Origin of the sequence: Cellulomonas sp. KH9 (assembly GCF_900114185.1) — a bacterium.
GTDB lineage: Bacteria > Actinomycetota > Actinomycetes > Actinomycetales > Cellulomonadaceae > Cellulomonas.
Window position 1 is genome coordinate 112,797 of sequence record NZ_FOSE01000004.1, and the last position, 112,128, is coordinate 224,924.

At 75.3% G+C, this 112,128-nt stretch carries 112 protein-coding genes, 2 tRNA genes and 1 other RNA gene (2 of these 115 running past the window's edge); 74 read left to right on the plus strand and 41 right to left on the minus strand.

The genetic code is table 11. From position 1 onward, the window contains the following. Positions 1-556 carry the 3' portion of a PadR family transcriptional regulator gene (locus BMZ16_RS13345; protein WP_089801317.1) on the plus strand. The gene continues 50 nt to the left of window position 1, outside the view, so the window shows 556 of its 606 coding nt (coding positions 51-606); the start codon falls outside the window, past its left edge; the stop codon is at positions 554-556. A 20-nt stretch (positions 557-576) separates the two neighbouring features. Here the strand turns inward: BMZ16_RS13345 and BMZ16_RS13350 are convergent, their stop codons facing one another. From BMZ16_RS13350 to BMZ16_RS19320, 3 genes are all read right to left on the minus strand, one after another. After that, on the minus strand, positions 577-921 hold the full coding sequence (locus BMZ16_RS13350) for a hypothetical protein (protein WP_089801319.1): 345 nt from the start codon (positions 919-921) through the stop codon (positions 577-579). After that, a complete protein-coding gene (locus BMZ16_RS13355) occupies positions 908-1,507 on the minus strand; it encodes a GDSL-type esterase/lipase family protein (protein ID WP_089802075.1) in 600 nt (199 codons plus the stop codon). Before BMZ16_RS13355 ends, BMZ16_RS13350 begins: the two co-directional genes overlap by 14 nt. A 147-nt stretch (positions 1,508-1,654) precedes the next feature. Beyond that, complete coding sequence (locus tag BMZ16_RS19320) at positions 1,655-1,813, minus strand: hypothetical protein (RefSeq protein WP_177199704.1); 159 nt, start codon at positions 1,811-1,813, stop codon at positions 1,655-1,657. 93 nt (positions 1,814-1,906) lie between these two features. Here BMZ16_RS19320 and BMZ16_RS13360 point away from each other — a divergent pair, with 93 nt between their 5' ends. Further along, positions 1,907-2,875: a GlxA family transcriptional regulator gene (locus BMZ16_RS13360; protein ID WP_089801321.1), complete on the plus strand. Its 969-nt coding sequence runs from the start codon at positions 1,907-1,909 to the stop codon at positions 2,873-2,875. A gap of 61 nt (positions 2,876-2,936) precedes the next feature. Here the strand turns inward: BMZ16_RS13360 and BMZ16_RS13365 are convergent, their stop codons facing one another. The 3 genes from BMZ16_RS13365 to BMZ16_RS13375 form a co-directional block, all read right to left on the minus strand. After that, on the minus strand, positions 2,937-6,683 hold the full coding sequence (locus BMZ16_RS13365; protein ID WP_089801323.1) for a multifunctional oxoglutarate decarboxylase/oxoglutarate dehydrogenase thiamine pyrophosphate-binding subunit/dihydrolipoyllysine-residue succinyltransferase subunit: 3,747 nt from the start codon (positions 6,681-6,683) through the stop codon (positions 2,937-2,939). A gap of 221 nt (positions 6,684-6,904) precedes the next feature. Beyond that, positions 6,905-8,008 carry a sensor histidine kinase gene (locus BMZ16_RS13370; RefSeq protein ID WP_089801325.1) on the minus strand — a complete coding sequence of 368 codons (1,104 nt, stop codon included), beginning with the start codon at positions 8,006-8,008 and terminating at the stop codon, positions 6,905-6,907. Continuing rightward, a complete protein-coding gene (locus BMZ16_RS13375; protein WP_089801327.1) occupies positions 8,005-8,766 on the minus strand; it encodes a response regulator transcription factor in 762 nt (253 codons plus the stop codon). The genes BMZ16_RS13370 and BMZ16_RS13375 overlap by 4 nt, the downstream gene beginning before the upstream one ends. A gap of 259 nt (positions 8,767-9,025) precedes the next feature. Between BMZ16_RS13375 and BMZ16_RS13380 the strand changes: the two genes are divergently transcribed. The 3 genes from BMZ16_RS13380 to BMZ16_RS13390 all read left to right on the plus strand — a co-directional run bounded on the left by BMZ16_RS13380 (position 9,026) and on the right by BMZ16_RS13390 (position 12,519). Continuing rightward, positions 9,026-10,345 (plus strand): hemolysin family protein, encoded by a 1,320-nt coding sequence (locus BMZ16_RS13380; protein WP_089801329.1) that lies wholly within the window; start codon positions 9,026-9,028, stop codon positions 10,343-10,345. After that, entirely contained in the window at positions 10,345-11,388 is a 1,044-nt protein-coding gene (locus tag BMZ16_RS13385) for a hemolysin family protein (RefSeq protein WP_089801331.1), read from the plus strand. Before BMZ16_RS13380 ends, BMZ16_RS13385 begins: the two co-directional genes overlap by 1 nt. A 327-nt stretch (positions 11,389-11,715) precedes the next feature. Then, positions 11,716-12,519, plus strand: coding sequence for a M15 family metallopeptidase (locus tag BMZ16_RS13390; RefSeq protein WP_143082837.1), 804 nt, complete (start codon positions 11,716-11,718; stop codon positions 12,517-12,519). Positions 12,520-12,648: 129 nt separating this feature from the next. Here the strand turns inward: BMZ16_RS13390 and BMZ16_RS13395 are convergent, their stop codons facing one another. Further along, positions 12,649-13,557 (minus strand): aldose 1-epimerase family protein, encoded by a 909-nt coding sequence (locus BMZ16_RS13395; protein ID WP_089801334.1) that lies wholly within the window; start codon positions 13,555-13,557, stop codon positions 12,649-12,651. A 534-nt stretch (positions 13,558-14,091) separates the two neighbouring features. On the opposite strand from BMZ16_RS13395, the gene BMZ16_RS13400 reads away from it, so the two are divergent. From BMZ16_RS13400 to BMZ16_RS13480, 17 genes are all read left to right on the plus strand, one after another. Continuing rightward, positions 14,092-15,327 carry a CpaF family protein gene (locus BMZ16_RS13400; protein ID WP_369822599.1) on the plus strand — a complete coding sequence of 412 codons (1,236 nt, stop codon included), beginning with the start codon at positions 14,092-14,094 and terminating at the stop codon, positions 15,325-15,327. Positions 15,328-15,330: 3 nt separating this feature from the next. Further along, positions 15,331-16,191: a type II secretion system F family protein gene (locus BMZ16_RS13405; protein WP_089801336.1), complete on the plus strand. Its 861-nt coding sequence runs from the start codon at positions 15,331-15,333 to the stop codon at positions 16,189-16,191. Continuing rightward, positions 16,188-17,117, plus strand: a complete 930-nt coding sequence (locus BMZ16_RS13410) for a type II secretion system F family protein (RefSeq protein WP_089801338.1) — start codon at positions 16,188-16,190, stop codon at positions 17,115-17,117. Before BMZ16_RS13405 ends, BMZ16_RS13410 begins: the two co-directional genes overlap by 4 nt. A 63-nt stretch (positions 17,118-17,180) precedes the next feature. Next, positions 17,181-17,393 (plus strand): hypothetical protein, encoded by a 213-nt coding sequence (locus BMZ16_RS13415; protein ID WP_255366652.1) that lies wholly within the window; start codon positions 17,181-17,183, stop codon positions 17,391-17,393. Positions 17,394-17,437: 44 nt separating this feature from the next. After that, positions 17,438-17,788, plus strand: a complete 351-nt coding sequence (locus BMZ16_RS13420; RefSeq protein ID WP_369822641.1) for a TadE/TadG family type IV pilus assembly protein — start codon at positions 17,438-17,440, stop codon at positions 17,786-17,788. Beyond that, entirely contained in the window at positions 17,785-18,267 is a 483-nt protein-coding gene (locus BMZ16_RS13425; protein ID WP_177199707.1) for a pilus assembly protein, read from the plus strand. The genes BMZ16_RS13420 and BMZ16_RS13425 overlap by 4 nt, the downstream gene beginning before the upstream one ends. A gap of 10 nt (positions 18,268-18,277) precedes the next feature. Continuing rightward, positions 18,278-18,790, plus strand: coding sequence for a pilus assembly protein TadG-related protein (locus BMZ16_RS13430; protein ID WP_255366653.1), 513 nt, complete (start codon positions 18,278-18,280; stop codon positions 18,788-18,790). 229 nt (positions 18,791-19,019) lie between these two features. Further along, positions 19,020-19,904, plus strand: a complete 885-nt coding sequence (locus tag BMZ16_RS13435; RefSeq protein WP_089801345.1) for a universal stress protein — start codon at positions 19,020-19,022, stop codon at positions 19,902-19,904. A gap of 43 nt (positions 19,905-19,947) precedes the next feature. Then, positions 19,948-21,063, plus strand: coding sequence for a peptide chain release factor 2 (prfB, locus tag BMZ16_RS13440; RefSeq protein ID WP_089801347.1), 1,116 nt, complete (start codon positions 19,948-19,950; stop codon positions 21,061-21,063). A gap of 202 nt (positions 21,064-21,265) precedes the next feature. Further along, on the plus strand, positions 21,266-21,955 hold the full coding sequence (gene ftsE, locus BMZ16_RS13445) for a cell division ATP-binding protein FtsE (RefSeq protein ID WP_089801348.1): 690 nt from the start codon (positions 21,266-21,268) through the stop codon (positions 21,953-21,955). An 11-nt stretch (positions 21,956-21,966) separates the two neighbouring features. Further along, positions 21,967-22,881 carry a permease-like cell division protein FtsX gene (gene ftsX / locus BMZ16_RS13450; RefSeq protein WP_089801350.1) on the plus strand — a complete coding sequence of 305 codons (915 nt, stop codon included), beginning with the start codon at positions 21,967-21,969 and terminating at the stop codon, positions 22,879-22,881. 2 nt (positions 22,882-22,883) lie between these two features. After that, complete coding sequence (locus BMZ16_RS13455) at positions 22,884-24,296, plus strand: M23 family metallopeptidase (RefSeq protein ID WP_255366655.1); 1,413 nt, start codon at positions 22,884-22,886, stop codon at positions 24,294-24,296. A 141-nt stretch (positions 24,297-24,437) separates the two neighbouring features. Beyond that, positions 24,438-24,914: an SsrA-binding protein SmpB gene (gene smpB / locus BMZ16_RS13460; RefSeq protein ID WP_089801352.1), complete on the plus strand. Its 477-nt coding sequence runs from the start codon at positions 24,438-24,440 to the stop codon at positions 24,912-24,914. Continuing rightward, a complete protein-coding gene (locus BMZ16_RS13465) occupies positions 24,911-26,827 on the plus strand; it encodes a DUF2207 domain-containing protein (RefSeq protein WP_089801355.1) in 1,917 nt (638 codons plus the stop codon). The genes smpB and BMZ16_RS13465 overlap by 4 nt, the downstream gene beginning before the upstream one ends. A gap of 158 nt (positions 26,828-26,985) precedes the next feature. Continuing rightward, on the plus strand, positions 26,986-28,593 hold the full coding sequence (locus tag BMZ16_RS13470) for a RecQ family ATP-dependent DNA helicase (protein ID WP_255366656.1): 1,608 nt from the start codon (positions 26,986-26,988) through the stop codon (positions 28,591-28,593). Positions 28,594-28,700: 107 nt separating this feature from the next. After that, entirely contained in the window at positions 28,701-28,937 is a 237-nt protein-coding gene (locus tag BMZ16_RS13475; protein WP_089801359.1) for a DUF6480 family protein, read from the plus strand. A 56-nt stretch (positions 28,938-28,993) separates the two neighbouring features. Then, complete coding sequence (locus tag BMZ16_RS13480) at positions 28,994-29,791, plus strand: YwiC-like family protein (RefSeq protein ID WP_089801361.1); 798 nt, start codon at positions 28,994-28,996, stop codon at positions 29,789-29,791. A 28-nt stretch (positions 29,792-29,819) separates the two neighbouring features. Here the strand turns inward: BMZ16_RS13480 and BMZ16_RS13485 are convergent, their stop codons facing one another. Beyond that, a complete protein-coding gene (locus tag BMZ16_RS13485) occupies positions 29,820-30,881 on the minus strand; it encodes an ATP-dependent DNA ligase (protein ID WP_089801363.1) in 1,062 nt (353 codons plus the stop codon). Positions 30,882-31,037: 156 nt separating this feature from the next. On the opposite strand from BMZ16_RS13485, the gene BMZ16_RS19325 reads away from it, so the two are divergent. The 5 genes from BMZ16_RS19325 to BMZ16_RS19330 all read left to right on the plus strand — a co-directional run bounded on the left by BMZ16_RS19325 (position 31,038) and on the right by BMZ16_RS19330 (position 34,515). Next, positions 31,038-31,178 carry a hypothetical protein gene (locus BMZ16_RS19325; protein ID WP_177199702.1) on the plus strand — a complete coding sequence of 47 codons (141 nt, stop codon included), beginning with the start codon at positions 31,038-31,040 and terminating at the stop codon, positions 31,176-31,178. A 353-nt stretch (positions 31,179-31,531) separates the two neighbouring features. Then, positions 31,532-32,098, plus strand: a complete 567-nt coding sequence (locus BMZ16_RS13490; protein ID WP_089801365.1) for a hypothetical protein — start codon at positions 31,532-31,534, stop codon at positions 32,096-32,098. 178 nt (positions 32,099-32,276) lie between these two features. Beyond that, positions 32,277-32,644: a transfer-messenger RNA gene (ssrA, locus tag BMZ16_RS13495) on the plus strand. A gap of 318 nt (positions 32,645-32,962) precedes the next feature. Continuing rightward, positions 32,963-34,210: a BaiN/RdsA family NAD(P)/FAD-dependent oxidoreductase gene (locus tag BMZ16_RS13500; RefSeq protein WP_255366658.1), complete on the plus strand. Its 1,248-nt coding sequence runs from the start codon at positions 32,963-32,965 to the stop codon at positions 34,208-34,210. Between the two features lie 161 nt (positions 34,211-34,371). Then, a complete protein-coding gene (locus BMZ16_RS19330; protein WP_177199708.1) occupies positions 34,372-34,515 on the plus strand; it encodes a hypothetical protein in 144 nt (47 codons plus the stop codon). A gap of 65 nt (positions 34,516-34,580) precedes the next feature. Here BMZ16_RS19330 and BMZ16_RS13505 read toward each other — a convergent pair whose 3' ends face one another. Next, positions 34,581-35,561 carry a DUF2891 family protein gene (locus BMZ16_RS13505; RefSeq protein ID WP_089802085.1) on the minus strand — a complete coding sequence of 327 codons (981 nt, stop codon included), beginning with the start codon at positions 35,559-35,561 and terminating at the stop codon, positions 34,581-34,583. Positions 35,562-35,768: 207 nt separating this feature from the next. On the opposite strand from BMZ16_RS13505, the gene BMZ16_RS13510 reads away from it, so the two are divergent. The 7 genes from BMZ16_RS13510 to BMZ16_RS13540 all read left to right on the plus strand — a co-directional run bounded on the left by BMZ16_RS13510 (position 35,769) and on the right by BMZ16_RS13540 (position 44,344). Then, complete coding sequence (locus tag BMZ16_RS13510; RefSeq protein ID WP_089801370.1) at positions 35,769-36,851, plus strand: response regulator; 1,083 nt, start codon at positions 35,769-35,771, stop codon at positions 36,849-36,851. Continuing rightward, entirely contained in the window at positions 36,848-37,816 is a 969-nt protein-coding gene (locus BMZ16_RS13515) for an ATP-grasp domain-containing protein (RefSeq protein WP_089801372.1), read from the plus strand. The genes BMZ16_RS13510 and BMZ16_RS13515 overlap by 4 nt, the downstream gene beginning before the upstream one ends. Next, a complete protein-coding gene (locus tag BMZ16_RS13520) occupies positions 37,813-38,538 on the plus strand; it encodes a PHP domain-containing protein (RefSeq protein WP_089801374.1) in 726 nt (241 codons plus the stop codon). The genes BMZ16_RS13515 and BMZ16_RS13520 overlap by 4 nt, the downstream gene beginning before the upstream one ends. Continuing rightward, entirely contained in the window at positions 38,535-40,022 is a 1,488-nt protein-coding gene (locus BMZ16_RS13525) for a glycosyltransferase family 2 protein (RefSeq protein ID WP_089801375.1), read from the plus strand. The genes BMZ16_RS13520 and BMZ16_RS13525 overlap by 4 nt, the downstream gene beginning before the upstream one ends. After that, positions 40,019-40,201 (plus strand): hypothetical protein, encoded by a 183-nt coding sequence (locus BMZ16_RS13530; protein WP_089801377.1) that lies wholly within the window; start codon positions 40,019-40,021, stop codon positions 40,199-40,201. The genes BMZ16_RS13525 and BMZ16_RS13530 overlap by 4 nt, the downstream gene beginning before the upstream one ends. Then, positions 40,198-41,961, plus strand: a complete 1,764-nt coding sequence (locus BMZ16_RS13535; RefSeq protein WP_255366659.1) for a sensor histidine kinase — start codon at positions 40,198-40,200, stop codon at positions 41,959-41,961. The genes BMZ16_RS13530 and BMZ16_RS13535 overlap by 4 nt, the downstream gene beginning before the upstream one ends. 193 nt (positions 41,962-42,154) lie before the next feature. Then, positions 42,155-44,344, plus strand: coding sequence for a family 43 glycosylhydrolase (locus BMZ16_RS13540; RefSeq protein ID WP_089801379.1), 2,190 nt, complete (start codon positions 42,155-42,157; stop codon positions 44,342-44,344). 73 nt (positions 44,345-44,417) lie between these two features. Here the strand turns inward: BMZ16_RS13540 and BMZ16_RS13545 are convergent, their stop codons facing one another. From BMZ16_RS13545 to BMZ16_RS13570, 6 genes are all read right to left on the minus strand, one after another. Continuing rightward, entirely contained in the window at positions 44,418-44,864 is a 447-nt protein-coding gene (locus BMZ16_RS13545) for a DoxX family protein (RefSeq protein WP_089801380.1), read from the minus strand. A 74-nt stretch (positions 44,865-44,938) separates the two neighbouring features. Then, positions 44,939-45,739 (minus strand): SDR family NAD(P)-dependent oxidoreductase, encoded by an 801-nt coding sequence (locus tag BMZ16_RS13550; protein WP_089801382.1) that lies wholly within the window; start codon positions 45,737-45,739, stop codon positions 44,939-44,941. Between the two features lie 236 nt (positions 45,740-45,975). Continuing rightward, positions 45,976-47,904 (minus strand): glycoside hydrolase family 127 protein, encoded by a 1,929-nt coding sequence (locus BMZ16_RS13555; RefSeq protein WP_089801384.1) that lies wholly within the window; start codon positions 47,902-47,904, stop codon positions 45,976-45,978. 64 nt (positions 47,905-47,968) lie between these two features. Next, entirely contained in the window at positions 47,969-48,787 is an 819-nt protein-coding gene (locus BMZ16_RS13560; RefSeq protein WP_089801386.1) for a carbohydrate ABC transporter permease, read from the minus strand. Then, entirely contained in the window at positions 48,784-49,725 is a 942-nt protein-coding gene (locus BMZ16_RS13565) for a carbohydrate ABC transporter permease (protein WP_089801388.1), read from the minus strand. Before BMZ16_RS13565 ends, BMZ16_RS13560 begins: the two co-directional genes overlap by 4 nt. Positions 49,726-49,780: 55 nt before the next feature. Then, positions 49,781-51,082, minus strand: coding sequence for a sugar ABC transporter substrate-binding protein (locus BMZ16_RS13570; RefSeq protein ID WP_089801390.1), 1,302 nt, complete (start codon positions 51,080-51,082; stop codon positions 49,781-49,783). Positions 51,083-51,346: 264 nt separating this feature from the next. Between BMZ16_RS13570 and BMZ16_RS13575 the strand changes: the two genes are divergently transcribed. From BMZ16_RS13575 to rlmC, 4 genes are all read left to right on the plus strand, one after another. Further along, a complete protein-coding gene (locus BMZ16_RS13575) occupies positions 51,347-52,366 on the plus strand; it encodes a LacI family DNA-binding transcriptional regulator (protein WP_089801392.1) in 1,020 nt (339 codons plus the stop codon). 121 nt (positions 52,367-52,487) lie between these two features. Further along, positions 52,488-52,859: an ArsR/SmtB family transcription factor gene (locus BMZ16_RS13580; protein WP_089801394.1), complete on the plus strand. Its 372-nt coding sequence runs from the start codon at positions 52,488-52,490 to the stop codon at positions 52,857-52,859. 61 nt (positions 52,860-52,920) lie between these two features. Further along, the gene (locus tag BMZ16_RS13585; RefSeq protein ID WP_089801396.1) at positions 52,921-53,409 is read left to right on the plus strand and encodes an SRPBCC family protein; all 489 of its coding nucleotides are present in this window, start codon (positions 52,921-52,923) and stop codon (positions 53,407-53,409) included. 18 nt (positions 53,410-53,427) lie between these two features. Beyond that, positions 53,428-54,552: a 23S rRNA (uracil(747)-C(5))-methyltransferase RlmC gene (rlmC, locus tag BMZ16_RS13590; protein ID WP_089801397.1), complete on the plus strand. Its 1,125-nt coding sequence runs from the start codon at positions 53,428-53,430 to the stop codon at positions 54,550-54,552. Positions 54,553-54,604: 52 nt separating this feature from the next. Here the strand turns inward: rlmC and BMZ16_RS13595 are convergent, their stop codons facing one another. Next, positions 54,605-55,639 (minus strand): LLM class flavin-dependent oxidoreductase, encoded by a 1,035-nt coding sequence (locus BMZ16_RS13595; RefSeq protein ID WP_089801399.1) that lies wholly within the window; start codon positions 55,637-55,639, stop codon positions 54,605-54,607. Positions 55,640-55,715: 76 nt separating this feature from the next. On the opposite strand from BMZ16_RS13595, the gene BMZ16_RS13600 reads away from it, so the two are divergent. Together BMZ16_RS13600 and BMZ16_RS13605 are read left to right on the plus strand one after the other, a co-directional pair. Beyond that, complete coding sequence (locus BMZ16_RS13600) at positions 55,716-56,498, plus strand: alpha/beta fold hydrolase (RefSeq protein WP_089801401.1); 783 nt, start codon at positions 55,716-55,718, stop codon at positions 56,496-56,498. A gap of 43 nt (positions 56,499-56,541) precedes the next feature. Then, entirely contained in the window at positions 56,542-56,970 is a 429-nt protein-coding gene (locus BMZ16_RS13605) for a DUF5684 domain-containing protein (protein ID WP_089801403.1), read from the plus strand. A gap of 62 nt (positions 56,971-57,032) precedes the next feature. Here BMZ16_RS13605 and BMZ16_RS13610 read toward each other — a convergent pair whose 3' ends face one another. Continuing rightward, entirely contained in the window at positions 57,033-58,445 is a 1,413-nt protein-coding gene (locus BMZ16_RS13610; RefSeq protein WP_089801405.1) for an NYN domain-containing protein, read from the minus strand. Positions 58,446-58,524: 79 nt separating this feature from the next. Here BMZ16_RS13610 and BMZ16_RS13615 point away from each other — a divergent pair, with 79 nt between their 5' ends. Beyond that, positions 58,525-58,791, plus strand: coding sequence for an acylphosphatase (locus tag BMZ16_RS13615; protein ID WP_255366661.1), 267 nt, complete (start codon positions 58,525-58,527; stop codon positions 58,789-58,791). Then, on the plus strand, positions 58,788-60,656 hold the full coding sequence (locus tag BMZ16_RS13620; protein WP_089801409.1) for a threonine/serine exporter family protein: 1,869 nt from the start codon (positions 58,788-58,790) through the stop codon (positions 60,654-60,656). The genes BMZ16_RS13615 and BMZ16_RS13620 overlap by 4 nt, the downstream gene beginning before the upstream one ends. Positions 60,657-60,732: 76 nt before the next feature. Here BMZ16_RS13620 and BMZ16_RS13625 read toward each other — a convergent pair whose 3' ends face one another. Genes BMZ16_RS13625 through BMZ16_RS13640 form a run of 4 tightly spaced genes read right to left on the minus strand, consistent with a single transcriptional unit; the run spans position 60,733 to position 64,641 of the window. Then, a complete protein-coding gene (locus BMZ16_RS13625) occupies positions 60,733-61,404 on the minus strand; it encodes a hypothetical protein (RefSeq protein WP_143082838.1) in 672 nt (223 codons plus the stop codon). 36 nt (positions 61,405-61,440) lie between these two features. Further along, positions 61,441-62,349: an ABC transporter permease gene (locus BMZ16_RS13630; RefSeq protein ID WP_089801413.1), complete on the minus strand. Its 909-nt coding sequence runs from the start codon at positions 62,347-62,349 to the stop codon at positions 61,441-61,443. Further along, the gene (locus BMZ16_RS13635; RefSeq protein WP_369822642.1) at positions 62,336-63,331 is read right to left on the minus strand and encodes an ABC transporter ATP-binding protein; all 996 of its coding nucleotides are present in this window, start codon (positions 63,329-63,331) and stop codon (positions 62,336-62,338) included. The genes BMZ16_RS13630 and BMZ16_RS13635 overlap by 14 nt, the downstream gene beginning before the upstream one ends. A gap of 53 nt (positions 63,332-63,384) precedes the next feature. Beyond that, positions 63,385-64,641, minus strand: a complete 1,257-nt coding sequence (locus BMZ16_RS13640; protein ID WP_089801417.1) for a LolA family protein — start codon at positions 64,639-64,641, stop codon at positions 63,385-63,387. Positions 64,642-64,735: 94 nt separating this feature from the next. On the opposite strand from BMZ16_RS13640, the gene BMZ16_RS13645 reads away from it, so the two are divergent. The 4 genes from BMZ16_RS13645 to BMZ16_RS13660 all read left to right on the plus strand — a co-directional run bounded on the left by BMZ16_RS13645 (position 64,736) and on the right by BMZ16_RS13660 (position 68,479). Beyond that, positions 64,736-65,392, plus strand: coding sequence for a response regulator transcription factor (locus tag BMZ16_RS13645; protein ID WP_089801419.1), 657 nt, complete (start codon positions 64,736-64,738; stop codon positions 65,390-65,392). After that, positions 65,389-66,798 carry a sensor histidine kinase gene (locus tag BMZ16_RS13650; protein WP_089801421.1) on the plus strand — a complete coding sequence of 470 codons (1,410 nt, stop codon included), beginning with the start codon at positions 65,389-65,391 and terminating at the stop codon, positions 66,796-66,798. The genes BMZ16_RS13645 and BMZ16_RS13650 overlap by 4 nt, the downstream gene beginning before the upstream one ends. Before the next feature lie 98 nt (positions 66,799-66,896). After that, the gene (locus tag BMZ16_RS13655; protein WP_089801423.1) at positions 66,897-67,700 is read left to right on the plus strand and encodes an alpha/beta fold hydrolase; all 804 of its coding nucleotides are present in this window, start codon (positions 66,897-66,899) and stop codon (positions 67,698-67,700) included. Beyond that, a complete protein-coding gene (locus tag BMZ16_RS13660) occupies positions 67,697-68,479 on the plus strand; it encodes an esterase/lipase family protein (protein WP_255366662.1) in 783 nt (260 codons plus the stop codon). The genes BMZ16_RS13655 and BMZ16_RS13660 overlap by 4 nt, the downstream gene beginning before the upstream one ends. Before the next feature lie 56 nt (positions 68,480-68,535). Here BMZ16_RS13660 and BMZ16_RS13665 read toward each other — a convergent pair whose 3' ends face one another. From BMZ16_RS13665 to BMZ16_RS13700, 8 genes are all read right to left on the minus strand, one after another. Beyond that, positions 68,536-70,062, minus strand: a complete 1,527-nt coding sequence (locus BMZ16_RS13665) for a DHA2 family efflux MFS transporter permease subunit (RefSeq protein ID WP_369822604.1) — start codon at positions 70,060-70,062, stop codon at positions 68,536-68,538. A gap of 225 nt (positions 70,063-70,287) precedes the next feature. After that, positions 70,288-71,022 carry a 5'-methylthioadenosine/S-adenosylhomocysteine nucleosidase gene (gene mtnN, locus BMZ16_RS13670; protein ID WP_089802093.1) on the minus strand — a complete coding sequence of 245 codons (735 nt, stop codon included), beginning with the start codon at positions 71,020-71,022 and terminating at the stop codon, positions 70,288-70,290. Further along, a complete protein-coding gene (locus BMZ16_RS13675; protein WP_089801425.1) occupies positions 71,019-71,471 on the minus strand; it encodes an S-ribosylhomocysteine lyase in 453 nt (150 codons plus the stop codon). The genes mtnN and BMZ16_RS13675 overlap by 4 nt, the downstream gene beginning before the upstream one ends. A 74-nt stretch (positions 71,472-71,545) precedes the next feature. After that, entirely contained in the window at positions 71,546-72,430 is an 885-nt protein-coding gene (locus tag BMZ16_RS13680; RefSeq protein WP_089801428.1) for an NAD(P)H-hydrate dehydratase, read from the minus strand. Next, a complete protein-coding gene (locus BMZ16_RS13685; protein ID WP_089801430.1) occupies positions 72,423-73,169 on the minus strand; it encodes a histidine phosphatase family protein in 747 nt (248 codons plus the stop codon). The genes BMZ16_RS13680 and BMZ16_RS13685 overlap by 8 nt, the downstream gene beginning before the upstream one ends. Then, on the minus strand, positions 73,166-73,405 hold the full coding sequence (locus BMZ16_RS13690; protein ID WP_089801432.1) for a hypothetical protein: 240 nt from the start codon (positions 73,403-73,405) through the stop codon (positions 73,166-73,168). Before BMZ16_RS13690 ends, BMZ16_RS13685 begins: the two co-directional genes overlap by 4 nt. Positions 73,406-73,483: 78 nt before the next feature. Next, positions 73,484-74,410 carry a DNA-3-methyladenine glycosylase family protein gene (locus BMZ16_RS13695; protein WP_255366664.1) on the minus strand — a complete coding sequence of 309 codons (927 nt, stop codon included), beginning with the start codon at positions 74,408-74,410 and terminating at the stop codon, positions 73,484-73,486. Between the two features lie 128 nt (positions 74,411-74,538). After that, entirely contained in the window at positions 74,539-74,925 is a 387-nt protein-coding gene (locus tag BMZ16_RS13700; protein ID WP_089801434.1) for a VOC family protein, read from the minus strand. A gap of 100 nt (positions 74,926-75,025) precedes the next feature. Here BMZ16_RS13700 and BMZ16_RS13705 point away from each other — a divergent pair, with 100 nt between their 5' ends. Continuing rightward, entirely contained in the window at positions 75,026-75,367 is a 342-nt protein-coding gene (locus BMZ16_RS13705; RefSeq protein WP_177199709.1) for an STAS domain-containing protein, read from the plus strand. Between the two features lie 10 nt (positions 75,368-75,377). On the opposite strand, the gene BMZ16_RS13710 is transcribed toward BMZ16_RS13705, so the two are convergent. Next, positions 75,378-75,752, minus strand: coding sequence for an RNA-binding S4 domain-containing protein (locus BMZ16_RS13710; protein WP_089801438.1), 375 nt, complete (start codon positions 75,750-75,752; stop codon positions 75,378-75,380). Positions 75,753-75,932: 180 nt separating this feature from the next. Between BMZ16_RS13710 and BMZ16_RS13715 the strand changes: the two genes are divergently transcribed. After that, positions 75,933-77,069 (plus strand): cellulose binding domain-containing protein, encoded by a 1,137-nt coding sequence (locus tag BMZ16_RS13715; protein ID WP_089801440.1) that lies wholly within the window; start codon positions 75,933-75,935, stop codon positions 77,067-77,069. Between the two features lie 115 nt (positions 77,070-77,184). Here the strand turns inward: BMZ16_RS13715 and pgi are convergent, their stop codons facing one another. Next, positions 77,185-78,867, minus strand: coding sequence for a glucose-6-phosphate isomerase (gene pgi, locus BMZ16_RS13720; protein ID WP_089801443.1), 1,683 nt, complete (start codon positions 78,865-78,867; stop codon positions 77,185-77,187). A gap of 99 nt (positions 78,868-78,966) precedes the next feature. On the opposite strand from pgi, the gene BMZ16_RS19335 reads away from it, so the two are divergent. Next, entirely contained in the window at positions 78,967-79,302 is a 336-nt protein-coding gene (locus BMZ16_RS19335; RefSeq protein WP_089801445.1) for a hypothetical protein, read from the plus strand. Here BMZ16_RS19335 and BMZ16_RS13730 read toward each other — a convergent pair. Continuing rightward, positions 79,289-80,575, minus strand: a complete 1,287-nt coding sequence (locus BMZ16_RS13730) for a pectate lyase (RefSeq protein WP_089801447.1) — start codon at positions 80,573-80,575, stop codon at positions 79,289-79,291. The genes BMZ16_RS19335 and BMZ16_RS13730 overlap by 14 nt on opposite strands. A 158-nt stretch (positions 80,576-80,733) precedes the next feature. Here BMZ16_RS13730 and BMZ16_RS13735 point away from each other — a divergent pair, with 158 nt between their 5' ends. The 7 genes from BMZ16_RS13735 (at position 80,734) to nagB (ending at position 88,252) form a co-directional block, all read left to right on the plus strand. Then, entirely contained in the window at positions 80,734-81,657 is a 924-nt protein-coding gene (locus BMZ16_RS13735; RefSeq protein WP_089801448.1) for a PfkB family carbohydrate kinase, read from the plus strand. Between the two features lie 184 nt (positions 81,658-81,841). Beyond that, positions 81,842-83,020 carry an ROK family transcriptional regulator gene (locus tag BMZ16_RS13740; protein ID WP_089801450.1) on the plus strand — a complete coding sequence of 393 codons (1,179 nt, stop codon included), beginning with the start codon at positions 81,842-81,844 and terminating at the stop codon, positions 83,018-83,020. A 125-nt stretch (positions 83,021-83,145) separates the two neighbouring features. Beyond that, a complete protein-coding gene (locus BMZ16_RS13745) occupies positions 83,146-84,420 on the plus strand; it encodes an extracellular solute-binding protein (protein ID WP_369822609.1) in 1,275 nt (424 codons plus the stop codon). A 66-nt stretch (positions 84,421-84,486) separates the two neighbouring features. Further along, positions 84,487-85,437 (plus strand): carbohydrate ABC transporter permease, encoded by a 951-nt coding sequence (locus BMZ16_RS13750; protein WP_089801451.1) that lies wholly within the window; start codon positions 84,487-84,489, stop codon positions 85,435-85,437. Then, on the plus strand, positions 85,434-86,369 hold the full coding sequence (locus BMZ16_RS13755) for a carbohydrate ABC transporter permease (RefSeq protein ID WP_369822610.1): 936 nt from the start codon (positions 85,434-85,436) through the stop codon (positions 86,367-86,369). The genes BMZ16_RS13750 and BMZ16_RS13755 overlap by 4 nt, the downstream gene beginning before the upstream one ends. A gap of 36 nt (positions 86,370-86,405) precedes the next feature. Then, a complete protein-coding gene (locus BMZ16_RS13760; RefSeq protein WP_255366665.1) occupies positions 86,406-87,470 on the plus strand; it encodes an ROK family protein in 1,065 nt (354 codons plus the stop codon). Continuing rightward, positions 87,470-88,252, plus strand: a complete 783-nt coding sequence (nagB, locus tag BMZ16_RS13765; protein WP_089801455.1) for a glucosamine-6-phosphate deaminase — start codon at positions 87,470-87,472, stop codon at positions 88,250-88,252. The genes BMZ16_RS13760 and nagB overlap by 1 nt, the downstream gene beginning before the upstream one ends. Before the next feature lie 99 nt (positions 88,253-88,351). Here nagB and BMZ16_RS13770 read toward each other — a convergent pair whose 3' ends face one another. Together BMZ16_RS13770 and BMZ16_RS13775 are read right to left on the minus strand one after the other, a co-directional pair. Next, complete coding sequence (locus BMZ16_RS13770) at positions 88,352-88,717, minus strand: GntR family transcriptional regulator (RefSeq protein ID WP_089801457.1); 366 nt, start codon at positions 88,715-88,717, stop codon at positions 88,352-88,354. Further along, positions 88,714-89,664 carry a hypothetical protein gene (locus tag BMZ16_RS13775; RefSeq protein ID WP_089801459.1) on the minus strand — a complete coding sequence of 317 codons (951 nt, stop codon included), beginning with the start codon at positions 89,662-89,664 and terminating at the stop codon, positions 88,714-88,716. Before BMZ16_RS13775 ends, BMZ16_RS13770 begins: the two co-directional genes overlap by 4 nt. A 153-nt stretch (positions 89,665-89,817) precedes the next feature. Here BMZ16_RS13775 and BMZ16_RS13780 point away from each other — a divergent pair, with 153 nt between their 5' ends. The 3 genes from BMZ16_RS13780 (at position 89,818) to BMZ16_RS19340 (ending at position 92,428) form a co-directional block, all read left to right on the plus strand. After that, the gene (locus BMZ16_RS13780; RefSeq protein WP_089802100.1) at positions 89,818-90,195 is read left to right on the plus strand and encodes a DUF3039 domain-containing protein; all 378 of its coding nucleotides are present in this window, start codon (positions 89,818-89,820) and stop codon (positions 90,193-90,195) included. Then, positions 90,192-91,997 (plus strand): DEAD/DEAH box helicase, encoded by a 1,806-nt coding sequence (locus tag BMZ16_RS13785; protein ID WP_089801461.1) that lies wholly within the window; start codon positions 90,192-90,194, stop codon positions 91,995-91,997. Before BMZ16_RS13780 ends, BMZ16_RS13785 begins: the two co-directional genes overlap by 4 nt. 269 nt (positions 91,998-92,266) lie before the next feature. Next, positions 92,267-92,428: a hypothetical protein gene (locus BMZ16_RS19340; protein WP_177199710.1), complete on the plus strand. Its 162-nt coding sequence runs from the start codon at positions 92,267-92,269 to the stop codon at positions 92,426-92,428. Between the two features lie 138 nt (positions 92,429-92,566). Here the strand turns inward: BMZ16_RS19340 and BMZ16_RS13790 are convergent, their stop codons facing one another. After that, positions 92,567-93,967 carry a nicotinate phosphoribosyltransferase gene (locus BMZ16_RS13790; RefSeq protein WP_089802103.1) on the minus strand — a complete coding sequence of 467 codons (1,401 nt, stop codon included), beginning with the start codon at positions 93,965-93,967 and terminating at the stop codon, positions 92,567-92,569. A gap of 71 nt (positions 93,968-94,038) precedes the next feature. Between BMZ16_RS13790 and clpS the strand changes: the two genes are divergently transcribed. The 7 genes from clpS (at position 94,039) to BMZ16_RS13825 (ending at position 99,780) form a co-directional block, all read left to right on the plus strand. Next, positions 94,039-94,332, plus strand: coding sequence for an ATP-dependent Clp protease adapter ClpS (gene clpS / locus BMZ16_RS13795; protein ID WP_089802105.1), 294 nt, complete (start codon positions 94,039-94,041; stop codon positions 94,330-94,332). Beyond that, positions 94,332-94,970 carry a DUF2017 domain-containing protein gene (locus tag BMZ16_RS13800; RefSeq protein WP_089802107.1) on the plus strand — a complete coding sequence of 213 codons (639 nt, stop codon included), beginning with the start codon at positions 94,332-94,334 and terminating at the stop codon, positions 94,968-94,970. The genes clpS and BMZ16_RS13800 overlap by 1 nt, the downstream gene beginning before the upstream one ends. Positions 94,971-94,980: 10 nt before the next feature. Beyond that, a complete protein-coding gene (murI, locus tag BMZ16_RS13805) occupies positions 94,981-95,793 on the plus strand; it encodes a glutamate racemase (RefSeq protein ID WP_089801463.1) in 813 nt (270 codons plus the stop codon). Then, complete coding sequence (locus tag BMZ16_RS13810; protein ID WP_089801465.1) at positions 95,790-96,578, plus strand: MBL fold metallo-hydrolase; 789 nt, start codon at positions 95,790-95,792, stop codon at positions 96,576-96,578. Before murI ends, BMZ16_RS13810 begins: the two co-directional genes overlap by 4 nt. Positions 96,579-96,662: 84 nt before the next feature. Then, on the plus strand, positions 96,663-97,481 hold the full coding sequence (rph, locus tag BMZ16_RS13815; RefSeq protein ID WP_089801467.1) for a ribonuclease PH: 819 nt from the start codon (positions 96,663-96,665) through the stop codon (positions 97,479-97,481). Further along, complete coding sequence (gene rdgB, locus BMZ16_RS13820; RefSeq protein WP_089801469.1) at positions 97,478-98,122, plus strand: RdgB/HAM1 family non-canonical purine NTP pyrophosphatase; 645 nt, start codon at positions 97,478-97,480, stop codon at positions 98,120-98,122. Before rph ends, rdgB begins: the two co-directional genes overlap by 4 nt. Further along, on the plus strand, positions 98,119-99,780 hold the full coding sequence (locus BMZ16_RS13825; RefSeq protein ID WP_089801470.1) for an ABC-F family ATP-binding cassette domain-containing protein: 1,662 nt from the start codon (positions 98,119-98,121) through the stop codon (positions 99,778-99,780). The genes rdgB and BMZ16_RS13825 overlap by 4 nt, the downstream gene beginning before the upstream one ends. A gap of 24 nt (positions 99,781-99,804) precedes the next feature. Here the strand turns inward: BMZ16_RS13825 and BMZ16_RS13830 are convergent, their stop codons facing one another. Beyond that, the gene (locus BMZ16_RS13830; protein WP_089801472.1) at positions 99,805-100,359 is read right to left on the minus strand and encodes an NUDIX hydrolase family protein; all 555 of its coding nucleotides are present in this window, start codon (positions 100,357-100,359) and stop codon (positions 99,805-99,807) included. Between the two features lie 128 nt (positions 100,360-100,487). Here BMZ16_RS13830 and trxA point away from each other — a divergent pair, with 128 nt between their 5' ends. Both trxA and BMZ16_RS13840 read left to right on the plus strand, forming a co-directional pair. After that, positions 100,488-100,856, plus strand: coding sequence for a thioredoxin (trxA, locus tag BMZ16_RS13835; protein WP_089801474.1), 369 nt, complete (start codon positions 100,488-100,490; stop codon positions 100,854-100,856). Between the two features lie 319 nt (positions 100,857-101,175). Further along, entirely contained in the window at positions 101,176-104,172 is a 2,997-nt protein-coding gene (locus BMZ16_RS13840; protein WP_255366667.1) for a glycosyl hydrolase, read from the plus strand. Positions 104,173-104,212: 40 nt separating this feature from the next. Here the strand turns inward: BMZ16_RS13840 and BMZ16_RS13845 are convergent. Both BMZ16_RS13845 and bcp read right to left on the minus strand, forming a co-directional pair. Continuing rightward, a tRNA-Leu gene (locus BMZ16_RS13845) sits at positions 104,213-104,298 on the minus strand. A gap of 45 nt (positions 104,299-104,343) precedes the next feature. Next, positions 104,344-104,811, minus strand: coding sequence for a thioredoxin-dependent thiol peroxidase (bcp, locus tag BMZ16_RS13850; RefSeq protein WP_089802110.1), 468 nt, complete (start codon positions 104,809-104,811; stop codon positions 104,344-104,346). A 129-nt stretch (positions 104,812-104,940) separates the two neighbouring features. Here bcp and BMZ16_RS13855 point away from each other — a divergent pair, with 129 nt between their 5' ends. The 4 genes from BMZ16_RS13855 (at position 104,941) to BMZ16_RS13870 (ending at position 107,564) form a co-directional block, all read left to right on the plus strand. Beyond that, positions 104,941-105,237 carry a GroES family chaperonin gene (locus BMZ16_RS13855; RefSeq protein WP_089802112.1) on the plus strand — a complete coding sequence of 99 codons (297 nt, stop codon included), beginning with the start codon at positions 104,941-104,943 and terminating at the stop codon, positions 105,235-105,237. 112 nt (positions 105,238-105,349) lie between these two features. Continuing rightward, entirely contained in the window at positions 105,350-105,625 is a 276-nt protein-coding gene (locus tag BMZ16_RS13860) for a hypothetical protein (RefSeq protein WP_089801478.1), read from the plus strand. A gap of 76 nt (positions 105,626-105,701) precedes the next feature. After that, positions 105,702-105,777: transfer RNA gene (locus BMZ16_RS13865), tRNA-Lys, on the plus strand. A gap of 161 nt (positions 105,778-105,938) precedes the next feature. Next, complete coding sequence (locus tag BMZ16_RS13870) at positions 105,939-107,564, plus strand: dihydrolipoyl dehydrogenase family protein (protein ID WP_177199711.1); 1,626 nt, start codon at positions 105,939-105,941, stop codon at positions 107,562-107,564. A 21-nt stretch (positions 107,565-107,585) separates the two neighbouring features. On the opposite strand, the gene BMZ16_RS13875 is transcribed toward BMZ16_RS13870, so the two are convergent. The 3 genes from BMZ16_RS13875 to BMZ16_RS13885 all read right to left on the minus strand — a co-directional run bounded on the left by BMZ16_RS13875 (position 107,586) and on the right by BMZ16_RS13885 (position 110,161). Next, positions 107,586-108,596, minus strand: a complete 1,011-nt coding sequence (locus BMZ16_RS13875) for a glycine betaine ABC transporter substrate-binding protein (protein WP_089801483.1) — start codon at positions 108,594-108,596, stop codon at positions 107,586-107,588. An 81-nt stretch (positions 108,597-108,677) separates the two neighbouring features. Further along, positions 108,678-109,442: an ABC transporter permease gene (locus BMZ16_RS13880; protein ID WP_089801485.1), complete on the minus strand. Its 765-nt coding sequence runs from the start codon at positions 109,440-109,442 to the stop codon at positions 108,678-108,680. Beyond that, positions 109,430-110,161, minus strand: coding sequence for an ABC transporter permease subunit (locus BMZ16_RS13885; RefSeq protein ID WP_089801488.1), 732 nt, complete (start codon positions 110,159-110,161; stop codon positions 109,430-109,432). Before BMZ16_RS13885 ends, BMZ16_RS13880 begins: the two co-directional genes overlap by 13 nt. 132 nt (positions 110,162-110,293) lie before the next feature. Here BMZ16_RS13885 and BMZ16_RS13890 point away from each other — a divergent pair, with 132 nt between their 5' ends. Next, positions 110,294-111,328, plus strand: coding sequence for an ABC transporter ATP-binding protein (locus tag BMZ16_RS13890; RefSeq protein WP_089801490.1), 1,035 nt, complete (start codon positions 110,294-110,296; stop codon positions 111,326-111,328). A gap of 98 nt (positions 111,329-111,426) precedes the next feature. After that, on the plus strand, positions 111,427-112,128 hold the 5' portion of the coding sequence (locus BMZ16_RS13895; protein ID WP_089802114.1) for an ATP-grasp domain-containing protein. 222 nt of this gene lie beyond the right edge of the window; only the first 702 of its 924 coding nucleotides appear in the window; its start codon is at positions 111,427-111,429; its stop codon lies off the right edge, out of view.

Sequence of the window (112,128 nt, forward strand, 5' to 3'; positions counted from 1 at the left end):
GCTCGAGGACGGGCCGCGGCACGGCTACGAGCTCATGACCGCGTTGAGCGACCGGTTCGGCGGGACCTACCGGCCCAGCGCGGGGACGGTGTACCCGCGGCTGGCACGCCTCGAGGAGGAGGGGCTGGTCCGGCGCAGCGACGAGGGCCGCAAGGCCACCTACACGCTCACGGACGCCGGTCGAGCCGAGCTCGACGCCCGGCGCGGCGACCTGGCGCACCTGGAGGCGGAGATCGCCGAGACGGTCCGGGCGCAGGCGTCCCAGGTGCGCGACGACGTGCAGGCGGCGATGCGCGGCCTGCGGGCCGACCTCGCCTCGGCCGCCCAGCGCGCTCGCGACGCGGCACGCCCCTCCCCGGGTGAGCCGGACCCGCAGCGCACGGCCTCGCACCGGCGACGTGTCGAGGCCGAGGCGATCGTCCGGCGCTTCGGCGACGAGGTCCGCACCGACCTGCGCCGGGCCGACGCCGCGTCGGGCGTCGACGAGCTGACGGTCGAGACCCTGCGGACGGTGCTCGACACGGCGCTGCGCACGATGCGGTCCACGCTGCGCTGAGCGCCCAGCGCCCGGGTCGCTCAGGAGGGCGCGCCGGGGTGGGTGGCGCGCAGCAGCGCACGGCGGCGACGTGCGCGGCCTGTCCAGGCGCGCGCGCCACCCGCCACCGCCGCGCCGACGGCGGCCCACACGAGGATCGCCACCCCGCCGCCCCACGCCGCCAGGGCGGCGCCGCCCAGCACCCCGCCGGCGACCGCGAACGCGACCATGACGAGCAGGACGGCAGCGGCGCGCAGGCAGACCTCGAGCACGGCACGGAGGCCGACGACGGGCCCCGGGGGAGGGCTCGACGCGCCGGCGGGTGCCTCCGACGGTGCGGGGACGGCGTGCGGCGGGACGGCGTGCGTCGGGTCAGGCGCCGTCATCCGGCAGGCCCAGCCACGTGTGCCAGCCGGTGTGCAGGACGAGCCAGGCCATGAGCCCGTAGCCGGCCTGACCGGGCAGGTGCTGCGGCGAGGTGGCCATGTCCGCGAGCCACTGGTCGTGCGTCGCCAGCGGCGAGTACATGTCGACGTACGGGACACGCCGCCGCGAGGCGACGTCCCCGAGCGCGGCGGAGAGCTCGGCCAGGCGGTCGCTCTCGTGCACGGGGCCCGGCGGCGGGCCGATCACGAACGCCGGGATCCGGCGCTGGTCGGCGACGTCGAGGATGTTGGCCAGGTTCAGGCGGCTGCGCGCCAGCGAGAGGCCGGCGGCGATGTCCGCGCGCCCGAGGGCGACCACGAGGCGGTTGTCGGCGTGGGGTGACAGCCGGCGGGAGACCTCCGCGTCCCAGCGTGCGCCGAGCTCGGTACTGGTCTCGCCCGGGACGGCCAGGGTGAGGACGGTCAGCGGGTCGGGTGCGCTGGTGCGCGCGGTCACGCGTCCCACCCAGCCGAGCCCCTTGGGGTCGCCCGCGCCGGCCACCAGCTCGTCCCCGACCACGGCGAGACGCAGCGGCAGCTCACCCACGCCCATCACTCCTGCCTGTGCCCGCGGCACCGGCCGGTCCGGTGCGCGATGGCACAGTCTCTCAGGCCGGGGGCGCGTGGTCGCACCGTTCGACGGGCGGGTCGGCGCCGTGTCGGTCACGGCCCTGCGGCCGTGGGGTGGGCCGCGTCACCGCGAGAAGACGTGGGTCGCAGGGACTTCCGCCTCGTGGGGGTGCGAACGGGGCGGCTCACGGTGACCGAGGCCGTCGTCCCGGACGACGCGGACGAGCCAGGTGATCCACCCGGCGGCGGTGAGCAGTGTCAGGCTGATCCAGAGCATGTCCACGGCAGAAAGTCTGCGCTCCGCAAGATAGCGCCACGAGTGGCAGAACCGACGGTGGGGGTTGAGATTCTGCCAACGCCGTGGGACTGTCGACGGGTGCTCCGGACCGTCGCCGTGCTCGCCCTGCCCCACGCCGCCCCGTTCGAGCTCGGCACCGCCTGCGAGGTCTTCGGCATCGACCGCTCCGACACCGGCGGTCCCCGCTTCGACTTCCGCGTCTGCGGTCCGACCCCCGGCGTCGCCATGCCGACCAAGGCCGGTTTCGCGGTCGTCGTCGACCACGGCCTGGAGGTGATGCGCGACGCCGACCTGGTCGTGGTGCCCGCCTACGGCATGCCACCCGGGGCCGTCCCCGCCGACGTGCTGCAGGAGCTGCGCGACGCCCACGAGCGTGGCGCGTGGATCCTGAGCATCTGCAGCGGCGCGTTCGCGCTGGGCGAGGCCGGGCTGCTCGACGGGCGGCGCTGCACGACCCACTGGATGCACGCGGCCGCCCTGGCCGAGCGCTTCCCGTCCGCCACCGTGGACCCCGACGTGCTCTACGTCGAGGACGGCCGGGTCATCACCGGCGCCGGGACCGCCGCCGGCATCGACGCCTGCCTGCACCTGGTGCGTCGTGAGCTCGGCGCGGCGGCGGCCACGAGCATCGCGCGGCGGATGGTGGTGCCCCCGCAGCGCGACGGCGGCCAGGCGCAGTACGTCGACACCCCGCTGCCCCCGCGCGCCGACACCCTCGCGCCGCTGCTGACCTGGATGCTCGAGCACCTCGACGGCGACCTGGGCGTGCCCGCGCTCGCCGCCCACGCGCTGCTGTCCGAGCGCACGTTCGCACGGCGCTTCCGCGCCGAGACCGGGTCGACGCCCGCCGCCTGGGTGGCGCGCCAGCGGGTCGCGCGCGCCCAGGAGCTGCTGGAAGGCACCGACGTCCCCGTCGAGGAGGTCGCCCGCCGCTGCGGGTTCGGCACCGCGGCGCTGCTACGGCACCACTTCGCCCGCACGCTCGGCACGACGCCGCTGGCCTACCGGCGCCGGTTCACCTGCGACCCCGCCGAGCAGGCCTCCTAGGAGTCCCACCGCACGACGACGGGCCGGCGCCCCGGAGGGGTCACCGGCCCGTCGGCCGTGCTCAGCGCGCGAAGGCCGCCTCGATGAGGGCCTTCTGCTCGGCCGCGTGCTTCTTGGCCGACCCGGCCGCGGGCGAGGCCGACTCCGGGCGGGAGACCACCCGGACCGTCCGCCCGACGATCTGCGGCAGGTGCGTCGACATGAACGTCCACGGGCCCTGGTTGCGCGGCTCGTCCTGCACCCACACCAGCTCGGCGTCGCAGTAGGGGGCCAGTGCCTCCTCGATCGAGGCGGGGTCCAGCGGGTACAGCTGCTCGAACCGCACGATCGCGGTCTGCTGGTCGCCCGAGGACACCCGCTGCGCCAGGAGGTCCCAGTAGACCTTGCCCGAGCACAGCAGCACGCGGGTCACCTGGTCGGCCTTGGCGACCGCGAGGTCGTCGCCGACCACGGGACGGAACGTGCCCGTCGTGAAGTCCTGCACGTCCGACGTCGCGGTCTTGAGGCGCAGCATCGACTTGGGCGTGAACACCACGAGCGGGCGCCGCGGACGCTGGTACGCCTGGCGGCGCAGCAGATGGAAGTGCGACGCGGGGGTCGACGGCTGGGCGATCGTCATGTTGTCCTCGGCCGCGAGCTGCAGGAAGCGCTCGATGCGTGCCGAGGAGTGGTCCGGCCCCTGGCCCTCGTAGCCGTGGGGGAGCAGCAGCACGACCGACGAGCGCTGCGCCCACTTCTGCTCGGCGGACGAGATGAACTCGTCGATGACGGTCTGCGCGCCGTTGACGAAGTCGCCGAACTGCGCCTCCCACAGCACCAGCGCGTCGGGGCGCTCCACCGAGTAGCCGTACTCGAACCCGAGCGCGGCGTACTCCGACAGCGAGGAGTCGTAGACCCAGAACTTCGCCTGGTCGCCCGACAGGTACAGCAGCGGGGTCCACTCGGCGCCCGTCTCGCGGTCGTGCAGCACCGCGTGACGCTGCACGAAGGTGCCGCGACGCGAGTCCTGCCCGGCCAGCCGCACCGGCGTGCCCTCGATCAGCAGGGAGCCGAACGCGAGGATCTCGCCGTAGCCCCAGTCGATCCCGCCGTCGCGGCTCATGCGCTCGCGCTTGTCCAGCAGCTGGGCGAGCTTCGGGTGGACCGTGAAGCCCTCCGGCGGGCTCACGTGCGCCTGGCCGATCCGCTGCAGGATCGAGGCGGGCACGGCCGTCTGCCAGCCGACCATGACCCCGGCGTCCTCCTGCTGGGACTCCGGTCGCTCGAGCCCGGCCACCGTCTCCACGTCCGCGGGCGGCGGCGTCCAGCCGTCCTCCCGCGTCTCGGTGAAGACGCGCTCGAGCTGCGACTGGTAGTCGCGCAGGGCCTGCTCCGCCTCCTCGATCGTGATGTCCCCGCGTGCGACGAGGGTCTCGGTGTAGATCTTGCGGACCGAGCGCTTCGCCTCGATGAGGTTGTACATCAGCGGCTGGGTCATCGAGGGGTCGTCGCCCTCGTTGTGACCGCGGCGGCGGTAGCAGACCATGTCGATGATGACGTCGCGGTCGAACTGCTCGCGGTACTCGAACGCCAGCTCGGCCACCCGCACCACGGCCTCGGGGTCGTCCCCGTTGACGTGGAAGATCGGCACCTGCAGGCCCTTGGCGACGTCCGTCGCGTACTGCGACGAGCGCGACGACGACGGGCCGGTGGTGAAGCCGACCTGGTTGTTGACGATCACGTGGATCGTGCCGCCGGTGCGGTACCCGCGCAGCTGCGCGAGGTTGAGCGTCTCGAAGACGACGCCCTGGCCCGCGAACGCGGCGTCACCGTGGATGAGGATCGGCAGCACGGAGAAGCCGTCGCCGCCGAGGTCGATGCGGTCCTGCTTGGCCCGCACGATGCCCTCGAGCACCGGGTCGACGGCCTCCAGGTGCGACGGGTTCGCGGCCAGGTACACCGCGGTCGTGGCACCGGACTCGGCGGTGAAGACGCCCTCGGTGCCGAGGTGGTACTTCACGTCGCCCGAGCCCTGCACCGACTTCGGGTCCTGGTTGCCCTCGAACTCGCTGAAGATCTGGCCGTACGACTTGCCGGCGATGTTCGCCAGCACGTTGAGCCGCCCGCGGTGCGCCATGCCGATGCCGACCTCGTCGAGGCCGCCGTCGGCCGCCCGCGACAGGATCGCGTCGAGCAGCGGGATGAGGGACTCGCCGCCCTCGAGCGAGAACCGCTTCTGCCCGACGAACTTGGTCTGCAGGAACGTCTCGAACGCCTCGGCGGCGTTGAGACGCCGCAGGATGCGCAGCTGGTCCTCACGGGGCGTGCGCGCGTAGCCGGACTCCAGGCGCTCCTGGAGCCAGCGGCGCTGCCGCGGGTCCTGCAGGTGCATGTACTCGGCGCCGACGGTGCGGCAGTACGAGTCGCGCAGCAGGCCCAGCACGTCGCGCAGCGTGGCGCGGGTCTTCCCCGTGAACCCGCCGGTGGGGAACGTGCGGTCCAGGTCCCACAGCGTCAGACCGTGGTTCTGCACGTCGAGGTCCGGGTGCTTGCGCTGGCGGTAGGCGAGCGGGTCGGTGTCGGCCATGAGGTGGCCGCGCGAGCGGTACGCGTGGATCAGCTCGGCGACGCGCGCCGGCTTGATCGCCTCGGCGTCCGGGTCGTGGTTCGCGTCCCGGACCCAGCGCACCGGCTCGTACGGCACCCGCAGGGCGGCGAACACCCGGTCGTAGAACCCGTCCTCGCCGAGCAGCTTGCGCGACAGGATGCGCAGGAAGTCGCCGGACTGGGCGCCCTGGATGATCCGGTGGTCGTACGTCGAGGTGACCGTGAGGACCTTCGAGACGCCCATGCGGTTGAGCTGCTCGTCGGACGTGCCGGCGAACTCCGCGGGGTAGTCCATGGCGCCGACGCCGACGATCGTGCCCTGCCCCTGCATGAGGCGCGGCACCGAGTGCACCGTGCCGATCGTGCCGGGGTTGGTCAGCGAGATCGTCGTCCCGGCGAAGTCGTCCACCGTGAGCTTGTTGTTGCGGGCGCGGCGCACGACGTCCTCGTAGGCCGTCCAGAACTGCGCGAAGTCGAGCGTCTCGGCCTTCTTGATCGACGGGACCAGCAGCTGGCGCGTGCCGTCCGGCTTGGCCAGGTCGATCGCGAGGCCCAGGTTGACGTGCGCGGGGGACAGCACGCCCGGCTTGCCGTCGACCTGCGTGTACGACGAGTTCATGGCGGGCATCTCACCGACGGCCTCGACCAGCGCGAACCCGATGAGGTGCGTGAAGGAGACCTTGCCGCCGCGCCCGCGCGCCAGGTGGTTGTTGATGACGATGCGGTTGTCGACCATCAGCTTGGCCGGCACGGCGCGGACCGACGTGGCCGTGGGCACCTCGAGCGACGCCTCCATGTTGGTGACGACGCGCGCCGCCGGGCCACGCAGCTTCTGCACGTCGTCGACCGGCGGGGCGTCCTGGCCCTCGTCGGCGCGGCGCGTGGCGACCTCGGCGTACGGGGCCGTCGCCGGCTGAGCGGTGGCGACGGGGGAGGGCGTGACCTCCACGGGTCGCGCGGGCGGCGCAGCGGCGGGCGGCGCAGCAGGTGCCGCGGCGGCGGGGGCGGCCTGCTCGGCGGGCCGGCCGGGCGGTGTGTGGGTCGTGGCGTCGCCGTTGGTCGCAGCACCCGACGTCTCGGGCTTGTAGCCCTCGAAGAAGTCCCACCACGCGGGGTCCACCGCGTCGCGATCCTTCTGGTACTGCTCGTACAGCTCGTCGACCAGCCACTCGTTCGCGCCGAAGTCGGCACGGGTGGAGTCTGACTGCGCGTTCTGCGTCACGCTGGGATCGCCCACTTCCGGTGCGCGGTACCGGACCGCGCCATCGCCAGTTCTGTTGACGACAACACTACGTGCTCGACGGGGTCGGAGGCCTCTTGCGCAGCGCCCCGCACGATGATCTGCGCATCGTCTTCACTCCGTCGCTGCACCGGGGTCAACGGCCCCTAAAGGCCTGCTGGGACGCGCCTCAAAGGCAGGTCCGGGGCGTGCCGGGCGACGTCTCACGGGTGCCGGGCGGTGCGGCCGGGCGCGCCCGGGAGCCGCACGCGCATGGTGCAGCCCGACTCGGAGTCGGCGACCTCCACCGTGCCCCCGTGCAGCTCCACCGCCCAGCGGACGATCGCCAGGCCCAGCCCCGTGCCGCCTGTCGACCCCTGGCCCGTCAGGGCGGGGGTGTTCCCCCGCACGAACCGCTCGAAGACGTGCGCGCGCTGCTCCCGGGCGATGCCCGGGCCGCGGTCGACCACGTCGATCTGCACGTCGCGGCCCTCGCGGCGGGCGACCACGCGCACCTCCTCGTCCGCGGGCGAGTGCCGGGCCGCGTTCTGCAGGAGGTTCGCGATCACCTGGTGCAGCCGCTCCGGGTCGGCCGGGACGGTCAGGTCGGCCGGCACGACGTCGACGACGAACCGCAGCCGCTTCTCGGCCCCGACCAGCGACGCCTCGTCGGCCGCCTCGTGCAGCAGCTGCTCGAGGTCGACGTCCTCGACCCGCAGGGTCATGGCGCCCGCCTCGACCCGGGACAGGTCGAGCAGGGACGACACCAGCCGCGACAGGCGCTCGGTCTGCGCCAGGGCGACGGCCAGGGTCGCGGGGTCGGGCTCGCTGACCCCGTCGACCATGTTCTCGAGCTGTGCCTGCAGGGCCGTGACGGGGGTGCGCAGCTCGTGCGACACGTTGGCGACCAGCTCGCGCCGGAAGGTGTCGAGGTGCTGCAGGTCGTCGGCCATCGTGTTGAACGCCTCCGCGAGCTGCCCGACCTCGTCGCGGCTCGTGGAGCGCACCCGGCGGCTGTAGTCGCCGGCCGCCATCGCCCGCGCGGCCTCGGTCATCTCCCGCAGCGGGGACGTCATGCCGCGGGCCAGCACCTGCGTCACGACGAGCGACAGCACGATCGCCAGCGGCAGCGTGCGGCTCGGGCCGAGCGCCTGGCCGTAACCCACCCAGATGACGAACGCGGCGAGCGTGACGGTCGCGGCGACCAGCACGCCCAGCTTGATCTTGATGCTGCGCAGCGGGTCCAGCGGCCGGACGTCCGGCAGCCGCCAGCGGTCGGCGTCGCCCCGCGCGTGGCGGGCCGGCGGCGGCGGCGGGGCAGCCGTCACGAGCCGCCGCCCTCGGCGGAGTCGTCCGCCGGTGCGTCCGTCGCGGGCTCGTACGCGTACCCCACGCCGTGCACGGTGCGGATCAGGTCCGGCCCGAGCTTGCGGCGCAGCGCCTTGATGTGGGAGTCGACGGTCCGGGTCCCGCTGGCGTCCACCCAGTCCCACACGTCCGCGAGCAGCCGCTCACGGGTCAGCACCGTGCGCGGCGACGACGCCAGCGTCAGCAGCAGGTCGAACTCGGTCGGGGTCAGGTGGACCTCGGTCCCGGCGCGCTGCACCCGTCGCTGCGCGCTGTCGATCGTGACGTCACCGACCACGAGCGGGGGCTCCGGCTGCTGGACCGTGGCCATCTCGGCGGCGCGTGCCGCGCGCTCCGTGCGGCGCAGCAGCACCTTGGTCCGGGCGACCAGCTCGCGCATCGAGAACGGCTTGGTCATGTAGTCGTCGGCACCGACGCCCAGGCCGACCAGCATGTCCGTCTCGTCGTCGCGGGCCGTCAGCATGAGGACGGGCACGGGCCGCTCGGCCTGGATCTGCCGGCACACCTCGAGACCGTCGATCCCCGGCAGCATCACGTCGAGGACGACGACGTCGGGCTGCAGCCGCGCGGCGGCCGCGACGCCCGCGTGGCCGTCGCCCACCGACTCGACGGTCCAGCCCTCGGCGGTGAAGCGGTTCACGATCGCCTGGGCGATCGCGGGCTCGTCCTCCACGACGAGCACGGTGGTGACGCCCGGTCGCGCGACGCTGGTGGCCATGGGGCCAGCGTGGCACACGCAGCCCGGAGCGGTCATGGCGAGGCCGTGCGCGTCCTCGCATCGTCCGTAGGATGTCGCTCACCATGAGCAGCTCAAGTCGCTGCCGGCATCGCGTCCCGTCCCGCGTCCGCCCCGCCCCCGCCGCACGTGCGGGCGACGGCCGCGGACCTCGTCCCGCTGGACGCGAGCACGCCGGCCCGCCCCCCTCCACGTCCCGCGTGCCTGCGGCCGCCCGCGCGCACCGCGCGCCGGTGGTCCCGTGCTGACCGACTGGCTGCTCGTCGGCCTCGGTGTGCTGCTGACCGCGGGGACGGCGGTGTTCGTCGCCGCCGAGTTCGCGCTGGTCACCCTCGACCCGGGTCTCGTCGAGCGGCAGACCGCCGCCGACGACACGCGCGGCCGCTCGGTCCTGCGGGCGCTGCGCCGGCTCTCGACGCAGCTGTCCGGCGCGCAGGTCGGCATCACGGTCACGACGGTGCTGCTCGGCTACACCACGCAGCCCGCGGTCGTGCGCCTGCTGGGCCTGCCGCTGGAGGGCTGGGGCGTCGGGGCCGCCGTGGCGGGTGCGCTCGCGGCCGTGCTCGCGCTGGTCCTCGTCAACGGGTTCTCCATGCTGTTCGGCGAGCTCGTGCCCAAGAACTTCGCCATCGCCCGCCCGCTGGGCACCGCCCGCGTCGTGGCGCCGCTGCAGCTGGGCTTCACCACCGGGCTGCGTCCGGTGATCGCCCTGACCAACGGGACCGCCAACGCCCTGCTGCGGCGCGTGGGCGTCGAGCCGCGCGAGGAGCTGTCGGGTGCGCGGTCGCCCGCGGAGCTCGCCTCGCTCGTGCGCCGGTCCGCCGCGCAGGGCACGCTCGACCAGGCCACGGCGACGCTCCTGACCAACTCCATCGACTTCTCGACCCTCACGGCTGTCGACGTCATGACGGACCGCACGCGCCTGCACGTGGTGCGGCGCGACGACTCCGCCGCCGACGTGATGGCGCTGGCCCGGCAGACCGGCCACTCGCGCTTCCCCGTCATCGGCGACTCCGTGGACGACGTGCTCGGCCTGGTGCACCTGCGCAAGGCGATGGCGGTGCCCTACGACCGGCGCCCGGAGGTGCCGGCCGCCGCCCTCATGGTGGACGCGCCGCGCGTGCCCGAGACCGTGGGCCTGGGGCCGCTGCTGGTCGACCTGCGCGCGCAGGGGCTGCAGATGGCGGTCGTCGTGGACGAGTACGGCGGCACGGCCGGTGCCGTGACCCTCGAGGACGTCGTCGAGGAGCTGGTGGGCGAGGTGGCCGACGAGCACGACCGTGCGCGCGGCACGCGTGCGCGGCAGGCCGACGGCTCGTGGGTCCTGCCCGGGGTGGTGCGCCCCGACGAGCTGCACGAGGCGACGGCGCTGCGCGTGCCGGACGACGGCCCGTGGGAGACCGTCGCCGGGCTGCTCATGGCGCGGCTCGGGCGCGTGCCCGCGGAGGGCGACGAGATCGTGGAGGGGCACGTGCGGCTGCAGGTCGAGCGCATGGCCGGGCGCCGCGTCGAGCGGGTGCGGATCAGCGAGGTCCCGACGGACGAGGCGGGTGACTCCTGATGGACGCGACGCTCGCGCTCGTCCTGGCCGTTGTCCTGCTCGCGGCCAACGCGTTCTTCGTCGGCGCGGAGTTCGCCCTGATGTCCGCGCGCCGGTCCTCGGTCGAGCCGCTGGCCGAGGCCGGTGACCGGCGTGCCGTCACCGTGCTGTGGGCCATGGAGCACGTCTCGCTCATGCTCGCCGCCGCGCAGCTGGGCATCACCGTGTGCTCGACGAGCCTGGGCCTGGTCGCCGAGCCGGCGATCGCCCACCTCATCGAGGACCCGCTGCAGGCGCTGGGGGTGCCCGCCGCCCTGACGCACCCCATCGCGTTCGTCCTGGCGCTGCTGGTGGTCGTCTACCTGCACGTCGTGCTGGGCGAGATGGTGCCGAAGAACCTGGCCGTCTCCGGCCCGGACCGCGCCGTGCTGCTGTTCGGCCCGCCGCTGGTGTGGGTGGCCCGCGTGATGCGACCGGTGATCGTCGCGCTCAACTGGCTCGCGAACCACGTGCTGCGGGCCTTCCGCGTCGAGCCGCAGGACGAGGTGGCCTCCGCGTTCACCGCGGAGGAGGTGCAGTCCATCGTCGAGCGCTCGCAGGCCGAGGGCCTGCTGGCCGACGAGCAGGGCCTGCTCTCGGGGGCCATCGAGTTCTCGGACCGCACCGCCGCGGAGGTCATGGTGCCGGTGGACGCGCTGGTGACCGTGGACGCGGGCAGCACGCCCGACGACATCGAGCACCTGGTCGCCCGCACCGGCTTCAGCCGGTTCGTCGTCGTGGACGCGGACGGGCGGCCCACCGGGTACCTGCACATCAAGGACGTCCTGTACGCCGACGAGGCGACCCGCACGCAGCCCGTGCCGGCCTGGCGCGTGCGCACGCTCGCGGTGGTCGCGCCGGACGACGAGGTGGAGACGGCGCTGGAGGCGATGCAGCGCTCGGGGTCGCACCTGGCACGGGTGGACGACGACGGGCGCACGACCGGTGTCGTCTTCCTCGAGGACATCCTCGAGGAGCTCGTCGGTGAGGTGCGTGACGCGATGCAGCGGGGCCAGCTGCGCTGAGGCGGACGCGCGGGACGGGCGAACGCCCTCCGGCGGGGTGCAGGACGCACCTGCGGCCGGGTGGTTTCCGGCTCATGGGGCCGTCCGGGCAGTGGAGGACCCGTGAAGACGCGGCGTGTCGCCCGGTGTGTCGTGCACGTGTCCAGATCGCGACCCTGCTGTGACGTATCAGGCCCTTGGAGCCGCGCTCGCATCCCGTTATGGTTTCGTGACCGCATCGGGGGAGCCGATGACCAGCGGGACGAAGTGAGCGGAGGTGTCGTGGGATCCCACCGAGCGGAGCCGACGACACGCGTGCGCCGTCGCAGCGCGCGACCGGACGCCGACGTGGCAGCCGTCCCCGTGGCGGCGCAGCCCGTCGCGCGCGGCATCGTGGCGACCGACGACGGTGACGCCCCCGCGCGCCGGCGGTCGACGACCGTCCTGGGGCGTGCCGGTGTGCTGTGCGCGCTCGTCGGGGTCACCGTGGTCGTGCCCGTCACGCAGGGCGTGGCGGACGGCGAGATCGTCATGGGTGCGGCCACCACCAGCGCCGCCGCGGACGCGAACCTCCCGTCGACGGTCGCCGCCCTGACCGCCCTCCCGCTGACGGACCTGCCCCCCACCCCGCTGATGTCCACCGACTCCAGCTCCCGGCTGCGGGCCCTGGCCGACGTCTCGCGGGACGCCGAGCGCTCCGCGCTGCCCGGCTGCGACGGGTCGGTGCGCGCCGCGGGCGAGAACGGCCTGCTGGCGACCAAGGACCTGTGCACGCTGTGGGACGGGCGCACGCAGATGCGCGCCGACGCGGCCGTCGCGCTCGCCGAGCTCAACGAGGCCCACGTCGCGCGGTTCGGGACGGACCTGTGCCTGTCGTCCGGGTACCGCACGCTCGCGCAGCAGAAGGCCGTCAAGGCGCAGAAGGGCGGCCTGGCCGCCACCCCCGGCAAGAGCAACCACGGCTGGGGCCTCGCGATGGACTTCTGCTCGATCCAGACGTCGGGCGCCCGCTGGACGTGGATGAACGACAACGGCCCCACGTTCGGCTGGGAGCAGCCCAGCTGGGCCGTCCGCGGCGGCTCCGGCCCGTACGAGCCGTGGCACTGGGAGTACACCAAGGGCGTCAAGGCCGACGGCGAGTACTACGGCTGACGTCGCGGTCGCCCGGCCCGCGTCGGCGTCGCACGGCGCCGGCTGAGCGCCGTGGAACGCCTGGGCTGAGCGCCGGGGAGCGACTGAGCGCCGGCGGGCCCGCCGCGGCGGACCCGCCGACGGGGGTGCTCAGCGCAGGGACATGCCCCAGCGCACCTCGTGGGTCGCGCCCGGCGCGAGCTCCACGAGCAGGTCACCGGTGCGGAACGCGTCCGCGATGCACGTCATGGGCTCGACCGCGACGCCGCGGCGCTCGATGCCCGGGATGCCGTCGCCCGTGCAGACCTGCCACGCCGGCAGGGTCGCGTCGGCCCAGACGGCGACCGTGCGGCCGTCGGACCCCGTGAGCGTGGCCCACGTCAGGCCGTCGGCGTCGGGGGTCACCCCGAGCCACGCGTCGTCCAGCGCGACGCCGGCGAGCCGCCGACCCGCGCGCAGGTCCATGTCGCCCGCGACGGCCTGCGTCCCCGTGGGCAGCAGGCGCTCGTCGACCGTCACCGACCGCGCCGCGTCCAGCTGCAGGGTGCAGTCGTCGACGGTGCCCGGGCCGGGGGACAGCCACGGGTGGAACCCGACGCCGTACGGTGCGACGTCCGTGCCGTGGTTGGTCGTGGCGACCGTGACCGTCAGGCCGTCGTCGCCCAGCGCGTAGGTCACGTCCAGGCGCAGCGGCCACGGGTAGCCGGGGATCGGCACCAGGTCGTGGCGCAGCGTCACCGAGTCCTCCGTGACGGCCACGGTGGCGAACCGCTCGTACGCGAGCAGGCCGTGCAGCGACGTCAGGCGCTCGTGCTCCGTCAGCGGCACCTCGTAGGTGACGTCACGGAACCGGTACCTGCCGTCGCGCAGGCGGTTGGGCCACGGCGCCAGCACGGCACCGGAGAACGCGGGGGCGATCGAGTCGACCGCGAAGGGCAGGACGACGTCCCGGTCACCGACGCGGTACTCGCGCAGGCTCGCGGCGACGGACGTGACGACGGCGACCTGGTCACCGTGCCGCAGCACGTGCTGGTCACCCGTGGGCGGGGGAGTGTTCACGGAACCCAACCTACGTGTGAACGTGCGCCGCGCACGGGGACCAGGGTGCGTGCCGCGACGCCGCGTCGCCTGCGGACCGCCCGGTGCGCCCATCAGCGGGTGACGATGCTCTGGACCTCCGCCACGGGCGCCTCCGCCGTGGTGGTGAGGGGCTCGGCCTCCTCCCGGCCACGCGGCGTCGGGTCCAGCGGCGAGGTCCAGCCGGCCTCCCAGGTCGCCGTCGGGCGTGAGCGTGGCCGTCGGGTACCGCCGGCCGGCCTTGACGGGGATCCCGGCGGTGGACCGCTCGAACGTCGCGGCGCACGCCGAGGGCGTCATGCCGGGGGAGCGGGGGTGCGGGTGTCGGGGCACGTGACGCTCGCCGCGTGGGGCGCGGACACCGTCATCGAGGTCAGGCGCGCCACGACGCGGGACCACACGCCCGGGACGGACGTCGTCCTGTGGACGAACCGCCCCGTGGTCGCGCGTGATGCCCTACCGTCACTGCCGGGATGCGGACGAACGGGACATCTGCGGCGCGGGGCGGTGAGGGCGGTGGCGGTGGTGGCGGACGGCGTGACGATCCTCGAGGGGGAGGTCCGTGAGCTCGTCCGGCGTCGCGGGCTCGACCCGGTGCGGGACCGCGCCGGCGTCGTGGCGCTGGTCCACGCGGCGATGGCCGACTACGACGAGCGCTCGCTGCTCGGGGCCGTCCCGCCCCTGGGCGACGCCGCCGCCGCGCACAAGCTGGTCGTCGACGCCGTCGCCGGGCTGGGACCGCTGCAGCGCTACCTGGACGACGAGGAGGTCGAGGAGATCTGGATCAACTCGCCGTCGCAGGTCTTCGTCGCCCGGCGCGGTGAGCCCGAGCTGACCACGACGATCCTCACCGAGGGTCAGGTGCGGGAGCTCGTGGAGCGGATGCTGAAGGTCTCCGGGCGGCGGCTGGACCTGTCGAGCCCGTTCGTCGACGCGTCGCTGCCCGGCGGCGAGCGCCTGCACGCCGTCATCCCCGACGTCACGCGGCGGCACTGGTCGGTGAACATCCGCAAGTACGTCGTGCGTGCCACGAGCATGGAGGACATGGTCGCCCTGGGGTCGCTCACCCCGCAGGCCGCCGCGTTCCTGCGGGCCGCCGTCCAGGTCGGCCTCAACGTGCTGGTGTCGGGCCCGACGCAGGCAGGGAAGACGACCATGCTCAACGCGCTGGTCGGAGCCGTGCCGCCGCGCGAGCGCGTGGTGAGCTGCGAGGAGGTCTTCGAGCTGCGCCCGGCGGTGCGCGACTGGGTGGCGATGCAGACGCGGCAGCCCAACCTGGAGGGCACCGGCGAGATCACGTTGCGCCGCCTCGTCAAGGAGGCGCTGCGGATGCGCCCCGACCGGCTGCTGGTGGGGGAGGTCCGGGAGGCGGAGGCGCTGGACCTGCTCATCGCCCTCAACAGCGGCGTGCCCGCGATGTGCACGATCCACGCGAGCTCGGCGCGGGAGGCCCTCAGCAAGCTGTGCACGCTGCCGCTGCTGGCCGGCGGCAACATCTCGGACCGGTTCGTCGTGCCGACCGTCGCGTCCTCCGTGGACCTCGTCGTGCACCTGGAGCTGGACGCCCGCGGTCGGCGGCGGACCCGCGAGGTCGTCGCGGTGCCGGGCCGCGTGGAGGCGGGTGTCGTGGAGACCGCCGACCTGTTCACCACGCGCGCCGGCGTGCTCGTGCGGGGGGACGGGTTCCCTCCGCACGTCGAGCGCTTCGCCCGTGCCGGCCTCGACGTCGCCGTGTTGCTCCGGCAGGGCTGAGCGGTGGGCGTCGTGGTGGGGCTGCTGCTGGGAGCGGGGCTCGCGTGCGTCTGGTGGTCCTGGTGGCCGCTCGCGCGGGGCGACGGGAGGCGGCCGGACGGTTGGACCGCGCGGACGCGGGACACGTTGACGCAGGCCGGCGTGAGCGGCGTGACACCCGGCGGGCTGGTCGGGGCCAGTGCGCTCGCGAGCCTGCTGGTCGCCGCGCTGGCGTTCCTCGTCGTGCCGGTGCCGGTGGTCGCCCTGTGCGCGGGCGCCTTCACGGCCGCCGCGCCCTCGGCGCTCGTGCGGGGCCGGGCGCGCCGCCGGCTCGCCGCCGCGCGCGGACTGTGGCCCGACGTGGTCGACCACCTCGCGTCGGGCGTGCGTGCGGGGCTGTCCCTCCCGGAGGCGGTCGCCCAGCTCGGCGACCGCGGACCGGCCGAGCTGCGCGCGCCGTTCCGGGCGTTCGCGGAGGACTACCGCGCGACCGGTCGGTTCGTCGACAGCCTCGACGTGCTGAAGGACCGGCTCGCCGACCCCGTCGCGGACCGGATCATCGAGGCGCTGCGCCTCACGCGCGACGTCGGCGGCACCGACCTGGGACGGCTGCTGCGCACGTTGTCGACGTTCCTGCGCGAGGACCTGCGCACCCGCGGGGAGGTCGAGGCGCGTCAGAGCTGGACGGTGTACGCGGCTCGCCTGGCGGTCGCCGCGCCGTGGGTGGTCCTCGCGATGCTGTCGACGCGTCCCGAGGCGATCCGCGCCTACGACTCGACCGCCGGCGCCGTCGTCCTCGTCGCCGGCGCCGTGTGCACGGTCGTGGCGTACCGGGTCATGGTGCGGGTGGCGCGCCTGCCGGACGACCCCCGGGTGCTGCGATGAGCCCCGGGGTGGTGGGTGCGCTCGTCGGGCTGCTGCTGGGCACCGGCCTGGCGCTCGTCGTGCTGCGGCTCGGAGCCCGGCGCATCACGCTCGACCAGCGCGTCGGGCCTTACCTGCGCACGCGCGGCACGTCGAGCCTGCTGCGCGCCGAGGCGGCACGCGGCGCGTGGGCCACGGTCGAGCGGCTGGTGGCGCCCTTCCTCGCGGACGGGGTGCGCCTCGTGGCCCGGTGGGGGTCGCCCACCGCCGAGGTGCGGCGACGGTTGGCGCGCGCCGGGCGTCGCGAGACGGTCGAGCAGCTGCGCGCGCAGCAGGTCGTCTCCGGTGTCGTCGGGCTCGCGGTCGGGCTGCTCACCGCCGTGGCGATCGCGGCCGGCCGGGGTGCCCCCGTGGTGCCCCTGGTCGCGCTGGTCGCCGTCGGCGGGCTCGTCGGCGCGCTCGTGCCCGACTGGCTGCTGGGGCGGCAGGTCGCCCGCCGGGAGGCGCGGCTCCTCGCGCAGATGCCCACCGTGACCGAGCTGCTCGCGCTCGCCGTGAGCGCGGGGGAGGGCGCGACCGGTGCGCTCGAGCGCGTCGTGCGCCAGACCCACGGCGAGCTGGCCGACGAGCTCGCCCGCACCCTGGCCGACGCCCGGGCCGGCGCGCCGCTGACCGGCGCCCTCCAGGCGCTCGCCGACCGGACCGGGCTGCCCGCGCTGGCGCGGTTCGCCGAGGGCGTCGCCGTCGCGGTCGAGCGTGGCTCACCCCTGGCCGACGTGCTGCGGGCGCAGGCCCAGGACGTCCGCGAGGAAGGTCGGCGGGCACTGATGCAGACCGGCGGGCGCAAGGAGGTGCTCATGATGGTCCCGGTGGTGTTCCTCATCCTCCCGGTGACCGTCCTGTTCGCCGTCTTCCCCAGCGCGGTGGTCCTGCGGGTGGGGCTGTGACCCCGGCCGCGACGAGCAGCGCGGCGCCGCCCGGCGTCCGCGCGGTGACGACGGAGGTCGAGCATGACGACGAGGTTCTGGTCACGGGTGTGGCGCGCGGTGGTGCACCGGGCGGCGGCGGGCGGTCACCCGGAGCGGGGCGACGTGCCGGGCTGGGTGCTGGTCACCCTCATGACGGCAGGTCTCGTCTCGGTGCTGTGGCTGGCCGCGGGCGACGCGCTGCAACGGCTGTTCCTCGACGCGATCGAGGGCGTCTCACCCGGATCGGGCACCTGAGGCTCTCCCCGGTCGCCCGCGGCCCCGGTGACCGGGGGTCCGCGATCGTCGACTTCACGCTGGTCGGTGGCCTGGTCGTGGTCCTGTTCGCGTCGGTGCTGCAGCTCGCGCTCGTGCAGCACGTGCGCAACACCTGCGTGGACGCGGCGGCGGAAGGCGCCCGCTACGCGGCCCAGGTGGGGCGGACCCCCGCGGAGGGCGCGGCCCGCACCACCGAGCTGCTGCGGGCGTCGCTGCACGAGCGGTACGCGCAGGACGTGACCGCGCGGCGCGTCGACGCCGCCGGGCTCGACCTCGTCGAGGTGAGCGTCCGGGTGCCGCTGCCGGTGGTCGGTCTGCTCGGCCCCGGTGGCGTCATGCGGCTCGACGGGCACGCACCCGTGGAGTGGCCGTGACCGCCGCCGCCCGGCTCCGACGGTGGTGCCGCGCCCGGGCGGCTGGACGGAGCGCCGACGCGGGCAGCGCCCTCGTGGAGTTCCTCGGCATCTCGCTCGTGCTGCTGGTGCCGATCGTCTACCTCGTGCTCGTCCTCGGCCGCATCCAGGCGGCGACGTTCGCGACGGAGGGAGCCGCGCGGGAGGCGGCGCGCGTGTACGTCGTGGCGGACGACACGCGGCAGGGTGCCGCGCGCGCGGTGACCGCCGTCGGGGTGGCGCTCACGGACCAGGGCTTCGACGACGACCCCGCAGCGGCGCTGACCGTCCGGTGCTCGAGCGACCCGTGCCTCACGCCGGGAGCGGAGGTCGCGGCGACCGTGCAGGTCCGCGTGCCGCTGCCGTTCGTCCCGTCGTTCGTGCGCGACGTGGTCCCGCTCGAGGTCCCGGTCACGGCCGAGCGCGTGGCGCCGGTCGACGCCTACCGGGCAGCACGATGAGGGCAGCAGCATGAGGCAGCACGATGAGGGCGCGGCGATGAGGCCGGTGACGGCGGGGGCGTGGTGTCCCGCGCGGGCACGTGCCCTGGCCGGGGACGACAGCGGGCAGGTCATGGTCCTGTCGCTGGGGTTCGCCGTCCTGGCGATCCTGCTCATGCTGGTCGTCACCGCGGCCACCGGGGTGCACCTGGACCGCAAGCGGCTGCTCGCCGTGGCGGACCTGGCGGCGCTCTCGGCCGCCGACCAGGTGAGCGGGCGCTACTTCGCCGAACCGGGCGGCACGGGCGGGGTGCCGTTGACCGACGCCACGGTCCGGGCTGCGGTCGAGCAGTACGTGCGCGACCACCCCGACCGCGCGGCGCGGTGGGACGGCATCCGGGTGCTGGAGGCGTCCACACCCGACGGGCGGACCGCGGTCGTGCGCCTGGGGGCGGTGACCCGCCCGGTGCTGGTGACGTGGGTGCTGGCGCCGTGGACCGACGGCATCGCGCTCGAGGCCGGCGGTGCCGCACGCGCCTCGTGACGCCGCGCGGTCGCGCCCCGTGACGCCGGCTGGTCCCGTTGGTGAGCGCCTCGGGCCCGGGCCGGACCGCCCACGACGGACAGGTCGCGCGGGACGCTCCGCCCTGCCCGCCTGACGAGTTCGGCGCGGCCCCCGTGCACGCGACCGGTCACGAGGATGCGCGCGGCGCATCGCGCGGTTGTCCAAGGCGCGCGGCGGCGGGACGATCGAGGCGTCGAGGAGGACACTCATGACCGAGCACGTGGTGGCGGGGTACGACGGTTCACCCGAGGCGGTGGCCGCGGTGCGGTGGGCGGCGGGCGCCGCGAAGCGCCTGGGGCTGCCGTTGCAGGTGGTGCACGTGTGGGGCCTGGCCGGCCAGCTGGACTCCCCGCCGACCCGCGCCGCGTCCGCGTACGTGCGCGCCGGTGCGCGGGAGGTGGCGGACGAGGGTGCCGAGGTCGCGCGGCAGGCCGTGCCCGGCGTCGAGGTCGAGGCGGTGCTCGACGACGGGCCGCCCGCCCGGGCCCTGGTCGACCGCGCCGTCGACGCGCCCCTGATCGTCCTGGGCCGGCAGGGGTCGGCGCGGCTGTCCGGCGTGCTCATGGGATCGGTCGCGCTGGCCACGCTGCAGCACGCGCCCTGCCCGGTCGTGATCGTGCCGCGCACCAGCCCCGAGGAGGCGCCCACCGACCTCGTCGTCGTCGGTGTCGACGGGTCACGGCAGGCGCTGGGTGCCGTGGAGGCGGCCGGTCGGTACGCGTCGCGCACCGGTGCCCACCTGCGGGTCGTCGCGTGCTGGCAGGCGCCGCTGCACGGCCGCTCCCTGGCCGACTGGATGCGGGACCACCCCGACGTCTCACCCGAGGAGCTGGCCCGGCGCGCGGCCGAGGACTCGCTCGAGCACGCGCGGACCCTGCTGCACGACCGGTACCCGGACGTGGAGGTCGAGACCCTGGCCGAGGAGGGCCCCGCGCCCCGGGTGCTCGCACGCCACGCCGAGAAGGCGGACCTGCTGGTGGTCGGCACGCGCGGCCGCAGCGGGCTGGCGGGCCTCGTGCTCGGCTCCGTGAGCCAGTGGCTCGTGGCGCGGGCGGCGTGCCCGGTGCTGGTCTCGCGCGCGGTGCCGCAGTGACGGTCGACGGGTCGGCCGCGCGGAGCGGGTAGCCTGGACGGCCGTGGCCACCACCGACTTCCCTGCCGAGATCCGCGAGCTGCGCTCCACGCTGGAGTCGATCCAGTCGGTGAGCGACCCCACCGCGCTGCGGGAGAAGATCGCCGTGCTCTCCGAGCAGGCATCCGCCCCCGACCTGTGGGACGACCCCGACGCGGCGCAGAAGGTCACCAGCGCGCTGTCCTCGACGCAGTCCGAGCTCGACCGCGTGACCAAGCTCGGCGGGCGGATCGACGACCTGGAGACGCTCGTCGAGATGGCCGCGGAGGAGGACGACGCCGACACGCTCGCCGAGGCCGAGGCCGAGCTCGTCAAGATCCGTAAGGACCTCGGTGAGCTCGAGGTCCGCACGCTGCTGGCGGGCAAGTACGACATCCGTGACGCGGTGGTCACGATCCGCGCAGGTGCCGGCGGCGTCGACGCGGCGGACTTCGCCGAGATGCTCATGCGCATGTACCTGCGCTGGGCGGAGCGGCACGGGTACGCCACGTCCGTGCTCGACACGTCCTACGCCGAGGAGGCGGGGCTGAAGTCGGCGACGTTCGAGGTCAAGGCGCCCTACGCGTTCGGGCACCTGTCCGTCGAGGCCGGCACGCACCGGCTGGTCCGGATCTCGCCGTTCGACAACCAGGGCCGTCGCCAGACGTCCTTCGCCGCCGTCGAGGTGATCCCGCTCATCGAGCAGACCGACTCCATCGAGATCCCCGAGTCGGAGATCAAGGTCGACGTGTTCCGGTCCTCCGGTCCCGGCGGGCAGTCCGTCAACACCACCGACTCGGCCGTGCGCATGACGCACATCCCCACCGGGATCGTCGTGTCGATGCAGAACGAGAAGTCGCAGATCCAGAACCGTGCCGCCGCCCTGCGCGTCCTGCAGTCGCGCCTGCTCCTGCAGCGTCAGGAGGAGGAGCGCGCCGCGAAGAAGGAGATGGCGGGCGACATCAAGGCGTCGTGGGGCGACCAGATGCGGTCCTACGTGCTGCAGCCGTACCAGATGGTCAAGGACCTGCGCACCGAGCACGAGGTCGGCAACCCCGCCGCGGTGTTCGACGGTGACATCGACGACTTCATCGAGGCCGGCGTCCGCTGGCGCCGCGGTCAGCAGATCGCCGGCGCCTGACCGGACGCCACCCGGCGTCGCGCAGCGGCGCCCGGGACGGACCGGGACGAGTCGGACGGTCGTCCGTCCTGCGCGCCGATTCACAGGCCGGCGGCGGCGTGTCCTGCCCTCGTCCGGGTGACGACCTTTCTACCCTCGATGAGGCTCGCGGCCCGCGGGCGGCCCCGGCGACGCCCGGGGGCAGGACGAGGCGAGGTCGGTCGTGATCCGGTTCGAGAACGTGACGAAGGTCTACGCGCGCGGTGCACGACCCGCGCTGGACCGGGTGTCCCTCGACGTCGAGCGCGGTGAGTTCGTCTTCCTCGTCGGTGCGTCGGGTTCCGGCAAGTCGACGTTCCTGCGCCTGGTGCTCCGGGAGGAGCGGGCGTCCGCGGGACGGGTGTTCGTCGCCGGCAAGGAGCTCGGCACGCTGTCGAGCTGGAAGGTGCCGCACCTGCGCCGCCAGATCGGCGCGGTCTTCCAGGACTTCCGCCTGCTGCCCACCAAGACGGTCTTCGAGAACGTCGCGTTCGCGCTGCAGGTCATCGGCAAGCCGCGGCACCACATCCTCACGACCGTGCCGGACGTGCTGGACATGGTCGGCCTGGCCGGCAAGGAGAAGCGCCGCCCGCACGAGCTGTCCGGTGGTGAGCAGCAGCGCGTGGCGATCGCCCGCGCCTTCGTCAACCGGCCGGCGATCCTGCTGGCCGACGAGCCCACCGGCAACCTCGACCCGACGACGTCCCTGGGGATCATGCGCCTGCTCGACCGCATCAACCGCACCGGAACCACCGTGGTGATGGCGACCCACGACGACGAGATCGTCGACCAGATGCGCAAGCGCGTCATCGAGCTGAGCACGGGCGAGATGGTGCGCGACCAGTCGCGCGGCGTCTACGGCTCGGACCGCTGAGGGGATCGGACATGCGCGCCCAGTTCATCCTCTCCGAGATCGGCATCGGCCTGCGCCGCAACCTGTCGATGACGATCTCGGTCGTCCTCGTCACGTTCGTGTGCCTCACCTTCCTGGGCGCCGCGGCGCTGCTGCAGACGCAGATCGGGAAGATGAAGGACGACTGGTACGACAAGGTCGAGGTCTCGGTCTTCCTGTGCCCCACCGGCTCCACCGCGCCGACGTGCGCGGCCGGCGAGGTCACCGAGGAGCAGCGGGCCGAGGTGCTCGCCGCCCTCGACGCCCCCGAGGTCGCGGGCTACGTCCAGGAGATCTACCAGGAGTCCAAGCAGCAGGCGTACGAGGCGTTCCAGGAGCAGTTCCAGGACCAGTTCTGGGCGTCGGCCGTGACGGCGGACGACATGAACTCCTCGCTGCGCATCAAGCTGACCGACCCCGAGCAGTACCAGGTGGTCGCCGACGTCGTGTCCGGCAGGCCGGGCGTCGAGTCCGTGCAGGACCAGCGCCGCCTGTTCGACAACCTGTTCCTGGTGCTGGACCGCGCCACGTGGGCCGCGGCCGGCCTGGCGGCGATCATGCTGCTCGCCGCGGTGCTGCTCATCACGACGACGATCCGCCTCTCGGCACTCAGCCGACGCCGGGAGACGGGCATCATGCGGCTCGTCGGGGCGTCGACCCTGTTCATCCAGCTCCCGTTCATGCTCGAGGGCGCGATCGCCGCCACCCTCGGCGCCGCCATGGCGATCGGCGGTCTGTGGCTGGGGGTCGAGTACCTCGTCACGGACTGGCTGGGCCAGTCGGTGCCGTGGATCCCGTACGTCGGGACGTCGGACGTGCTGGCGATCGCACCGCTGCTGATCGTCGTCGCGTTCGTCCTCGCGGCGATCTCGTCCCTGGTCACCCTGAGCCGATACACGAAGGTATGACCATGCCCCGACCCGACCGCACCCCCTCCACCGGCGCCCGGCGGCGTCCGCTGCAGGCGGTCGTCGCGCTGCTGGCGGCCCTCGCGGTCGCGGCGCCGGCGTTCGTCGCCGCGGGCGGTCCGGCCGTGGCCGACGACCTGTCCAACAAGCGTGCCGCGGCCGAGCAGCGTGCCGAGGCGGCGGACCAGCGTGCCGCGGACCTCGCCGAGGCGATCGAGGAGCTCAGCGGCGAGCTGGCCGCCGCCCTGACCCGGCTCGCCGAGGTCGAGGCGCAGCTGCCCGCCGCCCAGGCCGCGCTCGACGCGGCCGTCGCCGCCGCCCAGGCCGCGCAGCGCGAGGCCGAGATCCTCGCCGCACGCCTGCAGGCCGCGCAGGACGAGGAGGCGGCGATCGTCGAGCAGATCGCTGTCGACGACGCCCGCGAGCAGGAGATCCGGGTCGCCATCGGCCAGATGGCGCGCGAGGCGTACAAGGGCGGGCGCGACGTGTCCGGGATGAGCGTCGTGCTCGACGCCGACAGCTCCCAGGACTTCGTCGAGAAGTACGGGATGGTCTCGACCGCGCTGCGCACGCAGACGCAGGTGCTCGACGAGCTGACCGAGCTGGCCGCCAGGAACAAGAACGCCCAGGCGCGGCAGGCGGCGGTCCGCGCGAAGGTGGACGAGCTGAAGGCGGCCGCCGACGTCAAGCTCGAGGAGGCCCGGCAGGCCCAGGCGCAGGCGGAGACGGCCAAGGCCGAGGTCGAGCGGCTGGTCGCCGAGCAGCAGCAGCGCAAGGCCGACATCGAGTCGCGCAGGTCCGAGGCGGAGGCGCAGGTCGCGGCCAACGACGCCGAGCGGGCGAAGGTCGCGAGCGAGCTCGCGGCGATCGTCGAGGCGCAGCGTGTGCAGCGCGAGCAGGAGGAGGCCGCCCGTCGTGCCGCCGCCCAGAACGGCAACGGCGGTGGCGGTGGTGGTGGCGGCGGGGGCGGTGGCGGCAGCTCCCAGCCCGGCGGTGCCCGACCGGGCGCCCTGTTCGCCAACCCCACCGCGCACAACCCGATGGTGGTCACCTCGGAGTACGGCAACCGCCTGCACCCCGTGCTCGGCTACTGGCGGCTGCACGCGGGCATCGACCTGCGCGACCGCTGCGGCGAGCCCGTGTACGCCGCGCGCTCCGGCACCGTGCAGTGGTCCCGGTACCGCGGCGGGTACGGCAACCAGGTCATGATCGACCACGGCTGGGTCAACGGCTCGTCGCTCATGTCGAGCTACAACCACCTGTCGTCGTTCAGCGTCGGTGCCGGTGCACGGGTCAGCGCGGGACAGGTCATCGGCTACGCCGGCAACACCGGCACGTCGGCCGCGTGCCACCTGCACTTCGAGGTGTACATCAACGGCAGCACCGTGAACCCCCGGCCGTACCTCGGTCTGTGACCGCAGCGGCGCAATGACCTGGGACCCCGCCGGGGGTCGCCGGTAGGCTCGACCCCGCGGCAACCGCCGCGCCGCGCCCGAGGGGCGCCCCATCCGGTGGCCCGCGCGCCACCGACGAGCAGCAGGACGGAGGGCCGTGCCGTGGCGAAGGCGAAGGCCGACGGCCGCCAGATGGTCGCCGCCAACCGCAAGGCCCGGCACGACTACCTCATCCAGGACGTGCTCGAGGCCGGGCTCGTGCTGACGGGCACCGAGGTCAAGGCGCTGCGCGCCGGTCGGGCCTCGCTGGTCGACGGCTGGGGCGAGGTCGAGGGCGGCGAGGCGTGGCTGCACGGGGTGCACATCCCCGAGTACTCCCAGGGCACGTGGACCAACCACGCGCCGCGGCGCAAGCGCAAGATGCTCCTGCACCGCGAGGAGATCGAGCGCCTGGAGGCGCGCACGCGCGAGAAGGGTCACACGATCGTGCCCCTCGCGCTGTACTTCCTCGACGGCCGGGCGAAGGTCGAGATCGCACTGGCCGTCGGCAAGAAGGACTGGGACAAGCGGCAGGCGCTGCGCGAGCGGCAGGACAACCTCGAGGCGCAGCGCGCGATCCGGGAGCGGCGCGACCGGTGACGAGCCGCCCCGCCCCTGGTCCTGACGCCACCGTCCTCGGTGCCGTCCGACGCCTCGTCGTGCTGGGGCTCGTCGCCCTCGTGGCCCTCGGTGTGCTGCTGCTGGCGCCCCCCGTCGCGTACGCCGCGGGTTCGCCGGGCGACCTGACGAGCGGGCAGGAGATCACGCGGTACGACGTGACGGCCGACGCGGCCGCCGACGGGACCGTCGACCTGACCCTCGAGCTCGACTTCGACTTCGGGGACGACCCCGGTCGCGGCCCGTACCTGTCCTTCCCCACCCGGGTGTCGTACGACGACGAGCAGGACCGGGTGTTCGAGTACCGCGACGTGCAGGCCTCCAGCCCCACCGGGGCCCCGGCGCAGGTGTACCGCGAGGACGAGTCGAACGCGGTGGTCCTGCGGATCGGCGACGAGGACGTCGACGACGTGTCCGGCGTCCAGACCTACCGGATCACGATGAGCGTCGACGGCTGGATCAACCCCTCCAACGCGCAGCACTCCGGCGACGAGCTGTACTGGAACGTCATCGGCGCCGGCTGGAAGGTCCCGCTGTCCGACGTCACGGTGACGGTCACGGGCCCCGCGCCGGTCGAGGGTGCCGCCTGCTTCGTCGGGCCCGCGGGCTCGACGACCCCGTGCGGCTCGGCGACAACCGCCGGCTCGTCGGCCACGTTCACGCAGGACGTCGTCGAGGTCGGCGACCAGCTCACCACCGTGACGGGCTGGCCCGGCGGCACGTTCCCCGGCGTCCGGCCGATCCTGCGCGACAAGCCGGATCCCACGCTGCCGCTGCGCCCGCTGAGTGCGGGCGGTGCGGTCGCCGCCGTCGTGGCGCTGGTCGGCGGCGGTCTCGCCATCAGCCGGGTGCGCCGCACGGGCCGCGACCGCGCGTACCTCGGCCTGACGCCGGGCCTGCGCCCGGCGGCGGGTCAGGAGGCGCAGACCGGTCACCGTGCGCGCCGCGAGCCCGTCTCCGTGCAGTTCCAGCCGCCGGCGGACACCCGGCCGGGGGAGATCGGCACGCTCGTCGACGAGAAGGCCGACCCGGTCGACGTGACGGCCACCATCATCGACCTCGCAGTGCGCGGCTGGCTGCGCATCGAGGAGGTGCCGCGCTCGGACCCCCGGAGGAAGCCGAAGGACTGGACGCTCGTGCGGCTGCGGGAGGGCACCGACGGGTTGCTGCCCTTCGAGGCGTGGCTGCTCAGCGACCTGTTCGAGACGAGCCCCGAGGTCCGGCTCTCGGACCTGCGGACGACCTTCGCGTCGTCGCTCGCCAAGGTGCAGGACATGCTGTACGACCACGTCACCACGACCGGCTGGTTCCGGGCCAACCCCAAGAGCGTGCGGACGTCGTGGATCGTCGTCGGCATCCTGCTGCTGGTCGTGGGTGGCATCGGGTTCGTCGCCGGCTGGGCCGTGGAGACCGTGCCGGGGCTGTCGCTCGTCGGGCTCGCCGTCGCGCTCGTCGGCGTGCTGGTGCTGGTGCTCAGCGGTGCGGCCCCCGCGCGCACACCCGACGGCACCGCCGTGCTGGCGCAGGCGCTCGGCTTCCGCCGCTACCTCGCCACCGCCGAGGCGGACCAGATCCGGTTCGAGGAGGGGCAGGACGTCTTCAGCCGGTACCTGCCCTACGCCATCGTCTTCGGGCTGGCGGACCGGTGGGCGCGCGTGTTCGCGGACCTCGCCGCGCAGGGTCGCGTGCTGGACGAGCCCTCCTGGTACGTCGGCTCGTACACCGCCGGCGCCCACGGGTTCTGGGCCGCCGGGTTCGTCGGGGCGATCGACAGGTTCGAGTCCGTCGCGACGGCCGCGATCACCGCGCCCACGCCGGGCTCGTCGGGGGGCTCCGGCTTCAGCGGTGGCTTCTCCGGCGGTGGCGTCGGCGGAGGTGGCGGCGGAGGCTGGTGAGCCGGCGCCGCGAGCCCACGACGCCACGGACCGGGCCCGCGGGCCGCGCGGCAACCGGGACCACGGTGACCGCGCGGCAACCGGAAGGCGCTCACCGCGCGGCCGCGCGCCGCCGCGGGTAGACATCACCCCGGGATCCGACGAGAGGGACGGTGGGCGTGACCGAGGACCGGGAGCTCGACGAGGCCGTCGGCCGGGTGCTGGGCGAGGGCACGGCGCTGCGGCAGGCGCAGCGCGACGCCCTCGCGGGGCTCGACACCCACGACACGGTGCTGGTGGCCCGTACGGGCGCCGGCAAGACCGCGGTGTACGCGATCGCGACGCTGCTCGCGGCGCGGCTCACCGTAGTGGTGTCGCCGTTGATCGCGCTGCAGCGCGACCAGGAGCGGGCCCTGCGGGAGTCCGGGCTGCGGGTGTCGTCCGTGAGCTCGGTGCGGAGCGCCGCCCAGCAGCGTGACGCCCTGGCGGCAGCAGAGTCCGGCGACCTCGACGTGCTGCTGCTGGGCCCCGAGCAGCTCCAGCGCGAGGTGGTCCTCGCGGCGTTGAGCGGCGCCGACGTCGGTCTCGTCGTCGTGGACGAGGCGCACTGCGTCGCCGAGTGGGGCCACGACTTCCGGCCCGACTACCTGCTGGTCGGTGCCGCGACGCGACGGCTCGGGGCACCGCGCGTCCTCGCCCTGACGGCGACGGCGTCCACGCACGTGCGCGACGAGATCGTGCGGCGCCTCGGCATGCGGGACCCGCGCGTGCTGGTGCACGACGCCGACCGGCCCAACATCTGGCTGGGCGCTCGGCCCACCGCCACGGAGGACGAACGGGACGCCGGAGTCGTCGCCGAGGTCGCCGCGGAACCGGGCCCGGTCATCGTCTACGCCCGGACCCGCGCGCACTGCGAGCGGCTGGCCGAGCGGCTCGCGGACGTGCGGCCCGCGCTGGTGTACCACGCGGGACTGCCCGCGGCCGAGAGGGCCGCCACGCAGGACGCGTTCCTCGCCGGGCGGCACGACGTCGTCGTCGCGACGTCCGCGTTCGGCATGGGGATCGACCGTGCCGACGTGCGCCTCGTCGTGCACGCGGGGCCGCCTGCCACGCTCGACCAGTACTACCAGGAGGTCGGGCGGGCCGGGCGGGACGGTGAGCCCGCCCGGGGGCTGGTGGTGCACCGTGCCGAGGACCACGCGCTCGCCCGCTACCAGCGCGGTGGTGGTGGCCCGCGTCCCGGCACGCTGGCGAAGGTGCTGGCCGCGCTGGCGCAGGGACCCGGGGACCAGCGGGTGCTCGCGGAACGGTCGGGGCTCGCGCGACGCACCGTCGCCCGCGCGCTCGCGGCGCTCGAGCAGGTGGGGGCCGTGCGGCACGACGACGGACGGGTGTCGCTCATCGCCGACGCCGACCCGCGCACCGTCCTCGAGCAGGTGCACGAGCAGGGGGAGCGGCGCGCCCGGCTGGAGGCGTCGCGGGTCGAGCTCGTCCGGTCGTACACCGACACGACCGACTGCCGGCGCCGCCTGCTGCTGGAACTGCTGGGGGAGGAGCGCGCCGACCCGTGCGGCCGGTGCGACAGCTGCGACGCGGGCACGTCCCTCGCGGTGGCGGACCGGGCGGTCCGCCCCGGGCAGGAGGTGCGGCACCGGGAGTTCGGCCCGGGCACGGTGAGCGTCGTGGAGCCCGAGAGGGTCACCGTGCTGTTCGAGGACCGCGGCTACGTCACGCTGGACACGCAGATCGCCCTGGACGCCGAGCTGCTCGCGCTGGTCGACGACTGAGACCGGCGCAGCGTCCGGCGCGACCGAGGCGGCCCGTGCGGCTCCTGCGGTTGCCGGGTCACCGCACGTCGCGCACCGTGGGACGACGGCACGACAGGAGGAGCTGCATGAGCACACCGCCGAGCCCCGACCCGGACCCGGGCACGACGCCCGGCCTCGAGCCGGGCGGGTCCGTGGCCCCCGGTGACACACCGCCGGGGGAGTCGTCGACGTCCGGTGCGTCCGACCACCAGCCCGCGACCGGGTCGCGGGGCGCCAACTGGGCGGCCTACGTGATCATCGGCGTCGTCGTGGTGTTCGCCGTGCTGTTCTTCGTCGGGTACGCGATCGGCCTGGCCGACTGACGGAGCACGGACCTGGGGCCCAGGTGGCCCTGGGTGCCGCGCCCTAGCCTGCCGGGATGAGCGCCCCCACCCCGGCCTCGTCACCGGCGCCGGTCCGCGACGTGCGCCCTGCGCGCCCTCGCCGCCGACGGCCCGGTTCGGGCTGGGTGCCGCGTCAGCACGGTGCGTGGGCGATGCTCGTCGTCCCACCCGTCGTCGGCGGGGTGCTCGGCGGGTGGTCCTGGCGGCACGTGCTGCTGCTGGTCGCGTGGCTGGTCGGGTACCTGGCCTACCACGCTGCCGGGCTGTGGCTGCGGTCCGGGCGCAGGCCCCGCTACCGCGGGCCGGTCGTGACGTACGGGGCCGTCGGGCTCGTCCTGCTCGCCGCGCTGCTGGCGGTGGCCCCGCGCCTGCTGGTGTGGGCGCCGGCCTTCCTCCCGCTGCTCGTCGTCAGCCTCGTCGCGTCGGTGCGGCGCGCCGACCGCTCGTGGTGGAACGACACCGTGACGGTGCTCGCGGCCGCGCTGCTCACGCCGGTCGCGGCCGGGCTGGGGACCGGTGACCCTGCGCCCCGGACGGTGTGGACGGCCACGGCGGTGCTCGCCGCGTACTTCCTCGGCACGGTCCCGTACGTGAAGTCGCTCATCCGCGAGCGGGACGACCCGCGCGTGCGGCGCGCGTCCGTCGCCTACCACCTGGTGGTGGCCGCGGTCGGTGCGGTGGTGCACCCGCTGCTCGGGTGCGTCGGCGCGCTGCTGGCGCTGCGCGCCCGGCTGGTGCCGCACCGGTGGCCGCAGGTGCGGCCGGCGGTGATCGGTGCGGGGGAGGTCGTCGCGACGCTGGTCGTGACGGCGGCCGTGCTGCTCGTCGTCTGAGGGCTCGGCTCGTCTCCGTGCCGGGACGTCAGGGGCCGAGGACGTCCGCCAGGTCGTACCGGACCGGCTCGTCGAGCTGGGCGTACGTGCACGACCGGGGATCCCGGTCCGGCCGCCACCGGCGGAACTGCGCGGTGTGGCGGAAGCGGTCGCCCTCCATGTGGTCGTAGGCGACCTCGACGACGAGCTCGGGGCGCAGCGGGACGAACGACAGGTCCTTGCCGGCGCTCCACCGGCTCACCGCACCGGGCATGCGCCGGTCGGCGTGCGCCGCCTGGTCGGCCCAGGCGCCCCACGGGTGGTCGGCCAGGTCGACGTCCCGGTAGGGCGCGAGGTCGTCGAGCAGGGTGCGGCGGCGGGCCATCGGGAACGACGCGCTGACCCCGACGTGCTGCAGGGTGCTCTCGTCGTTCCACAGGCCCAGCAGCAGCGAGCCGACCGCGTCACCGGACTTGTGCCAGCGGAAGCCGGCGACGACGCAGTCGGCCGTGCGCTCGTGCTTGATCTTGAACATCGCGCGCTTGTCCGGCTGGTACGGCGCGTTCAAGGGCTTGGCGACGACACCGTCGAGGCCCGCCCCCTCGAACTGCCGGAACCACTCCTGCGCCTCGGCCATGTCGGCGGTAGCGCGCGTGACGTGGACCGGGGCACGGGCCCCGGCGAGCGCGTCGACCAGCAGCGCGCGGCGCTCGGAGAAGGGGCGGTGCGTGAGGTCCTCGTCACCGAGGGCGAGCAGGTCGAAGGCGACGAACGACGTCGGCGTCCGCTCCGCCAGGAGCTTCACGCGGCTCGCCGCCGGGTGGATGCGCTGCTGCAGCGCGTCGAAGTCGAGGCGGTCGCCCGAGACGAGGACGATCTCGCCGTCGACGACGCACCGCTGCGGCAGGTTCGCCTTCAGGGACTGGACCAGCTCGGGGAAGTACCGGGTCATGGGCTTCTCGTTGCGGCTGCCCAGCTCCACGTGGTCGCCGTCGCGGAACACGATCGTGCGGAACCCGTCCCACTTCGGCTCGACGTGGCCGACGTCGGGGATCTCCTTGACCGACTTCGCGAGCATCGGCGCGACGGGCGGCATCACGGGCAGGTCCATGAGGTCATCGTGGAGGACGGCACCGACATGCGCACCGGGGTGCACGATCCGGCGGGCCGGGCCGCCCCGCCCCGGCGCGCGCGGCCACCCGTGCCGCCCTACCGTGGGACGCCACGATCACGGAGGTGGGCAGCCATGGGTTACCTGGGCAGGGCGATGAAGAGCGGGCTCGCGCTGAAGGCGGCGCAGATCGCCCGGCGCGAGATGGCGAAGCCGGAGAACCAGCGCAGGGCCAAGGAGCTCTTCGCGAAGGTCACACGTCGAGGCGGCCCGGCCGGGCGGGCCGAGGCGCGCTGACCAGGTTCCGCGTCACCGGGACGGGGTGGACACCGGTGCGCGGCCCAGTGCACGGGCGCAGCTCGTCCAGGAGTGGTCGGGCGCGCGTCGTACGACCCCCGGCGTGACGGTCTGTCGATGCGCGAGTGGTACCGGGCGATCATCGATCTGATGGATGGACGTCGGTGAGGCTTCGCCCGGTACCGGTGGTGGTCGGGTGCGTGACCGGCGTGCCCGGCTCGGGGAGGCGCCGGTGACGGGCGTGGCACATCACTCAGGTCGCTCCTAGGTCCGCCTCAGTGCCCTCCCGGGTCGTCGGGGTGTCCTGTGGTGCAGCAGGCGCCATGGAGGCGCCGACGGGAAGGAGCAGCACCATGGACGACACCACCACGAACCGCCCGACCGACGGCGCGGCGACCCCCGCGACGCCGGCACCGGCGCAGCCCGCCGCCGCCCACCCGGTCGCTCCCGTGACGGAGCCCGTGCCGGGCGAGGCGCCCGCCGCACCGGCCCCCGGGAAGGGCAAGGGCCGCAGCCTCAGCGTGCTGGCGACCTCGCTGATCGGTGCCGGTGCGCTGGTCCTGGGCCTGGTCGTCGGCGGCGGCGCGGTGGCGCTGGCCACGCACGACGACCGTGGCGACGACCGCGGGATGCACCACGAGTGGCAGGGCGAGCGCTTCGCCGGCGGCGAGCGGGGCGGATTCGACGGGCAGCGGCCCGGTGGGCGCGGCGAGCACGGCGACCGCGGCGCGGGTCCGTCGACGCAGGACGGCGACGCGTCCGAGGACCGGTCGCGGGTCCGTCCCGACGAGGACGCGGGCTCGACCGACGAGCGCCCGGGTCGTTCGCCGCGGGACCGCTCGGACGCCCCGCGGGACGAGTCGTCCGACGCCCCGTCGCAGGACGCGACGCCGGAGCAGGACCCGGCCGGCCAGGCGTGACCCGGGGCAGCGCACGGCACCGGGCTCGCACCGTGGGGTGCGCAGCCCGGTGCCGGCGGCGCGGAGTCCGCCCGGGCGGGGAATGACCATGACGCCGGTGGACGTTGTGACGTACGCTGGTCCACGCCGGCCGCCCCACCAGGGCGGACGGCGAGCTTGACAAGTGAAGAACACCCATGGGGGTGATCGGTTTCGACGGTGATCGTCGAACCAGGTGAAGCGGGTCGAGGATGCACGGTTATCTCGTAAACGCTCCGTGCAACTCATAGGTGCCGATTCCAAGCGCACCGACTTCGCCCTCGCCGCCTGAGCGAGGCTTCGAAGTCCGTCGGCCTAGACATGCTCTCGATCTAGTTCCCGGCGTCATCTAGAGAGCCACTGCTGTCCGTCCTCGTCGGTGGGGCGGGCGGGACTCTCAGCCGACTGAGCCCGTCCACGTCTTGTCCGCGTGATCGTGGGGGCCGAGAAAATCTACTGCGGACTGCACCCGGAGAAGCCCTGGTCCCACGTCATCGGACGCGGGTTCGATTCCCGCCACCTCCACGTCCGAAGGCCGTCGTCCCCTCGGGGACGGCGGCCTTCGTCGTGCGCCCGCGCCGGGCGCACCGGCATGACCAGGGGGTCGCGGACACCCGGCCGGCTCATCCACGAGCGTGGGTGCCATCGGCCCTTCACCGACCGCGCCGGACGCCCTCAGCCGGTGAGGGGTCGCCGCACGTCGCTGCGCATCGGGGGTGGTAGCCGATGAGGTGGGGTGGCCGGCCTCGTGGGCCCGCGCCGTGCGCACCGGCGGTGCAGGGGTCCTCCGCCGGTCGGCTAGGTTCGCCCGGTGCCCACACACCACGCGCGCGGACGTTCCCGCCGTTGAGTACCGCGACGGTCGTCGGCGGCGGACCGGCGGGCCTCATCGCCGCCGAGGTGCTGGCGCGTGCCGGTGTGGACGTCACGGTGCACGACCGCATGCCGTCGGTCGGGCGCAAGTTCCTGCTGGCCGGCCACGGCGGTCTGAACATCACCCACACCGAGGGGCGGGACGCCTTCCTCGCGCGGTACGGCGCGTCGGCGGACCGGTTGCGGCCGATGCTCGACGTGTTCGGCCCGGAGGACCTGCGCGCCTGGTGCGCGGGGCTGGGGGAGCCGACGGTCGTCGGGACGAGCGGGCGGGTCTTCCCGCTCTCGTTCCGGGCGACGCCCCTGATGCGTGCGTGGCTCGCGCGGCTGACGGACCTCGGGGTGCGGATCGAGAAGCGTCAGCGGTGGGACGGGTGGTCGTCCGACGGTGCGTCGCGGTTCACCGGCGCCGACGGCAGGACGGTCGAGGTCGGCGGAGACGTGACGGTGTTCGCCCTCGGCGGCGCGTCCTGGCCGCGGCTGGGTGCCGACGGCGGTTGGACCGGGCCGTTCACGGACCGCGGGATCGCTGTGACGCCGCTGCGCGCGGCCAACGTCGGCGTCCGCGTGGGATGGACGGAGGTGTTCGCGCAGCGTTTCGCCGGCACCCCGTTGAAGAACGTGGCGCTGACCGTCCGCGGGCGCCCGGCACGGGGCCGCGGCGACGCGATGCTCACCCGCACCGGCCTCGAGGGCGGCCCGGTCTACGCCGTCGGTGCCGCGGTCCGGGAGGCGCTCGACGCGGACGGCCGCTGCGTCGTCGAGATCGACCTGCGGCCCGACCTCACCGTCGCCCAGCTCGACGAACGGCTCGGGCGCCGCCGCCCCAAGGACTCGGGGTCGTCCTGGCTGCGCCGCACGGTCGGCCTGGACCCCGCGGCGATCGGGCTGCTGCGCGAGGCCGACGCGGGCACCCTGCCGTCGTCGGGGATGGCGGAGCGGATCAAGGCCGTGCCGGTCGTGGTGACGGCCACCATGCCGATCGAGAGGGCGATCTCGACCGCGGGCGGCATCGCGTGGTCGCAGGTCGACGGGTCGCTGATGCTGAGCGCGTTGCCGGGCACGTTCGTCGCGGGGGAGATGCTCGACTGGGAGGCGCCGACGGGCGGCTACCTGCTGCAGGCGTCGTTCAGCACGGGTGTCGTCGCGGCCCACGGCGCGCTGGCACGACTGGGGCCGGCGGCGTCGGGAGACGGGCTCGGCGGTCCCGCGACCGTCTGACGGTGTGCGGTCCGCTCACCTCCGACGGCCGCTCGTCGTCGCGTCCCCTTCGGTGACGCCGAGGACTGCTCGTCCGGCGTCCACGACCTCGTCGACGGCACGGTCGAGTGGGAGGAGGTCGAGCCGGCCGGGCTCGTGCTCCGGTCGGGGACCTGTCGACGGTGCTGTCGGCCGACCGTGGCGGGTTCGGCGGTGACATCACCTGGGACACGGTCCTCAACCGCCCGTGCGGCGGCGCGACCGACGAGAAGGACGTCGTCGTGTACACGCGGTACGACGACGTCGGTGGCACCGACGCCGGGTGACCGGGAGGTCGTGCCGAACCCGGCGGGGTGGACGTGCGGCGACGGCGTACGCGCACCGCCCGCGCTCACCGGCTCGTCGTCGCGTCCCACGCGAACGACGCGAGCCAGTGCGTCGCGACGAAGGCCTCGTTCTCCAGGGCGGTGAGCCCGGCGGTGAGCAGGCGGTCGCCGGCGTCGCGCAGCGAGGCGTCGTCCAGGGCGCGGGCGAGGCGGAAGAGCGCGCCGGCGCGCGACAGGTTGAGGCCGTCGAGGTGGACGGCGTGCCCGTCGGTGGGGTCGACGACGCGCGCGGGTGCCGTGAGCTCCTCCGGCCGGGGCAGGAACGCCGCGAACCAGGGGCGCAGCTCGTCCGCGGGCAGGGCGCGGGCCATGAGGTCGGCCTCCGCCAGGCCGGGGGACAGGAAGTCGTGCCCGCTGCGCTCCCAGCGGGCGGCCCAGTCCCGGTCGGCGCCGTAGAGCCGACGGGCGTGGGTGCGCAGGTCGCGCGCCGCGGCGGTGCGGCCCAGGTCGTCGGCGGCCGTGAGCAGCAGCGCCATGCCGAACGCGGTGTTGCTGTGCACGCCGTGCCGCACCGGGTGCTCGGTGCGGGCGAGCCAGGGGACGGCGAGGCCCAGCACGGTGTCCGCGAGGGGTGCGGTCGCGTCGGCCCAGCGCGCGGCGTCCGCGTCGCCCGCGTCGGCCGCGGCCCGGCACGACGCCGCGAGGCGTGCCGCCCACGCCCAGCCGTAGGGCCGCTCGAAGGAGGGGTGCGCCCGCAGGTACGCGACCTCGCCCGCGAGGCGCTCGGCGGTGAGGTTCGCGTCGAGCCGGGCCCGCAGCGTGGCGTCCTCGTGGCCGGCGCGCAGCACCTCGACGCCCAGCCAGTGCATGTGCACGCACGAGTGCCAGTCGAAGGACGTGTGGAACGCCGGGTAGAGCTCGGCGGGCGGGCGCACGTCGTCCGGCCCGGTGGCGAGGTGCACCAGGTGGTAGGGCCACGGCGTCGCGAGGTTGGCCGTGACGACGTGGGCGTAGCGGGTGATCGGCGGCCGGCTCGTCCCTGTCACCGTCCCAGCGTCCCGCACGCAGGGGTCGCGCACCGACGGACCGGGTGAAGTTCGTGCCGTGCACGTCCCGTCCGGTCTCAGGTCGTCCCGATAGGCGTGCGAACGCCCCGCTTTGTGCGCGCGGCAGCGCCTCCCACCTGGCCGGACGTCGACCGGGAAGCACGTACGGTGGCGCCGGTTGCTGCCTTCGGGCGGGGGGAGGCCGGAGTGGCGGACGCGCGGACCAGGGTCCTGGTGGTCGAGGACGACGCGGACACGGCAGGGTTCGTGCGGACGGTGCTCGAGCGCCGTGGCGGCATGGAGGTCGTGCTCGCCGGCGATGCCATGAGCGCGCTGGCGGAGGTCGCCCGGCAGGCGCCCGACGTGATCCTCACGGACATCCAGATGCCCGGCATGTCGGGCCTCGAGCTCCTGGGGGAGCTGCGGTCACGCGCCCCCGGTGTCCCCGTGGCCGTCATGACGGCGTTCGCGTCCGTCGACTACGCCGTCGAGGCGCTGCGGCGGGACGCCGACGAGTTCCTCGTCAAACCCGTGGCCGCCGCGTCGCTGCTGGAGCGGGTGGTCGCGCTCGCCGCCGCGGGGCAGGCGCGACGGGCGGCGGCCGGCTCGCGCGACGTCGTGCTCGCGGTCGGGGCCCACCCCGACGACGTCGAGATCGGCGTCGGCGCCACGCTCGCGTCCCACCGCGCCGCCGGTGACCAGGTCGTGGTCCTCACGCTGTCCGGCGGGGCGGTGGGCGGCGACACCGACGCGCGGCGCCACGAGGCGTTGTCCGCGGCGGCGGTCATCGGCGCACGCCTCTTCCTGCACGACTTCCCCGACACGCGGATGAGCGCCACCGCGCTCATCGGCGTCGTGGAGCAGACCGTGCAGGACGTGCAGCCGACGGTCGTGTACACGCACTCGCTGCACGACCGGCACCAGGACCACCGCGCGGTCCACGAGGCCGTGATGGTCGCCACCCGCCGGGTGCCGTCGCTCGCGTGCTTCCAGAGCCCGTCGTCGACGGTCGACTTCCGGCCCAGCCGGTTCGTGCCGGTCGACGGCTTCGTCGAGACCAAGCTGGAGATGCTCGCGGCGTTCACGTCCCAGGCGCACCGGGACTACCTGGAGCCCGAGGCCGTCCGCGCGGCGGCCCGCTACTGGGCGAGGTTCGGGACGGGGCGGTTCGTCGAGCCGCTGGAGACGGTCCGGGCGGCGGCCATGCTGTCCGGCACGGGGGGCGGTGCCGCGCCCGCGGCCGCCCGGATCGGGCTGCCGGAGCAGCGGTCGGGGGAGGTGGCGGGATGACCCGCGTGCTGGTGACGGGTGCCGGAGGCCCGGCAGGGGTGGCGGTGATCCGCTCGCTGCTGCGCCGCGGGGACGTCGAGGTCGTCGCGGCCGACATGGACCGCTGGGCGAGCGGTCTGTACCTGGTGGCCGCCGACGGCCGCCACCTGGTCCCCGCCGGGCGCGACGGCGACTTCGTCGACGTCGTGCGGCGCACGTGCGCCGACCAGCGGATCGACGTGCTGATCCCGACCGTCGACGTCGAGCTGCCGCGGCTCGCGGCGGTGCGGGACCTGCTGGCAGCCGCCGGGACGCTGCTCGCGTCCCCCTCGCTGCGGACGCTCGACACCTGCCTGGACAAGCTCGCGCTCGCGCACGCCTGCGCCGGCGTGGTCCGCGTCCCGCGCACCGAGCTGTTCGGGACGCCGCAGGCGCTGTCCGGGTGGGAGTTCCCGGTCGTGGTCAAGCCACGCCGCGGCGCCGGGTCGCGCGGGGTGCGGGTCGTCGGGTCCGCCCGCGAGCTGGACACCGTGCACGACGACGAGGACCTGCTGGTGCAGGAGATGCTGCCCGGGCAGGAGTACTCGGTGGACGTGCTGGCCGACTCCCAGGGGCACGTCGTCGCGGCCGTCCCGCGGGCGCGCCTGCGGGTGGACTCGGGGGTCGCCGTGGCCGGGGTGACGGTGCGTGACGACGAGCTGGTCGCCACCGCGTCGGCCGTGGCCCGCGCCGTCGGGCTGACCTCGGTCGCGAACGTCCAGCTGAAGCGGGACGCGGACGGCGTGCCGGCGCTCCTCGAGGTCAACCCGCGGTTCCCCGGTGCGATGCCCCTCACCATCGCCGCCGGCGTGGACATGCCGTCGCTCATGCTCGACGACGTGCTCGGCCGGCCCGTGCCGCGCTCCGTGGACTTCCTCGAGATCGCCAACGTCCGCCACCTCGAGGACGTGTTCCTGCCGATCGCCGACGTGCTGCCCGCGCGGTGAGCGTCGCCGTGCCGCGCACGGACGGCGACCACCACGTGCACTCCACGTTCTCGGACGACGCCGTCAGCACGGTGCGGGAGAACTTCGAGGCGGCGCAGCGCGCCGGTCTGCGGGAGATCCGCATGGTCGACCACGTCCGTGCGTCGTCGACGCACGTGCCCGCGATGCTGGCCGCCGTGCGCGCGCTGCCCCCCGTGGCCGGGCTGCAGGTGCTGACGGGGGTGGAGGCGAAGATCCTCGACGCGACGGGCCGGATCGACGCGCCGCCGGAGGTGCTCGCGGCGCTGGGCTCGCCGGGTGGCGCCGACCGCGTGCTGCTCGCGGACCACCAGGTACCCGGCACCGACGGCCCGTGGAGCCCGTCGACGGTGCTGCGCATGCGCGCGGAGGGCCGTCTGAGCGCGGCGGACGTCGTCGAGCTGGTGGTGAGCGCGACCGCACGTGCGGTGGAGCGGGCCGGGCGCGCCCAGCTCGCGCACCCGTTCTCGATCCTGCCGAAGGTCGGGTCGAGCGAGGACGACGTGCCCGACGCGGTGCTCGACGACCTCGCGGCCGTGCTCGTCGCGACGGGCACACCGGTCGAGGTCAACGAGAAGTGGCGGTGCCCGGGGCCGCGGGTGACGGGCCGGTGGCGTGCCGCCGGCGTCGCGCTGGTCGCGTCCACGGACGCCCACCGCGCGGCGGACGTCGGTGCGTACCGGTGGCTCGGGGGTGCCGGGTGACGGCGGACCAGGTCGAGGCCGCACTGGTCGGCGTGCTGGTCGCGCTCGTCGCGTGCGGCCTGGCGCCGACGCTCGGTGGCGTCTACCAGTACCTGCTGGTGCCGGTGCACGCGTTCCGCAACCACCTGGGGCGTGCGGCGCCCCACCTGCCGCGGGTGGCCGTGGTGGTCCCGGCGTGGAACGAGGGCGCCGTGCTCGGCGCCTCCCTCGACCGGCTGATGCGCCTGGAGTACCCGCCCGACCGCCTGCGGGTCGTCGTGGTCGACGACGCCAGCACGGACGACACCCCGGACGTCGTGCGGGCCAAGGCGGCCGAGCACCCGGGTCGGATCGTGCTGCTGCGGCGCGAGCAGGGTGGTCAGGGCAAGGCCCACACCCTCAACCACGGCATCGAGCACCTGCTGCGCGACGACTGGATGGAGGCGCTGCTCATCATGGACGCCGACGTCATCTACCGGCCCGACGCGCTGCGGCGCATGACCCGGCACCTCGCTGACGAGAGCGTGGGTGCCGTCACGGGGTACATCCGTGAGGGCAGCGGACGGCCGGGAGCGGTCGCGCGGTTCATCGGCTACGAGTACGCGACCGCACAGGCGTGCGCGCGCCGCGCGCAGAACGTCATGGGCGCCGTGGCGTGCCTCGCCGGCGGCGCCCAGCTCCACACCCGGGCCAACCTCGAGGCGATCGGCGGCCGGATCGACACCACCACCCTGGCGGAGGACACCTTCACGACGTTCCTCACGCAGCTCGACGGGCGACGCGTCGTGTTCGACCCGCACGCGGTGGTGCTGGCCGAGGAGCCGGACTCGGTGCGTGCCCTGTGGAAGCAGCGGGTGCGGTGGGCGCGCGGCAACATGCAGATCACGCGCCGGTTCCGGCGCGTGTGGTTCCGCCCGGCCCGGGGGCACCGGCTCGGTGCACCGGACTTCGGCCTGGTGTGGTTCTCGGTGTTCGTGCTGCCGTTCGCGCTGATCGCCGCGTCCGTCGGCCTGGTGGGCCTGTACCTGCTGGAGCCCGGCGCCGCGGCGGCGCTCTTCGCCCGGCTGTGGTGGGTCGCCCTGGCGGTCTACGTGCTCATCACGGTGACCACGCTGCTCGTGGACCTCGAGACCGCGCGCCGCTCCTGGTTCGAGGGGCTGCTGTTCCCCGGGGTGGGTGCGCTCGTGCTCGTCACCGCCTCCGCCTGGCCCGGGCTGTGGGAGGTCGAGGTGCCGGCCCTCCTCGGCCTGCGCATGACCGACGCCGGCGTGACGGCGTGGACGCTGCTCGTCTACCTGTGGCCCGTGCTCTCGATGGTGCTCGCGCGGGTGGTCCACGACCTGGAGGGTCGGCCCGTGGTCGGGGTCCTGTCCCGGCCGCTGCTGTACCTCGTCGGCTTCGGGCCCGTGCTGTGCGCCATCACGCTGCACGCGTACGTGCGTGAGTGGCGCGGTGCCGCGCAGACCTGGGACAAGACCGAGAAGACGGGCCGGGTGGCGGGATGAGTGGCGCTGAGGACCGTGACGGCGACGCGCCGGGCGGGGAGCTGACGCGGGCGACGCGGCGCGACCTGGCCGACGAGATCGCGCGGGACCGCCGGGGCGAGCGGCTGCGGGTCACGGCGGGGCTCGCCGGCGCCGTGCTCGCGGTGGTCGTGGTGCTGCTGCTCGCGGGCGTCCGGTGACGGCCACCGCTCCCACCGGCGCCGACGGCCCGCACCTGCGGTACCTCGGCCCGGTCGCGCGCTACCTGGGCACCAGCGCGTCGGTCGTCGAGCGGCAGATGCCGTACACCGTGCTCGTCATCGTCGCGCTGGCGGGTCTGCTGCTGCCCGGCATGGCGGCCGTGTCGGGGTGGACGGTGCTGCTGACGGCGGCGCTGACGGGGGCGCTGCTGCTGGCCGCGGCGCTGGTGCCCTGGCGGCGGCTGCCCCCGTGGGCGCCCGAGGTGCTCACGCTGGTGCAGTTCGTCGCCATCAGCGTCCTGCGGCAGGGGACCGGAGGGCTCGCCTCCCCGTACGCGGGCATGGTGCTGCTGCCCGCGCTGACCCTCAGCGTGCGCGCCGGCATGCCCGGTGTGGTGGTCGGGTCGACCGGTGCCGCCCTGTCGGTGCTCGTGGGCCTGTGGGCCAGCCCGGCGGGCCTGCCGTCGGGGCCGGTGCTGCTGCGCAGCCTCTTCGTCGGTGCGATCGCCCTGATCATCGGCCTGTTCGTGCACGAGACGACGACCCGGCTGCGGCAGCGCAACGCGGCGCTGGCGCGGCTCCAGGCGCAGCAGGAGCACGTGCTGCGCCGGACGCAGGCGAGCGCGGCGGACCTGGAGCGCGACGTGGCGGTCGGTGCCGCCGCGTACGACCAGCTGGTGTCGGTCATCGACTCCGCGACCGAGCAGGCGATCATCGCGACCGACGCGGACGGGCGCATCGAGGTGTTCAACGCCGGCGCCGAGCGGCTGCTGGGGTACCCCCAGGGGGAGGTCGTGGGGCGGATGCACCTGTCCGCGCTGCACCTGCCGGACGAGGTGCTCGCGCGGGTCCCGGAGGAGTCCTCCGGCACGGCGGACCACGGCGCGTTCATCGCGGCTCTCGTCGGAGCCCGGGAGGGGGCGGTGGCGTCCGGTGCGGCGGACTGGACGTACGTGCGCGCCGACGGGACGCACGTGACCGTGCACCCGGCGGTCACGCGCCGGACGGCGCCGGACGGCGCCGTGGCCGGTTACGTGGTCGTGGCGACGGACGTGACGGCCGAGCGGGAGGCGGCCCGGCTGAAGGACCAGTTCGTCGGGCTCGTGAGTCACGAGCTGCGCACGCCGCTGACGTCGGTGCTCGGTTACGTCGAGCTGATGCTCGACGGCACCGAAGAGCTCACGGCGGACCAGCGGGAGTACCTCGGCATCATCGACCGCAACGCGAGGCGCCAGCTGCGGCTGGTCAGCGACCTGCTGCTGACGGCGCAGGTCGAGGCCGGGACGTTCTCGATCGCGCTGCAGGACGTGGACGTGGTGGCGGTGGCGCGGGCGTCGATCGCCTCGGCCGCACCGGCCGCGGTGGCATCGGGTGTGACGGTCACGGGCGACCTGACCCCGGCACGGGTGCAGGCGGACCCGGTGCGCCTGGGGCAGGCGCTCGACAACCTCCTGGCGAACGCGGTGAAGTTCACGCCTGCCGGGGGGACCGTGCGGGTCGAGGTCGAGCCGACGCCGCGCGGCGTCCGCGTCGCGGTGCGGGACACGGGGATCGGCATCCCGCCCGACGAGCTGACGCACCTCATGGAGCGCTTCTACCGCGCGAGCACGGCGACGCGGCGCGCCATCCCCGGCGTGGGGCTCGGGCTGTCGATCACCAAGGCGGTGGCCGAGGCGCACGGCGGCACGATGGAGGTGGCGAGCACCGTGGGGGAGGGCACGGTGTTCACGATCACGCTGCCGGCCCGCCCCGCGGACTGAGGGACGCGTCCACCGGCGCGGTGGTGAAACGCTTCGACGAGCGCGGTCGCCTTGTGCGGGCGCCGCGCACGGCCGCAGCATGACGGACACACGACCCCGCCCGCCACCGTCGTCGGTGCCGGTCGGTTGTGAACGATCACAGGCCGCGCACCGCCGCGGGGCCTGCCGCAGTCCTCCGGCTCGAGGAGCACCGATGCGCGCCACCACCGGCCCCACCCGCGACACCACCGGCCCCACCCGCCGCACCACCGGGACCGCCCCCGACGGCCCCCGCGACCCCATCGCACCCCCGCGCCCCGTGCGGCGTGGCGTGGCGGTCCTGGTCGCGGCCGTCTGCGGGCTGGCGGCCGTGCCGGCCGCCGCGCCCGCGGCCGCCGCCCCCGACACCGGGACCGCCTACGTCCTGGTCAACCGCAACAGCGGCAAGGCGCTCGACGTCTACAACTTCGCCACCACCGACGGCGCCCGCCTGACCCAGTGGACCCGTGGCACCGCGACGAACCAGCAGTGGCGGTTCATCGACGCCGGCGACGGCTACCACCGGGTGGGCTCGGTCCTCTCCGGCAAGGTCCTCGACGTCCAGGGCTGGTCCACCGCCGACGGCGCGCGCGTGGTGCAGTACACCGACCACGGGGGTGCGAACCAGCAGTGGCGGGTGCAGGACACCGGCGGCGGGTACGTGACGCTGGTCAACCGGAACTCCGGCAAGGCGCTGGAGGTGCAGAACGCGGCGACGGGGGACAACGCCGAGATCGTCCAGTACAACAGCTGGGGCGGCACGAACCAGCAGTGGCAGCCGGTGCCCGTCGGCGCCACGCCGACAGCCGCCCCGAGCACCACCCCCGCCCCGACCCCGAGCCCGACGAGGACACCACCCCCCGTGACCGGCACGTTCACCAACCCGGTCGTCTGGCAGGACTTCGCCGACGGCGACATCATCCGCGTGGGCGACGCGTACTACTACTCCGCCTCGACCATGCACTACTCCCCGGGTGCGCCGGTCCTGCGGTCCTACGACCTCGTCAACTGGGAGTACGCCGGGCACTCCGTGCCGCGGCTCGAGTTCGACGACACGAAGTACGACCTCACCGGCGGCAACCGGTACGTCAAGGGCATCTGGGCGTCGACCCTCGGCTACCGCAGGAGCAACAGCACCTACTACTGGTACGGCTGCACGGAGTTCAACCGCACGTACGTCTACACGGCCTCGGCCGTGGACGGCACGTGGACCAAGAAGGCCCGGATGAACCAGTGCTACTACGACGCCGGGCTGCTCGTCGACGACGACGACACGATGTACATCGCCTACGGCAACGGCACCATCAGCGTCGCGCAGCTCGACGCCGACGGGACCCAGCAGGTGCGGGCCCAGCAGGTGTACCAGACGCCGTCGGACATCGGGACGCTCGAGGGTGCCCGGTTCTACAAGAAGGACGGGTACTACTACATCTGGCTGACGCGCCCGGCCAACGGCCAGTACGTGCTGCGCTCCCGGTCCCCGTGGGGCCCGTACGAGCAGCGCCGCGTCCTGCTCGACCTGCCCGGCCCGATCAGCGGCGGCGGCGTCCCGCACCAGGGCGGCATCGTCCAGACGCAGGCCGGCGACTGGTGGTACATGGCCTTCACGGACGCGTACCCGGGCGGTCGCATGCCGACGCTCGCGCCGCTGACCTGGACCGACGGGTGGCCCAGCGTGCAGACCGTCAACGGCCGGTGGGGTGCGACGTACCCGCGGCCCGCGATCTCCACGACGCGCACCGTGGCCCCGATGACCGGCCGGGACACGTTCGCCGGGAGCACGTTGGGGCACCGGTGGGAGTGGAACCACAACCCGGACACCAGCCGGTTCTCGGTCGGCGACGGGCTGCGGCTGCAGACGGCCACGGTCACGAACGACCTGTACGCGGCGCGCAACACCCTGACCCACCGGATCCAGGGGCCGTCGTCCACCGCCACGATCGAGCTGGACCACGCGCAGATGAGGGCCGGCGACCGGGCGGGCCTGGCGATGCTGCGGCAGTCGTCGGCGTGGATCGGCGTGGTCCGCAACGCCGACGGCAGCTCCCGCGTCGTCATGACGGACGGGCTGACCATGAGCTCGTCGTGGGCGACGACCGGCACGGGGACCGAGCGGGCGAGCGCGAGCGTGCCCGCGGGCCGGATCTGGCTGCGGGCGTCGGCGGACATCCGCCCGGGGTCCGGGCGGCAGGCCACGTTCTCCTACAGCACCGACGGCAGCACGTTCCGGACGCTGGGCCCCGCGTTCACCCTGAACAACGACTGGCAGTTCTTCATGGGCTACCGCTTCGGGATCTTCAACCACGCCACGACCGCGCTGGGCGGCGCGGTCACGGTGCGGAGCTTCGACCTGACGACGCCCTGACGCGGTGACGCGGCGCCCCCGCCCCGACCGGGGGCGGGGGCAGCGCGGGCTCCCGGCCGGCGCGGGGGTGGTGTCAGGCGCCTCGGCGTCCGCGCCACGCCCGCCAGGCGCCGGTGGACCACAGCGCCCACAGCACCAGGACACCCTGGAAGGGCAGGCGCGCGAGCCGCTTGGCGTCCGTGTCCAGACCGAACCCGTCGCTGCGCTCGACGTACTGCGCGACGTTGCCCGGGAACACCGCGACGAAGAACGCCGCCGCCGCTGCGCCGACCCACGGGCGGTAGCGCCGCGGTGCCGCCACGAGCGCCGCACCCAGGGCGATCTCGACGACGCCGGACCCCACGACGACCAGGTCCGTGTCCAGCGGGACCCACGACGGCACCTGGGCACCGAACTCCTCGCGGGCGAACGTCAGGTGGCTCGTGCCGGCGAAGGCGAGGAAGCCGCCCAGCAGGACCCGGCCGATCGTGCGCGCGAGGCCGTCGTCGGCGCGGGTGGTCGGGGTGCGGTGCGTCGTCACAGGGGGTCCTCCTCGGCCAGTGGACCTTCGAGGCTAGGGCGCCGCACGCCGGGGCGCGCGACCGGGGGCCGGCATCACCCGGCGAGGAACCCGCCGTCGACCGCCACGACGTTGCCGGTCACGTACCTCGCCTCGTCGGAGAACAGCCACGCGACCGCGTCCGCGACCTCCCCGGTGGTGCCCGCGCGGCCCATCGGCAGCAACCTCTCCCACGCGTCGGCACCGTCGGGGTCCAGCCCCGAGCCGGGGAAGAGCCCGGTGTCGATGGGCCCGGGCGCGACGCCGTTGACGCGGATGCCCTGGCCGGCGAGCTCGACCGCCGCGCACCGGGTCAGGGCGAGAGCGGCGGCCTTGGACGCCGCGTAGGGGGCGACGCCGTGGAACACGGCCCGCACGGAGTGCACCGAGAGGTTGTTGACGATCGACCCGCCGCCCGTGCGCGTCATGTGGCGGACCTCCGCGCGCATGCACAGCCACAGGGCGCGGGTGTTGACCGCGAACGCCCGGTCGAAGTCCTCGGTCGTCGCGTCGGCGACGGTCCCGGGCCCCGTCACGCCGGCGCTGTTGAACGCGTGGTCGAGCCGGCCCCACACGGCAGTGGCCTCGTCGATGGCGCGCTCGAGGTCGTCGTCGTCGCACAGGTCGGTGGTGACGAGCGCCGCCTCCCCGCCGGACGCGCGGATGCGGTCGACGACACCGGTGCCGCGCACCGTGTCACGACCGAGGACGACCACCCGCAGCCCGCGCCAGGCGAGCTCGAGGGCGGTCGCGGCACCGATGCCGGAGGTGGCGCCCGTGACGAGCGCGACCCGTCGGGTCTCGCCCCGGCCGGGGTCGTGGACGCGTGAGGGCGCGGGCGCGGCGGTGCGGTCCATCGGTGGTTCCCCCTGGTGCCTGCGACGTGTCGGCGGGCCGGCGACGTCGGCAGCACGCGTGCGCGGGAGCGCTCCCGCGGTCGTGACACTAGGCGATGCGGCGACCTCCTGACAATCCGTTCCGTCCCGGTTTCGGGCGGTCGTCCAGGGGTGGCGCGGGCGCGAGCCGGACCCGGCGGACGCGGACGGCCGGGCACCCGTGGGGGCGCCCGGCCGTGCGCGGCACGGACCGCGGGTCACACGACGGGCAGCCACACCCGCATCGTCGACGGACCGCGGTTGGCCCACGCGTGGTACGGGACCAACGGCACCAGCCGGTGGTCGTCGGGCGCGGGGGCGGGTGCCCCGCCGAAGGGCCAGCTGCCCTCCGCCAGGTCGCGCACCGCGACGGGCACGAGCACCTGGCCGTCCCGCTCCACCGGAGGTTCCTGCGTCGAGACGACGGCGGCCGCGACGTCCTGCCCGAGGTCGGTCGACTCCAGGGCCAGCACGAGCGGCCCGCGCTCGACCGCGACCTGCCCGCGCACGGCGTCGACCCGCGGGTCCGCCCACGTCCAGCGGGCCGTGACCGGCAGGTCCAGCACGACGTGCGCCCCGGCGGCCGGGCCGGCGACGGTGACGTAGCCGGGCTCGGCCGCCCGGGACGCTCCGTCGGCCGTCGTGACCTGCGCCCCGGTGGCCCACGAGGGCACCCGCAGCGTGAGGGTCCAGTCGCCCTGCGGTGCGCCGAGGGCGCGCACGACGACGCGCCCGTCGTGCGGGTACGCGGTCGTCACCTCGAGCTCGACCTGGCGGCCGTCACCGAGCGTGGCGCGGAGGGTCGCCGGTGCGTACTGGTGCAGCTGCACGCCGTCGTCGTCGACCGTGGCCACGTACGACGCCAGCGACGCGACCGTGCGGGTGACGTTGGTGGGGCAGCAGGACACCGCGAAGAACGGTGCCCGCAGGCTGGACGCCGCGCGCGGGCTGACCTCGTCGGGTGCGACCTCGCGTCCCGGCGTCCGCTGGTGGAGGGTGTTCGTGTAGTAGAACGCCCGGCCGTCCTGCGCGGGGGACGTGGCCACGACGTTGTAGAGCGCGCGCTCGACGGCGTCGGCGTGCAGGGCGTCCTGCGTCTGCAGCAGCAGCCGGTGGTTCACCATGACCGACCCGATGCCGGCGCACGTCTCCGAGTAGGCCCGGTCGGACGGCAGCTCGAAGTCCGCGCCGAACGACTCGCCCTCGTGGTGCGCGCCCATCCCGCCCGTCAGGTACGTGCGGCGGGCCAGGGTCGTGCGGACCTGCCCGGCCACGGCGGCCAGCAGCTCGTCGTCGGCGTCCTCGACCGCGAGGTCCACGGCCGCGGCCGCCAGGTACAGGGCGCGCACGGCGTGCCCGGCCAGCACGGTCGCGTCGCGGACCGGCACGTCGTCCTGGAAGTACGTCGGCCCGAAGTCGATCTCGCCGAGGGTGCCGTGGCCGCGCCGCTCGACGAACAGGCGTGCCTGGTCGAGGTACCGCTGCTCGCCGGTCACCCGGTACAGCTCGACCAGCGCGACCTCGATCTCCGGGTGCCCGCACACGCCCTGGTGCGGCCCGTCGGGGCCGAAGACCTCGCACACGTGGTCGGCCGCCCGGACCGCGACGCGGACGATCTCGTCGTCGCCGTGCGTCCGTGCCCGGGCGACGCCCGCCTGGACCAGGTGGCCGATGCAGTACAGCTCGTGCCCCCACTCCAGGTCCGACCAGCGCGGACGCTGCCCGGGGCGGCCGAACATCGTGCCGATGTAGCCGTCGGGCTCCTGCGCGGCCGCGACCCGGGCCGCCAGCGCGCGCAGCCGGCGGTCGAGGTCGGGGTCCCCGGTCCGGCCGACCTCCCAGGCCATGGCCTCGAGCAGCTTGTACGTCTCGGAGTCCGAGAACTCGCGGCCCTTGCGGTCGAGCGGCAGCCGCCCCTCGGCCGCGGCGTCGAAGTTGCCCGTCCAGCCCAGCCGCTCGAGCCAGCCCTCGACGTGCGCGATCATCGTCGACGCGTTGAGGTCCTGCAGGTCTCCCCAGAAGCCCCCGGTGATCCTCACCTCGTCGAGCCCGAGGGGGCGCCAGGGGGAGCGGGACGGGGCCACGGGGCGGCCGTGGTCGGGGGTGCGGCTCGGGGGGTCGGTGCGGAGGATGTCGGACGAGGGCATGGCGTGCTCCGGTGGTGCTCGGTCCGGCGGCGCCGGACAGGGGTGGCGGGGGTGGGAAGGTGGGCTACTTCACCGCGCCGACGGTGAGCCCGTCCTTGAGCTGGCGGTAGGTGAGGCTGAAGACGACGAGGATCGGCAGCGACGTCAGGACGGCGAGGGCCATGAGGCCGGGCCAGTCGATGCCGAACGCGGAGACCTGCTGGGCGAGCAGGGCGCTGAGGGGGTAGCGCCCGGGCGTGAGGTAGAAGTTCACGGCGTACAGGAACTCGCCCCAGGCCAGGAGGAAGATCAGCGTCCCGACGGTGAACAGGCCGTTGCGGGCCACCGGCAGCACGACGGTCCAGAAGGTCCGCAGGATGCCGGCGCCGTCGATCGACGACGCCTCCTCGAGCTGCGGCGGCACCGCGCGGAAGAACGGCCGCAGCAGCAGCGTCGCGAAGGGCGTCAGCAGGGCCGCGTCCGCGAGGATCACCGACGCGGTGGTGTCGAGCAGCCGCCAGCTGCTGAAGATCTGGAACAGCGGGATGACGTTGGCGGTCTGCGGCATCATCTGCAGCACGATGAGCAGGCCCAGCCCCAGGGTCGGCAGCCACCCCGTTGTCCGGGCCAGGCCGTACGCGGCCGGGACGGCGATGACCAGCACGAGCGCGGTCGCGCCGACGGCGATGGTCGCGGACTGGCCCATGGCCGTCCACAGCGTCGGGGTGATCGCGGCGGAGTAGGCGTCGAGCGTGGGCGTGAACACGAAGGTCGACGCCCGGTCGAACACCGCGGCGGAGCTCTTGACCGACGTGATGAGGATCCACAGGATCGGCACGCCGTACATCAGGGTGAGCAGGAGCTTGGTCGCCACCGCGACCGGTCCGGCCTTGACCTCGTTCATCCGTGCTTCTCCTCGTTGCGGATGCTGCGGGCGTACAGCACGGCGAGCACGAGCACCCCGGCGACCGCGACGACGGACGTGGCGGCGCCGAGCCCGTAGTCGTAGCGGACGAACGCCTGCAGGTACCCGAGGAACGGCAGGGTGTTGGTCGCCGTGCCGGGCCCGCCGTAGGTCATGACGTAGATGAAGTCGAAGCTGCGCAGCCCGTAGACGAGCGTGAGGATCAGCAGCACCAGCGTCGTGCCCCGCACGGACGGGACCATGATGTGGCGGACCTGCTGCGCCTTGCCGGCCCCGTCGAGCTCGGCGGCCTCGAAGACCTCGGGCTCGATCGTGAGCAGCGCGGCGCGGTACACCAGCGCGTTGAACGGGATCACCGCGAACGAGTTGACGAACGCGACGGCCATGAGCGCCCAGTGCTGGTCGTAGAGGAACGGCACGGGGGTGTCGCGCAGGCCTGTCGCGAGCAGGACCGTGTTGACCAGGCCCGTGTCGGCGAGCAGGAACTTCCAGACCGACCCGTTGACCACCGGGGGCAGCGCCCAGACGAACACCATGAGCGCCAGCAGGGCACCGGACCACCGGCCCGAGGTGCGCAGCGCGATCGCGCCGCCGAGCCCCAGGCCCATCCCCAGCACGGTGACGACGGCGACGAACACCGCCGTCCGGCTCAGGGCGGCGCCCGTGTCCCCGGACTGGATGCCGGCCGTGAAGTTGTCCAGGCCCGTGAAGGCCCAGTCGGCGTTGAGCGTGGCGGCCGTGACCGCCGAGAACGCCATGCGCAGCAGCGTGATCAGCGGGTAGATGCTCAGGACGCCGAGGAACAGCGCGGCGGGGAGCAGGAAGAGCAGGCGGGCCTGGCGGGGCCGGCGCCGCCGCGGCCCGGGGGCCGGGCGGGTGCCGGCCCGCCCGGCCGCCGGTGCGAGCGAGGTGGTCATGGGGACCTCCGTGTCGGTGTCGCGCCGACGACCGGGCGCGGCGGGGCGGGTGGGCTCAGTCGAGCAGCGGGCCGAGCGCGGCGATCGCGTCCTCGGCGGCCTGCTGGGGCGACTTCTGACCGCCGATGGCGGCGCTCCAGGCCTGCCCGACGGTCAGCTGGACGTCGGCGACGGCCTCCGGCGGGATGACGGCGGCGGGGTAGTTGGCCCCGAACCGCGTGATCGTCTGCGCGAACGGGTCGAGCAGCGTGTTGCCCGTGACGACCTCGGACTCGCCGGCGTCGGCGCGCGACGGCAGGGAGCCGACGATCTCGGCCGGCAGGAGCTGGCCGTCGGCGTCGAGGTAGGTGGACGTCAGGTACTCCCACGCGAGCTCGGGGTCGTCGCTGAACGCGCCGATGCCCTGGCCCTCGCCGCCGAGGTAGACCCCGCCGGTCGCGGACAGCGGCAGCGGGACGACGCCGTACTCGAAGTCGGCGTCGGACGCCGCGGTGCCCATCTGCCAGTTGCCGTTGGCCGCGAAGGCGGTCCGGCCGGCGGCGAACTGCTGGAAGGGGACCGTCTGGTCCCAGGTGACGGCCTCCTGCGAGAGCCACCCGTTCTCCACCCACGAGCGCACGCGGGCGAGGCCGGCGGCGAGCGCGTCGGCCTGCGGGTCGTCGTAGGTGAACCCCTCGGACGTGATCCAGGGGTAGGCCTGCCACTCACCCTGCGACTGGGGGAGACCCGAGAGCGTGATGCCCGCGTACCCGGCGTCCTTGGCGGCGGCCATCGCGGTCTCGAGCTCGTCCATCGTCGTGGGCGGCTCGACGCCGATCTCGGCGAGGATGTCCGCGTTGTACCAGAGGCCCAGGAGGTTGACGTAGCCCTGCACCGCGTACGTCGTGCCGTCGATCGTGTGCACGACGGACTCGGACACCTGGTCGGCGTCGGCGAAGTCGGCCCAGTGCTCGTCGAGGGGGGCGAGCGCCCCGCCCAGGGCGAGGGTGGCCGCCTCCGCGCCGTTGAAGACGACGACGTCGGGGCCGGTCTTCGCGCCCGCGGCCGCGATGAGCTTGGAGTTGAGCTGGTCGTAGGGCACGAACACGTTCTCGACGGTGACGCCGTCCTGCTCGCCCTCGAACTTCTCGGCGAACTCGTCCATGAGCCGGACCTGGTTGTCGTCGGAGAAGTAGTGCCAGACGGTGACGGTCCGGTCGCCGCCGGCGGGTGCGGCCGGGTCGGCCCCGCCGCCGTCGGCGCTGGTGCCGCCGCTGCACGCGGCCAGCAAGAGGCTGCCCGCGGCAGCCAGCGAGATGAGCGCCGACCGGTTCCGGCGGCGAGGAGTGGGCCGTGCGTCGTTGCCGTTGATGTCCATCAACCGGGCTCCTGTGTCTCGGGACGGGCCCGGTCCGGCAGAGGTTCCACCGGGGACTCGTCGCTGGGTCTGGACAAGGTCACCCGTCGTCGCGTCGCTGCGGCGGGTGCGGTGCGAGCACCGTCGGCCGAAAACTGCCGAAACCCTTTTCGGGACGGTAGCAGCGGGCGGATGGTGAGGTCAACCTGCCCGATGTGGTGACGTTTTCGGGCATGATTGACCCGACGGCACCCGGACGGGGGCGTCACGGAACGGAGGTCGACGATGGCGACGAGCGACGCGAGGACGCGTCCGGTCACGCTGCGCGACGTCGCGCAGCTCGCCGGCGTGTCGGTGGCCACCGCGTCCAAGGCCCTCAACGGCAAGGCCGACGTCCACCCGGACACGCGGCGGCGCGTGCAGGAGGTCGCCGACCGCCTCGCGTTCACCCCCAACTCGCTCGCCCGCGCCATCACCGCCGGCCGCACCGGCACCGTCGGCCTGCTGACGCACGACCTCGAGGGGCGGTTCAGCCTGCCGATCCTCATGGGGGCCGAGGACGCGTTCGGTGCCGGGAGCACGTCGGTCTTCCTGTGCGACGCCCGCGAGGACGCGATCCGCGAGCAGCACCACCTGCGCGCCCTGCTGGGCCGGCGCGTCGACGGGCTCATCGTCGTCGGGTCGCGGACGGACCCCCGGGCCTCGCTCGGTCCCGACGTCCCGGTGCCGGTGGTGTACGCCTACGCGCCGTCCGACGACCCGGACGACGCGTCGGTCGTGCCGGACAACGTCTCGGCCGGGCGGCTGGCCGCCGAGCACCTGCTGACGCTGGGTCGCCGGCGCATCGCGCACGTCTCCGGCGACCCGACCTACGCCGCCGCGCAGGACCGCGCCACGGGCGTGGGTCAGGCGCTCGCCGCCGCGGGGCTCGAGCAGGTCGGGCCGGTGCGCTTCGGCTCGTGGAGCGAGGCGTGGGGGCGGGCCGGGGTGAGCGCCGCCCTCGACGCGGACCCGGCGATCGACGCGGTCGTGTGCGGCTCGGACATGATCGCCCGGGGTGTCCTCGATGCGCTGCGGGAGCGGGGGGTGCGCGTCCCGCAGGACGTCGCGGTCATCGGGTTCGACAACTGGGAGCCGATGATCGCCGGCTCGCGCCCCGCCCTGACCAGCGTCGACATGAACTTCGAGACGATGGGCCGGCGCGCGGCCACCCGGTTGTTCGCCCGGATCGCCGGGGCGTCGGAGCAGGGCGTCGAGACGATCGCCCCGCGGGTCGTCGTGCGGGCCTCCACCGCCAGCGGCTGAGTCGTCGGCCGCCGGGGGGTGGTGCGGGCGCAGGCCGGTCGCCCCGCTGGGCGGGGGCCGGCCCTACCCGGGCGTCGCACCCCCTTGTGCACGCGTGGGGCGGTGCGTAACGTACAACCATGTGGTTGTAGATCAGCGAACCGACGAGGACCGGGCGGCCGACCGGCTGTTCCGGGCGCTGGCCGACACGACACGGCGCGACATCCTGCGCCGCGTCCTCGTGGAGCCCGCGTCCGTCTCCGGCCTCGCCGCACGCTACGAGATGAGCTTCGCGGCCGTGCAGAAGCACGTCACCGTGCTGGCCGACGCGCACCTCGTGGTCAAGGAGCGCCGCGGGCGCGAGCAGATGGTCCGCGGCGACGTCGGGACCGTCCGGCAGGCGGCCGCGCTGCTCGAGCAGCTCGAGGAGCTGTGGCGGGCGCGCGTGGACCGCATGTCCGCCGTGCTCGCGGATCTCGACCCGGGGCCCCGCCCCGACCCCGGCCGGCCGTAGTCGCGGCCGGCACCCACCTCGCGGCCCCGGTCACCGGGCACGCGCGCACCGGAGGTCCGTCATGACCGTGCTGAGCACCACGCCCGACACCGCCGACCTGACGCTCGTCGTCGTCGCCGACCTGGCGGCCACGCCCGAGCGCGCGTGGAGCCTGTGGGCCGAGCCGCGCACCCTGGAGCGGTGGTGGGGACCGCCGACGTGGCCGGCCACCTTCGACGAGCACGACCTGCGGCCGGGCGGGGGCGCGAAGTACCACATGACCGGGCCCGACGGCACCGCCGCGCACGGGTGGTGGAGCTTCCTGGCGGTCGACGAGCCGACCCGGATCGAGCTGGAGGACGGGTTCGCCGACGAGCACGGCGTGCCGGCCGCGGGGATGCCGACGACCCGCATGGTGGTCGAGCTGGAGCCGGGCGGCACCGGCACGATCATGACCATCACCTCGCACTTCGCGTCCCAGGAGGCGCTCGAGCAGGTGCTCGCCATGGGCATGGCCGAGGGCATGCGCGAGGCCGTCGGGCAGATCGACGCGATCCTCGCCGCGGGCTGACCCCCGTACCCTGGTGCCGTGCGCTGCGGGTACTTCGACGCGGGGGTGTGCCGCTCGTGCACGCTCCTGGCGGAGCCGTACCCCCAGCAGGTCGACGAGCAGCAGCGCCACGTGCGCGCGGTGCTGGGGGACCCGGCCGGCGTGACGTGGCTGCCGACCGTCACCAGCGCCGAGGCGGGCTTCCGCAACAAGGCCAAGATGGTCGTCGGGGGCACGGTCGACGCACCGACCCTCGGCATCCTCGACGGCCACGGGCACGGCGTCGACCTGCAGGGCTGCCCCCTGTACCCGCCCACGGTCGGTGCGGCGCTCGCGCCGCTCGCGGCCTTCGTGACCCGCGCGCGGCTCACGCCGTACGACGTGCCGTCACGCAGCGGCGAGCTCAAGCACGTCATCGTCACGGGCTCGCCCGACGGCGAGCTCATGGTGCGGTTCGTCCTGCGCAGCACCGAGGCGCTCGCCCGGATCCGCAAGCACCTGCCCGGCCTGCAGGCCGACCTGCCGCACCTTGTCGTCGCGTCGGTCAACGTGCAGCCGGCGCACGCGGCGGTCCTCGAGGGGGACCGGGAGATCCTGCTCACGGAGCGCGAGACGCTGCGGATGCGGGTCAACGGGCTGGACCTGCACCTGCGGCCGCGCAGCTTCTTCCAGACCAACACCGAGGTCGCCGCGGCGCTGTACCGGCAGGCCGTGGCCTGGGCGGACGAGGCGGAGGTCACGTCGGCCTGGGACCTCTACTGCGGCGTCGGCGGGTTCGCCCTGCACCTCGCCCGCCCCGGGCGTGACGTCGTGGGCGTGGAGAGCAGCGCCGAGGCCGTCGCGAGCGCCGAGCAGACCGCCCGCGACGCCGGCCTGCCCGGCACCCGCTTCCTGGCCGGCGACGCGACCGCCTTCGCCCTGACGGCGCCGGACGTCCCCGACCTGGTGGTCGTGAACCCGCCGCGGCGCGGCCTGGGGGAGCCGCTGAGCCGCTGGCTGGAGGCCAGCGGGGTGCCGCGGGTCCTGTACTCGTCGTGCCACGCCGGTTCGCTGGCCCGTGACCTCGCGCACATGCCCTCGCTGCGGCTGGTGCGCGCGCAGGTGCTCGACATGTTCCCCCACACCACGCACCACGAGGTCCTCACGCTGCTCGAGCGCACCTGACCCCGCGGGCAGGGCGGGCGTCGTGGGTGACGGGCGCCGGGCCGGCGGGCCGTCAGGCCAGGGCGTCGGCGAGCAGGCGCAGCGTCTGCTCCCGGGCGGGGGACGCGTCCGGGGGCGTCCCGCGGGTGGCGCCGACGACGGGCTGGACCATGATCTCGTCCGTGCCGACCCGCTGCGCGAGCTCCCGCAGCTCCGCGGCCGCGCTCGCCGGGTCGCCGACCACCCACGCCGACGTCATGGCGGCCAGCCCGGCGTCGGCCTCCGGCGGCAGCGGCGTGGCCTCGGCGTCCTCGACGAGCTCCTGCGGCTCCGGGGTCGTCCCCGCGCGCAGCCGCCACATGCTGCGCACGTGCGGCAGGGCCAGGCGGTGCGCCTCGTCCGACGTCGCCGCGACCGCGACGTTGGCCACCGCGATGGTGCGCGGCTCGGGCAGCGCCTCCGACGGCACGAACGTCTCGCGGTACAGCGCGACCGCCTCGTCCGTGCCGCGCCCGGCGAAGTGGTGCGCGAAGACGTACGGCAGCCCGCGGCGCCCGGCCAGCTGCGCGGAGTACGACGACGACCCGAGGAGCCACAGCTGCGGGGCGGAGACCGCGCGCGGCGTGGCCCGCAGCGGGTACGTCGACGAGCCCACCCGCACGTCCACGCCCTCGGGTCGCACCAGGCCCGCGAGGGCGGCCACGTCGGCGTCGAACGTGTCCACCCCGTCGCCCGTGGCGCCGCGGCGCAGCAGGTGGCCCGTCACGGGGTCGGCGCCCGGCGCGCGGCCGATGCCCACGTCGATGCGGCCCGGGTACGCGGCCTCCAGCAGCGCGACCTGCTCGGCCACCACCAGCGGGGAGTGGTTGGGCAGCATGACGCCCCCGGACCCGACCCGGACCCGGGACGTCGCCGCCGCCACCAGGGCCATCAGCACCGGGGGGTTCGTCGCCGCGACACCCGGCATGTTGTGGTGCTCCGCCACCCAGTAGCGCCGCGCCCCGATCTCGTCCGCGACCCGCGCGAGCGCGAGCGACGCGGCCAGGGCGTCGGCGGTGGTCTGGTCGGAGCGGACGGGCACGAGGTCGAGCACGGAGATCGCAGTCACCCCTGGGGCAACCGCCGGTGTCGGCACGTCATTCCGGGCGGACGCGTGCCGCCGTCGCCGGGCCTAGGGTCGGGGCGTGGACGAGACGGTCGCGGTGCGGTGCCCGGCCCCCGGGCGGCAGGTGGGGCCGCTGTGGGTGGTCACGCGCGGCTCGGGCCCGCCGCTGGTGCTGCTGCACGGCAACGGCGAGGACCACCACGTGTTCGACCGGATGCTCCCGACCCTGGGCGCCGGGCGCACGCTCGTGGGCGTCGACTCGCGCGCGCACGGCCGCAGCCCGCGGGGGACGGGGCCGCTCAGCATCGCGCGGATGGCCGACGACGTCGCCGAGGTGCTCGACCTGCTGGGGCTGCGGCAGCCCGACGTGCTGGGGTTCTCCGACGGCGGCAACGTCGCCCTCGAGCTGGCGGTGCGTCGACCCGACCGGGTGCGGCGCCTCGTCGTCGTGGGCGCCAACCTGTTCCCCGCGGGACTGACCGTCCGCGTGCAGGCGCGGGTCCGTGCCCTGCACGCGGTGGTGGGCGCGCTCGCACGCGTCCTGCCGGGCCTGCGCGCGCCCGCGGAGCGGATGGCGCTGATGGCCTGCGAGCCGCGCCTGGACCCCGCCCTGCTCGCGCGGGTCACGGCGCCGACGCTGGTGGTCGTGGGGGAGCGGGACGTCGTCGACCACGCGCACACGGGGCTCCTGGTGCGGTCCCTGCCCGACGCCCGGCTCGAGGTCGTCCCCCGCGCCGGGCACATGCTGCCGCGGGACCGGCCCGACCTGCTCGCCAGCCTGACGGTCGGGTTCCTGGCCACCGGACCGACGGTTGGGCCGTCCGGAGGATCTGGTCCGGCTCCCGCGCACGATCACGGGTGAAAACGGGACACAGCGGGCTCACAGGGGCGCTAGCCTTCGCGCCATGTCCACATTCCTCACCGTCCCGCTCACCGACGCCGAGGCGGCTGCCGCCGCAGGTGGCGTCGTCGTCGCGCTGATCCTCGGCCTCGTCGGCTACGTCATCGGCTGCCTCGGCCTCATGGGCGTCTTCACGAAGGCGGGTCAGCCGGGCTGGGCGGCCTTCGTCCCGATCTACAACACGATCGTGCTGCTCCAGGTCGTGGGCCGTCCCCTGTGGTGGTTCCTGCTGCTCCTCGTCCCGGGCGTCAACCTGGTCGCGATGATCATCATCATGAACGACCTGTCGAAGTCGTTCGGCCACGACGCCGGCTTCACCGTCGGCCTCGTGCTGCTGACCGTCGTGTTCACCTGGATCCTGTGGCTCGGCTCGAGCACCTACCGCGGCCCCGCCGCCGCCGCCGCGTCGCCGCAGCGCCCCGCCTACGCCTGACACCCCACCCACCCCACCGGCCCGGTCGCCCACGTGGCGACCGGGCCGGTCCGCGTCCGGGGTCAGGCGGTGACCAGACCGCCGCCCACCCAGGCGCGGATGGCCGCCGCGTCGCCGTTGGTCAGCTCCATGCGGGCACCGCGGCACAGCCCGATCACGTTGTCCGCCCACGCCCGGGCCACCTTCTCCGCACCCGGGTCACCGTCCAGGGAGAGCCCCGAGTACAGGACGCCCGAGATCACGAAGTTGACCGTCGAGCGGCCGACCTTGGTGCCCGACTGCTGGCACGACTCGTGGACGCGGCGCGACGTGGCGACGCGGTCGAAGGGGTGGGCCGCGACGTCGGACGCGAGGGTCTTGAGCAGCACCCGGTACTGGGCCTGGCTCAGACCCGGGGTGTCCGTGACCGCGATGACCTGACGCTGCAGCTCGTTGGGGGCCGTGTCGGCGACCGCACCCGGCAGGTCGGCCTCGCCGAAGCGCTGCGGGTCCCACACGTGCCCCGGGGGGCGCGTCGACACGTCGAGGTCCGGCACCGCGCGCGCCAGCCACGCGGTGAAGTTGCCCGCGCCGGCCCACTGCGTCGTCGCGAGTGCCGGGTCGGCGGTCTGCGCCACCTGGGCGGCCGCGCCCAGCGGCAACGGTGCGTCGGCGGTGCGCACCGCGCGTCGCACGGCCCGCCGGGCCCGCGCCTCGCCCTCGTCCATGACCCGCTCGGCGACCCGCGCCCTGGCCGGGGTGCGTGCCGGTGCGGCGGCGGGCGCCGGCTCGTCGGGCGTCTCCTTGGCGGCCGACCTGCCGGATCCGCGGGACCCGCCACGGCCCGCGGCGGGCGGCGTCGCGGCCGCCGCGACCGGGTCGGCGGCCGGCTCGACCGCCGCCGGCTCGGGGGGCGTCGGCACCACGGCCGGCTCCGCGTCGAGCGTGGACGCGGTCTGGGTGACGAGGTCGGCGAGCGCGTCCGCGCCGATGACCGTGTCCGCGACGGAGCGGTACGCGGACGCGGCGGGCGACGCGGTGATGATCGTGACACGGCGGTCGTCGGCCCGGCAGCGCTGCGCGAGCGGTGTGAAGTCCGCGTCGGCGGACACGATGACGAACTCGTCGTACCGCGTGGTCGCCGCCAGCGCGTCGACCGCGTCGAGGACCAGGTTGATGTCGGCGCTGGACTTGCCCTGCTGCGTGAGCGACGGGCAGTCCACCACCTGGAAGCCGGCGCGCGTGAAGTTGGGACGGAAGCGGGAGTACACGGACGGGTTGAGGTAGCACGCGCGCACCAGGAAGCGGCGCGTCAGGTCCCCGTCGACGTCGGAGCCCTGGCTCAGCTCGGACAGCCAGTGGGCGGGGTCGGTGGCGAACGCCTCCGCCGCCTGCGGGTCCAGCCGTGCCAGGCCGATGTACACGTTGTCGAAGTCGACGAACAGCGCCGAGCGCAGCCGCCGGGGCGGGTCCGGGTTGATGGTCACGACCCCCATCCTGCCGTCCTTCCCGCCGTGCCCGCCCCCCGGTGCCTCGGTAGCCTGCCCACAGGGCCGGCGCGGAGCGGAGGACCGGGTGCACAGACGGGTCGTCGTTCGCGGTGTGGTGCAGGGGGTCGGCTTCCGCTGGTCGTGCGCGCAGGAGGCCGCCCGGCTCGGCGTCGCGGGCTGGGTGCGCAACCGCTCGGACGGGGCCGTGGAGACCGCGGTCGAGGGCGCGCCGGAGCAGGTCGACGCCATGCTGGCGTTCCTGGCGCGCGGCCCGCGGCACGCACACGTCACCGGCGTCGAGGTCCACGACGCACCGTCCCAGGGGCTGACGACGTTCGAGGTCGAGCCGTGACGGTGCTGCCGACGTCCCTCGTGGCTGTCGGTCCGGAGCCGTGGGACGCCGTCGACCCGGTCCTGCCCGTCGAGCCGCAGGAGACGGCCCCACCGGCACCGGAGCCGGTGGTCACCGCACCGGAGCCGACGCCCACCCCCACCCCGGCGAGGGCCACGGCCCCGCCCGTCGAGGCCACGCCCGAGGCGACCCCGGGCGGGGGCGTCGCGCCGGTGCCGACCGCCGAGCCGACGACCGCCCCCACCGCTCCCGCACCGGTCGTCACGACCGTGCCGACGACCGAGCCCGCCGTCCAGGTCCCGGCGTTCTCCTCACGCCCCGCCGTCGCGGAGTCGAACGTGCCGTGGGTGGTGGTGGCGGTGGCCGCGGTCGTGCTCCTGGCGGCGGCTGCCGGCCTCTGGTGGTGGTGGCGCAGGGCCGTCGCCGGGCGTCGTGCGGGTGGCGGTGCGTCCCCCGGCAGCACGGGGGACGGCGCGGTGGGCGCCCGCGAGGGCGGTGACGGTCCCACCGCGACGACGACGCCGCTGCCGCCGGTCGGTGACGACACCGCCGCGACCCTCGTCCTCCCGACGGGTGAGGGCTCCCCGGACCCGGGCACCCCCGAGCCGGAGGCGCTCTCGGCGCGCGCGGACGCCACCGTGCTGCTGCTCGTGCGGCTCGGCGAGGCGATGATCGACGCCGGATCGCCCATCGTGCAGGTGAACTCCACGCTCCAGCGGGTGGCCACCGTCAACGGGCTGCCCGACGCGGCCGTGGTCACGTTCCCCACGGCCCTCATCGTCTCCGTGCCGCAGCACGACACCGTGCAGACGGCCGTGTCGACGGCCGGCAGCCGCGCGCTGCGCCTCGACCAGGTCTCCGACGTGCTGGACCTGGCCAACGCCGCCTCGCGCGGTGACGTGCGCCCGCGCGCGGCGCTGGAGCAGCTGCAGACGATCGTGGCCTCGGACCCGGCGACGTCGACCGTGCGCCGCGCGGCGGGCTACGTGGCCGTCGCCGCCGGCCTGTCCATGGTGCTCGGCGGCGGGTGGCTCGACATCCTCGTGGCGGCCGTGCTCGGGGGCGTGGTCGCCCTGCTGACCGCGGTGACCCGGCGGGTGCCCCCGGTGTACCAGGGCCTGGTCGTGGCGGTGTGCGCGTTCGTCGTGGCCGTGCCCGTGCTGCTGCTGGTGCGCACCGGCTGGTCCGTGGGGCTGCTGGCCCCGCTGGTGGCCCCGCTGGTGACGTTCCTGCCGGGGGCGCTGCTCACCACGGGGGTCATCGACCTCGCCACGCGGCAGATGATCGCGGGGTCGTCGCGGCTCGCGGCGGGCGTCATGCAGCTGGTCCTGCTGGCACTGGGGATCACGGCCGCCGCCGGGCTGGTCGGCGTGCCCGCGGCGGACGTCGGCAGCTCAGGGTCCGACCACTCCCTGGGCTGGGTCGCGAGCTGGCTCGGCGTGCTGGTCTACGCGGTGGGCGTGGCCACCAACAACGAGGCGCACCGCGAGTCGCTGCCCTGGATCACGTTGGTCCTGGTGGTGGCGTACGCGGGTCAGGTGCTGGGCGGCGTGCTGTTCGGGGCGGTCGTGTCGTCGTTCGTCGGGGCCCTGGCGATGACGCCGGTCGCGATGCTCGCGGCCGCCCGCCGCGGGGGACCGCCGTTCCTCGTGACGTTCCTGCCCGGGTTCTGGCTGCTGGTGCCCGGTGCGCTCGGCCTGGTCGGCGTGACCTCGGCACTGGGGCACTCGACCGACCGGGCGATCACGACCGTCGTCACCACGGGCGTGTCCATGGTCGCCATCAGCCTGGGCGTGCTCGCCGGCCTCGCGCTCGGCGCGGGCGTGCAGCGCCGGCTCGCCCCGGACGCGCCCCGGATCGTCTGAGCGCACCTCCGGCTCGCACCGCCCGCCCCGCACGCACCGCCCGCCCCGCGCCGTCCGGTCCACCCGTCCGACCCGGCTACTCCGACCGGCGCACGACCGCGGCGGCGCGCGCCGCCAGCAGGCCACCCACGCCGGTGCGCCCGGCCCGCAGCCGCGTGAACGCCTCGGCGCCCGGGCCGCCGGGCACGCGGCGCGGCAGCGAGTCGACGGCCACCAGCCACTGCGGCCACCCGAGCAGGCGGCACACCGCCATCAGCCGCTCCGACTCCGACTCGGACTCACCGAGCTCCTCGGCCAGCAGCGCCGTGAGGTCGTCGGCGGCCTCCGCGTGGCGGGTGAGCGTCGCCAGGCCGCGGACCCCCTCGAGGCCCTCCGTGCCGTAGGCCTCGTCGTCGTGCGGGTACGCCACGTGGGCGTCGGAGACGTAGTCGGTCACCGGTACCGCCCCCGCGGACGCCCACAGGCGCAGCAGGCGGTCCCCCTGCACGAGCACGGCGACCGCCGCCGTGCCCAGGTCCTGCGCCACGACCGCGGCCAGGTCCCCGACCCGGCGCCGGTGCGCGGCGACGTGACCGCGTGGGTGCTCCGGCACGGCCACGACCCAGCCGTCCTCGTGCGGACCCACCCAGCCGGAGAACCGCTCCCGTGCCAGTGCCGCCAGCGCGTCGGACCGCTCCGCCCGCACCAGCAGCGCGGCGTAGGTCAGCCCCTCCGGCCCGGCGACCGGCTCCGTCCCGTACACGCTCACGCCCCGAGTCTGGCACCGAGGCCCCCCGGCGGCCGGTCAGGACGTGACGTCGGCGGTGGTGAACCGGGCCCACGCCAGCGTGCCGAACACGACGACCCAGCCCGCCTGCACGGCCAGCCCCTGCGCCAGCACGTCCACCGAGGGGACGATGCGCAGCATCTCCGCGAAGTCGAACCAGTGGTGCGTCAGCAGCGCCGGGTGGATGACCGCGACCTGCGGCAGCTGGTCCAGGACGCTCGAGACCACGGCCACCACCACGGTGGCCGCCATCGCGCCCACCGGCACCTCCGTGAGGGTGGAGAAGAACAGCCCCACGGCCACGAGCCCGGTCATCGACAGCCCGACGTACGCCACCACCCCGGCGACCCGCAGCACGCCGTCCCCGAGCGGGACGGTGTCGCCGGACAGCAGCGTGAGGTCGCCCACCCCGAAGAGCACGGCGCCGGCCACCAGCCCCACGACGGCGATCGCCAGCACCGCCGCCGCGGCGAACGTGAGCGCGCCGAGCGCCTTGACGGCGAGGAGCCGCCCGCGCGCGACGGGCACCACAAGCAGGTAGCGCAGCGTGCCGGCGGACGCCTCGCCGGCGATCGCGTCGCCCGACGCGATGCCGATGGTCAGCGGCAGCAGGAACGGCGTGCACAGGAACAGCGACGCCACGACGAGGAACAGCCCGTTGCCCGTGACGCTGGCGACGAACGGCGGCCCCTGGCCGGCCAGGCCCGCGTCCTGCGCCAGGCGCAGCACGACGCCCAGCAGCAGCGGGACGAACGCCAGGCCGACGAGCAGCACCACGTTGCGCCGCCGGCGCAGCACCAGGCGGAGCTCGGAGCGCACCAGGCGACCCGCCGCCCCGGGGTACCGGGCGGGCGCGTCGGGTGCGGCGTCGGGCCGGCCGGCGGGCACGGGTCGCGGCTCGGCCGCAGCGGTCTCACCGGGCGACATCGAAGCCCTCCCCGGTCAGCTCGACGAACACCTGTTCCAGCGAGGGTCGGCGCACGTCGAAGGCGAGCAGGCCGACGCCGGCGCGCACCAGCGCGGCCGCGACGTCCTGCGGCGCGGGTCGGTCGCGACCGTCGTCGGCCGCGTCCGAGGCGACGACCGTGACGCCGCCGTCCACGACGCCCTGCTCGACCGTGACGTCGGCCAGCCCGAGGCGGCGCAGCTCGACGACGGCCGCGTCGACGTCCGCCGGTGCGGTGCGGACCATCACGTGCGCGGCTCGCCGTGCGGTGAGGTCGGCGCGCGGACCCTGCAGCAGCAGCCGCCCGCCGCCCATGATCCCGACGTGCGTGCAGACCTGCTCGATCTCCGCGAGCAGGTGCGAGGACACCAGCACGGTCGTCCCGGCGTCGGCCAGCTCGCGCACCAGGTGCCGCACCTCCCGCGTGCCCTGCGGGTCCAGGCCGTTGGTCGGCTCGTCGAGCACCAGCAGGTCCCGGGGGCGCAGCAGCGCGGCGGCGAGCCCGAGGCGCTGCTTCATGCCCAGCGAGTACTGCCGGTAGCGCTTGTCGGCCGCGGCGCCCAGGCCCACGCGGTCCAGCGCGGCGTCCGACCGGGCGCGGGCGGTGCGCGGGTCCGTCGACGCGTCGACGGCGTCCAGCCGCGCGAGGTTGGCCCGCCCCGAGAGGTACGGCTGGAACGCCGGGCCCTCGACGAGCGCGCCCACCCGCGGCAGCACGCGCCCGGCCTCCCGGGGCATCGGTGACCCCAGCAGGTGCACCTCGCCCGCGGTGGGGGCCACCAGGCCCAGCAGCATGCGGATCGTCGTGGTCTTGCCCGACCCGTTGGGGCCCAGGAACCCGTAGACCGCCCCCCGTGGCACGTGCAGGTCGACACGGTCGACGGCCACCTGACCGGTGCGGAACCGCTTGGTCAGACCGTGCGTGCGGATCGCGTCGTCGCCCACCGCACCAGCCTGCGGCACGGCGGGCGCCGACGCGGGGGCGGCCGCCGTGGCGGTCGCCCCCGCGGGCGTCGTCACGCGTCCGCCGCCGCGCGCAGCGCGTCCACCGGCACGGCCCCGACCAGCACGCGGCCGTCGTCGAGGACCAGCACCGACAGCAGCGTCGAGGTCAGCGCCCGGCCGCCCTCGACGGGCGTGGTCAGCTGGTCGTACAGCGCTCCGGCGTCCAGCTCGACCCCGGGGCCGTCGCCCTCGGGCATGAAGTCCTCGGCGAGCGCCTGCGCGCCCTCGCCGCCGATCGGGCCGTGCGCCCGCGGGTCGTCGCCGAGGGCGGACGGGTCGCCCGTCAGCAGCGCCGCGACGTCGACGTCGGTGAACTCGACGACCGTGTCCCAGCCGCTGCCGCTGACGGTCACGCCCTCGGGTGCCGTCATCGCCCCCGGGTCCGCCGGCAGGCCCTGCGCCGCGTCCGCGGCCGCGGCGTGCGCCGCGGCGTCCGGCAGCGGGACGGTCACCTCGCGGACCTCGGCCCCGGGGGGCGCGGAGAACGTCAGGACCGCCTCGCCCGGGTCGGCGAACGTCACGTCGGTGAACCCGACCTCGAGCGCCGGCGTCGCGGCGTCGTCGTTGCTCCACACCTGCACCCGCAGCGGGGTCCACGTCGCGGCGTCCACGGCGACGACGACCCGCCCCACGAGGGTGGTGGTGCTGCGCGGCGTCACGACCACCTGGTAGGCGTCACGGCCCGCGACGGTCGTGACGGCGTCCACGCCGACCGTCGCGTCCTTCTCGGCCCGCGCGAGCGCCTCGCGGCCCAGCTCGTCGGGGCTGGGCAGGTCGGCCGGCGGGGTCGCGGTGGCGGCCAGATCCTGCGCCCGTGCGGCGTCCTGCGGCGAGAGCGCGTAGTGCACGACCTCGTCGTCGGACGACGAGTACGTCCACGCCTGCGTGGCGTCGGTCACGACCGAGTACTCCGAGGCGGTGCCCAGCAGCGACACGCGCGAGCGCGACTCGCCGTCGGTCCACACGCGCAGCGTGGTCGAGCCGCTGAGCAGGCTGACGGGGTCGGCGCCCGTCGCCTGCGTCAGCGACAGCTCCGGCAGGCCCAGGCGGGCCGTGTGCACCACCGTGCCGGACAGGGCCTGCGGCTCGGCGGCCGCGACCCGGTCCAGCAGCTCGGCCGCCGAGACCTCGGGCAGGCCCGCGGAGTCGGCCGACGCGAGCAGCGGGGGTGCGGCGAACGCCGCCGCGACGGCCACGACCGCGGTGACGGGCACGGCCCACGCGGCGCGGAGCCGCGGGCGGGCGGGGGAGGCGGGTGCGGTGTCCATGTCCCCACCCTGCGCCCCCCGGCCTGAGCGGACGCTGAGGACGCCGCCGCGGCGGGCGCCCCGGGCGGGCACCGGCGGGTGGGATGCTGCCGGGGTGCGGGTGCTGGTGGTCGACGACGAGGTGGGGCTCGTGCGCGCCCTGCGCCGGGGTCTGACGGCCGAGGGCTTCGCCGTCGACGCCGCCCACGACGGCGCGACGGGTCTGTCGATGGCGGTCGACGGCGCGTACGACGTGCTGGTGGTCGACGTGATGCTGCCGCGGCGCAACGGCTACGACCTGGTCACGGCGCTGCGCGCGCAGGACGTGTGGACGCCCGTCCTCATGCTCTCGGCCAAGGACGGTGAGCACGACGTGGCGGACGGGCTCGACGTCGGCGCCGACGACTACCTCACCAAGCCGTTCTCGTTCGTCGTGCTCGTCGCCCGGCTGCGGGCGCTGGTGCGCCGTCCGGTCGCGCCGCGCCCCGCGGTGCTGCGGGCCGGCGCGCTGACGCTCGACCCCGCGTCGCGCGAGGTCACGCGGGACGGCCGCCCGGTCGCGCTCACCGTGCGGGAGACGGCCCTGCTGGAGTACCTCCTGCGGCACGCCGACCGCGTCGTCGGCAAGATCGAGCTGCTCGACCACGTCTTCGACACCGGCGGCGAGGACCCGAACGTCGTCGAGGTGTACGTCGGCTACCTGCGCCGCAAGCTGGGCCGCGACGCGGTCACCACGGTGCGCGGCGCCGGGTACCGGGTGGGTGGGGCGTGACCGGGCCCGCGGCGGGCACGCCGCCCACCGGGCCGGGCGGCCCACGCCGGCGTGCCCTGTCGTTGCGGGCCCGCCTCACGCTCGTCGCCACCCTCGCCGTCGCGGTGGTCCTGGTCGCCGGTGCCCTCGCGCTCTCGGCGGCGCTCGGCACCGCGCGGACCGCCGCCCTGGACGACGTCGTCCGCGAGCGCTCGCAGACGCTGGCCGCGCTGGTGGCGGACGACCGCGTGCCCGAGGCGCTGCCCGTCCAGCAGCCCGGCGAGGTGGCACAGCTGCTCGACGCGTCGGGGCGCGTCCTGGCGACGTCCGCGACCGCCTCCCGCACGCTGCCGGTGGTCGACCCCGCGACCCTCGCCGCGTGGCGCGACCGCGCGGGCGACGACGTGCTCGTGGTGGGCGCGCACGCCGGTGCCTACGACGAGGTCGCGCGAGCGGCGGTACAGGCGGTGACCTGGCGGGGGGAGCCCGCCACGCTGGTCACGACCGTCCCGGCGACCGACGTCCAGGGTGTGCTGCGCGCCCTGCGCGTCGCGCTCCTGCTGGTGGTGCCGGTGCTGACCGTCGGGTTCGCGGTGGTGCTGTGGACCGTGCTGGGGCGCGCCCTGGCACCCGTCGAGCAGCTGCGCGCCGCGGCCGACCGGGTCGCGCTCGCGGGTGGGCCCGGCGCCCTGCCCGTCCCGCCCGTCGACGACGAGCTCGCGGCGCTCGCGCGCACGCTCAACTCGATGCTGGACCGGCTCGAGGTGGCCGCCGCGCGGCAGCGCACCTTCGTCGCGGACGCCGCGCACGAGCTGCGCTCACCGGTCACGGCGGCACGGGCGGCGGTCGAGGTCGCCGCCGCGCACCCCGGCGCGTACCCGGTGGACGACCTCGTCGCGGACCTGGCCCCGCAGGTCGCCCGGATGCAGACGCTCGTGGACGACCTGCTGGTGCTGGCGCGCGTGGGCGCGTCGGACGCCCCGCGTGCGCCCGTCGACCTGGTGGCCGTGGCGGCGGACGTCGCGGCGGGCCTCGCGCCCGCGGCGCGGGAGCGGGACGTCCGGGTGGCCGTGCACGGGGTGGGCACCGCGACCGCCACCGTCGACGGGGCCACGCGCGTGGTGCGCAACCTCGTCGCGAACGCCGTGCGGCACGCCCGCAGCACGGTCGCGGTCACGGTCGAGCCCGGCCCCGGGGTCGTCCGCCTCCTGGTCGACGACGACGGCACGGGCATCCCGCCGGCCGATCGCGAGCGGGTGTTCGAGCGGTTCGTGCGGCTCGACGAGGCACGTGAGCGTGACGTGGGCGGTGCGGGCCTCGGCCTGGCGATCGCCCGCGAGGTCGCCCGCGACCTGGGCGGCGACGTGCGGGTGGCGGACGCCCCGGGGGCGGGCACACGGACGGTCCTGGAGCTCCCCGCGGGCTGACCCGTCGTGGGTCCCGCTGCCCTGACCTGCGCGGTCGGTCGGCGCGTGCGACGATCCCGGAGCGCGTCCGCACCGGGCGTCGGACGACGGGAGGACGCATGCCGCTGGCGGTCGGCCGGGCCCACGCACCCACGGCCACGACGTCCCGGGTCGACCGGGTGCGGATCGACGGGCTCCCGCTGCGTACCCGCACGCTGCGCGACGCGATGGTGGACGAGCTGCCGGAGCGCGAGCGCCTCGACGTCGTGCTCGTGCACGGGCTGGGGGCCTCGTCGGCGACCCTCCACCCGCTCGCGCGGCGGCTGGCTCTCGCCGGGACCGTGCACCTGCTCGACCTGCCGGGGTTCGGGCGCGTCCCGCGGCCCCGCACCGACGTCGGTGTGGCGGACCTGGCCCGGCTCGTCACGCGCTGGGCCGGGCGCACCGGGATCGAGGGCGCCACCTGGGTCGGGCACTCCATGGGAGCGCAGGTCGTGGTCGAGGCCGTCGCCACGACGCCCGCCGTGGCGTCCCACGCGGTGCTCGTCGGCCCCACCGTCGACGACGACGCCCGCACCGCCGCCCAGCAGCTGGTGCGTCTGGCGGCCGGTGCGGTCTTCGAGCCGGTGCGGGCGCAGGCGCTGCTGGCGCGCACCTACGCCGAGTGCGGACCCCGCTGGTACCTCGCGGTGCTGCGGCACATGCTGGAGCACCCCGTCGCCGAGCGGGTCCGGCAGGTCGACGCGCCCGTGCTCGTCGTGCGGGGCGAGCACGACAGGGTCGCGCCGCCCGGGTGGGCGGCGCGACTCGCGTCGGCGGCGCGGCGCGGCACGCACGTGACCGTCCCCGGGGCGTCGCACGCCGCGATGTACGCCCGCCCCGACGAGGTGGCCGACCTCGTGCTGGAGCACGTCGCGCGATGACGGGCGGGTCGGCCGCGAGGACGGTGCCGGGGCCGCCCACCGGGCCGCGGGCGGCCGGGCGGGCGGCCGCGGAGGTGCGCCACCGGCTGCGCCAGGGCGCGGCCTGGGCGCGGGACTACGCGTGGATCGTCCGGGCGCAGGCGCGGGCCGTCCTCGCCGCGCCGCTGCCCGGCTCCCTGGCGGGCGGCGACCGCATGCCCGTCGTGCTGCTGCCCGGCATCTACGAGACGTGGCCGGTGATGACGCCGCTGGCACGGGCCCTGCACGCCGCGGGGCACCCCGTGCACACCGTGCCGGCGCTCGGGCTCAACCTGCGGCCGCTGGAGATGTCCACACCGCTCGTGGTGGAGCGCCTGGAGGCCCTGGGGCTCGGCCGCGTCGTGCTCGTGGCGCACTCCAAGGGCGGGCTGATCGGCAAGATGGTGCTCGCCGACGAGGACGCCGGGCCGCGGGTCGCGGGCCTGGTCGCCGTGAACACCCCGTTCGCCGGCTCGGTGTACGCCCGCTGGTTCCCGGCGCGCCCGGTGCGGGCGCTGTCCCCGTTCGACCCCGACCTGCTCGCCCTGGCGCGGGACGTCGCCGCGCACGCGCGGATCTGGTCGGTCTACGCGCGCTTCGACCCCCACGTGCCGGGGGGCAGCGAGCTCGCGGGCGCGGTCAACGTCCGCCTGCCGCTCGACGGGCACTTCCGCCCGCTCGACGACCCGCGCCTGCACGCCGCCGTGCTCGAGGCGGTCACGCACCTCGCCGACGCCACCGGGGGCCCGGGCGGCGCCTGACCGGGTGCGCCCCGCACCCGGGTCGCGTCCGCGCCCGCCGCAACCCGCCGGGGGTGTCAGTGGTGACCGGCGACGGCGGCGCCGGCCGGTGCCGAGCGCACGGCGAGCGCACCCGCGATCGCGGGCAGCGTCAGCACCGCACCCACGAGGAAGGCCGCGTGCACGCCCTCCGCCGTCGCGACGAGCGTCGACGCGCCGGCGGCCGCCCGGTCCGTCGCCACCGCCGACAGGACCGTGACGAACACGGCGGTGCCGGCCGCGCCCGCGACCTGCTGCACGGTGCCGATGATCGCGCTGCCGTGGGAGTAGCGGTCGGCGCTGACCGACCCGAGCGCGGAGGTGAACAGCGGCGTGAACACCAGCGCCAGCCCCGCGGACATCGTCAGGTGCGCCGCGACCAGCAGCCAGGGCTGCGTCTGCTCGCCGAGCAGCAGCGCCATGCCCCACGTGGCCGTGCTGACCAGCACGGTGCCCGGCACCAGCAGGGGACGCGCGCCGACCCGGTCGTACGCGCGCCCGACCAGCGGTGCGAGCAGCCCCATGAGCAGCCCACCGGGCAGCAGCATGAGGCCGGTGCGCAGGGTGTCGAGGCCGAGCACGTCCTGCGCGTAGATGGGCAGCATGATGATGACGCCGAACAGGGCCATCATCATGATCGCCATCAGCCCGACCGACACGGCGAACGTGCGGGAGCGGAACACCCGCAGGTCCAGCAGGGCGTCGTCGGTGCGCTGCAGCCGCAGCTGGCGTGCGACGAACAGGGTGAGCCCCACGGCCCCGGCGACCAGGGCGGCCCCGGTCGCGGGCTGCAGGCCGCCGGCGACGACCTCGCCGACCCGCGACATGCCCAGCACGAGGCCGCCGAACGCGACGGCCGACAGGGCCACGGAGACCACGTCGACCCGCGCGTGGCGCGGCTGCGTGACGTTCGGCAGCCGCAGCGCGCCCAGGGCCAGTGCGGCGAGGGCGACGGGCAGCACGACCCCGAACATCCACCGCCAGTCCAGCACCGACAGGATCAGGCCGGAGAGGGTCGGGCCGACGGCGGGGGCGACGGAGATGACGATCGAGATGTTGCCCATCGTGCGTCCGCGGGAGGCCGGCGGGGTCACGGTCATGACGGTCGTCATGAGCAGCGGCAGCATCACCGCGGTGCCGGTGGCCTGGACGACGCGCCCCGCCAGCAGCACCTCGAACCCGGGGGAGAGCGCGCACACCAGCGTGCCGACGGAGAACAGCCCCATCGCGGTGAGGAACGCCGCCCGGGTCGTGGTGCGCTGCAGGAAGAACCCGGTCACGGGGATGACCACGGCCATCGTCAGCAGGAACCCGGTCGTCAGCCACTGCGCGGTGGCCGCGGTGATGCCGAGGTCGTCCATGAGCCGCGGCAGCGCGACGCCCATGATCGTCTCGTTGAGGATGACGACGAACGTGGAGACCAGCAGCAGCGTGACCGCGAGCCTGTCGCGCGGCGACATCGCGACGGGGACGCCGGCGCCGCCCGCGGGCGCGGCGGTCGTCGCCCCCGCGACGGCGGCGGGCGGAGCGGGCGGCGCGGCGGGTGGAGCGGTCCTGTCGGTCACGAGGTCGCCTGTCGGTTCGGGCCCGTGCGGGGCGCGGCGGTGGACGGACGGCCGCCGGGCGCAGCAGCCGTGCCCGGGCAGTCTGAGGTGCCAACCGCGCACCGGTCGACGACATTCCGGGGCAGACCTACCGACTCGTGGCACGCCCCGGAGTCGTCGGGCGCGGCCGCACGACGAGGGTCGGCCGCGACCCCGGCCGCCGGCCGGGGACGCGGCCTCCGCCGGTCAGCCCGCGACGAGCGCCGCGTCCAGCAGACCGAGCACCACGACGGCGGACCGCTCGGCCGCGTCGTCGACGTGGGCGTCGAAGTCGACCCCGGCGATGGGACCGCACAGGTCGGAGATGCCGCGGACGGACAGGAACGGCACCCCCGTGAGGTGCGCCGTGTGGGCGAGGGCCGTGGACTCCATGTCGCACGCCAGCGCGTCGGGGAAGGCGTGGCGCAGCGGGACGACGCGCTCGGCGTCCACGAACACGTCGCTCGACAGGATGGTGCCGGTGCGGACCGTCAGGCCGTCCGCGGGGACACCGGCGGCCGCGGCGAGCAGTCCCGGGTCCGCGTCGAAACGCTCCGGCATGCCGGGCACCTGCCCCAGCGCGTAGCCGAACACGCGGGCGTCGGCCGCCCCGTAGACGGTCGTGGCGCCGACCACGACGTCGCCGACGCGCACGTCGAGGCCCATGCCCCCGGCCGAGCCCGCGCTGAGCAGGATGCGCGCACCCGACCCGTGCAGGGCGAGCGTCGCGGCCGAGGCGGCGTTGACCAGGCCGATGCCGCAGGTCACGAGCATCACCCGCGGACCGCCGAGATCCAGCACGCGTCGCCGCGCGCCCGCGACCTCCACCTCGTCGCCGACCGCGGTCGCCCGCTCGAGGAAGGGGGAGGCCTCCACGCCCATCGCGGTGACGACGACCGCGTCGACGCGCGCGCCGGGCGCGGCCGAGAGGCCGGCGCTCACGCGGTCACCGTGCTCCACGCGTCGCGCTCCGCGAGGAACGCGCGGGCGACGTCCTGCGCGCCGGTCAGGGTGTGGTGCGCGCCCCAGCCGCACTGCACCTCGTTGGCTGCGGGGACCTCGGTCGCGTGCAGCACGTCCTCGAGGGTCGCGGCGACCAGGTCCTGCACCTCCTGGTCCGTCCACCGGCCCTCGAGCATGAGGTAGAAGCCGGTCTGGCAGCCCATGGGGGAGAAGTCGAGGACCCGGTCCGAGTGGTTGCGCGAGTGCTCGGCGAACAGGTGCTCGAGCGAGTGCACGGCGTCCATCTCGAGGTGCGCCACGTTGGGCTGCGTGAACCGCACGTCGAACTTGGACAGGACGTCCCCGTGGGGGAGCTCCTTGAGGTCCGCGAGCCGGATGTACGGCGCGACGACGGTGCGGTGGTCCAGGTTGAACGACTCGACGTTCATGCGCGGTGTGTCCACACCACCAGTGTGCGGCACCGCGGGCGCGCCCGGGCGGCGCGTCCGCGGAGCGGGAGCGCTCAGCGCGAGCGCAGCTCGACGAGCACCCGCGGGAGCTCCGCCAGCAGCTCGCTCGCCAGGTACCCGTGCGGCCCGACGGCCGCGGCCAGCCGGTCACCGGCGACGCCGTGCGCGGCGACCCCGAAGCACGCGGCCTGCGCGGGCGACGCACCGCGCGCGAGCAGCCCGCCCACGGCGCCGGCCAGCACGTCGCCGCTGCCGGACGTGCCCAGACCCGAGTAGCCCGTCGACGAGTGCCAGCGGCGGCCGCGGGGCTCGGCGACGACGCCCGCGCACGCCACGACCACGTCGTACGCGTCCGCGAGACGCGCGGCCACCGGCACGTCGGCGTCGTCGCGACCCTCGTCGGCCGTGTCCGCGTCCTCCCCGAGCAGTCGCCCGGCCTCGGCGGTGTTGGGGGTGAGCACGGTCCGGCCGTGCAGCGCGCCGTGCAGGTCCTGCGCGTCGCGCAGCACGCCCAGCGCGAACGCGTCCAGCACCAGGGACGTCGTGCCAGGGACCGCGGCGACCACGGCACGCAGCAGCGCGAGGGTCCCGTCGGGCTCGTCCAGGCCCGGACCGACGACGACGACGTCGGCGCGCTGCAGCTCGCCGTCGAGCTCGTCGCCCGGGCCGGTGACCGACCCGGTGGGTCCCTCGGGCAGCCCCACGACCCCGGCCTCCGGGACCGCCACGGCCAGCGGCCCGGCCACGGACGCCGCGACGCCCAGCGACAGCCGCCCGGCGCCGACCCGCAGCGCGGCCACGCCGGCGAGCAGCACGGCGCCCGGGGTGGCGCGCGCGCCGCCGAGCACGAGCACGCCGCCGCGCGCGTCCTTGCCGCCCGTCGGCTCGGGCAGGGGGTGCTCCCGCAGCAGGGCGGGGGTCAGCACGAGGTCATCCACCGGTGTCCGCCGTCCCTTCGTGCTCCGTGATCGCCGCGTCCATCTCCGCGAGGTGCTCGACGTCGTCGAACGCCGTCAGCCGCCACACGTCGTCGGCCCGCTCCAGGTGCGTCAGCGACGCGTTGCGCACGCTGCGCTCGCGGATGACGGCCATCAGCTCGTCCTCGGTCAGCTCCTCCAGGACGTACCGCAGGAGCATGACGACCGCGTCGTGCACCACGACGAGGACCCGCCGCCCGGCGTCCCGCGGCTGCAGGTCCCCGAGGGCGGACCGCACGCGCAGCGCGACGTCCGCCCAGGACTCGCCGCCCGGCGGGCGGTGGTACATCTTGCCGAGGTGGCGCCGGCGCTCGGCCTCCTCCGGGTGCAGCTCCTGCACGCCGCGCCACGTGAGGCGGTCGAGCACGCCCAGCTCACGGTCGCGCAGCCGCTCGTCGAGACGGACCGGGAGGTCGAGCCCTGCCGCCTCCATCGCCAGCTCCGCGGTCTGCCGGGCGCGCAGGTACGGCGAGCACCACACGACCTCGGGCCGCTCGTCGGCCGGCACGTCGGCCAGCCACACGCCGAGCGCCCGCGCCTGCTCGCGGCCACGCTCCGACAGCGGTGTGTCGGCGTCGCGCGTCGCCACGTCCACCCGCAGGGCGCCCTCGCGGTCGGCCCGCGTGGCCGCGATGTTGCCGACGCTCTCGCCGTGGCGGACCAGCACGAGGCGGGTGGGCACCGCGACCGGGACCGTCACCGGCCGTCGCGCTCCTCGATCGCGGGCAGGATCGTCGTCGGGATCGCGAAGGCCAGGCCGAACGCGAGGATGCCCGCCGTCACGAGCCACGGCCCGGTGGTCGCGTCACCCTCGAACCCGAGCGTGAGCAGAGCGAACGAGCCGATGAACAGCAGGAGGCACAGCAGCCCGGTCGCCGCGCGCGACGGGGCCTCCGGGGGTGCGTCGGTCGGGCGGGCGGTGTCGTCGTGCGGCATGGCTCCTCCTGCGGTCGGACGCGGTGAACGGCCAGTATCCCCGGGCCGACGCACCGGGGCACGTTCGTCCACGGCGCGTCAGCGCATCGGCAGCGCGCGCGGCGCGCGGGGCCCGTACGCCGGCATCCGCCCCAGGTGGGCGAGCTGCAGCAGGACCAGGACCCGCTGGCGGTGACCCTGCCAGGGGGCAAGCAGGTGCAGCATCCCCGCGTCGTCGACCCGCCGCCCGGTGAGGGCCCAGCCGACCAGGTGCGGCAGGTGGGCGTCGCCCTCCGGCACGGCGTCGGGGTCGCCCAGGGCGCGGGACGTCACCTCCGCCGTCGTCCACGGGCCGATCCCGGGCACCGTCCGCAGGCGTCGCGCGAGCTCGGGCGGGTCGAGGTCGGCCCGCATCGCGTGCGCGACCGCGGCGGCCCGGCGCACGGTGTCGGAGCGCTGCGCGTCGACCCCGGCGCGGCGCCACTCCCACACCGGCAGGGTCCGCCACACGGCAGGCGGCGGCGCCACCCGCAGGCCGGACGGTGCGGGACCGGGTGCCGGCGACCCGTGCCGCGCGACGAGCCGCCGCCACGACGCCTGCGCGTCGATCCCGACGACGCGCTGCTCCAGCACGGCCGTCACGACCGCCGACCACACGTCGCCGCTGCGGGCGAGCCGGAGTCCGGCGTGCGTGCGGTGGGCGCGTGCGACCACCGGGTGCAGGCCGGCGGCGAACCCCGTCGGGTCGTCGAGCAGGCCGAGCAGGGCGGGCGCCTCGGCGAGCAGGGCGGACGCGCCCGGGCCCCAGGCGTCGGCCCGCACACCGCCGGGCACCGGGCACAGCCGCAGGGTCGCCGTCCCCGGGCCGCGCCGCGTCGCGTGCCACACGGCGCCCGGCGTCGTCGCCCACGTCGGGTCGCCCGCCCCGCGCCGCAGCCGCCCGAGCGTGCGGCGCACGTCCAGGCCCGGTGGGCAGGCCACGACGACGTGGGTGTCGCCCGTGGCGAGGCTCGGGCCCGTGGTCACGTCCCCAGGATGCACCCGGGCGGCCGGCTCCCCGGTCGCTCCGGGCACCGCGGGGAGGCCGAGCTGCGGCACCGGGCCGGGGACACCGGCGGCGCCGGACCGCGCCGGCGGCGCTGACGGTGCCGGGATCAGCCCGCCACCGTCAGCGCCGCCAGGACGATCTCGTTGCCGTCGGGGTCCCGGACGTGCGCGTACCGTCCGTCGGCGTCCTGCGTGGTGAGGTGGGCCGGGGCGCCGAGCGCGGCGCAGCGCGCGGTCGTCGCGTCGAGCTCGTCCGGGTCCAGGTAGAGGACGAGGAACGGTCCGGCGCCCGCCTGGCGGCCCACCGGGTCGCCCGGTGCGGCGGGACGCAGCCACAGCCCGGCGTCGGTCAGCCCGCCGGGCCCGACGTGCAGCAGCGGGTAGTCGCCGAACCGGCCCTCGAAGAGCGTGCGGAACCCGAAGGCGTCGCGGTAGAAGGCGGCGGTGGCGGCGAGGTCCGGCGTCACGAGCGCGGCACGTCCGAGCGTGATCATGCCGGCGACCGTAGCCCTCACCACCGACGACGGTGGCCGCGCCGCACGCGGAGGCCCGCTGCGGGTGCCGGATGTCGGTGGCGTGGGGCACACTCACCCGATGGACGGGCGACGGGGGTCTCAGGGCCGCCTCGACGTGCACGCCGAGGGCCCCGTGCTGCGGGTCGTGCTGGTGGGGGCCGTCGACCTGGTGGTGCGGGAGCGTGACGCCCCGGCGCTGTGGCGCGCGCTGGAGGCACCGGCGGTCCGCGACGTGGAGGTCGACGCGTCGGGCGTGACGTTCCTCGACTCCATGGGGCTGTCCGTCCTGGTGCGCCTCGCGCGCGACGCGGCCGAGCGCGGTGTGGCCCTGCGGATGGCCGCGGTCAGCCCGCGGGTCGCCGACCTGCTGGAGCAGACCGGCGTCGGCGACTGGATGGCCACCCTCGCCGACGCACGCTGAGGCGCGGGGGTCAGTGCCCGCGCAGCCGCTCGATGGCCCGGCGCTCGCGCTTGGTGGGGCGTCCCGCGCCGCGGTCGCGCTGCCCGGCCACCGCCACCTGCGTGCGCGGCGGCGGCACGGGGGAGCGGTCCAGGTAGGAGGCCTGCGCCACCTCGGCGGACACCCGCTTGACCAGGAGGCGCTGCACGACGACCAGCCGCTCGCGGGCGCCGCCGCGCACCTGCACCTCGTCGCCCGGCACCACCTGCGTCGCCGGCTTGGCGCGGTCCCCGTTGACCCGCACGTGCCCGGCGCGGCACGCGGCCGCTGCGGCGGACCGGGTGGGGAAGAGCCGCACCGCCCACGTCCAGGCGTCGACACGCACGCGACCCTGCGGCTCCGGCACGGTGCCACCTCCCTGCCGGCACGTCGCCGGTCCTCGACGTCAGCCTGCCACGGTCTTCCCGGCGACGTCGCACTGCGGTGAAACGCTTCGACGGTCTCCTGCGCCGGCGCCGGGCGGCAGGCTCGTCGCACCACCGGTACCCGCCCACGGCGGCACCGTCCCGCGTCGAAGGAGCCGAGCATGGTCCACCACCTCCTGCGCCGCGTCGGGGCGGCGCTGCTGGGGCTCGCCCTGCTCCTGCCGGCCGGTGCGCCGGCCGGCGCAGCCGTGGCGCGCGCCGCCGACGAGCCGGTGCGCGTCATGGCGCTGGGCGACTCGATCACGGGCTCGCCCGGCTGCTGGCGGGCCCTGCTGCACCGGGACCTCACCGCCGCGGGCCACCGCGTGGACATGGTGGGCACCCTGCCGCCGCAGGGCTGCGGGTTCGCCCACGACGGCGACAACGAGGGCCACGGCGGCGCGCTCGTCACGGACGTCTCCGCGTCCGGGGAGGCGGCCCGCTGGTTCGCCGCGACGCGGCCCCAGGTCGTCCTCATGCACTTCGCCACCAACGACGTCTGGAGCAACCGCAGCACCCAGCAGGTGCTCGACGCCTGGACCACCCTCGTCGCCCGGATGCGTGCCGTGGACCCGCAGGTCGTGGTCGTGGTCGCGCAGATCATCCCCGTCGCACCGCCGACCTGCGGCGACTGCCCGGCCCGGACCCGCGCGCTGAACGCCGCCGTGCCCGGCTGGGCCGCCACCACGTCCACCGCGGCGTCGCCCGTCCTCGTCGTCGACCACGCGACGGGCTGGGACCCGGCCCGTGACACCTCCGACGGGGTCCACCCGAACGACGCCGGCACGGCGCGGATGGCCGCGACGTGGCTGCCGGCGGCCGAGCGCGCGCTGGCGCTGGTCGGCGGCGGGACGCCGACCCCGACGCCCACCCCGAGCCCCACGGTCGTCCCGACGCCCACCCCGACGTCCACGGTCGTCCCGACGCCCGCCCCGACCCCCACGGTCGCGCCGACACCCGCGCCGGCCGGCGGGTGCACCGCGACGTACGCGGTGACGAGCGCGTGGCCGGGCGGCTTCGTGGCCTCGGTGCGCGTCACGGCCACGGGTGCCGTCGCGTCGAGCGGGTGGGAGGTCACGGTCGAGCTGCCCGGTGGCCGGGTCGCCCACGTGTGGAGCGCGACGGCGTCCGGCACGTCGCCCGTGACGTTCCGGGAGGCGGCCTGGAACGGTGCGCTGGCGCCCGGCGCGTCCACCGAGCTGGGCTTCCAGGGCACGGGCAGCGGGGCGCCCGGGGCGGTCACGTGCACGGCGCGCTGACGCGTCGCGTCGCCCCGCGGTCACGACGACGCGAGGTCCCGCGGGGACGCGACGACGGGCCGCGGCCCCCGGGTGGGAGGCCGCGGCCCGTCGTGGTGCCGCCGGATCCTCGCGGTCAGCCCCGCAGCTCGAGGTAGCGGGCGATCAGCGCGCGCGTCGACGGGTCCTGCGCGTCGAGCGCGGCGGCGTCGCCCTGGACGGCCGGCGCGATCTCCATCGCGAGCTTCTTGCCCAGCTCGACGCCCCACTGGTCGAACGAGTCGATGCCCCACACCACGCCCTGCGCGAAGGTGATGTGCTCGTACAGCGCGATGAGCTGGCCCACGACGGACGGCGTGAGCGCGGGCGCGAGGATCGACGTCGTCGGCCGGTTCCCCGAGAACACGCGGGCGGGGACGATCTCCTCCGGCGTGCCCTCGGCGCGGACCTCCTCGGCGGTCTTGCCGAACGCGAGCGCCTTGGTCTGGGCGAAGAAGTTGGCCAGGAACAGCCCGTGCACGTCGGTGCCGCCGTCGCTCAGCGGGTAGGCCGGGTTGGCCACCGCGATGAAGTCGGCGGGGATCAGCCGGGTGCCCTGGTGGATGAGCTGGTAGAACGCGTGCTGGCCGTTGGTGCCGGGCTCGCCCCAGAAGACCTCGCCGGTCTGCGTGGTGACGGGCGTGCCGTCCCAGCGCACGGACTTGCCGTTGGACTCCATGGTCAGCTGCTGCAGGTACGCGGGGAACCGGTTGAGCTGCTGCGCGTACGGCAGCACCGCGTGGGTGTGGGCCCCGAGGAAGTTGACGTACCAGACGTTCAGCAGGCCCATGAGGAACGGCACGTTCTGCGCCACGGGGGTGGTGCGCGTGTGCTCGTCGACGGCGTGGAAGCCCTCGAGCAGCTCACCGAACGCGTCGGGGCCGATCGCGATGGCGAGCGACGTGCCGATCGCGGAGTCGACGGAGTAGCGCCCGCCGACCCAGTCCCAGAACCCGAACGCGTTGGCCGGGTCGATGCCGAAGTCCGCGACCTTGTCGAGCGCCGTCGACACGGCGACGAAGTGGTTCGCCACCGCGCGGCGCCGGTCCTCGTCGGTGTCCTCGATGCGGCCCTCGCCGACCAGCCGGTCCCAGAGCCACTGGCGGGCCAGGCGGGCGTTGGTGAGGGTCTCGAGGGTCGTGAACGTCTTGGACGCCACGATGAACAGCGTCGTGGTCGGGTCGAGGTCCGCGGTCTTCTGCGCGAGGTCGGTGGGGTCGATGTTCGACACGAACCGCACCTCCAGCCCGTCGGCGACGTACGGCTCGAGGGCCTCGTAGACCATGACCGGGCCCAGGTCGGACCCGCCGATCCCGATGTTGACGACCGTGCGCACCGCCTCGCCGGTGACACCGGTCCACTCGCCCGAGCGCACCTTCTCCGCGAACGCGAAGACCTCGCCCAGGACGGCCTGCACGTCGTCGTCGACCTGCTGCCCGTCGACCACGAGCGGCGGCTCGGCGTCGGCCGGGCGCCGCAGGGCCGTGTGCAGCACGGCGCGGTCCTCGGTGACGTTGATGTGCTCGCCGGCCAGCATGGCCGCGAAGCGGTCGGTGAGGTGCACCTCGTCCGCGAGGCGTGCCAGCAGCGCCAGCGTCTCGTCCGTGACGAGGTTCTTCGACAGGTCGACCGTGAGGTCCGCGAGCTGCAGCGTCATGCGCTGCGCACGCTGCGGGTCGTCGGCGAACCAGGCGCGCAGGTCGGGGCGCAGCGTGCTCTCGTGCTCCGAGAGGTCCTGCCAGGCGCTCGTGGTCGTCGGGTCGATGGGCGGCGTGGGCACGTGGGTCTCCCTCGGGGTGGACGTGGTCTCCCGCCCACCGTAGGGCCGCGGGGGTGCACCCCGCACGGGACGTCCGGTGGCCCGGGCTAGCGTGGGCGCATGCCCCGCCTCCCGGTCGCCCCGCTCGCCGCCGTCGGTCTGGTCGTCGCGTTCGCCGTCGCACAGGGCACCGGTGTCCGGTGGCTCGGCGGTGTGGTGCTGCTCGTGGTGGCCGCGGTGTGCCTGCGGCTGGCGGTGCCGCGGGCCGGCTGGGCGCGCGCGCTGGTCGTGGTGGGGGTCGGGCTGGTCGTGTTCGTGGCGTCCCACGTCGCGACCGACGTGGTCGGGCCCTGGCTCGCCGTGCTGACGGCCGCGGCCGTGCTCGGTGCGACGGCCTGGGGGCTCGTCGACCGGGCGCGGCCGCGGGTCGCTGCGCGAGGCGTCAGCGGTACGTGATGCTCGAGCTGCTGTAGCCGCACGCCCCGGACGGGCCGGAGCCGATCTTCGACGGCTCGCCCGACGTGACCCCGCGGTACTCCTCGCAGATCACGATCTTGCGGGACGAGTCGTCGAGGATCGTCACGCCCGAGATCGTCGCCTTGTCGCCGTAGTTGGAGTTGACCCCCACCAGCGACTTGCCCGGCGCGGTGACCTGCACGTTCTCGATGACGACGGTCCGCGCGTACTGCGTGGAGCAGTTGCCGCACGAGCGGTAGAGCTTGCCGAAGTCGGAGACCTGGAAGTTCCGGACGACGAACCGGCCGGGCCCGTTGTGCTGGAACACCTTGTCGGACGCCGATCGCGCCCCGCCGCCGGTGACGGTCATGACCTGCGAGGGGTTCGAGCCCTTGAGCGTCGCGGCGTCCTCGCCGACGTCCTCCCACCAGACGTTCTCGAGCGTGCACGTGCCGGTGCAGTGCACGCCGTCGCCGGCGCCCGTGCCGATGATGACGTTGCGCAGCACCGCGCCGTCGGAGAGCTGGAAGATCGGCGGCTGCGACTCGTCCTGGTCGCCCGACGAGATCCCGTGGTACCGCACGTAGCGGCCGTCGAGGGTGCCGCTGACCTTGATGGTCGCCGAGACCTTCTGCTGGCCGGACGGCGAGGGCCAGGCGCCGGACGGCGGAGGTGTCGTGGGCTGCTGGGTCGGCTGCTGCGTGGGCGTCGTGCCCGCCCCGACCTTCACGAGCTGCCACTGCTGGTTGTACTGGTTGTCGTCGGTGAGCTGCGTGACGCTCGCGCCGTCGGCGGTCGAGCGGTCGGTGACGGTCACGGCCTTGCCGGAGTGGCGGTTCAGCAGGCGCACGTAGGCGCCGCTCGCGGAGTCGACGAGCCTGAACTGCTGGTTCCAGCCGTCGAGGTCGGCGTACTGGCGGAACTGGCCGCCGTCGGCCGTCGACCACTCCCACAGGTCGAGGACCTTGCCGGAGTGCCGCGACCTCAGCCGGTACCAGCCCGAGCCGGAGTCGACGAACTGCCACTGCTGCCAGGCGCCGTCGTTGCGGGGCCACTGCTGGATGGCCGCCCCGTCGGAGGTGGACGTGCCGGTCACGTCCATGACCTTGCCGCTCTGGCGGTTGACCAGGACGTACCAGGCGTTGGTGTCGACGCTCGCGGCGCTCGCGCCGACGGCCGTGGCGAGGCCGAGGGTGCCGCCGAGGGCGAGCGTGAGGGCGGCGGCGAGTGCGACGCGGAACGGGCGTCGGGCCGCCGGTGGTCTGCGGGACATGTCCCTGCCTCTCGTGGGGGAAGCGCTTACGCGGGCTCAGCGAACCACGTCGGACATCCCCGGCGAATCCCCCCGGGCGGCTGTGAAACGTTACGTGGTGGGGGCCCACCGGGACCCGCGGCGCGGCGGGTGCGGGACGGGCCTGGGAGGATGCCCGCATGCCTGCCCGCCTCGTCTGCTGCGGCCTGACCACGCTCGACGTCACGCAGGTGGTGGACCGCCTGCCCGCGCCGGACGAGAAGGTCGTCGCCGACGGCCTCGACGTGACGTTCGGCGGCCCCGCCGCCAACGCCGCGGCGGTCGCCGTGGGCCTCGGGGTGCCCACGACGCTGGTCACGGCGCTCGGGACCGGGGCGCTCGCGGACGTCGTCCGTGCCGGCCTGGTCGCCGCGGGTGTCGACGTCGTCGACCTCGTGCCGGACGTGCCGGGTGTGCTGCCGGTGTCGACGGTGCTGGTGACGCGCGCGACGGGGGAGCGGGCCGTCGTGTCCGTCAACGGCGCGCGCGTCCCACGGCTGCCGCGGCCCGGGGCGGACGTGCTGACCGGCGCCGGTGCCCTGCTCGTCGACGGCCACCACGCCGACGCCGCCGCGGTCCTCGCGGCCGCGGCGTGTGGTGCCGGCGTCCCGGTGCTCCTCGACGGCGGGAGCTGGAAGCCGTCGACGCCCGACCTGCTCGCCGTCGTCGACCTGGCGGTGCTGTCCGCGGACTTCGCCGTGCCGGGCCGGGTGGTGCGCGACGGGCAGGCGGTGGACGCGCTGCTGGACGAGGTCGCCGCGCACGGCCCGCGGTTCGTCGCGCGCAGCGCCGGGGCGGGGTCGGTCCGGGTGCGGCGGACCGGGGCCGACGGGTCGACCGACCGGTCCTGGGTGTCGCCCGTGGCGGTGGCGCCCGGCGACGTCGTGGACACCCTCGGTGCCGGTGACGTCCTGCACGGGGCGATGGCTGCCGCGCTGGCGCGCGGTGTCGACCCGCTGGACGCGCTGGCGGAGGGCGTGCGGTGCGCCACGGCGTCCGTCCGGCACCCGGGCGCGCGGGGCTGGCTGGCCGCCCTGGCCGAGGGTGGTCCCGCCGCTGGGTGAGCGGTGGTGCCACCGCCGGGTGCGCCGCGCCGCCGGGAGGGTGCGGGGTGCGTCCTCCCCTCGTCGCTCCGCGCGCTGCGCCGCCGCGAGGGCGTGAGACGTCTGTGTGAACGCGCGGTCACGATGTGATCACGGTCACAGGAGGGTCTTGACCGTGATTTGTAAGGAAGGTCTACTAACAAACATGTCGACGACCACGGGACGCCCGGCCGGCCGGACGCCCGGGCCGGTGCGGCGCGAGCTGCGCCCCACCGTCAAGGTTCTCCCCGAGCACGCCCGCGCCCACAACCGGTCCCTGGTGCTCGGCCACCTCTTCCACGCCGGTCCGTCGTCGCGCGCCGACATCGCCCGCAGCACCGGCCTCACGCGCGTCACCGTGTCGGACCTGGTCGCGGACCTGCTCGCCGAGGGGCTGGTGGGGGACCTGGGCGTGCGCACGGAGGGCCGCGTCGGCAAGCCGGCCACGCTCGTCGGCCTGCGCGCGGCCGACCACCACGTGGTCGTCCTCGACCTCACCGACGACGAGGCCGTCCACGGTGCCGTGATGACGCTCGAGGGGCAGGTCGTGACGCGGGACCACGTGCCCACCGCCGGTGCCACGGGCCCGGCCGCCGTCGCCCTCGTCGAGGAGCTGGCGCTCCGGCTCGTCGCGGCCGCCACCGCGCCCGTCCTCGGCGTGGGGATCGCCTCGCCCGGGGTCGTCGACGACACCGGGCGGGTCCTGGAGGCGCCCAACCGCGGCTGGTACGACGTGCCGCTCGCCTCCCGGCTGACGGCGGTCCTCGGCGCCCCGGTGCACGTCGCCAACGACGCCGACACCCGCGCGCTGGGAGAGTACACGTTCGGCGGCGCCGACGCGAACGCCATGGTCGTCACCGTCGGGCAGGGCGTCGGCGCGGGGATGCTCGTCGACGGGGCCCTCGTGCGCGGACGGGGCCACGCGGCCGGTGAGATCGGGCACGTCACCGTCATCGACGCCGACACCCCCGACGAGGCGCCCCTGCCGTGCGCGTGCGGGCGTGCGGGCTGCCTGGAGACCGTGCTGAGCGCGCCCGCGCTGCGCCGCCGCACCGTCGGCGCGGGCGCCCAGGACGCGGACGAGGCGCTGGCCGCCGTCGGGCGGACGCTGGGCCGCACCCTCGCGCCCGTCGTCAGCGCCCTCAACCTCGCCGAGGTCCTGCTCTCCGGCCCCGTCGACCTGCTCGACGGGCCGCTGCGCGCGGCGGCCACCACGACCCTGCGCGAGCGCACCATCCCCGCGGTCGGCCACGACCTCGGGGTCCGCATGGCGGCGCTGGACGAGGACGCGGCGCTCGCGGGCGCCGCCGTGCTCGTCCTGTCCGGGCAGCTCGGGATCACGTGACGATCCGGAGCGACCGGGGCCGGCCCGGGGTCACGTGACGACCTCGAGCCGACCGTCCAGCAGGTCGGCACCACCCATCGGCGACGTCGCGCGACGGTCGCCTCGCACCTGGGAGGAACAACGACGTGAAGATCCTACGTACCGGCGCCGTCGGCCTGGCGGCAGCCCTCGTCCTGGCGGCGTGCTCGGGCGGCGGTGACAGCGGGACCGACGCGTCCGACGGCGCCGACGGCGCCGAGATCCGCGTCTGGCTCGTCGGCACCGACACCCCCGACGCGGCACGCGACTACCTCACCACCACGTTCGAGGAGGAGAACCCGGGCTCGACGCTCACCATCGAGGAGCAGTCCTGGACCGGCCTGGTCGACAAGCTCACCACCGCGCTGTCGTCCTCGGACTCGCCCGACGTCGTCGAGGTCGGCAACACGCAGGCCGCCACGTTCACGTCGGCCGGGTTCTTCGCCCCGCTCGACGACATCGCCGACGACCTCGGCGGTGACGACCTGCTGCCGGGCTTCGTCAAGGCCGGCACGTGGGAGGACACGTTCTACGCGGCGCCGTACTACGCCGGATCGCGCATCGTGTTCTACAGCGACCAGGTGCTCGGCGGGACCCCCGTGCCCACCACGCTCGACGAGTACGTCGCGACCGCCAAGTCGCTGCGGACCGCCGACCGCTCGGGGCTGTGGTTCCCCGGCCAGGACTGGTACAACGCGCTGCCCTTCGTCTGGGAGAACGGCGGCTTCATCGCCGAGGCCGGCGACGACGGCGAGTGGGAGGCCGGGTTCTCCACCGACGGCGGCATCACGGGCCTCGAGCAGGTGCAGGACCTCATGACCAACGCCTCGAACGCGCCCAAGGACGGTGACGAGGCCGAGCTGCAGGTGCCGTTCTGCGCCGGGCAGACGACCTTCCTGTCGGCGCCGAACTGGATCCGCTGGTCCATCCAGGCGCCGGCCGACGCCGAGACGCCCGGCTGCGCCGACACGTTCGGGGCGGACCTGCACGCGTTCCCCCTGCCCGGTGCGACGGCGGGGGAGACGGCCAAGGTCTTCGCCGGCGGCTCGAACGTGGCCGTCGCGACGAAGTCGCAGGACGTCGACCTGGCCAAGAAGGCCCTGACGATCATGCTGTCCGAGGAGTACCAGACGATCCTGGCCGAGAACTCGATGATCCCGGCCCGCATCTCGCTCGCCTCGGCGCTGCCGGACGACGAGTTCACGCAGGCGTCCGCCGCGGCGGCCGCCAACGCCGAGCTGACGCCCGCGACGCCGCGGTGGGGCGACGTGGAGGCGCAGAAGGTGATCCAGGACGCGCTGGTCCGGATCGCCCAGGGCGGTGACGTCACCACGATCGCGCAGGAGCTCGACGCGTCGATCGAGCAGATCCTCAACGGCTGACCCGTCGCTCGGTCGGGCCCGCGCCACGCGCGGGCCCGACCCCCGGCCACCCTCGGGAGGGGACAGATGGCCTCCACCACGCTCACACCCCCGGGGGCCGCACCGGCACCGCGGGCGACCCGCGCGATCACCGCGGCCCGCCTGCTGCCGTGGCTCCTGCTGGCGCCGAGCGCCGCGGTGCTCCTCGTCGTCACCGGGTACCCCCTGGTGCGGATGCTGTGGCTGTCGGTTCACGAGTACGAGCGCGCGCAGCTGCTGGGCGTGCCCGCGCCGTTCGTCGGCCTCGACAACTACACGGCGACGCTGACGGACCCGCGGTTCTGGACCGTGACGGCGCGCAGCTTCGCGTTCATGGTCGTGTGCGTCGTCCTCACGATCGTCGTCGGGACGCTCGTCGCGCTGCTGCTCATGAAGCTGGGCCGTGGGATGCGGCTGGTCCTGTCGGTGGGCCTGCTGCTGGCCTGGGCGATGCCGCCGCTGGCCGCCATGCTCGTGTGGGGGTGGATCTTCGACACCCAGTACGGCGTCGTGAACCACCTGCTCACGTCGCTGACGAGCACCGACTGGATGGGGCACTCGTGGCTCGTCTCGCCGCTGTCGTTCTTCGCCGTCGCCACGCTCGTCGTGGTGTGGGGCGCGATCCCCTTCGTCGCGTTCACGCTCTACGCGGGATTCACGCAGGTGCCCGGCGAGGTGCTCGAGGCCGCGCACCTGGACGGGGCCAACGCCCGGCAGCGGTTCGTCGACGTGCAGGTGCCGTACGTCCGCACCATCTACGTCGTGCTCATCGTGCTGTCGATGATCTGGGACCTCAAGGTGTTCACGCAGATCTTCGTGCTCCAGGGCATCGGCGGCGTGAAGTCGCAGACCAGCACGCTCGGGGTCTACATCTACGAGATGGGCATGGCCCAGGGGCACTACGGGGCCGCCAGCGCCATCGCCGTGGTGTTCACGCTCGTCATGCTCACCATCTCCGCCTACTACGTGCGCGTGACGATCAGGGAGGAGACGCCGTGAGCCTGGCACCCGCCGGCGCCGTGCCGGTGACGGCCGCGACCACCGCAGGCACCACCGCCGGGCGCGGCGCACCGCCGGCCCGCCGCCGCCCGGCCCGCCGGACGGTCGCGTCGGTCGGGTGGGGCGTGCTCGCGCTGCTCGTGTCGGCCGCGTTCGCGTTCCCGGTCTACTGGATGGTCAGCACGTCCTTCCTGCCGACCGACCTCATCTCCGGGCCCGAGCTGCACCTGTGGCCGGACGAGCCCACGCTGCGCAACTACGACACCGCGATCTTCCGGCAGGAGCGCTCGCCGTTCCTGCCCGCGCTCGGCAACTCGTTGCAGGTGACCTTCCTCGTGCTCGTCGCGTCGATGGTGCTCGCGTTCCTCGGGTCGCTGGCGCTCACGCGGTTCCGCTTCCGCGGACGCCGCGCGTTCGTGCTGTCGATCCTCGTCGTCCAGATGATCCCGGGCGAGGCGATGATGATCACCGTCTTCCAGTTGGTCGACACCTGGCAGCTGCTCAACACCGTCGTCGCCCTGGGCGTCGTGTACCTCGCCGGGGTGCTGCCCTTCACGATCTGGACGCTGCGCGGCTTCGTCAACGGGGTGCCCGTCGAGCTCGAGGAGGCCGCGATGATCGACGGCTGCTCGCGCCCGCGCGCGTTCTGGAAGGTGACGTTCCCGCTGCTCGCCCCCGGTCTGGTGGCCACCGGCGTGTTCGCGTTCCTGCAGGCGTGGAACGAGTTCATGATGGCCCTGATCATCATGACCCGGCCCGAGTCCATGACGCTGCCCGTGTGGCTGCGCACGTTCCAGCAGGCCACCAAGGCGACGGACTGGGGAGCGCTCATGGCCGGCTCGGTGCTCGTCGCGATCCCCGTCGTCGTCTTCTTCCTCCTCGTGCAGGGGCGCATGACCGGAGGACTGGTGTCCGGAGCGGTCAAGGGCTGAGCCATGGACGCCACGACCCCGGGGGGGAACCCTGTCGTGCCCACGCACGCCCGCACCGCGCCCGTCGACCCGACGCCCACGGGCGTCGCGTCCGCCGACGTCCGGCCCGTCGACCCCACGCCGGCCGACCCCACGCCGGCCGACCCCACCCCACCCGACCCCGGCCGGGTGGGGTGGGCCGTCGGCGTCGACGTCGGCGGCACCAAGGTGCTCGCCGCGCTGCTCGCCGCCGACGGCACGGTCGTCGCCACGCACCGGGTGCCGACCGTGCCCGGACCCGACGGGCTGGTCGCCGCCGTGCGGACCTGCGTCGAGGTGCTCACCGCGGAGCAGGGCCTGGCGGTCGCCGCGCTGAGCGGGGTCGGTGTCGGGGTGCCGGGTGTGGTCGACCCCGTCACGGGCACGGTCGAGCACGCCGTCAACGTCGGCGTCGAGCGCCCCTTCGCGCTGGCGGCGGCCGTGGCGGCGGCGCTGGGCGGCCGGGTGCCGGTCCGGGTCGAGAACGACCTCAACGCCGCGGTCGTCGGCGCCGCCCACACGGTCGACGCGCACCCGGCGCCCCGCGACCTCGCGTTCCTGGCGCTGGGCACCGGGGTCGCCGCCGGGCTGCTGCTCGACGGCACGCTGCGGCGCGGCGCCCGGCGGGCGGCCGGCGAGGTCGGGCACCTCACGCTCGTGCCCGACGGCCTGGCGTGCGGGTGCGGCCAGCGGGGGTGCGTCGAGCAGTACGCGTCGGGCAGCGCCGTGCAGGCGGCGTGGCCCGCGACGGACGGGCGCCCCGCGCCGGTCGCGCTGTTCGCGGCAGCCGCCGCGGGGGACCCGCACGCCGTCGCGGTGCGGGACCGGTTCGCCTGGGCCGTCGCCGGTGCCGTGCGCATCCTGGTGCTGACGTGCGACGTCGACCACGTGGTCCTCGGCGGTGGGGTGAGCGGCGTGGGGGAGCCGCTGCTCGACGCGGTGCGCGTCGAGCTGGCGAGGGAGACCGCGGTGTCGCCGTTCCTGGCGTCGCTGCGCCTGGCCGAGCGCGTGCACCTGGCACCACGGGACGTGCCCGTGGGGGCCGTGGGCGCCGCGCTCGTGGGACGAGGGGAGGTCGTCTGATGGAGGTGGTCGTCGCACCCGCGCCCGACCTGGCGCGGCTGGCCGCGGACGCCGTGGAGGGGCTGCTCGGGGCACGGCCCGACGCCGTGCTGGGACTGGCCACCGGGTCGAGCCCGCTGGCCGTGTACGACGAGCTGGCGCGGCGGCACACGGAGCAGGGTCTGTCGTTCGCGCGGGCGCAGGCGTTCCTGCTCGACGAGTACGTAGGGCTGCCGGCGGACCACCCGCAGCGGTACCGCCACGTCATCGACGCCGAGCTGGTCTCCCGCGTCGACCTGCCGCCCGACGCGGTCCACGGCCCCGACGGCCTGGCCGAGGACCTGCCCGCCGCGTGCGCCGCGTACGAGGCCGCGATCACCGCCGCGGGTGGCGTCGACCTGCAGCTGCTGGGCATCGGCACCGACGGGCACGTGGCGTTCAACGAACCGGGGTCGTCGCTCGGCTCGCGCACGCGGATCAAGACGCTGACGCGCCGGACGCGGGAGGACAACGCCCGGTTCTTCGACGGTGACGTCGACGCGGTGCCCACGCACTGCCTCACGCAGGGGCTCGCCACGATCATGGCGGCGCGGCACCTGGTGCTCCTGGCGCAGGGGGAGGGCAAGGCCGAGGCGGTGCACCAGCTGGTCGAGGGCCCGGTGAGCGCCCTGTGGCCCGCCACCGTGCTGCAGCTGCACCCGCACGTGAGCGTCCTGGTCGACGAGGCGGCCGCGAGCCGGCTGCGGCTGGTGGACCACTACCGCGAGACGTGGGCGAGCAAGCCGGCGTGGCAGGGGCTGTAGCCCGACCCTCCCCGACCCGCGTGCTCCGGTCCGCGTACGCCGGCGTCCGCGGTCCCACGCGTCGTGCCCGTCGTGCCCCTCATCCGTCGCCCGGCGGCCTCAGGTCAGCAGGGCGCCGCGCACGAGGTCCACGGCCTCGTCCGGGGTGAGGCCTGCGGCGCGCGCGGCCCGCACGTACGCCGCGGCGGCCTCGCGCGCGTCGACGGTCGCCGGGGCCGCGTCGGGCGCCACGACGGTCCCCGTGCGGCGCCGGGTCACCACGACGCCGGCGAGCTCCAGCTCCCGGAACGCGCGGGCGACCGTCCCGGGTGCGACGCCCAGGTCGGTGGCCAGCGCGCGGATCGTCGGCAGCCGGTCGCCCGGCCGCAGGCGGCCGGCGGCGACGTGCGCGACGACCTGGGTGCGCAGCTGCTCGTAGACCGGGACGCCGGAGGCGAGGTCCACCTCGATGCGCGGGGCGCTCACCCGCGGGTCCGGTACTCGAGCCGGACGGCGACGTGAGGCTGCGCCGCACGGGAGGAGCGCACCAGTGCGGTCAGCGCGAGCAGGAGCGTGGTGAGCGCCACGGCCGGCGCGACGACGAGTGCCGCGGCCCCGAGCGCGTCGGCGACGGGCTGCACGACCTCGGTCTGCACGCCGTCGACCCCGTACGTGGCGTGCGCGGCGGACCGCAGCGCCCTGCCCGTGGCCAGCAGGACGGCGGCGAGCGTCCCACCGACGACCAGCTGCACGCCCGCGACGACCCGCGCCCCGGACACGCGGCGCAGCAGGGCGTCGTCGTCCGTCGACACCCCGGCGACCGCCGGCCGCGCCGCCACCAGGTGCAGCACGCCCCGGGTGGCGAGCGCCAGCAGCACGGTGGCGGCGGCGAGGGGCACCGCGTAGGGAGCCCCGGGGTACGGCCCGGCGGCGGTCGACACCAGGGGGTCCGGCTGCAGCGCGACGGTCCGGCCGTCCGGGCCGGCGGTCACGCCCGTGGCGAGCAGGGTCCCCAGCAGCAGACCGCTCCACGTGAGCAGCGCCACCACCGTCCAGCGCGGAGCGACGTCGCGCGCGGTACGGCGGCTCAGCGCCGCGCCGCGGACGGTGCCGCGGGGGGCGGGCCACGTGCGCTCCCCGACCGCCGCGACGAGCAGGAACGCCAGGCCCGCGACCGCGGGGACGCAGCCCAGGGCGACACCGGCCCCGGGTCCGTCGGGGACGGCGCCGGGCAGCAGCAGGGCCGCGGCCGGCAGGACGGCCCACGCGACGGCCGCCACGGTCGCGGCGTGCCGCCGGGCCCGGTCGTGCGCGGCGGGGCTGACGGCCACCTCGCCGACCGCCGAGGTGGTGGCACGCGCGGCGACGACCGCGACCAGGCACGCCACCAGGGCGGCCACGGCCAGGGCGAGGAGCAGCACGGTCAGGTTCACGACGGCCTCCGCGGTGGTATCAATGTGTTCATAGATTGACACACCGGTGTGGGGGTGTCCAGGTCCGACGGCCCGGGCGAGGGCTCGTCCCGGGGCGGCTGGGCCCGTCATGCCGCCGCCGGGCTGTCCGACCCCCGACGTACCATGGGCGACATGAGTGAGCCGACCCCGCCGACCGGACCCGACGACCCGTTCGGACCGCAGGGCGGCACCTCGGTGCTCGAGCGTGCCGAGACCACCGAGCAGGTCGAGCCCGGCGACCACGAGCGCTTCGCGCACTACGTGCGCAAGGAGAAGATCATGGAGTCCGCGATGACCGGCAAGCCGGTCATCGCGCTCTGCGGCAAGGTCTGGGTGCCCGGTCGCGACCCGAACAAGTTCCCCGTGTGCCCCATCTGCAAGGAGGTCTACGACGGCCTCCGCGAGCCGCAGGACGGCGACGGCGGGTCGGGCGGGGGAGGCGGCGGGGGCCGCGGCTTCTTCGGCTTCGGCCGCGGCAAGGGCTCCGGCTCCGGCGCGGGCGGCGCGTGAGCGCGGCCCGTCGGTCCGTCGCCCCTGTCTCCACCCCCCAGCACCCCTCGACGGCGGCAGCGCAGCAGCTGCCACCGGCGTTCCCCGCGCGTGCGCCGTGGGGGGCCGCGGGGAGCCTGCGGGCCTGGCAGGCGCAGGCGATCGACCTGTACCGCGAGCGTGCGCCGCGCGACTTCCTCGCCGTCGCGACCCCCGGTGCCGGCAAGACGACGTTCGCGCTGCGGATCGCCACGGAGCTGCTCGCGTCGGGCGCCGTGCGGCGCGTGACGGTGGTCGCACCGACCGAGCACCTGAAGAAGCAGTGGGCGGACGCGGCCGCACGCGTCGGCATCCGCCTGGACCCGCGGTTCTCCAACGCCCAGGGCCGGCACGGTGCCGGCTACGACGGCGTCGCGGTGACGTACGCCCAGGTGGCCAGCAAGCCCGCGCTGCACGCGGCGCGCACGACGGCCGAGCGCACGCTCGTCATCCTCGACGAGGTGCACCACGGCGGTGACGCGCTGTCCTGGGGCGACGCGGTGCGCGAGGCGTTCGAGGGTGCGACGCGCCGGCTCGCGCTGACGGGCACGCCGTTCCGCTCGGACACCGCCGCGATCCCCTTCGTCACGTACGCGCCCGACGCGCAGGGCATCCGCCGCTCGGTCGCCGACTACACGTACGCGTACGGCGACGCGCTGCGCGACCACGTCGTGCGTCCCGTGATCTTCCTGTCGTACTCCGGCTCGATGCGCTGGCGCACCAAGGCCGGCGACGAGATCGCGGCGCGCCTGGGCGAGCCGCTGACCAAGGACATGACGTCGCAGGCGTGGCGCACCGCACTGGACCCCGACGGCGAGTGGATCCCGTCGGTCCTGGCGGCCGCCGACCGCCGGCTGACGGAGGTGCGGCGCACCGTCCCGGACGCCGGGGCCATGGTCATCGCCACGGACCAGACCGACGCCCGCGCCTATGCCGGGCACCTCGCGCGGCTCACGGGGCAGTCGCCGACCGTCGTGCTGTCCGACGACGCCGGCGCGAGCGACCGCATCGAGGAGTTCTCCGCGAGCGACTCCCGCTGGCTCGTGGCCGTCCGCATGGTCTCCGAGGGCGTCGACGTCCCCCGTCTGGCCGTGGGCGTCTACGCGACGAGCACAGCGACCCCGCTGTTCTTCGCCCAGGCGGTCGGACGGTTCGTGCGTGCGCGCAAGCGCGGCGAGACCGCGTCGGTGTTCCTGCCGAGCGTGCCGCAGCTGCTGGAGCTCGCCGCCACCCTCGAGGTCGAGCGGGACCACGCGCTCGACAAGCCGACCAACGGCTCCGAGGACCCCGAGGGGGACCTGCTCGCCCTCGCGGAGCGCGCCGAGAAGGCCTCCGACACGGTCGGTGCGGACGGCGTCGCCGGCTCGTTCCAGGCGCTCGAGGCCCAGGCGTCGTTCGACCGGGTGCTGTTCGACGGTGGCGAGTTCGGCACGGGCGCCGAGGTGGGCTCCGACGAGGAGCTCGACTTCCTCGGCCTGCCCGGTCTGCTGGACGCCGACCAGGTCACGACGCTGCTGCGGCAGCGCCAGGCCGACCAGCAGGGGGCGCGTCGCGCGCGCTCCCAGCCGGAGCCGGAGGTCATGGACCACCGCAAGCAGGCCGAGCTGCGCAAGGAGCTCGCGCAGCTCGTCGGCGCGTGGGCGCGGCGCAGCGGGCAGCCGCACGCGACCGTCCACGCCGAGCTGCGTCGCCGGTGCGGCGGTCCGGAGGTCGCGCTGGCGGCGCCGGACCAGCTCGAGGCCCGCATCGCGATGCTCCGCGGGTGGTTCGTCGGCAAGCGCTGACGGTGCGGCGGGCGCCCGGGCGGTTGTTCCGGGCGCGCGTCCATCTCACGATGTGGACCATGAGAATCCGATGAAACAGCAGGTCAGGCCGCTGGACACGTGACCACATACCAGCGTCGCCCGACGCCGCAAGTCGACCGTTCGACGTGCCGAGCGGCTCTGTGACTGCCACGCTCTACCCGTGACAAAGACGGCCCCGGGTACCCCCGGGGCCGAACTCGGAGCCTGCGGCGACGTGCCGCCGGGCGTTCGCACGAAAGGGTGCTCACATGCCGTCCTGGCTCATCCTCATTCTCGTCGGTGTCGTCCTCGTCGTCCTCGGCGTCGCGACCAACATCGGCCAGTTCCTCATCTGGATCGGCGTCATCGTGCTGGTCGTGAGCCTGATCCTCGGCCTGGTCGGCCGTGGTCGGTCGCGCTCGAGGATCTGACGCAGCATCGCGCGGTCGGCACACGCCGGCCTGACGCGCCGGGCCGGGACGCGACACGCGTCCCGGCCCGTGCCGTGTCCGTGGGGCCTCGCCCCTCGTCCGCGCCCCTCGCCCCGGGCCTGATCCGGCCGGACGGTGTCACCCCAGCCGCAGCTCCACCGTGGGCACGGCCGCCTCGTCCGCCGACAGCCGGCGGGCACCGCGGGGCAGCTCGTCGCGGGACGCGGCGTGCCGCGCGGCCGCCGCTCGCACGCCCTCGGCGGCCGTCAGCCCGGGCAGGACCTCGCCGTCCACCACGAGCGGCAGGTGCAGGGGCCGCAGGGTGGGGTCGGGGTCGCCGCGTCGCTCGTCCGTCCAGGCGGCCACCCGCTCGTCGTCACCGACGACCAGGACCTCCTCGACCGCGCGGCCGTCCCGGTCCAGGCGCCGGGCCGCGGACTTGCGGCCACCGAGGCTGGTCTTGGACCGCGACGCCTTGGCGACCGGCTCCATGGCGCCGGACGCGCCCTCGCGGGCCACGAGCTTGTAGACCATCCCGCACGTCGGTGCGCCCGAGCCGGTCACCAGGGACGTGCCGACGCCGTACGAGTCGACGGGTGCGACGGCCAGCGCGGCGATCGCGTACTCGTCGAGGTCGCTCGTCACCACGATCCGGGTGTCGTGGGCGCCGGCCGCGTCCAGCTGGGCGCGGACCTCCTGCGCCAGCACGGCCAGGTCGCCGGAGTCGAGCCGCACGGCACCCAGCCCCGTGCCTGCCGCCGCCAGGGCACGCTCCACGCCGCGGCGCACGTCGTACGTGTCGACCAGCAGGGTGGTGCCGGGTCCCGACGAGCGGACCTGCGAGGCGAACGCGGCCTCCTCGTCGTCGTGCAGCAGCGTGAAGGCGTGCGCGGCGGTGCCGATGGTCCGCAGCCCGTACCGGCGCCCCGCCTCGAGGTTGGACGTGCCGGCGAACCCCGCGACCGCAGCGGCCCGGGCGGCCGCGACCGCGGCGTCCTCGTGCGCGCGCCGCGCGCCCATCTCCAGGCACGGGCGGCCCACCGCCGCGCTGGTCATGCGGGACGCCGCCGAGGCCACCGCCGAGTCGTAGTTGAGGACGGACAGCACCAGCGTCTCGAGCAGCACGGCCTCGGCGAACGTGCCCTCGACGACCAGCACGGGCGACTGCGGGAAGAACATCTCGCCCTCCGCGTAGCCCACGGCCGAGCCGCGGAAGCGGTACCCCGCCAGGAACTCCAGGGTGGCGTCGTCGACGATGCGCTCGTCGGCCAGCCAGTCCAGCTCGGGGGTGCCGAACCGGAAGGCCGCGAGCTGCTCGAGCACCCGGCCCGTGCCCGCCAGCACGCCGTACCGGCGCCCGGCCGGCAGCCGCCGCGTGAAGACCTCGAAGACGCAGCGCCGGTGCGCCGTGCCGTCGGCGAGGGCCGCCTGCAGCATGGTCAGCTCGTAGCGGTCGGTGAGCAGGGCGGTGCTGCCCGAGCCGACGGCGGCGACGGCCGGGGTGGTCGCGGTCGGTGCCGGTGCGTGCGTGTCCGTCATGCCGTCAACGTAGACGTCCGTGACGACGGGGTCATCCGCCGCGCCCGGCCGTCCCACCTACAGTGGGCGTCGTGCCCGCGCTGACCGCTCCCGACACCCGCCCGGACGTGGCCGGGTCGACGTCCACGGCCGACGCCTGGGTGACGATCGTGTGGAACGACCCGGTGAACCTCATGACGTACGTGACGTACGTCTTCCGCACCTACTTCGGGTACCCGACCGAGAAGGCCGAGCACCTCATGCGGCAGGTCCACGAGGAGGGGCGCGCGGTGGTGTCGACCGGCAACCGCGAGGCCATGGAGATCGACGTGCAGGCCATGCACTCCTACGGCCTGTGGGCCACGATGCAGCGCGGGGGGCAGTGATGCGCGCGTTCCGCCGTCAGAAGGGCCACTACGTCGCGCAGCTCGACCCGGGTGAGCGCGACGTCGTCGCCTCGGTCGTCGCCGACGTCGCCGAGCTGCTGGGCGCCGGCCGCCTCGAGGACGGCAACCCGCCCGCGACGGGGGAGCCCGTCCCCGGCGCGCCCGGCGGGTGGTCGGTGCGCACCGGACCCGTGCCGCCGCCGCAGGACCCCGCGGTGCGCCGGCTGCTCCCCGACGCGTCGCGGGACGACCCCGAGGTCGCCGACGAGTTCCGCAGGCTCACCGAGGACGACCTGCGCGGACGCAAGGTCGCGCGGCTGCGGGCCCTGTGGACCGCGCTGGTGCGCGGCGAGCCGGGGTGGCCGGAGCACGCGCTCGTGGTGTCGCCCGACCAGGCGGACGACGTCGCGGCGACGCTGACCGACCTGCGCCTGGTGCTCGGCGAACGGCTCGGCATCCGCACGGACGCGGACTCGGAGGCCCTGTACGACGGTCTGGGCGACGGGGACGAGGACGACGTCCGTGCCTACCTGGCCTCGGTGTACGGCGCGCTGTCGTGGCTGCAGGAGTCGCTGCTGGCTGTGATGCTCGCCGCACCGGAGCGTCCCGGCACCGGGCGCCGCCGGTCCGACGGCTAGTCTCGGTCGCGTGAGCGACGCCCCCATCGGCATCTTCGACTCCGGCGTCGGGGGCCTGACCGTGGCGCGGTCCATCCTCGACCAGCTGCCGCACGAGTCCACGCTGTACATCGGTGACACCCTCAACGGCCCGTACGGTCCCAAGCCGCTCGCCGCGGTGCGCGCCCACGCGCTGGAGATCATGGACGACCTGGTCGACGCGGGCGTCAAGATGCTGGTCATCGCCTGCAACTCCGCGTCCGCGGCCGTGCTGCGCGACGCCCGCGAGCGGTACACGCTGCGCCGCGGGCTGCCGGTCGTCGAGGTGGTGCTGCCGGCCGCGCGGCGCGCGGTCGCGGCGACGCGCAACGGGCGGATCGGCGTCATCGGCACGCGGGCCACGATCGACTCGCGCGCCTACGACGACGCCTTCGCCGTCGCCGGGGTGGAGCTGACGTCGCGTGCGTGCCCCCGGTTCGTCGAGCTCGTGGAGGCGGGGGTGACGTCCGGACCCGACGCCCTGGCCACCGCCCACGAGTACCTCGACCCGGTCCGCGCGGCCGGTGTGGACACCCTCGTGCTGGGCTGCACCCACTACCCGCTGCTCACGGGCGTCATCTCCTACGTCATGGGCGAGGAGGTCACGCTCGTGTCGAGCGCGGAGGAGACGGCCAAGGACGTCTACCGCACGCTGGTCGCGCACGACCTGGAGCGCGACCCGGCGTCGGGCCCGGCGACGCACCGGTTCCTCGCGACGGGGGACCCGGCGTCGTTCGCGTCGCTGGCCCGCCGGTTCCTCGGTCCCGAGGTCGAGGCGGTCGAGCCCCGGGGTGCGCTGCGATGAGGCTCGTCGTGCTGGGGTGCGCCGGGTCGTTCCCGGGGCCGGACTCGGCGGCGTCGGCGTACCTCGTCCAGGCGGACGACGCGGACGGGCGCACCTGGTCCGTGCTGCTCGACCTGGGCAACGGCGCGCTGGGCGCGCTGCAGCGCTGGGGCGACCCGGCCGCGCTCGACCTCGTGGCGCTCTCGCACCTGCACGCCGACCACGTGGCCGACCTCGCCGTGCTCGGCGTGTACCGGCGCTACCGGCCCAGCGGGCCGCTGCCCCGGCTCGTGGTGCAGGGGCCCGCGGGCACGCGGGAGCGGCTCCTGCAGATGTCCGGGCACGACCCCGCGACCGACACGGCGGAGCAGTTCGACGTGCGCACCTGGGTGCCGGGCCAGCCCGTCGTCGTCGGGCCGATGACCCTCGAGGCCGTGCCGGTGGAGCACCCCGTGGCGGCCGTCGGCGTGCGCGTCACCGGCCCGTCGGAGGGCGACCCGGCCCGTCGCGTCGTCCTGGCGTACAGCGGGGACACGGACGCGTGCCCGGGCCTGGACGACCTGGCGACGGGGGCCGACCTGCTGCTGGCCGAGGCGGCGTTCGTCGAGGGCCGCGACGACCACGTCCGCGGCGTGCACCTCACCGGCCGTCGCGCCGGCCAGGCCGCCGCGCGCGGGGGCTCGCGGGCGCTGGTGCTCACGCACGTGCCGGCCTGGAACGACCCGCAGGTCGCCGTGGCCGAGGCCCGCGCCGTCTACGACGGCCCCGTCCTGCTGGCCGCGCCGGGGGCGACCTACCCCCTGTGACCCCGGCCGCGCCCGGGGGCCCGGGCGCACCGCCGGCGGGTGCCGGTTCGGAGTCGGGCACCGTGCGCACGTAGGGTCGTGGGCATGGTGAGCGGTGGCGGGACGACGACGGGTGCGGTGGCGGACGGTACGGCGGGGGTGCTGCGGGCGGACGGGCGGCGGCCCGACGAGCTGCGGCCGGTGACGATCACCCGGCGGTTCCTCGACGCGGGCGAGGGGTCCGTGCTGGTGGAGTTCGGCGGCACCAAGGTGCTGTGCGTCGCGTCGTTCACCGAGGGCGTGCCGCGCTGGCGCAAGGGCTCGGGCGAGGGCTGGGTGACCGCCGAGTACGCGATGCTGCCGCGGGCCACCGGCAGCCGGTCCGACCGGGAGTCGGTGCGCGGCAAGGTGGGCGGGCGCACGCACGAGATCTCGCGGCTGATCGGCCGGTCGCTGCGCGCCGTGGTCGACGTCGCCGCCCTCGGCGAGAACACGATCGTGCTGGACTGCGACGTCCTGCAGGCCGACGGCGGCACGCGGACCGCCGCCATCACGGGCGCGTACGTCGCCCTCGCCGACGCCGTCGCGTGGGCGACGTCCGAGCGGCTCGTGAAGCCCGGCCGCACGGTGCTCAAGGACTCCGTCGCGGCGGTCAGCGTCGGCATCGTCGACGGCGTACCGGTCCTGGACCTGCCGTACGTCGAGGACGTGCGGGCCGAGACGGACATGAACGTCGTCACGACCGGCTCCGGGGCCTTCGTCGAGGTGCAGGGCACCGCGGAGCACGCGCCGTTCGACCGTGCCGAGCTCGACGCGCTGCTGGACCTCGCCGTGGCCGGCACCGCACGGCTGACCGCCCTGCAGGCCGCGGCCCTCGCCGCGCCCGCGGGTGACGGGAGCGCGACCCGCGCGGTCGCGCCGTGACGCCGGTCGACGGCGTCGTCGTCCCGGCCGGCACCCGGCTGGTGCTCGCGACGCACAACGCGCACAAGGTCGGCGAGCTGCGCGCGATCCTGGCGCCGGCGCTGCCCGACCTGGACCCGGCCGCGGTGCTGGGCGCGCGTGACGTCCACGCGCCCGAGCCGGTCGAGGACGGGCTGACGTTCCAGGAGAACGCCCTGATCAAGGCCCGTGCGCTGGCGGCCGCCACCGGGGTGGCCGCGGTGGCGGACGACTCCGGACTGAGCGTCGACGTGCTCGGCGGTGCGCCGGGGATCTTCTCCGCGCGCTGGGCCGGTCGGCACGGCGACGACGCGGCCAACCTCGCGCTGCTGCTCGCCCAGCTCGCCGACATCGCGCCCGCCCACCGCGGCGCGCGCTTCGTCTGCGCGGCGGCGCTGGTGACGCCCGACGGCACCGAGCACGTCGAGGTCGGCACGCTCGAGGGCACGCTCGCGACGGCGCCGCGCGGCACGCACGGATTCGGGTACGACCCGGTCCTCGTCCCGCACGGCGACACCCGCACCTGCGCGGAGCTCACGCCGCAGGAGAAGAACGCGATCAGCCACCGCGGGCAGGCCTTCCGCGCCCTCGTGCCGCACCTGGTGGCGGCGCTGCGCACATGACCGCGCCGGCGGCACCGCGGCCCGGCGACGTCCAGCTCGTCGCCGAGGCCGTGACGTTCGGCTACCCCGGACGGCCCGTCCTCGACCGCCTCGACCTCACGGTCGCGCCGGGCGACCGCATCGGGCTGGTGGGGGAGAACGGCGCGGGCAAGTCCACGCTGCTCGGCGTCCTCGCCGGCCGCCTGCACCCGCAGGGCGGCACGGTCCGCCGGCACGGCACGCTGGCGGTCGTCGAGCAGGACCTCGCCGTGGCCGAGGGGGACACGATCGGCACGCTCGTCCGGGCCACGGGCGCGTCGACGCGCGCCGCGGCGGCCGACCTGCAGACCGTGATCGACGCCTTCGACCACGAGGGCGGGGACGTGGCCGCGCTGTCCGCGGCGATCGCGCGGTACGAGCACCTCGCGGCCTGGGACGTCGACCGGCGCGTCGACGAGGGCCTGTCGCGGCTGCACGCACCCCGGGACCACGCCCGCCCGCTGGCCGAGCTCAGCGTGGGCGAGCGGTACCGCGTGCGCCTGGCCTGCCGGCTGGCCGAGCGCGCCGACCTGCTGCTGCTCGACGAGCCCACGAACCACCTCGACGCCGGCGGCGTCGAGCACCTCACGGCGCAGCTGCGGGCGTGGACGGGCGGCCTCGTCATCGTCACGCACGACCGCCGCCTGCTCGACGACGTCATGACCGCGATCCTCGACATGGACCCGTCGATGGACGGGCGGCCCGTGCTCTACGGCGCCGCCCGCTACGCGGACTACCGGTTCGCGCGCGACCAGATGCTGCGCCGGTGGCGGGCCCGCTACCGCGCCGAGCGCAAGCGCGCCCGCGTCCTGGCGCAGCGCCTCGACGCGTCGTACGAGGGGCTGTCCGACGAGTGGCGCCCGCCCAAGGGGTCGCACGCCCACCGCCGCGCCACCCGGGCACGGCAGCACGTGAAGGCGGCGGACCGCCTCGTCCAGCGTCTCGAGGCGCAGGCCGTCGAGGTGCCGGTGCCGCCCCCCGCCCTGCAGTTCCCGGACCTGCCCTCCGTCCCCGCGGACTACGCGGGTGGTCCGCTCGTGGACCTGCGGGGCGCCCGCGTCGCGGGGCGGCTCGACCTGCCGGGCCGCCGGGTGGACGTCATGCCGGCGAGCCGGCTGCTGGTCACGGGCCCGAACGGCGCCGGCAAGTCGACCCTGCTGGCGGCGCTCGTGGGGTCGCTCGCGCTGGACCGGGGCACGCGGACCGTGGCGCCGGGTGTCCGGCTGGGCGTCCTGGCGCAGGAGGGACCGGGGGAGCGCGCGGCCGCACCGGGCGGCACCTCGCCCACCGCGTTCGACGCCTACGCGCGCCACGCCCTGGACCTGCTGGAGGCCGGCGCGCTCGACCCGGACGCCCTGGTGCCCGTCGCGGCGCTCGGCCTGCTCACCGAGGAGGACCTCGAGCGTCCCCTGCGGGAGCTGTCCGTCGGTCAGCGCCGCCGGTTCGACCTGGCGTGCGCGCTGCTGGCGGCGCCGCACGTGCTGGTGCTCGACGAGCCGACCAACCACCTGTCCGTCGGGCTCGTCGACGACCTCACGGTCGCGCTGCGGGCCACGTCGGCCGCCGTGGTCGTCGCGACCCACGACCGGCAGCTGCGCGCAGACCTGGCCGACTGGCCGCAGCTCGAGCTCGGCGCCTGACGCGGCCCGGGGCGCCGGCGCGGGTCAGGGCAGCCGGCCCGCCCACGCCATCGCCTGGCGCAGCAGCAGACCCTGCCCGCCGTTCATCTCGATCTGCACCGCCTCGGCGCACGCCTCCTCCGGCGTCAGCCAGGCCAGGTCCAGCGCGTCCTGCTGCGGGCGGCAGTCCCCGGCCACGGGGACCACGTACGCCAGCGACACCGCGTGCTGGCGGGGGTCGTGGTACGGCGTCACCCCGGGGGTGGGGAAGTACTCGGCGACCGTGAACGGCTGCGGCGACGCCGGCACCTGCGGCAGGGCGACGGGGCCCAGGTCCTTCTCGATGTGCCGCAGCAGGGCGTCGCGCACCCGCTCGTGGTACATCACGCGCCCCGACACCAGCGCGCGGGACATCACGCCCTCGTTGGTCACGCGCAGCAGCAGCCCGACGGCGACGACGTCGCCCGACTCGTCGACGCGCACCGGCACCGCGTCGACGTAGAGGATGGGCAGCTGCCGGCGCGCGGCGCCGATCTGCTCGGCGGACAACCAGCCGGCGGGGCGCTCGGGGCCAGGGGGGAACTCGGCGGACGCGGTCACCGTGCAGTTCTACCCCGTCCCCGGCGTGCGGGCCGCATCGCCTCGCGGGGTGCGGGCCGGGGTGACGGAATAGGGCCGGACGGGTGGGTGCTGTACGGGGGGAACCCCAGCAGGACGGAGACACACCCATGAGCACCATCACGCTGACTGCCGACACCATCGGCGGCACGGTCAAGGACAACGAGATCGTCCTGATCGACTTCTGGGCGGCATGGTGCGGCCCGTGCCGCATGTTCGCGCCCGTCTTCGAGGCGTCCAGCGAGGCGCACCCGGACGTCGTGCACGCGAAGGTCGACACCGAGGCCGAGCAGCAGCTGGCCGTGGAGCTCCAGATCACGTCCATCCCGACGCTCATGGCGTTCCGGGACGGGATCCTCGTCTTCAGGCAGGCCGGCGCGCTCCCGGCGCCGGCGCTCGAGCAGGTCCTCGCGGGCGTCAAGGAGCTCGACATGGACGAGGTGCGCGCCAAGATCGCCGAGCGGTCCGCGGTCGCCTGAGACCCCGTCGCGAGCGGCGGGACGAACCGTTTCGGGGCGTCCCGCCGTTCGCGGTTGCGGGACCTGGACGCGGTGTTAGCGTGATGTGAGATCGCTCTCACCACAGCGTGACCAACGGGGGTCGCGCGGGGACCGGTCGCGGTGCGGCGCAACGGAGCGGCGCACCGGTCGCAGGGGCGACCGCCGCGTGCGCGAGTGCGCGACGGGGTCGCCTTGGGGGCTTCACACCATGCAACCAACAGCACGGACCCCACGGGGGTCCTCATCCCAGCATGCCCTGGACACGGTCACGGTGCCGTGGTGGCGACGCGGTCTCGCCATGACGGCGGCGCTCGCACTGGCCGGCGCCGCGGCCCTCGTCGTCGTCCCGCGGGACGCCGCCGTCGCCGCCGAGGGGATCGTCGACGTGGGCGCGGGCGGGTACGCCGCCGCACCGGTCGGGCCCACGCCCGAGGGGTGCGACTCGGTCGAGGCGGACCCGCGCTCCGCCCTGACCGACGACGCACCGTCCGGTGCGCTGCCCACCAACGACTGGTGGTCGTCGCTGCTGTACAAGCGGCTCGACTGCCGGCTGAGCGAGCCGCTGCACGCCCACCCGGTGTCGTACCAGCCGACGCCCGGGGGCCTCGGGCTGTCGACGCCGCGGGAGGCGACGCTGTCCGGGACGCCCGGCGGCATCGGTGAGTTCCACTTCCAGTTCGTGCAGGACGTCGTGGTCGGCGTCGCCGGGCTCGAGGCCCCGACGGTGCAGGTCGCGGGCTGGACGGACTGGACGGTCACGCCCTCCTGGTCGGACGGCACACGCAGCCTGCGCGCGACGATCGGGCACGGGCTGCCCACCTCCTGGTACCACGTCGAGGGCGGCGACGCCGTGCTGTCGTCCACCCACGACGTCCGTGTGTGGGCGCAGGACGGCGCGACGCTCGGCTTCACGGCCAACGGTCACGACTACGCGGTGCACGCCCCGACCGGCGCGACGTGGGACGTCGCCGGCACCACGCTCCGCTCGTCGCTGGGCGGCAAGGGGTACCTGGCGGTGACCGCGCTGGCCACGACCGCCGACGCGACCGACGCCGATCGTGCCGCCGCGCTCGCCGCGGTGGACGCGTCCGCCCTGGCCGAGGTCACCGGCACCACGGCCTCGTACACCTACGACGCCGCCGCCGGCGTGGTCCGGACCACCTACCGGCTGGAGACCACACCGCTGGAGGCCGGCGCGACGGGCGCGCTCGTGGCGCTGTACCCCCACCAGCAGCGGTACGTCACGGCCGTCGACGGTGACGAGCTCGACGCCACCTACCCCAGCCCGCGCGGGGCCATGACGGCCTACGCGGGCACCGCCTCCTTCACCACCGCCACGCCGTTCACGGGCGTCCTGCCCGAGGTGCCGGCCGTCGCCACGTCGACCGGCGCGGCCCGCGCGACGCTGGACGGGCTGCTGGCCGAGGTGGCCGCCGACCCGCTGCCGATCCTGCGGGCCGACACCTACTGGACCGGCAAGGCCCTGGGGCGTGCGACGCGCATCGTCGAGATCGCCGACCAGCTGGGCGAGACGCAGCTGCGGGACGAGACCCTCGCGCGCGTCCGCGCGACGCTCACCGACTGGTTCACGGCCACGCCCGGCAAGACCGGGCAGGTCTTCGCCTACGACGAGCGGTGGGGCACCCTCATCGGGTACCCCGCGTCGTACGGCTCGGACACCGAGCTGAACGACCACCACTTCCACTACGGGTACTTCGTCGCCGCGGCCGCGACCCTGGCCCGGTTCGACCCGCAGTGGGCGTCGGACGGGCAGTACGGCGGCATGGTGGACCTGCTGATCCGTGACGCCAACGGGTACGACCGGTCCGAGACCCGGTTCCCGTACCTGCGCGACTTCGACGTGTACGCCGGCCACGACTGGGCGTCGGGCCACGGGGCGTTCGTCGCGGGCAACAACCAGGAGTCGAGCTCCGAGGGCATGAACTTCGCCGGAGCCCTCGTGCAGTGGGGCGAGGCCACCGGGGACACGGCCGTGCGGGACGCGGGCGCGTACCTGTACGCCACGCAGGCCGCGGCGATCCAGGAGTACTGGTTCGACCGGGCGGAGGCGATCCCGGACGGGTTCGGCCACTCGACCCTCGGCATGGTCTGGGGCGACGGCGGCACGTACTCCACGTGGTTCTCCGGCGAGGCCGAGATGATCCAGGGGATCAACACGCTGCCCATCACCGGCTCGCACCTGTACCTCGGCACACGACCGGACGACGTCCGGTCCAACTACGCCGAGCTGGTGAAGGCCAACGGTGGCCCGCCCACGGTCTGGCAGGACATCCTGTGGAGCTATCTGGCGCTGGGCGACCCCGACGAGGCGCTGCGCCTGCTGCAGGCGAACCCCGGCTACCCCGTGGAGGAGGGGGAGTCGCGGGCGCACACGTTCCACTGGATCGCCAACCTCGCGGCGCTGGGGACGCTCGACACCACGGTGCACGGGGACACCCCGCTGTCCGCGGTGTTCGTGAAGGACGGTGCCCGCACCTACGTCGCCGCCAACGTGACGTCGGCACCGCGGACGGTGACGTTCAGCGACGGGACACGGGTGTCCGTGCCCGCCGGGAAGACGGTGGCGACGGGGGCGCGGACGTGGTCGGGCGGGGGTGCCGTGGGCGGTCCGACGGCCGGTCCGACGACCGGTCCGACGGCGAGCCCGACGCCGACGCGGACCCCGCGTCCGACGGTGAGCCCGACGCCGACGCGGACCCCGCGTCCGACGGTGAGCCCGACGCCGACGCGGACCCCGCGTCCGACCGAGAGCCCGACGCCGACGCGGACCCCGCGTCCGACCGCGAGCCCGACGCCCACCCCGGGCACCGGCCTGACGTTCGCGCTCGGCCGGGACGGTGCGCTCGTCGGGACCCCGGGTCCGGCGGGCTCGCTCCAGGTGCCCGCCGCACGCGGGATCGACACCGTGGCCGAGCCGCCGGGGGCCCTCGTGCTGCAGGCCACCGGCCTGACCGCCCGGGCCACGGGCGGGACGACGACGTTCGACCTGATGGTCGACGCCGGCGCCCACGTGGGCAACGGCACCCGCCTGTCGGTGCAGTACGACCTGACGGGAGACGGGACCTGGGACCGGGTCGAGGTCTACCGGTACCTCGCGACCGACCCGCTGCCCGGCGGTGAGCGCTACACCCAGGCCGTCGGCCTGGACCGCGCGACCGGCGTGCTGGGCGACCTGCGCGGCGGCACCGTCCGGGTGGCGCTGTGGAACGCCATCGGGAGCGGGCCGTCGACCGTGGCGACCGAGGGCTCCGTGATCGGGCTGCCGTTCCGCTGACGCCGGCGGCGGGGCCGGGGCGCACACCCCGGCCCCGCCGTGGTGCGGGAGGCGGGAGTCGAACCCGCACGCCCTTGCGGGCACCAGGACCTAAACCTGGCGTGGCTGCCGTTTCACCACTCCCGCGTGCGCCCAGAGTCTGACACGTGCCGACCCCGGGCACCTCGGTGGTCAGTCGATGCCGAGGTCCCGCCGCAGCTTGGCGACGTGGCCCTTGGCGCGCACGTTGTACTGCGCGAGCGCGACCTTGCCCTCGGGGTCCACCACCACGGTCGACCGGATGACGCCGGTCGACGTGCGTCCGTAGCTGGTCTTCTCGCCCCACGCGCCCCAGGCCTCGAGCGCGCGGTGCTCGGGGTCCGCCAGCAGGGGGTACGTCAGCGCCTCGTCCTGCGCGAACCGCGCCAGCTTCTCGGGCGAGTCGGGCGAGACGCCGAGGACGGCGTACCCGGCGGCGGTGAGCGAGGCCAGCGAGTCGCGGAAGTCGCAGGCCTGCGTCGTGCAGCCCGGGGTGCCGGCCGCGGGGTAGAAGTAGACGACGACCGAGCGGCCCCGCAGGTCCTGCAGCGACACCTCCTCGCCGGTGCTGCTGGGGAGGGTCAGGTCGGGGGCGGTGTCGCCGACGGCGAGGCGGGGCACGGTCACTCCTGCGGGTCGTGGGGGCGGGACGACGGACGCCAGCCTAGATCGCGGCGGGGTAGCGTCGGCGACGTGAGTGCACCGAACGAGACGCCCCGCGAGGGCGCCGGCCGTGACCTGCCCCTGCGCATGCTCAACGACCGGCTGCTGGTCGAGCTCGACTCCGACGCCGCCGAGCGTCGCACGGGCGCCGGGATCCTCATCCCGCCGACGGCCGCCATGGGCAAGCGCCTGGCGTGGGCCAGCGTGGTGGCGGCCGGTGAGCACGTGCGTCAGGTCAAGGTCGGCGACCGTGTGCTGTTCGACCCGGAGGACCGCGCCGAGGTGGAGGTGTCCGGCAGCACGTACCTGCTGCTGCGGGAGAAGGACGTGCACGGCGTGGCGGAGCCGCGGGCGACCGGTGAGGGCACCGGCCTGTACCTGTGACCGGCGTGTCGTGCGCACCCGCCGTCGTGTCTTCGTGACGGCCGGGTTCGCGTCGTAGGGTCCGGGTGAAGGTCGGGGGACCGCGACTGTCGCGCGTGCGACGAGGAGGACCATGGACGAGCGCATCCCGGCGGACGACCCGGGCCGGACCCACGAGGTCGGTGCCGGCACGGAGGGGTCCGTGCCCGCACCTGACGAGAACGTCGTGCACCCTGGGCTCGACGCGGCGCAGCACGCCCAGGAGCTGCTGGCCGAGCACGTGCCGCTGACGCTGCTCGTCGACCTGCTCGCACCGACGGGCCAGACGTCCGAGGAGCTGCTCGTGGCCGAGGGGCTGCCCGAGGACGAGTGGTGGAGCGCGGACGGCGGCGCGCCCTCCGGCGCGTGAGGGTGGTCACAGCAGGCCCGCAGGGGCCTTCCGGTTCGACCACCGCCCCCGGATCCTGCTAATCTCATCCAGCCGCGCGCCTCTAGCTCAACTGGCAGAGCAGCTGACTCTTAATCAGCGGGTTCTGGGTTCGAGTCCCAGGGGGCGTACCAGCCACGCAGCCCCGTCAGGTCCGCCTGACGGGGCTGCGTCGTTCCCGGACCAGGGCGGACACCCGACCCCGGCGCAGCTCGCACCCCCGGCGACGCGTCCCGGCGGGCACGTCGCGTCCCGGCGCGTCACCATGTCCTCACCTGTCGAGGACGGAGCGGTGATGGCCGACGAGCGGAGCGGGACCCCGGAGCAGGACGGCACGGGCGAGGCCGGACGGGCCGCAGGCCCCGGTCCGCAGGGCGGCGGGGGCGCGGACCGCCCTGCCGGCTCCTACCCTGCCGGCTCCTACCCTGCCGGCTCCGACGACGAGTTCGACGTGGTCGTCCTCGGGGCCGGGGCGGTGGGGGAGAACGTCGCGGACCGCGCGTCGCGCACGGGGCTGCGCGTCGCCGTCGTGGAACCCGCGCTGGTCGGCGGGGAGTGCTCCTACTGGGCCTGCATGCCCTCCAAGGCACTGCTGCGGCCCGGCGACGCGCTCGCAGCGGCCCGCGCGGTGCCCGGCGCGGACACCGCGGTGAGCGGCGTCCTCGACGTCGCGGCCGTGCTGGCCCGCCGCGACGAGGTCGCCGCCCACTGGGACGACGCCGGGCAGGTCGCGTGGGTCGAGGGCGCCGGACTGACGCTGGTGCGGGGGCACGCGCGGTTCACGGGTCCGCGCACGCTCACGGTCGAGAGGGCAGACGGGACCACCCGCCCCCTGCGCGCCCGCCACGCGGCGGTCGTGGCCACCGGGTCGACGGCCGTCGTGCCCGACGTGTTCGCGGGCGTGCGGGCGTGGACCAGCCGTGAGGCCACGTCCGCGCACCGGGTGCCCCCGCGGCTCGCCGTCGTCGGCGGGGGCGTCGTGGCCACCGAGATGGCCACCGCCTTCGCGGACCTCGGCAGCGAGGTCACCGTCCTGGTCCGCGGCCGGCGGCTGCTGCCGGCGGCCGAGCCGTTCGCTGGCGCCGCCGTGGCGCGCAGCCTCCAGGACCGCGGCGTCCGCGTCGCGTTCGGCGCGTCGGTGACGGCCGCGTCCCGCGACGAGGAGGGGGTGCACCTGACCGTGGACGGGAGCGCCGACGGCGCGGCGGGTGCCACCGACGTCCTCACGGTCGACGAGGTGCTGGTCGCCACGGGTCGCCGGCCGGCCACCGACGACCTGGGGCTCGAGGTGCTCGGTCTGCGACCTGGAGACCCGCTGGCCGTGGACGACCGGCTGCAGGTGACGGCGGTCGAGGGCGGCTGGCTGTTCGCGGCGGGCGACGTCACGGGCCGTACGGCGACCACGCACCAGGGCAAGTACGACGCCCGGGTCGTGGGGGACGTCGTGGCCGCCCGGTTCGACCCGCGGGGTGCGGACGAGGTCGCGGGCGACCCGGCGGGGCTGTCCCGGGCCGCCGAGGCCGCCGCCGTGCCGTGGAGCCGGTACCGCGCGACCGCCGACGTGGCGGCGGTGCCGCAGGTCGTCTTCACCCGGCCCCAGGTGGCGTGGGTCGGGCGGACCGAGGCGCGGGCGCGCGAGGACGGGCTGGACGTCGAGGTCCTGTCCTACGAGCTGGGCGACCTCGCCGGTGCCACCGTCACGGCGGCCGACTACGCGGGTCGGGCGCAGCTCGTCGTGGACCGCGCGCACGACGTGGTGGTGGGGGCGACGTTCGTCGGCCCGGACGTCGCCGACATGCTGCACGCGGCGACCGTGGCGGTCGTCGGGGAGGTGCCGCTCGCGCGGCTGTGGCACGCGGTGCCCTCGTACCCGACCCTCAGCGAGGTGTGGCTGCGGCTGCTGGAGGCGGCGGGTCGCTGACCCGCCGCCTCCGGCGGTCCGTCAGTCGTCCGAGGCGGCCAGCGAGCCGTCGGAGGAGGTCACGAGCCCCACCGCCGCATCGCCCTGGCGCACCGCCTGACCGATGAGCGCGAAGTCGTAGGACTTGAACTCGCCGACCGACAGGTCGTACGTCTCCTCGAGGCCCACCTGGCAGAACGGGCGCTCGGGGCACTCCGGCGGACCGGCGAGCACCACGTCGCCGCACGTGGCGGCGAGGTCGGACAGCGTCTGCAGGTCGTGCTCCTGGGCGAACTCCCCGGTGACGGCGAACGCGTTCTGGTCCTGCGCGGCCGACGCCTCGCCGACGACGATCCCGCTCTCCTCCGCCAGGGGCGTCAGGGCGGTCACGGTCTCGTCCACGTCGCTGGAGGCCACGGTCGGTGCGTCCGCGCCGTTGACCTGCGCGTTGAGGAACGTCGCCAGCGTGGCGGCGTACTCCGGGACCGCGGCGAGCTCACCGGACTGCAGTGCGGGCAGGTACGTCTCGCGGGCACCGATGGTCTGGGCCCGGGCGTCGAAGCCGGCGCTGCGCAGCACCTCGGCGTAGATCTCGGCCAGCGTGATGCTCTCGGAGAAGTTCGCCGCGCCGACCGTCAGCGTCGTCCCCGTGCCGGCGCTCGTGTCGTCCGCCGCCAGGCCCTCCTCGGCGACGAACTCCGTGGCGACCTCGCTGGAGGTGCGCCGGTCGACGTCGACGGCCTTGTTGAGACCGATGAGCCGGTCGGTGTCGAGCGCGGCCGAGACGGTGTCGAGGAGCTCGACGACCTCCGGGTGGTCGGCGGCGACCTGGGCGTTGACCGCCGGGATGATGTTGTCGGCGTTCTGCAGGCCCTTGTCGTCCTCGAGCACGACCAGGCTCTCGCCCGCGACGGGCGCGCAGGCGGGCAGGTCGGAGCCGGCGGCGGACGTCTCGGCCTGACCGCCGCCGGAGCCGGGTGCGCCGCAGGCGCTGAGCGTCAGGGTCAGCGCGGCGAGGACGCCGAGGGTGCGGGAGCGCGGGCTGGTGCGCATCGGAGGTCTCCTGTCGAGGGGGTGGGCACCGGGGTGCGGCGGTCGGGGGAGCGGCCGACCTCGGGCGGTCGGCCGGCGGGATCAGGGGGCTGGGCGGGTCCCGGGCACCGCGCCCGCTGCGGCGGGTACGCGGTGGCGGCGCGGGCGGACGTCGGCACGCTCGTCCGCGGTCGCGGCGCGGCCCCGCCCGCGCAGGCCGCGCGGGGTGACCGCGCGCTCGACCAGGGCCAGCAGGCCCTCGACGACCAGGCACAGCGCCGCCACGAGGATGCCGCCGGCCAGTGCCTTGCCGTACCGCTGGGTGGCGAAGCCGCTCACCACGATCGTCCCCAGGCTCGTGCCACCCACGAGGGCGGCCAGCGGCACCGTCGCGAGCACCTGCACGGTGCCCGTACGGATGCCGGCGGCGAGCAGCGGCAGGGCGAGCGGCACCTCGACGGTCCACAGCGCGCGGACGCCCGACATGCCCAGGCCCCGCGCCGCGTCCCGCACGTCGGGGTCGACGCCGCCGACGCCGGTGACGGCGTTCGCCAGGATCGGGGGGACGGCGAAGACCGCGCACGCGATGGCAGTCGCCGGGCCGCCGAACCACCCCGCGGCGGCGAGCAGGGTCAGCAGCGCGAGCGTGGGCAGCGCACGTGTCGTGTTGGCGACCACGACGCCGACGGTCGCGCCCCGGCCCCGGTGGCCGAGCCACAGCCCCACGGGCAGGGCCACCACCAGGGCGATCGCCACGGCGACCCCGGAGATGGCCAGGTGCGTGCCCGCGAGGGCGAGCACCCCCTGGCGGCCGGTCCAGTTGAGCGGGTCGTTGAGCCACCGCAGCGCCTCGGTCAGGACGTCCATGCGGCCTCCTGCGAGCCGACGGCGTCGCGTGCGACGGGGCGGGTGCGCGAGCCGCGCCGCCACGGCGTCAGCACACGGCCCAGCAGCGCCAGGGCGAGGTCGGCGACGAGGGCCAGCACCAGGCACAGCACCGTGGCCGTCATGATCTCGGCGTGGTAGCCGCTGCGGAAGCCGCGGAACATCAGCTGGCCGAGCCCGCCGTAGCCGACCACGACGCCGACGGTGACCAGCGCGACCGTGCTGACGGTCGCGAGCCGCAGGCCCGTCACGACGGCCGGCACGGCCTGCGGCAGCTCGACCGTCAGGAGCAGCCGCACCCGCCCGTAGCCCATGCCGCGGGCGGCGTCCCGGACGGCCGGGTCGACGCCCTGCAGCCCGACCAGCACGTTGCGGACCAGCACGAGCAGCGCGTACACGACCAGCCCGATGAGCACGGTGGTGCGCCCGATGCCCGTGGCCGGCGCGAGCAGGGCGAACAGCGCGAGCGACGGGACCGTGTAGAGCACGCCGGTGGTCGCCAGCACGGGTCCGGCCAGGCGGGGGCGCAGGTGGGCGAGCGCGGCGAGCGGCAGCGCCACGACCAGGGCGATGAGCACGGCCTCGGCGGTCAGCGACGCGTGCTGCTGGGTGTAGCGCAGCACGTCGCTCCCGTTGCGCTCGAGGTACTCCCACGAGAACCACGGGTTGGTGGCGGTCGCCAGCACCTGCGCGGTCGGCATGGGCCCGAACCTACTGACGACCTCCGACACCCGCGAGCGGGCGGTCCGGCGGCTCGCGGGTGTCGGTGCGTGCCGCTAGCGTCGCTGCCCGTGACCACGTCCGCGCGTACCGGGCCGACCCGCGGGCCGGCCGTGCCCGCCGCGTCGCCGGACGCCGCCATCCGGTTCGACGCCGTCCGCAAGGAGTACGCGGGGTCCGTCGCCGTCGACGACCTCACCCTCGAGGTGCGCGAGGGTGAGCTGCTCGTGCTCGTCGGGCCGTCGGGCTGCGGGAAGTCCACGACGCTGCGGATGGCGAACCGCCTGGTGGAGCCCACCTCCGGACGCATCGTGCTGGGCGGGGAGGACGTCACCGACGTGGACCCCGTCGCGCTGCGCCGCCGCATCGGGTACGTCATCCAGAACGTCGGGCTCTTCCCGCACCGCACGGTGGCGCAGAACGTCGCGACCGTGCCGAGGCTCCTCGGGTGGGACCGGCGGCGCGCGCGCGAGCGGGTCGACGAGCTGCTGACCCTCGTGGGGCTCGACCCGCAGCGGTACGCGCGGCGCTGGCCGCACGAGCTGTCCGGCGGTGAGCGGCAGCGCGTCGGCGTCGCCCGCGCCCTGGCCACCGACCCGCCCGTGCTGCTGATGGACGAGCCGTTCGGTGCGGTCGACCCCGTCGGCCGGGCGCGGCTGCAGCAGGAGTTCGCCCGGCTCCAGCGGGAGCTGGGGACCACCGTGATGATGGTCACGCACGACATCGACGAGGCGGTCCGCATGGCGGACCGCGTCGTCGTCCTCAGCCGCGGTGCGCGCGTCGAGCAGCTCGCGCCCCCGCTCGACGTCGTCGCCCGGCCGGCGTCCCCGGCCGTCGCGGACCTGGTGGGCCGCGGCCGGACCGCGCGCCTGCTGGCTCTCGGCCGGCTCGAGGCCACCGACCTGGACGAGGAGGGCGCGCCGGAGGGCACGGGGCAGGGAGCTGCGGGGCCGCGGGTGCGGCCCACGGTGCGGCTGGGCGCCGAGCTCGGGGACGTCGTCGCCGCCCTGACCGACGTCGCCGACGCCGCGGACGGCGGCCGGCTGGACGTGCTCGACGCCGACGGCCGCGCGGTGGGCACCACCTCGCCGGGCAGCGTCGTGCGGGCGCTGCACCGGCTGACCGCACGGGAGGACGCCGAGGCCTGAGCCGGTGCGGGGCCGTGCGCCGACGCGCCCGTCGCGACGTCCCCGGACGGTCACACGCCCGGCGCGTGCGCGTCACACGGCGTGGGTACAGTGCGGACGTGAGCGAATCCACCGCACGCCTCGCCCTCGCGACCTGCGCCCAGCTGCCGGACCTCGACCCGGACGACCTGCCGCTGCGCGACGCGCTCGCTGCGCGGGGCGTCCCCACGGACGTCGTGGTGTGGGACGACCCGACGGTCGACTGGGCCGCCTACCCGCACGTCCTCATCCGCTCGACGTGGGACTACACGGACCGCCCCGCCCAGTTCGCCGACTGGACGCGGCGCGTGGAGCGCACCTCCACGCTGTTCAACCCGGCGGACGTCGTCGCCTGGAACATCGACAAGGCGTACCTGCGGGACCTGGAGCAGCGCGGCGTCCCGATCGTCCCCACCATCTGGCTCGACCCGGAGCGCAACCTCAACGCGCGCGCCATCCACACGCGGTTCCCGGCGTTCGGTGACTTCGTGATCAAGCCCACCGTCAGCGCGGGCTCGCGCGACACGGGCCGGTACGACGCGGGGGTCACACCGTCGCGCTCGCTGGCCATCACGCACGCCAAGAACCTGCTCGCCGTGGGCCGGCGCGTCATGCTGCAGCGCTACCTCACGCAGGTCGACACCCAGGGTGAGAGCGCGCTGGTGTACGTGGACGGCGAGTTCAGCCACTGCGTGCGCAAGGAGCCGCTGCTCGAGGGTCCGTACCGGGCGGGGGAGAAGGAGGGCGTCCTGTTCCGCGAGCGGGTCCTGGCCGCCCGCGAC

What these genes read in the sequence shown, in the direction of transcription:
- BMZ16_RS13350 (WP_089801319.1), bottom strand. Translation starts at nt 921, where the DNA reads ATGACGGCGCCTGACCCGACGCACGCCGTCCCGCCGCACGCCGTCCCC.
- BMZ16_RS13375 (WP_089801327.1), bottom strand. Translation starts at nt 8,766, where the DNA reads ATGGCCACCAGCGTCGCGCGACCGGGCGTCACCACCGTGCTCGTCGTG.
- BMZ16_RS13385 (WP_089801331.1), top strand. Translation starts at nt 10,345, where the DNA reads ATGGACGCGACGCTCGCGCTCGTCCTGGCCGTTGTCCTGCTCGCGGCC.
- BMZ16_RS13410 (WP_089801338.1), top strand. Translation starts at nt 16,188, where the DNA reads ATGAGCCCCGGGGTGGTGGGTGCGCTCGTCGGGCTGCTGCTGGGCACC.
- BMZ16_RS13415 (WP_255366652.1), top strand. Translation starts at nt 17,181, where the DNA reads ATGACGACGAGGTTCTGGTCACGGGTGTGGCGCGCGGTGGTGCACCGG.
- BMZ16_RS13430 (WP_255366653.1), top strand. Translation starts at nt 18,278, where the DNA reads ATGAGGCAGCACGATGAGGGCGCGGCGATGAGGCCGGTGACGGCGGGG.
- BMZ16_RS13435 (WP_089801345.1), top strand. Translation starts at nt 19,020, where the DNA reads ATGACCGAGCACGTGGTGGCGGGGTACGACGGTTCACCCGAGGCGGTG.
- ftsX (WP_089801350.1), top strand. Translation starts at nt 21,967, where the DNA reads ATGCGCGCCCAGTTCATCCTCTCCGAGATCGGCATCGGCCTGCGCCGC.
- BMZ16_RS13455 (WP_255366655.1), top strand. Translation starts at nt 22,884, where the DNA reads ATGCCCCGACCCGACCGCACCCCCTCCACCGGCGCCCGGCGGCGTCCG.
- BMZ16_RS13475 (WP_089801359.1), top strand. Translation starts at nt 28,701, where the DNA reads ATGAGCACACCGCCGAGCCCCGACCCGGACCCGGGCACGACGCCCGGC.
- BMZ16_RS13480 (WP_089801361.1), top strand. Translation starts at nt 28,994, where the DNA reads ATGAGCGCCCCCACCCCGGCCTCGTCACCGGCGCCGGTCCGCGACGTG.
- BMZ16_RS13485 (WP_089801363.1), bottom strand. Translation starts at nt 30,881, where the DNA reads ATGGACCTGCCCGTGATGCCGCCCGTCGCGCCGATGCTCGCGAAGTCG.
- BMZ16_RS19325 (WP_177199702.1), top strand. Translation starts at nt 31,038, where the DNA reads ATGAAGAGCGGGCTCGCGCTGAAGGCGGCGCAGATCGCCCGGCGCGAG.
- BMZ16_RS13490 (WP_089801365.1), top strand. Translation starts at nt 31,532, where the DNA reads ATGGACGACACCACCACGAACCGCCCGACCGACGGCGCGGCGACCCCC.
- BMZ16_RS13515 (WP_089801372.1), top strand. Translation starts at nt 36,848, where the DNA reads ATGACCCGCGTGCTGGTGACGGGTGCCGGAGGCCCGGCAGGGGTGGCG.
- BMZ16_RS13530 (WP_089801377.1), top strand. Translation starts at nt 40,019, where the DNA reads ATGAGTGGCGCTGAGGACCGTGACGGCGACGCGCCGGGCGGGGAGCTG.
- BMZ16_RS13540 (WP_089801379.1), top strand. Translation starts at nt 42,155, where the DNA reads ATGCGCGCCACCACCGGCCCCACCCGCGACACCACCGGCCCCACCCGC.
- BMZ16_RS13550 (WP_089801382.1), bottom strand. Translation starts at nt 45,739, where the DNA reads ATGGACCGCACCGCCGCGCCCGCGCCCTCACGCGTCCACGACCCCGGC.
- BMZ16_RS13555 (WP_089801384.1), bottom strand. Translation starts at nt 47,904, where the DNA reads ATGCCCTCGTCCGACATCCTCCGCACCGACCCCCCGAGCCGCACCCCC.
- BMZ16_RS13560 (WP_089801386.1), bottom strand. Translation starts at nt 48,787, where the DNA reads ATGAACGAGGTCAAGGCCGGACCGGTCGCGGTGGCGACCAAGCTCCTG.
- BMZ16_RS13565 (WP_089801388.1), bottom strand. Translation starts at nt 49,725, where the DNA reads ATGACCACCTCGCTCGCACCGGCGGCCGGGCGGGCCGGCACCCGCCCG.
- BMZ16_RS13570 (WP_089801390.1), bottom strand. Translation starts at nt 51,082, where the DNA reads ATGGACATCAACGGCAACGACGCACGGCCCACTCCTCGCCGCCGGAAC.
- BMZ16_RS13575 (WP_089801392.1), top strand. Translation starts at nt 51,347, where the DNA reads ATGGCGACGAGCGACGCGAGGACGCGTCCGGTCACGCTGCGCGACGTC.
- BMZ16_RS13585 (WP_089801396.1), top strand. Translation starts at nt 52,921, where the DNA reads ATGACCGTGCTGAGCACCACGCCCGACACCGCCGACCTGACGCTCGTC.
- BMZ16_RS13605 (WP_089801403.1), top strand. Translation starts at nt 56,542, where the DNA reads ATGTCCACATTCCTCACCGTCCCGCTCACCGACGCCGAGGCGGCTGCC.
- BMZ16_RS13610 (WP_089801405.1), bottom strand. Translation starts at nt 58,445, where the DNA reads ATGGGGGTCGTGACCATCAACCCGGACCCGCCCCGGCGGCTGCGCTCG.
- BMZ16_RS13630 (WP_089801413.1), bottom strand. Translation starts at nt 62,349, where the DNA reads ATGTCGCCCGGTGAGACCGCTGCGGCCGAGCCGCGACCCGTGCCCGCC.
- BMZ16_RS13640 (WP_089801417.1), bottom strand. Translation starts at nt 64,641, where the DNA reads ATGGACACCGCACCCGCCTCCCCCGCCCGCCCGCGGCTCCGCGCCGCG.
- BMZ16_RS13655 (WP_089801423.1), top strand. Translation starts at nt 66,897, where the DNA reads ATGCCGCTGGCGGTCGGCCGGGCCCACGCACCCACGGCCACGACGTCC.
- BMZ16_RS13660 (WP_255366662.1), top strand. Translation starts at nt 67,697, where the DNA reads ATGACGGGCGGGTCGGCCGCGAGGACGGTGCCGGGGCCGCCCACCGGG.
- BMZ16_RS13675 (WP_089801425.1), bottom strand. Translation starts at nt 71,471, where the DNA reads ATGAACGTCGAGTCGTTCAACCTGGACCACCGCACCGTCGTCGCGCCG.
- BMZ16_RS13690 (WP_089801432.1), bottom strand. Translation starts at nt 73,405, where the DNA reads ATGCCGCACGACGACACCGCCCGCCCGACCGACGCACCCCCGGAGGCC.
- BMZ16_RS13700 (WP_089801434.1), bottom strand. Translation starts at nt 74,925, where the DNA reads ATGATCACGCTCGGACGTGCCGCGCTCGTGACGCCGGACCTCGCCGCC.
- BMZ16_RS13705 (WP_177199709.1), top strand. Translation starts at nt 75,026, where the DNA reads ATGGACGGGCGACGGGGGTCTCAGGGCCGCCTCGACGTGCACGCCGAG.
- BMZ16_RS13715 (WP_089801440.1), top strand. Translation starts at nt 75,933, where the DNA reads ATGGTCCACCACCTCCTGCGCCGCGTCGGGGCGGCGCTGCTGGGGCTC.
- BMZ16_RS19335 (WP_089801445.1), top strand. Translation starts at nt 78,967, where the DNA reads ATGCCCCGCCTCCCGGTCGCCCCGCTCGCCGCCGTCGGTCTGGTCGTC.
- BMZ16_RS13730 (WP_089801447.1), bottom strand. Translation starts at nt 80,575, where the DNA reads ATGTCCCGCAGACCACCGGCGGCCCGACGCCCGTTCCGCGTCGCACTC.
- BMZ16_RS13735 (WP_089801448.1), top strand. Translation starts at nt 80,734, where the DNA reads ATGCCTGCCCGCCTCGTCTGCTGCGGCCTGACCACGCTCGACGTCACG.
- BMZ16_RS13740 (WP_089801450.1), top strand. Translation starts at nt 81,842, where the DNA reads ATGTCGACGACCACGGGACGCCCGGCCGGCCGGACGCCCGGGCCGGTG.
- BMZ16_RS13750 (WP_089801451.1), top strand. Translation starts at nt 84,487, where the DNA reads ATGGCCTCCACCACGCTCACACCCCCGGGGGCCGCACCGGCACCGCGG.
- nagB (WP_089801455.1), top strand. Translation starts at nt 87,470, where the DNA reads ATGGAGGTGGTCGTCGCACCCGCGCCCGACCTGGCGCGGCTGGCCGCG.
- BMZ16_RS13780 (WP_089802100.1), top strand. Translation starts at nt 89,818, where the DNA reads ATGAGTGAGCCGACCCCGCCGACCGGACCCGACGACCCGTTCGGACCG.
- BMZ16_RS19340 (WP_177199710.1), top strand. Translation starts at nt 92,267, where the DNA reads ATGCCGTCCTGGCTCATCCTCATTCTCGTCGGTGTCGTCCTCGTCGTC.
- BMZ16_RS13790 (WP_089802103.1), bottom strand. Translation starts at nt 93,967, where the DNA reads ATGACGGACACGCACGCACCGGCACCGACCGCGACCACCCCGGCCGTC.
- BMZ16_RS13800 (WP_089802107.1), top strand. Translation starts at nt 94,332, where the DNA reads ATGCGCGCGTTCCGCCGTCAGAAGGGCCACTACGTCGCGCAGCTCGAC.
- BMZ16_RS13810 (WP_089801465.1), top strand. Translation starts at nt 95,790, where the DNA reads ATGAGGCTCGTCGTGCTGGGGTGCGCCGGGTCGTTCCCGGGGCCGGAC.
- rph (WP_089801467.1), top strand. Translation starts at nt 96,663, where the DNA reads ATGGTGAGCGGTGGCGGGACGACGACGGGTGCGGTGGCGGACGGTACG.
- BMZ16_RS13825 (WP_089801470.1), top strand. Translation starts at nt 98,119, where the DNA reads ATGACCGCGCCGGCGGCACCGCGGCCCGGCGACGTCCAGCTCGTCGCC.
- trxA (WP_089801474.1), top strand. Translation starts at nt 100,488, where the DNA reads ATGAGCACCATCACGCTGACTGCCGACACCATCGGCGGCACGGTCAAG.
- BMZ16_RS13840 (WP_255366667.1), top strand. Translation starts at nt 101,176, where the DNA reads ATGACGGCGGCGCTCGCACTGGCCGGCGCCGCGGCCCTCGTCGTCGTC.
- BMZ16_RS13855 (WP_089802112.1), top strand. Translation starts at nt 104,941, where the DNA reads ATGCTCAACGACCGGCTGCTGGTCGAGCTCGACTCCGACGCCGCCGAG.
- BMZ16_RS13860 (WP_089801478.1), top strand. Translation starts at nt 105,350, where the DNA reads ATGGACGAGCGCATCCCGGCGGACGACCCGGGCCGGACCCACGAGGTC.
- BMZ16_RS13870 (WP_177199711.1), top strand. Translation starts at nt 105,939, where the DNA reads ATGGCCGACGAGCGGAGCGGGACCCCGGAGCAGGACGGCACGGGCGAG.
- BMZ16_RS13875 (WP_089801483.1), bottom strand. Translation starts at nt 108,596, where the DNA reads ATGCGCACCAGCCCGCGCTCCCGCACCCTCGGCGTCCTCGCCGCGCTG.
- BMZ16_RS13880 (WP_089801485.1), bottom strand. Translation starts at nt 109,442, where the DNA reads ATGGACGTCCTGACCGAGGCGCTGCGGTGGCTCAACGACCCGCTCAAC.
- BMZ16_RS13885 (WP_089801488.1), bottom strand. Translation starts at nt 110,161, where the DNA reads ATGCCGACCGCGCAGGTGCTGGCGACCGCCACCAACCCGTGGTTCTCG.